Origin of the sequence: Baekduia sp., assembly GCF_035685985.1 — a bacterium.
Taxonomy (GTDB): Bacteria; Actinomycetota; Thermoleophilia; order Solirubrobacterales; family Solirubrobacteraceae; genus Baekduia.
Genome location: NZ_DASRZV010000038.1, coordinates 56,518 through 167,779, shown reverse-complemented (window position 1 = coordinate 167,779; position 111,262 = coordinate 56,518). Strand labels below are relative to the sequence as shown.

The window sequence follows — 111,262 nt, the reverse complement described above, 5'->3', positions numbered from 1 at the left end:
CTCTTCCTGCAGGCGCTGGAGCGGCGCGGGCTGCCGGCCGACGCGCTGGACGCGGCGATGAGCGCCGGGCTGGTGACGCTCGACGGCCGCATCGAGTTCTTCCACCCGCTGCTGCGCTCCGCGATCTACCACGCCGCCGATCCCGTCAAGCGCCGGTCGGTGCACGCGACGCTCGCCGACCTCTCGACGACGCCCGCCCGGCGCGCCTGGCACCTGGCCGCCGCCGCCGACGCGCCCGACGAGGAGGTCGCCGCCGCGCTGGAGAGCGCCGCGTCCGAGGCGCGCGCCCGCGGCGGCGTCGTCGGCAGCGCCCGCGCGTTCGAGCGCGCCGCGAACCTGTCGACCGACGACGAGGCCCGCGCCCGCCGCCTGCTGGAGGCGGCCAGCGACTTCGCGCAGTCCGGGCACGCCGACCACGCGCTGGCGCTCGTCGGCCGCGCCCAGGAGCTGGTGCCGGGCGGCGCGCTGGCGACCGAGGTCGTCCGCGTCCGCGGCCGCGTCGAGATGCGCCGCGGCGCGCCGGTCACCGCGCACGACCTGCTGCGCGACGAGGCCGACCGCATCCAGGACGACAACCCGGGCGTGGCGGCGTCGCTGCTCGTCGAGGCGGCCGTCGCCCACATGATGACCGGCGACATGGAGGCCTTGGTCGCCACCGGCGATCGCGCCCGGTCGCTGCTGGGCGGGCGGGAAGGGGTCTCCGACCCGGTCATCGAGGTGCTCGCGGGCGTGCTGGTCGGCGAGGCGCACGCCGCGCTCGGCCACGAGCACGAGGCCGACGCGCTGCTGGACCCGGCGCTGCCGTTCCTGACGTCGGAGTACGTCCTGGCGATGCCCAGCGAGCTGGTGGGCATGGCCGGCCAGTGCTCGATCTGGTACGAGCGCTGGGACCGCGCGAGCGCGGTGCTCGACCACCTCGTGACGATCGCGCGCGACGCGTCGGCGATCAACCACATCATCTACCCGCTGACCGCGCACGCGGTGCTGGACTTCCGCCGCGGTTACTGGAGCGCGGCGCTGGCCAACGCGGCCGAGGCGACGCGGCTGGCGCGCGAGACGCGCACGACGCCGCTGCTGACGTTCGCGCTGTCGGTGCTCGCGCATGTCGAGGCCGCCGTCGGCCGGCGCGACGACGCCCGCGCGCACGGCCGCGAGGGCGTCCAGCTCAGCGAGCTGCTCGGCGGGCCGGCGATCACCGTGTACGGCCTCAACGCGCTGGCGCTCGACGCGCTCGGCGCCGGCGAGATCGAGGCCGCCGTCGAGTACTACGACCGCGTCCACCGGTTCACGCTGCGGCTGCAGACGCAGCGCGGCCTGGTCCAGTACGGCGCCGATCGCGTGGAGGCGCTGGCGCGGCTGGGCCGCACCGAGGACGCGTTCCAGGCGCTGGAGGCGTTCGCCGACCAGCTCGGCGGCGGGCGCTGGGCGCTGGCGGCGCTGGCGCGCTGCCGCGGGATCCTGGCCGACAAGACCGCCGAGCACCACTTCCAGACCGCGCTGAGCCACCACGAGCACGACGGCCAGCCGTTCGAGAAGGCCCGCACGCAGCTGGCCTACGGCGAGCGCCTGCGGCGCGACCGGCGCCGCGCCGACGCGCGCGAGCAGCTCGTCGAGGCGCTGGACGCCTTCGAGCGCCTCGGCGCGATGCCGTGGGCCGAGCGCGCCCGGGTCGAGCTGCGCGCCACCGGCGGCGCGGCGGCGGCCGAGACCGACAGCGCGCACAAGGACGCGGTCGCGGCGGCGGGCCTGGACGAGCTGACCGCGCACGAGCTGCAGATCGCGCGGCTGGTGGCCTACGGCATGACCAACCGCGAGGTCGCGGCGAAGCTGTTCCTGTCGCCGAAGACCATCGAGTACCACCTGTCGCAGATCTACCGCAAGCTCGACCTGCGCTCCCGCACGCAGCTCGCCTCGCTGATGGCGTCGGAGATGCCGGACGCGCCCAAGGCGGCGTAGGCCGGCGGCCGGCTACGCCCCGCAGGCCGTGACGAGGATCTCCACGCAGGCGTCGAGGCCCAGGCGCGTGGAGTCCAGGACGACGTCGTACAGCGACGGATCCCGCGCGTCGCAGTTGTAATAGCGCTTGACGTAGGCCTCGCGGGCGCGGTCGGTCTTCTTGCAGCGACGCTCGGCGGTCTCGCGGTCGATGCCCTCCAGGCGCGTGGCCTGCTCGACGCGGGCGTCGGCCGGACCGGTCAGGCGGACGTGCAGCGCGCGGTCGTCGTCGGAGAGGACCACGGCGCCGGCGCGGCCGAGGATCACGGCGCGCCCGGTGGCGGCGACCTCGCGGATGACCTCCTCGGCGGCCTCGTGGTGGCCGGAGCGCTGCAGCAGCGCGGGGTCGACGTCGCCGTAGAAGTCGCCGACCGGCGCGAGGCTGCTGAGGATCCGGTCCAGCCCGCGCTCGACGTCCTCGTCGAGCTTGCGCGCCTCGGCCTCGGTCAGCCCGAGGCGGTCGGCCATGCCCGCCGCGATCGCGCGGTCGACGAACGGGACGCCGAGGCGCTCGGCCAAGCGCGGCCCGACCTGGCTGCCGCCGGCGCCGTAGGCGGCCGACAGGGTGACCAAGGTGATGGTGTGCTGAGACGGCTGAGCGACCATGTCGGTGGTGTTGATACCCGTTCAGCGGGACGGATCGAGCAACAGCTTGCCCCGGGTCCGGCGGGACACCAGGTCCTCCTGGGCGCGGCGGGCGTCGCTCAACGCATAGGTGTCGCCGACCACGGCGGTGACCTCGCCGGCGGCGGCCAGCGCGAACAGCTCGGCCAGCGGCCGCTCGAGGTGGCGCCGTTGCTCGAGGTAGTGGAAGAGCCAGAAGCCGATGACCGACTGCGAGCGCTTGAGCAGGCGGCCCGTGCGGACCTCGTTCTGCTCGCGCGAGGAGATGCCGTAGACGACCATCCGCCCCATGTCGGCCAGCGCGCGCAGGGCGACGTCGAACAGCGGGCCGCCGGCCATCTCCAGGACGACGTCGTACTCGCGGCCGTCGTTGGCGCCGAGCAGGCGGTCGCGCAGCAGCTCGGGGTCGGACGGGTCGCCGTCGGTCGCGGCGTCGGCGCCGAGCCTCAGGCACAGCTCGCGCTTCTCGTCCGACGACGCGGTCGCCACGACGCGCCCGGCGCCCATCGGCTTGGCCAGCTGCACGGCCAGCGACCCGACGCCGCCGGCGCCGGAGACCACCAGGACCGAGTCGCCGGGCGCGATCCGCGCGCAGGTCCGGTAGAGGTGCCACGCGGTCAGGCCCTGGATCAGCAGCGCGAGCGCCGCGCCGTCGTCGAGGCCGTCGGGGATCGGGAAGACGCGGTCGGCCGGCGCCAGCGCGTACTCGGCGTAGCCACCCTGCTCGACGAGGGCGACGACGCGCTCGCCGGTGTCCGCGCGCGCACCGGCGACCTCGGAGCCCGGCGTCAGCGGCAGCGACTGCTTCTGGACGTAGCCGTCCTCGCGCTTGTGGGTGTCGGCGAAGTTGATCCCGGCGCGGGCGACCCGGATCAGGACCTCGTCGCCGCCGGAGGGCTCGGGGATCGGCAGGTCGACCAGCTCCAGGACCTCCGGCCCGCCGAACTCGCGCTGCTGGATCGCTCGCATCGCGCGGCACCCTACCCGCGTCTGGGCGGGTGGGATCCCTATCCTGCGCCACCGTATGAGCCTCACAGTCGTCGGATCTCTCGCCTACGACGCCGTCAAGACCCCGTTCGGGGAGCGCGAGCGGATGCTCGGCGGCGCCGCCACCCACTTCGCCCTCGCGGCGTCGTTCTTCGACGTCGTCCGGCCGGTCGGCCCGGTCGGCGAGGACTTCGACGAGGCGTCGTTCGCGACGCTGCGCACGCGCGGCACGGTGACCGACGACGTCGAGGTGGTCGCGGGCGGCAAGACGTTCTTCTGGTCGGGCGTCTACTCCAGCAACCTCAACGAGCGCGAGACGCTCGACACGCAGCTCAACGTCTTCGAGAGCTTCGAGCCGAAGCTGTCGCAGGAGTCCCAGGACGCCGACGTGCTGTTCCTGGCCAACATCCAGCCCGACCTGCAGCTGCACGTGCGCCGGCAGTGCACGAAGGCGCGCTTCGTCGCGATGGACTCGATGAACCTCTGGATCGACATCGCCAACGAGTCGCTGAAGAAGGTCATCGGGACCGTCGACTGCCTGATCCTCAACGACGAGGAGCTGGAGCAGCTGACCGAGAAGCCGACGCTGCAGCAGGCGGCGCGCGAGGTGCTGTCGTGGGGCCCGCGTGCGGTCGTGGCCAAGCTCGGCAAGTACGGCGCCGCGCTGTTCACCGGCGACGACTTCTTCGCGCTGCCCGCCTACCCGCTGGCCGAGGTCATCGACCCGACCGGCGCCGGCGACACGTTCGCGGGCGGCTTCGTCGGCTACGTCGCGGCGCACCCCGACGAGGAGATCGACCACCAGCTGCTGTCGCGCGCGATGGCCTACGGCACGGCGCTGGCCTCCTACAACGTCGAGGAGTTCGGCACCGAGCGCGTCGAGCGCCTGACCTCCGACGAGGTCCAGGAGCGCGTCGCGGACCTCCAGCGCATGACGGCCTTCTCGGTCGACCCCGTCGCGCTCCGGGCCTAGCCGACCTTCGCGGCGCCCGTGACGTCCTCTCCGGCGACCAGCCGGAACTCGTTGCGGGCGCCCGCCGCGCGCCGCTCGCGGAACGGGCGGTACTCGTCGCTCTCGTAGAACGCGCGGGCGGCCTCCTCCGACGGCCACTCGATGATCAGCGTCAACGGCGCGACCGGGCGGTCGCCCTCCAGCTGCGCGACGCGCGGCGTCCGCGCCAGGTAGCGCCCGCCGTGGCGCTCGACCATCGGCGTGACGTGCGTGACGTAGTCCTGGACCCAGCTCGGGTCGGTGATCTCCAGCTCGGCGACGGCGTAGTGCTTCATGGCGCGCGAAATCTAGTGCGGTTTGAGCGCGTCGGTCCGCGCGCGGTCAGCCGGTCGGCAACGCGTGGGCCATCCGTCCAGATGATGGTGCGACGGCGTTGGGAGAGCCGCGGGGGCGGCCGATGGCAGGGGTGTCCGCGATCTGTGTCCGCGGGCCCGTCGGCATGGAGGCCGAATGCTCCCCGTTCCCCGCGCGTTCCCCGCTGCTCTCACCACGCTCCTGGCCGCCCTGGCCGTCGCACCGGTTGCCGGTGCGACGTCCTCGCGCGGCGCGATCGCGGCCCCGGACGGGCTGAAGGCCACGCCGGACGTCGCGCACGGCGGCGGCCGGGCGCTCGTGAAGCGGTCCGCCGTCAAGGCGCGCGCCGCGCAGGCCCCCGCGACCGATCCGCGCTTCGCCGAGCAGTGGCCGCTGAACGGCGACGGCCCGATGGGCATCGCCTCCGCGTGGCGGCAGACGACCGGCGGGCCCGTGACCGTCGCGATCGTCGACTCCGGCGCCGACCTCGGGCATCCCGACCTGGCGCCGAACCTGTGGACCAACCCCGGCGAGATCCCCGGCAACGGCATCGACGACGACGGCAACGGCTACGTCGACGACGTCCACGGCTACGACTTCGTGGACGGCGACGGCACGCCGCAGGACGCCAACGGCCACGGCACGCACGTCGCCGGGATCGTCGGCGCGCGCGGCGGCAACGGGATCGGCGTCGCGGGCGTCGCCTGGAACGTGCGGCTGATGATCGTCCGGGTGCTGGACGGCGCGGCGCGCGGGACGACGACCGACGTCGCGCGCGGGATCCGCTACGCGGTCGACAACGGCGCGCGGATCGTGAACCTCTCGCTGGCCGGCCCGTCGTCCACGCCCGACCTCGAGGACGCCGTGCGCTACGCGCAGGCCCACGGGGTGCTGATCGTGTCGGCCGCCGGCAACGACGGCGCGGACCTGGCGAGCGCCCCGACCTACCCGGCCGCCTACGGCGAGGACAACGTCATCGGCGTCGCGGCGACGCGCCGCGACGGAGGCCTGTCGAGCGTCTCGGACTACGGCCCGGGCGCCGACCTCGCCGCCCCCGGCGAGGCGATCCTGTCCACGGCGCTGGGCGGTGGCTACGAGTGGCGGACCGGCACGAGCATGGCCGCGCCCGAGGTCACCGGCGCGCTCGTCCTGCTCGCCGCGGCGCGCCCGGACCTCGGCGCCGCCGGGCTGGCCGGCGCGCTGCTGGGCAGCACGCGCAAGACCGGCCTGCCGGTGGCGACCGGCGCGCTGGACGTCGGCGCCGCGCTGCGCCAGGTGATCCCGGCGGGCGCGTGGGTGGAGGGCGCGAGCGCCCCGCTGTCGAGCTACGCGTCGTCGGCGGCCGCCAAGAAGGGCGGGGCGACGAAGAAGACGACGAAGGCCAAAGCCAAGAAGGCCAAGAAGAAGCTCACCGCCGCGCAGAAGCGCGCCCAGGCCAAGAAGGCCGCGGCGCGCAAGCGGGCGGTCGCCAAGCGGGCCGCCGCCAGGAAGCGCGCCGCCGCGGCCCGTCGCCGCGCGGCGGCCAAGCAGCACCGCTGAGCCGCCCCGAGCGCCCGCTGCCGGACACCCGCGGCGAAACTCGTCGCACACGCGGGCCCCCGGCGGGGTAGCTTTGGCAGACCATGACCTGGGGCTTCATCTGGCTCATGCTGGTCCTCAAGATCCCGATCGCCATGCTGCTGTACCTGGTGTGGTGGGCGATCCACCAGGACGGCGAGTCCGAGCCCGGGTCCGACGGCGACGGCGGCACCAAGGTCCACCCCCGTCCCGACCACCGTGGGCGACGTCCCCGCCGCCCACGCCCCCGCGGCCCCCACGGCGACCCGATGCCGCCCGCGCCCGCCCGGATGCGCACGACCGTCGTCCGGTCGCGCGACCCGGAGCGCGAGCCGCACCGCGTGCGGTAGCGACCGCCGCTCGCGGAGGACCCAGCCGCGCGGCGAGGGGGCTCCGCGCCGGACGGGCTAGGCCGGCTCGCTCGTGCGCGAGGCCGCGTCCTGCAGGGCCTCGATGCGCGAGACGTCGCGGACAGCGCCCTTGTCGGCGGACGTCGCCATCGCGGCGTAGGCGCGCAGCGCGGGCGACACGGCGCGGGGCCGGTCCTCGGCGGGCTTGTAGCCGGTGCTCGCCTCCAGGCGGGCGCGGCGGTCGTCCAGCTCCGCGTCGGTCAGCGCGACGTCGATCGTGCGGTTGGGGATGTCGATGTTCACCGTGTCGCCGTCCTCGATCAGCGCGATCGCGCCGCCGGACGCGGCCTCGGGCGAGACGTGGCCGATCGACAGGCCGGAGGTGCCGCCGGAGAAGCGCCCGTCGGTGAGCAGCGCGCACTGGGCGCCCAGGCCGAGGCCCTTCAGGTACGAGGTCGGGTAGAGCATCTCCTGCATGCCCGGGCCGCCGCGCGGGCCCTCGTAGCGGATGACCACCACGTCGCCCGGCTGCACGCGCTTGGACAGGATCGCGTCGACCGCCGCCTCCTGGGACTCGACCACGACGGCCGGCCCGCGGAACGTCCAGATCGACTCGTCGACGCCGGCCGTCTTCACGACGCAGCCGTCCAGCGCGATGTTCCCGTACAGGATCGCCAGCCCGCCGTCCTTGGTGTAGGCGTGCTCGACGTCGTGGATGCAGCCGTCGGCGGCGTCGACGTCCAAGGACTCCCAGCGCTCGGACTGCGAGAACGCCTCGGCCGACCGCCGGCACCCCGGCGCCGCGTGGAACAGCTCGACCGCGCGCTCGCTCGGCTTCGCGCCGCGCACGTCCCACTCCTCCAGCCAGGACGTCAGCGACCCGGCGTGCACCGCGTGCACGCCCTCGTGCAGCAGATCGCCGCGCCACAGCTCGCCGAGGATCGCCGGGATCCCGCCCGCGCGGTGCACGTCCTCCATCAGGTACGTCCCGTTCGGCGCGACCTTGCACAGGCACGGCACGCGGCGCGAGATCGCGTCGATGTCGGCCATCGTGAAGTCCAGCCCGGCCTCCTGAGCGGCGGCCAGCAGGTGCAGCACGGTGTTCGTCGAGCCGCCCATCGCGACGTCGAGCGTCATCGCGTTCTCGAACGCCTCGCGCGTGGCGACCGCGCGCGGCAGCACGCTCGCGTCGTCGCCCTCGTAGTAGCGCGCGCACAGCTCGACGGCGGTGCGGCCCGCGGCCTCGTACAGCTCGCGCCGCGCGGTGTGCGTCGCCAGCGTCGACCCGTTGCCCGGCAGCGCCAGGCCCAGCGCCTCGGTCAGGCAGTTCATCGAGTTGGCGGTGAACATGCCCGAGCACGACCCGCAGGTCGGGCACGCGGCCTCCTCGATGCGCGCCAGGTCGTCGTCGCTGACGCTGTCGGAGACCGCGTCGGCGATCGCCGTGATCAGGTTCAGGCCCTTGCGGACCGTGCCGTCGACGAGCGTCGCCTGCCCGCCCTCCATCGGCCCGCCGGACACGAACACCGTCGGGATGTTCAGCCGCAGCGCGGCGTTGAGCATCCCCGGCGTGATCTTGTCGCAGTTGGAGATGCACACCAGCGCGTCGGCGCAGTGCGCGTTGACCATGTACTCGACCGAGTCGGCGATCAGGTCGCGCGAGGGCAGCGAGTAGAGCATGCCGTCGTGGCCCATCGCGATGCCGTCGTCGACCGCGATCGTGTTGAACTCGCGCGCGACGCCGCCCGCGGCCTCGATCGCGTCGGCGACCACGCGGCCGACCGGCGACAGGTGCGTGTGGCCCGGCACGAACTGCGTGTAGGAGTTCGCGACGGCGATGATCGGCTTGCGCCCGATGTCCGCGCCGGCTACGCCGGCGGCGCGCAGGAGCGAGCGGGCGCCCGCCATGTTGCGACCGTGCGTGACCGTGCGAGAGCGCAGATGAGGCATGCCCGAACTTTAGCCCGCTGACAAGGGCTCGCCCACGGGTCCGTCCGCAGCGGTTAGGCTCGCGCGCATGCACGCGCTGATCGCCTTGGTCGTGGCCGCCGCCGATGAGGCGGAGCCGTCGAAGACCGCGTTCTACATCTTCGGCGGCCTGCTGGCCGTGTGGGCCGTCGTGCTCTCGGGCATCGGCATGTCGTCGGCCACGTTCCCGGCGACCGCCATGGCCCGGCGCGGCGTGATCGGCCTGACGATGGTGCTCGTCGCCGCCGCGATGGCGACCGCGGTCATCACCGCCTAGCCGGCGTCGCACCCGCTCACAGAAGTCAACAGCCGCTGACTTCCTCGTCGCGCTAGGCGCCTCGGCAGGCCGGGCACACTAGTATGCAGAGGCGATCCCCTTACCCGAGAGAGGGCACCAGATCGTGAGCGATACCCAGACGACGCCCGACGGCGGCGGCGTAGCAGCAGCCGGCCAGGAGACCCTGACCGTCACCGACAACCGGACCGGCAAGACCTATGAAGTGCCGATCACCGATGGCACGGTCCGGGCCATGGACTTCCGTCAGATCAAGACCTCTGACGACGACTTCGGGTTGATGACCTACGACCCGGCCTTCACGAACACCGCGTCGTGTCGGTCGGCCATCACCTACCTGGACGGCGAGAACGGCGTCCTCGAGTACCGCGGTTATCCGATCGAGCAGCTGGCCGAGAAGTCGACGTACCTCGAGGTCGCCTACCTGCTCGTCCACGGCGAGCTTCCCAACCAGCAGCAGCTGGACCAGTGGAAGCACGACATCACCACCCACACGTTCGTCCACGAGAACGTGAAGGAGTTCGTCGGCGGCTTCCGCCACGACGCCCACCCGATGGGCATGTTGGTGGGGTCGGTCGGCGCGCTGTCGACGTTCTACAAGGACGCCAACGAGATCGGCGACCCGGACAACCGGGCGCTGCAGACGATCCGCCTGATCGCCAAGATGCCGACGCTGGCGGCCTTCGCCTACCGCCACATCATGGGCCAGCCCTACTACTACCCGGACAACGATCTGGAGTACCCGGGCAACTTCCTCAGCATGATGTACAAGATGACCGAGCTGAAGTACGAGCCAGACCCCCGGCTCGAGCGCGCGCTCGACGTCCTGTTCATCCTGCACGCCGACCACGAGCAGAACTGCTCCACCAACGCCGTGCGCGCGGTGGGCTCCTCGCAGGTCGACCCGTACTCCGCGGTCGCCGCCGGCGTCGCCGCCCTGTACGGCCCGCTCCACGGTGGAGCCAACGAGGCCGTCCTGCGGATGCTCAAGCGCATCGGCACGAAGGACAACATCAAGGACTTCATGCAGGGCGTGAAGGACGGCAACGAGCGGCTGATGGGCTTCGGCCACCGCGTGTACAAGAACTACGACCCGCGGGCCAAGATCATCAAGAAGGCCTGCGACGACGTGTTCGAGGTGACGGGCGTCAACCCGCTGCTGGACATCGCGCTCGAGGTCGAGAAGATCGCGCTCGAGGACGAGTACTTCGTCGAGCGCAAGCTGTACCCGAACGTGGACTTCTACTCGGGGCTCATCTACGAGGCGCTCGGCCTCCCGATGGACATGTTCCCGGTGATGTTCGCCATCCCGCGCACCTCCGGCTGGATCGCCCAGTGGCTGGAGATGGTGCAGGACAAGGAGCAGAAGATCGCGCGCCCGCGCCAGATCTACACGGGCACGCGCACGCGCGACTACGTCGCGCTGGACCAGCGCTCCTAGCGCTCCGCTTCCCTGTGGCGGCCGGTCGCGGACTCCGTGACCGGCCGCACAGAGGCCGCGCGCGGACGCGAGTAGCTTGTCCGTTGCATGACGCTACGAACCTCTGACTCTGGTGTGCCGGAGCTGGCTCTCCGTCGCATCGAGCCGGAGGACAAGGACGGCCTCGTGGCCGGCCTGGGCCATCTCTCGGAACGCTCGGTCTACCAGCGCTTCCTGTCGCCCAAGCCACGGCTGACGTCCTCGGAGCTGCGGTACCTCACCGAGGTCGACTTCCGCGACCACTACGCGCTGGTCGCCGTGCTGGCCCAGGCGCCGGACGTCATCGTCGGCGTCGGGCGCTGGGTCCGCGACACGCGGGCGCCGGCCGACGCGGAGATCGCGATCGTCATCGCCGACGACCTCCAGGGTCGCGGCGTCGGCACCGCGCTGGGCAACGCGCTGGCGGAGGCCGCGCGAGCGCGCGGGATCGAGCGCCTCACCGCCTCGATGCTGCCCGAGAACGTGGCGGCCCACCGGCTGTTCGCGAAGATCTCCTCGCGGATGCGCGTCACGCACGCCCAGGGCGTCGACGAGATCGTCGCTTCGCTCCCTGCGCGCGTCCGCCACGCGCGCGGCGTCGACGAGATGGTCGCGCCGCTGATCGCCGCCGCGTAGGCTCGCCGCCACAGTGGCGGCGTTCACGGTGGTCATCCGGCGGCGGGGCAAGGTGCAGAAGGCGCGGCACGACACGCTGGCCGCGGCGCTGGACGCGCTGGAGACCGAGACGCGGGTGGCGGCCAACACGCAGGTGCCGCGCGTCGAGCGGGCGCTGGGACGCGAGTACGAGCCCGGACAGCAGGTCGCGGTGCGCGGCGAGGTCCGCGGGCCGGGCGGCGTCGCGGGCGGGATCGACGTGCGCGGCGACGGGTCGGCCGAGGCGTTCACCGGGCGCTTCGTGCGCCGGCCGGTGGCGCCGGGCGACCGCGAGGACGCCTGGGCGGCGCTGCGCCGCGCGATCGCCGCCTGAGACGTCCTAAGGTCGAAGCCATGGCAACGATCTCCGCGGCAGGCTCCGGCACGTTCTCGATCGGCGGCGACCTGGAGGTGACGCGCCTGGGCTACGGCGCGATGCGCATCGTCGGCGACGGGGTCTGGGGCCCGGCCAAGGACCCTGACAAGGTCCAGGCCGTGCTGAAGCGGCTGCCCGAGTTGGGCGTCGACTTCATCGACACGGCCGACTCCTACGGCCCGTACTTCAGCGAGGAGTACATCGCCCGGGCGCTGGCGCCCTACGACGGCATCACGGTCGCGACCAAGGGCGGCTTCACCCGCCACGCGCCGAACGTGTGGAAGGAGGTCGGCCGCTGGGAGTACCTGCGCCAGTGCGCGCTGATGAGCGCCCAGCGGCTGGGCGTCGACCGGATCGACCTCTGGCAGCTGCACCGCATCGACCCGCGCACGGACGCCGACGAGCAGTTCCGGGAGATGAAGGCCCTCCAGGACGACGGCATCGTCCGCCACCTCGGCCTCAGCGAGGTCTCGGTCGACGAGATCAAGGCCGCCCAGGAGGTCTTCGAGGTCACGACGGTCCAGAACCTCTACAACTTGACCAACCGGAAGTCCGAGGACGTCCTGGCCTACTGCGAGCAGCAGGGCATCGGCTTCATCCCGTGGTTCCCGCTGGCCGCCGGCGAGCTGGCCAAGCCGGGCGGCGCGGTCGACGAGATCGCGCGCGCCCACGACGCGACGGCCGGCCAGGTCGCGCTGGCGTGGCTGCTGGCCAAGTCCCCCGTGATGCTGCCGATCCCGGGCACGTCGTCGGTCGAGCACCTCGAGGAGAACGTCGCCGCGGCCGACCTGCGGCTCAGCGACGACGAGCTGGCGACGTTGGAGCGGGCGTCGGCCTAGCCGATCCGGCTGTAGGCACGGAGTGTGGCGAGCGCGTCGAGCGTCACCACCCCGCGCCATTCGAAGGCGGCGGCGGGGTTCCAGGCCGCCCAGTCGAAGGTCCAGCCGCCGTCGTCCTGCTGGGCGGCGGCCAGCTCGTCGAGCTGGGCGTCGATCAGCGCCCGGGGGAAGAGGCGGACGCCCGCGTGGTCGGGCCGCGGCGCCACCGCCAGGGCCGACAGCGTCTCGCCCTCGACGCCGCCCTCGACGACGAGCCTGCCGTCCTCGGGCATGCGGCCGGCGAGCCGCTCGATCTCGGCGTCGGCGCGGGCGCGATCCGGCACGGCGTCGAGGAAGTGCACCGTGTACCGGAAGGCATAGGCGTCGCTCAGCTTCAGCTCGGCCATCGCGCCCCAGACGTAGCTGGTGGCCTTGGCCATCCACGGGTGGTCGAGCCCGAGGCGGTGGGCGGCGGCCACGACGCCCGCGGTCATCAGCAGCGACGAGGGCGGGTCCTCGACCGGCGCCCACCACGGCGCGTGCGCGTAGCCGGCGGCCCCGGGCGTGACGAACGGGATGCCGCCGTCGGGGTGGGCGATCGACGCGATCCAGTCCAGCGCGTCGGCGCCGAACGCGGCGACCTGATGGGGTCGATCGGCGGCGACGCTCTCCAGGGCCTCGAAGGCGTACAACACGGCCGACGGCTGGCTGGCGGGCGTGCGCAGGTCGGGCTCCAGCGCGCCGACGCCGCCGTCGGGGTTCTTGTAGGCCTCGACGGCGCGCAGCACGCCGTCGGGGTCGGGCGCGACGAAGAGGTGCTCGAAGCGGCGGCGCTCCAGCAGGCGGCCGTTGCTGTGGACGAACTGGGCGGCGGCGTCGAGGTCGGGCATGGGGCAAGCGTCGCGCATCCGGCGCGGGCGCGCTTGAACGGAACGGACGTCGTGGCGGGGGCGCGGGCGCTACGCGGCGGGCTCGCCGGCGGGCCCGGCGCCGGCGGCCAGCAGCGCCGACGGCGGCAGGCCGGCGAGGCGGCGGACCTCGCGGGCGAGGTGGGCCTGGTCGGCGTAGCCGGCGTCGGCGGCCAGGCGCGCGAGCGAGGGCGCCGCGGTGGGCGCCGACGTGGGCGCGGCCGCCGGCATCGGCGCGTTGGCCAGCCGCAGGAAGCGCTGGAAGCGCAGGATCCGGGCCAGCGTCGCCGGGCCGTAGCCGACGGCGGCCTCGAAGCGACGGCGCAGCTGGCGCTCGCTCAGCGCGACCGCGCGGGCGAGCGCGCCGACGTCGGGCGCGGAGCCGGGCCGGTTGAGCGCCAGGACGGCGCGGCGGACCTCGTGGTCGGCGCGCTCCGGCGCGGGCAGCCGCGGGGCCAGGCCGCCGATGAGCGCCAGCAGCGCGTCGGCGGGCGTGGCGGCGCGGGCGACCCGGTCCTCGATGGCGCGGGCGGTCGCGCGCCCCCACAGCTCGTCCAGGCCGACGCCCAGGTCGCGCAGCTCGCCCGCCGGCAGCCCGAGCGCCGTACCCGCCGCGCCGACCCGGAAGCGCACGCCGACGCGGTGCTGCCCGGGCGTGGCCCGGGCCTCCTCGGCCGTCGTCGCGGGCCCGGCGACCCGCAGCCGCCCGCCGGAGAAGACGACGTCGACGCACGCGTCGGGCAGCACGCGCACCGGCCCGTCGTGCGAGACCCACGCGCAGGCGACCAGCGCCTCGAGCCCGGGCGGCGGCGGCAGCTCTCGGTAGACGACGTCCACGTCCCTATGGTGCCCAAAGCGGCGCGAGGTCCCCGACCGCGGGCGCGCGCTGACCCAGCACGGCCGCGCCGACGCGGGCGCCGAGCGCGCAGGCGTCGGCGATCGGACGCCCGGCGGCCAGCGCGGCCATGAGCGCGGCGGCGAACGCGTCGCCGCAGCCGAAGGCGTCGACCGCCGGGCCCGGCGGCGGCGCGGCGTCCCAGCGGCCGGAGGCGTCGAGCGCGGGAAGCTCGCAGACGGGCGACGCGGCCCCGGGCGCGCCGGCGCCGGCCTCGGTCCCGGCCGTGCGCGCCGCGCGCCAGCGCCCGCCGCGCTCGCCCTCGGTCTCCACCACCCAGCGCGGCCGCGCCGCCGCCAGCAGCGCGTCGTCCAGCGGCTCGGTCGCGTCGTTGGCGCTGCCGACCAGCGCGTCGACCTCCACGCCCGCCTCCAGCAGCGCGGCGCGGGTCCGCGCGGTCGCCACGAGCACCTTCGCGGCGCGGGCCGCGCGCGCCGCGGCGGCGTCGCCGCCGAACAGCACGGCGCCGTCGCAGCCCTCCAACGCGCTCCAGTCCAGCGAGTCGGCGCCGGAGGGCTCCAGCGGCGCGGCGAGCGTCGTGATCGTCCGCTCGTGGTCGGCGGTCAGCCACGTCAGCGTCCGGCGCTGCGGGCGCGCGTGGCGCGCCGCGCGCACGTCGATCCCCGCGTCGCGCAGGCCCGCGAGCGTCGCGTCCGCCCGGGCGTCGTCGCCGAGCGCGCAGAAGAACGCGGCCGCTCCGGTCAGCGACTTCAACGCATAGGCCGCCATCGCGCCGCCGCCCGCCGCGGCCTCCCAGGACGCGCGCGCGTCGGCGATCTCGCCGGGCGCGGGCAGGCGGTCGGCCAGCACGAAGTCGACCCACTCGACGTGCCCGACGACCGCGAGGCGGATCACAGCACCAGCGTCCCGCCGTGGTCGCGCAGCCAGCGGCGCGGGACCTCGTAGCCCGGCATCAGGCGCGCCATCACCGCCCAGAAGCGCGGCGAGTGGTCCATCACCGCCAGGTGGGCGGCCTCGTGGCGGACCACGTACTCCAACACGACCTCGGGCGCCAGCAGCAGCCGCCAGTTGAAGGACATCGCGCCGGTCGACGAGCACGAGCCCCAGCGCGTCTTCTGGTCGCGGATCGACAGCTTGGCGTAGGGCCTGCCGACCGCGGCCGCCGCCGCGTCCAGCCGCGGCGCGATCTCGACCCGCGCCTGCCTGCGGTACCACCGCTCCAGGACCTCGCGCATGTCCGGGCCGCCGAGCCGCGCGTCGGGCACGAGCAGCGTGTGGCCGAAGCGCGTCACGCGCACGCGCCCGGCCTGCGGGACGAGCACCAGCGACGCGCCCAGGTAGGGCACGGTCCCGCCGCGCGCCGCCACCCGCGCCTGCGCCCGCGCGACCTCCGCGCGGCGCCGCGCGATCCACGCGGAGAGCTGCTCCACCGCCCGCGCCGCCTCGCGCGCCGGCGTCCGGCGCGGCAGCACGACCTCGACCGCCCCGTCGCGCGGGTCGACGCGCACGCGCACCCGCCGCGCGCGATCGCTGCGCCGCACCGTGTAGTCGAACGACGACGACGTCCCGGACATCCGGCCGCGCAGGGTACGACGCCGCGCCGACGGCCCCGCTCAGCCCTGCCGCTCCTCCAACAGCCCCGCGAGGTTGGCGACCGCCAGGTCGTCGCCGCGCTCCGCGCCGGCGCGGAACGCCAGCTCGGCGTCCTCGACCCGGCCCTGGTCCCACAGCAGGACGCCGAGGTTGTTGTAGGCCTCGTCGTCGCCGTGCTCGGCCGCGCGCCGGTACAGCGCCTCGGCCTCCTCGGACCGGGGGTCCAGGTCGCTGAGGTGGTTGGCCAGCTGGGTCTCGGCGGTCGCGATCGAGCGGTCGGCGCCCTCGCGCAGGACCGCCTCGGACTCGTCGGTCCGGTCCATGAGCTTCAGCACCGACGCCAGGAACGCGTAGCCCTCGGTGCCGTTGGCCGCGATCGCCTCGCGCAGGACGGTCTCGGCCTCCTCGAGCTGCCCCTCGTCCTGCAGCAGCGCGCCGAGGTCGACCAGCGCCTCGGCGTCGCCCGCCTCGGCGCCCTGGCGGAACAGCGCCTCGGCCTCCTCGACCTCGCCGGCGTCGGCCAGCGCGTTGGCCAGCAGGCGATGCTCGGTCTCGCCGATCGCGACCGTCGTGCGCCACAGCGCGATCGCCTCGTCGAGCCGACCCAGGTCGTACAACAACAGCCCGAGGTTGTGGCCGGCCGCCAGCTCGCCGCGATCGGCGGCCGCGCGGTAGTTGGCCTCGGCGCCCGCGACGTCGCCCTGGTCCCACAGCGCGTTGCCCAGCGGGATCAGCGCGTCGAGGTCGCCCGCCTCGACGGCCTCGCGCAGCACCGGCGCGGCCTCCTCGGCGCGATCCAGCTCGATCAGCAGCTCCCCGAGGTAGTAGCCGGCGTCGGGCTCGCCCTCGGCCAGCGCCTCCCGGATCAACCGCTCCGCCTCGTCGTAGCGCCGCGCCTCCTGCGCGCGCAGGCCCTCGCCCAGGACGCCGGACCGCTGCTGCTCGTCACCCATGCCCTGCACTACAGCACGTCGCGAGACCTACAACACGCGCAGCGTGGCGAGCGTCGTGTCGCGCGCCACGATCGAACCGCCGCTGGCGCGAGCGTCCTCCAGGTAGCGGACCGCGTCCGCGCCCACGCGGAACCCCTCCAGGATCAGCGGGATCCCCGGCGGGTAGACCTCGACCTCCTCGGCCGCGACCTGCCCGATCGCGTCGCGCAGCGGGACCTCGCGGCCGATCGACTTCGCCAGGCGCTTGGTGTCGTAGGGCCGGATCACGGGCCGGTCGTCGATGCCCGCGAACGGGTTGCCGGGCATCGGACGGCGCTCGCGGCCGGGCAGCTGCGTGCCGTCGAGGATCTCGGCGAGCGCGCGCACGGTCGTCTCGACCGCGCCGTCCTGCAGCTGGAACGTCGTGATCAAGGTGATGGTCTGCACGCCCGCCTTCTCGATGACGATGCCGCGCTGGACCAGCGCCTCGGCGACCTCGTAGCCGGTGAGCCCGAAGCGCGCGAGCCCGAGCGTCGTCTTGACGAGGTCGGCGCCCGCGACGTTGCGCGCGACGGCCTCCAGCCAGCGCGAGTCGTCGAGGTGGTCGAGGTCCGGCAGCGCGCGGCGCAGCTCGGACTTCAACCGCTCGGTGCGCTCGATCGACCGCCCCAACAGCTCCGGCCCCTGCGCGGCCAGCGCGCGCACCGCCGCGTCGGCCGAGGCCAGCAGCCCGTAGGACGGCGAGGTCGTGACGTACTCGCGGTAGGCCTCCTCCAGCAGCTCGGAGTCGACGCGCTCCTCGCGCCAGTGGATCAACCCGGTCTGCTGCAGGCCGCCCGCCAGCTTGTGCGTGGACTGCACGCAGATGTCGGCGCCGGCCTGCATGGCGCTGCACGGCAGGTCGCCGTGGAAGTGCAGGTGGCCGCCCCACGCCTCGTCGACGAAGACCAGGCAGTCGGGCGACTTGGCGTGGACCGCCGCGACGATGGCCTCCGTGTTGCCCACCAGGCCCTCGTAGGTCGGCGAGGTGTAGATGACGGCCAGGGCCTCCGGGTAGCGGTCCAGCGCGCTCGTGACGTCGTCGACCGACGGCGGCATCAGGGCCTCGAAGCGCGCGTCGTAGGGCGCCGGGAGGAAGCGGAAGTTCAGGTTGAAGGCCTTGATCGCGTTCATCATCGAGTGATGGATGTTGCGCGCGATCAGGACCATCGCGTCGGGCTTCTCCATGGCCAGCATGCGCAGGACGACCCAGTTCGAGCCGCTCGACCCGTGCACGGAGAACATCGTGCGGTCGGCGCCCTGGGCGGCGGCCGCGAAGCGCTCGGCCTCGGCGAAGACGCCGGTGTGGTCCACGAGCGTCCCGAAGAACCCGGCGGAGATCGAGACGTCCGAGGCGTAGAAGTCCTCGACCCGTTCCTGCCCCGGCAGGATCGACGGCGTGCACCAGCGGTGATAGCGGCGGACGTCCTCGTTGAGGATGCGGACGATCGGCGACGACGTGATCTGGTCCATGTGATGCGCCATGATGCCGCTTCTCGTGCCCCGTTCCGTCGTCCGCCTCCCATCGCAGGTCCAGCCGCCGTTCGAGGTGTACGTCTCGGGCGTGCCGCAGGCCGAGGGCGTCGACTACGAGATCCGCGGCCGCGAGCTGGTCTTCGAGGGCCGGATGCTGCGCAAGGACGAGGTCAGCGGCTGGCGCTGGCTGCTGGGCTCGATCGGCATCGGCACCTACCGCCAGGACGACTCGGTCGACGTGCGCTACGCCCTGGACGGCCGCCCGATGGTCGCCGAGGGGCTGGCCGTCGCGGTCGTCGACGAGGACTAGCACCCGGCGGGTCCGGCGGGGTATCAACCGCCGGGAGTACGGATATCCGGCTGTGCGCGGGGTTGGCCGGACGGCAGAGTCAACCGCATGCCCTCCCCCGCGCTCACGCTCGTCCCGGACGCCGACGCCCCCTCCTCGACGGCGTCCGTGGACCTCGCCGCGCGGATCTGGGCGCTGCCGACCCGCACGCTCCTCGACGACCTCGGACCGATCGCCGACGCCCGCGTCCTGCTCGTCGAGGACGTTCTGGGCGGCGCCGTCGACCTGACGCCCGGCGCCTACGACCTCGTCCACGCCCGCTTCCAGCTCTCCCGCTTCGGCCGTCCCGCCGAGCAGCTGGCGGCGCTGAGGTCGCTCGTCGCGCCCGGCGGCGTCCTGCTGGTGGAGGAGCCCGACCTGCGCACCTGGACCTTCGAGCCCCACGCGCCGGCGACCACGCACCTGATCGGCCGCCTGGCCCAGGCGTTCTCCGCCGCCGGCGGCGACCTCGACGCCGGCCGCCGCCTCCCGTCCCGCCTGCGCGCCGCCGGCCTGGAGCCCCGGGTCCGCACCCACGCGATCGGGCTGGAGACGGGCCACCCCTACCTCCGCCTCCCGCTCGACCTCGCCACCACGCTCGCCGGACCGCTGGCCGACGTCCTCGGCCACGACGGCCTCGACCACCTCCGCCGCTCGGCGACCACCGAGCTGCTGGAGCCCCGGCGGCGCGGGACGACGTTCACGCTCGTCCAGGCGTGGGCGCGCGTGGAGCGCTGAGCCCCTCCTCGACGATCGCGGGGCCCGCGGACGACTCGATCAGGACCGCCGCGCGTCGTCGAGGCGCGCGGTCGTCAGCAGGTAGTCGCAGCGCAGCCGCACCGCGGCGCCGGTCCCGGTGTCGTGCCGCGAGACGTGCGCGGCGAGCGCCGCGAGCAGGGTGCCCCAGCGGTTCTCGGCCTCCAGGCGCGGGCGCTGCGCGACGACGTGGCCGGCGGTCGCGACGAGGAAGCCGACGGCCTCCGCGCGGGAGGCGAAGGTCAGCGTGAGCGCCTCGGCGCGGTGCTCGATCCCCGTGAAGCCGGCGTCGGCGAGCAGCGCGCGGGCGGCGGCGGGATCGCCCCAGCGCGTGGGCGGCGCGGCGCCGAGCGGCGGCGGGGGCAGGAGCTCCGCCAGCGCGGCGCCCATGCCGGGCAGGAACGAGCCCGGCGCCCAGCTGGCCAGCGCGACGCGCCCGTGCCCGTGCCCGCGACCGCCCGGCCGCAGCACGCGCGCCAGCTCGCGCGCGGCGGCGGGCTGGTCGGGCGCGTACATCACGCCGAAGGCGCTCAGCGCCACGTCGAAGGCGCCGTCGTCGACCGGCAGCGCGGTCGCGTCGCCGACCCGCCACGCGACGCCCGCGTCGGACGGCGCGAGCGCCAGCAGCGCCGGCTCGAGGTCGACGCCGACGACCGGGTCGGCGCCGCGCACGGCGGCGGCCAGCGCCGCGTTGCCGGTCCCGCAGGCGACGTCGAGGACCGCCTCGCCGCGCCGCAGGTCCGCGGCGTCGGCGACCGCGTCGGCCGCCGGCACGAGGCGCTCGGCCATCCGCGCGTAGGCGCCGAGGCCCCAGGTCGTCGCCACGGCGCGGGACCCTCGCGCGTCGCTAGGCGACGACCGGCGGCTTGCGCGGCTCGCCGAGCCCCGTCGCCGCCGTGTCCCACGGGCGCCAGAGGCGCAGCGTCGAGAGGATCGAGCGCGTCGCGGGCGAGCGGTTGAGCGTGCAGAAGTGGATGCCGGGCGCGCCCTTGGCCAGCAGGTCGGCGCACTGCATCGTCGCGTAGGAGACGCCGAGGTCGGCGACCGCGCGCGGGTCGTCCTGGCGGGCGTCCAGCTCGGACAGCACGTGCTCGGGCATCGTCGCGCCGCACATCGACGTGATCTTCGCGATCTGGCCGTAGCCGGTGATCGGCATGATGCCCGGGATGATCGGGACGTCGATCCCGATCGCGCGGGCGCGCGCCACGAAGTCGAAGTACAACTCGTTGTCGAAGAACAACTGCGTGATGAGGTAGTCGACGCCGGCGTCGACCTTGGCCTTCAGGTACCGCAGGTCGTCCTCGGGCGAGACCGCGTGGATGTGGGTCTCGGGGAAGCACGCCGCGGAGATCGAGAAGTCGTAGTCCTCGCGCAGCAAGGACACCAACTGGTGGGAGAACTCCAGCCCGCCGTCGGACGCGACCCACTCCGACTGGCCACGCGGCGGGTCGCCGCGCAGCGCCAGGACGTTCTCGATCCCGGCCTCGCGGATCTCCTCCAGCGTGACGCGCAGCTCGTCGACCGTCGCGCCGACGCAGGTGAAGTGCGCCATCGCCTCCAGGCCGATCTCGTCCTTGATGTGGCGGACGGTCTCGACGGTCTTCTCGCGCGTCGTGCCGCCCGCGCCGTAGGTGACCGAGACGAACGACGGCGCCAGCGGCGCCAGCTCGTGCAGGGCCTGCTCGAAGTTGGCCTCGCCCTCGGGGGTCTTCGGGGGGAAGAACTCGAACGAGAACGTCGGCTCGGCGCCGCCGAGCAGGTCCACGATGCGCGTCATGACGCGGTAAACCCTAACACAGTTGTGTCAAGGTTTGGGAAACCCCGCGATGTGCAGGCGGTTTACGCCGCCGCCTCCCAGCGCTCCGGCGATCCGCCGATGCGCCGCACCCGCCCGGTGACCTCGAGGTGGTCGAGGTAGGCGAGGGTCTCCGACAGCCACCAGTTGGCGTTGAACGGCGTGATCTCGCCGCCGTAGACCTTCGGGATCGCCTCGAACGCGGTCAGCCCCGGCTCGGCGACGACGACCTCCTCGACGCGGTTCATCCGCTGGCGCACGAGCGTCCGGTTGGCGTCGATGTGCGCCTGCACGTCGGTGAACGTGCGGCCGTGGCCGGCGAGGCAGAGGCGCGCGTCCAGCTCCTGGACGAGGTCGAGCGAGTGCAGGAACTCGCCGGCGGGATCGGGCGAGTAGCCGTAGTCGTAGTACAACGAGACGCGGCCGAGCAGGTGGTCGCCGGAGATCAGGATCCGGCGCTCCTCCTGGTAGAGGCAGACGTGCGACGGCGCGTGGCCGGGCGTCTCGTAGACCTGCCAGGTGCCGAGGTCGGTGCGGACCTCGACGCCGGGCAGCAGCGGGCGGTCCGGCTCGACGAGCCCGGCGATCCCGAACGACTGGCCGCGGCGCTGCTCGGCGTAGCGCCGCAGCGGCGTCTCGGGCACGCCGCTCTGGCGCGCGACCTCGATGCGCCGGTCGAACGCCGCCTCCGGGTCGCGCGCGGCGGCGAGCATGTGGTCGTGGTTGGGGTGCATCCACAGCTCGCACCCGGTCCGCTCCACGATCGTCGCGGCCTGCCCGTAGTGGTCGGAGTGCGCGTGCGTGCAGACCAGCAGCCGGACGAGGTCGAGGTTGAGGTTGACCTGCGCCAGCGCGCGCTCCAGGTGCCCGAGCGATCCGGGCTCGTGCATCCCGCAGTCGACGAGCACGATCCCGTCGCCGGCGGCCAGCGCCCAGGCGTTGCAGTGCGGCACGCCGGGCCACGGCAACGGCAGCCGCAGCCGCCACACCCCGGGCAGGACGCGCTCGCCCCGACCGACCTCCCGCTTGCGATTCGCCTCCGGCATGTCGGTGCAACCCTAGACTGCCGTCATGTCCGCCACGTTCCGCACCCGTCCGCGGCTCGCCCGCCTGATCGCCTCCGGGCCCGAGCCGATCGCCGACGGCGTCTGGATCGTCCGCGGCGGGGTGCCGAAGACCATGAACGTCTACCTCGTGCGCGACGGCGACGGCGTGCTGCTGTTCGACGCGGGGATCTCGGCGATGACCGGCGCGGTCGCGATGGCCGCCGCGCGGCTCGGCGGGCTGACGCGGATCGTGCTCGGCCACGGCCACGCCGACCACCGCGGCGTGGCGCCCGGGCTGGCGCCGGTCCCGGTCTACTGCCATCCGGACGAGGTCGCCGACGCCGAGGGCGACGGCGGCGCGCACTACTTCGACCTCTCGAAGCTGGACCCGCACGGGCGCGTCCTGCTCGGGGCGATGCTGCCGATCTGGGACGGCGGACCGGTGAAGATCGCCGGGACGGTGAGCGAGGGCGACGACGTCGCGGGCTTCCGCGTCATCCACCTGCCCGGCCACGCGCCCGGGCTGATCGGCCTGTACCGCGAGTCCGACGGGCTGGCGCTGGTCAGCGACTGCTTCTACACCCTCGACCCGCAGACCGGGAAAGAGACCCACCCACCCCACGCCCGCGTCCCGCACGCGGCGTTCAACCAGGACACCGAGCAGGCGCGCGCGTCGATCCGCAAGCTCGCGGCGATCGGACCGCGCGCCGCCTGGGCCGGGCACGCGAGCCCGCTGATCGGCGACGTCGCCGGCGCGCTCGAGGTCGCGGCCGCCACGACCTGAGGCGCCCGGCAACCGCGCGGCAACCCGGCGGCAACCGCGCATCGGCAGCCTGGAGGCTGCATGAGCCACGACGACGACCAGCCGCGCACGCTGCACATCGGGCTCGACCTGCGCCTCGACGGCGAGGTGGTCGAGGGCCGGGCGACCGCCGACGGCAGCGGGCCGGCCCGCGAGTTCTCCGGCTGGGTCGGGCTGCTGGCGGCGCTCGACGCGCTGACCGCGGAAGCTCAGGCCTGAGCGCCGCGCGGGCCGGCCGCGCCGGGCGCGCCGGAGGCCAGCTCGGCCTCCAGCCCTTCGGCGCCGACCGCGCGCGTCAGCTCGATCGCCGTCGCCCGCGCGGCGTCCTCGCCGGTGGCCCGCGCCAGCGCCGCCCACGCCCGCGCGCGCTCCAGGCCCGCGGTCGTCCCGTCCAGCAGCGCGGTCGCCTCGCGCAGGCGCGCGACCGCCTCGGCGCCCTCCGACAGCTCGCCGAGCCCGCGCAGCGCCCGGCCGGTCCCCCACGGCGAGCCGTAGGCCCGCGCGATCTCCAGCTCCTGCGCGGCCAGCGCCCGCGCCTCGTCGTGGCGGCCGATCCCGGCCAGCCCGCGGGCCTTCAGCGAGCGCCACGGAGCCCAGATCGGGTTGGTCGTCGGCGGGCGGCCGGGCGCGACCGCGTCGGCGATGGCGATCGCCTCGTCGAAGCGCCCGCGCGCCAGCGCCAGCTCGGCCTTGCCGAACAGCCAGAAGCGCGTGCCGTCCGAGTCGCCGCGGTGCTCGCCGGTCAGCCAGAGCCCGCGCTCGGCCTCGTCCAGGCGCCCACGGGCGACCGCGATCATCGCGAGGATCCCCGGGGTGTAGCCCATGTCCCCGCTGACCGCCGTGCCGAACAGCTTCTCGCCCTCGTGGCTGCGCTCCTGGGACTCGGCCGCGCCGCGCAGGTCGCCCAGCCACATCAGGTTGAGCCCGCCCCACAGCAGGCTGGCCAGCGCGTCCAGCAGCGACCCGCGCCGCGACGAGAACGCCGCGACGCGCTCCCACGTCCGCGCGGCCTCGGCGGGATCGACCAGCGCGATCGCGATCGCGCCGCACGGCGTGAAGAGGCCGGGCTCGCCGCGCAGCATGACGTCGTCGGCCAGCACCTCGCGGCCGAGCCGGGCGGCGATGTCGGACGGGCCGGTGATGACCGCCGTGATCAGCGCCGCCATCGCGGTCAGCTCGCGCGATCCGGGACCCTGCCCGCGCGGGCCGCGGGCGACCTGCTCCAACACGGACAACTCGCTCGGGTCGACCTCGGAGGCGCCGAAGTTCGCGCACGCCAGGCGCACCGCCGTCAGCCCGTCGCGGAGGTCGCGCTCGGGCTCCGGCAGCGTGTCGCGGGCCTCCCGCACCAGCACCGCAGCCTCCGACGCGCCCTCCACGAACACCAGGATCGCGGCGAGCATGTGGACCGCGTGCGCGCGGTCGATCGGGTCGGTCACCTCGGCCAGCGCGCGGCGCAGCGCGCTCACCGCGGCCGGCCCGTGCACGTAGGACGCGACGCGCCCCAGCTCCAGCGCCAGCGGCCCCCGCAGCGGGACCTCGGGCGGCTCGGCCAGCGCGCGCTCCAGGTAGACGCGCGCGGGGACCGGCGCGCCGCGCTCCAGCGCGACCTCGGCGGCGCGGCACAGGCGCTCGACCGTCCACGCGTCGCCGCGCTCGGGCGCGCGCAGCAGCTGGGCGGCGACGGCCTCGGGCGCGGCGCCGAGGTCGGCGAGCACCCGCGCGGCGCGGGCGTGCTCCAGCGCGCGCCGGGCCGCAGGAAGCTCCTCGTAGACCGCGTCGCGCACGAGCGGATGGACGAAGCCGAGCGGCGCGTCGCCGCGCAGGATCTCGGCGCGGTCGAGGATCGCGATCGCGTCGGCGGCCTGGGGCTCGGCGATGTCGGCCAACGCGGCGATCGCGGGCAGCCCCGGGTTCTCGCCGAGGATCGCGACCGCGCGCGCGACGCCGATCGCGTCGGTCGGCAGCCGCGCCAGGCGCAGCAGGACCGTGCGGGCGACCGCGCGCGGCCCGATCGCCTCGACCGCGGCGGCGTGGTCGGCGTCGGGCGTGACGCCCTCGGACTCCAAGGCGTTCAACAACTGCCGCAACAGCAAGGGGTTGCCCGCGGTGACGGTGTGGCAGGCGGCGGTGAACGCCGTGTCGGCGTCGTCGCCCAGGCGCGCGCGCACGAGCCGCGCGGTCGCGGTGGGGGTGAGCGGCTGGGGCTCCAGGACGCGCGCGTCGGGGTCGACGGCCAGCTCGGCGAGCAGCCCCTCGTCGGCGTCGGGCTCGCCGGTGCGGATCGTCGCGGCCAGCAGGACGGGCAGCCGCGACAGGCGCCGCGCGAGGTAGGCGCAGAAGCGCAGCGACTCGGTGTCGCTCCACTGGAGGTCGTCGACGCTGAGCAGCAGCGGGCGCTCGCGGGCCAGCTGGCCGACGAGGTGGTGCAGGCCGTGGAAGGCGGCGAACAGGCCTTCGCCGGCGGCGCCGGCGGCCGCGTGCCCGAGGATCGCGCGAGCGCCGGGCGCGTCGGCCAGCGCCGGATGGTCGGGGCCGACGACCTCGAAGAGCTGGCGGACGACGCCGAAGCCGTACTCGCGCTCCAGCGTGGTCGCGCGCGCCTCCAGGGCGCCGGCCCCGGCGGCCAGCGCGCGGTCGCGCAGCTCGCTGAGCAGGCGCGACTTGCCGATCCCGGCCGGGCCCTCGAAGAGCACCAGGCCGCCGCGGCCCGCGGCCAGCGCGTCGGCGGCGGCGGCGATGCGCTCCAGCTCGCGCTCGCGCTCGACGAGGTCGGGGGTGGCGGAGGGCACGGGCCTGGGGCTCGCGGCGGGCGCGGCGGAGGCAGGTGCGAGCGTGGGCGCGGGCGGCGGCTCGGCCGCGACCAGCTCTCCGTGCAAGGCCATCAACTCGGGGCCGGGGACGGTGCCGAGCTCGTCGCGCAGGAGCGTGCGCAGCTCCTCGTAGGCGCGAACGGCCTCGGCGACGTTGCCGCGCGCCGCCAGCGCGCGGATCAGCGCGGCGCGCGCGGACTCGCGGAACGGCGCGAGCGCGACGGCCGCGCGCGCGTCCGCCTCGGCCTGCGGCAGCGCGCCGGCCGCCAGCCCCGCGCAGGCCGCCACCTCCAGCGCCTCGACGCGCAGGTCGTCGATCGCGCTGCGCGCGTCGGTCAGCCACGGCGCGTCGCCGAGGCCGGGCAGGAGCCCGGCGGCGACCAGCTCGGCGGCCTCCCGCGCGGCGGCGGCCGCGTCCTCGTGTCGGCCCTCGGCCAGCGCGGCGCGCGCGGCGGTCAGCGCCGCGGCGGCGACCTCGACGTCGACCCACGCCGGCTCGGGCAGCGCGAGCGTCACGCCGTCCCGCCCCTCGACCGTCCCGGGCGCGACCGCCTTGCGCAGGCGGGAGAGCACCGGCGCCAGCGCGGCCTCCGACGGCGGCGCGCCGTCGTCGGACCACAGCGCCTCCACCAGCTCGTCGCGCCGGACCGGCCGGTGGCGGTTGAGCACCAGGAACGCGAACGACATCCGGCCCTGCCGCCCGCGCAGCACGGCGGCCCGATCCTCCTCGCCCAGCGCGAAGCGGAGCTGTCCGCAGAGGTGGATGCGGGTCGGTGTGGCGTCCATGCGACGGACGCGAAGCTATCCGCTGCGGCGGACCGGCGCCACGTCCCGGTCTGCCACGATGGAAGGCATGGGACGCCGCAGCCGCCAGCGCGGGCGCGCCGACAAGCTCGAGGCGCCGACCACCGACTACCCCTCGCCCGACGGCACGCAGGTGCTGACGCTGCGCGGCGCGCTGTCGCCCAAGTCCCGCGCCGAGTTCGCCCGCGCGAACGACCCCGCGCAGGCCCGCGCCGCCGCGAACCTCGAGGACGTCCGCGCCCGGGCGATCGAGTTCCTGTTCGAGCGACTGGTCGCCAGGTGGGTCGTCCACGACGTGCCGACCGAGGGCGCCAAGGGGTTGTTGGTCAGGTACCGCGCCGCGACGCGGGACGAGCGTTCATGGATCACCGACGTGCTGCGCGAGCACTGCGCCGAGTGGTTCCCGGATGTGAAGGTGCCGTAGCCTCCGGCGACGTGCCGACCGTCACCGAGGTTCCCGAACGACTGCTGCTCGGCTCCGGCCCGTCGCCGGTTCCCGAGAGGATCCTGAAGGCCTTGAGCCATCCGACCGTCGGGCATCTGGACCCGGCGTTCGGCGCGATCCAGGATGACGTCGCCGCGATGCTGCGCGCGACGATGAAGACCGACAACAAGGTGACGTTCCCGCTGAGCGCCACCGGCAGCGGCGGGATGCAGGCGATGGTCGACACGCTGATCGCGCCGGGCGATCGGGTCGTCGTGGGCGTGCACGGCGCGTTCGGCGCGCGCATGGCCGACGCCCTGGGGCGCGCGGGCGCCGACGTCGTGAAGGTCGATCAGGAGTGGGGCCGCGCGATCCCGGTCGAGCGGTTGTTGGAGGCCTTGGACGATCGCACGCGCGCGCTGTTCGTCGTGCACGGCGAGACGTCGACCGGGGTCGCGCAGCCGCTGCACGGGCTGAGCGAGGCGATCCGGATGCGCGACGGCCTGTTCCTGGTGGACTGCGTGACGTCGCTGGCCGGACACACGCTCGACCTCGACGCCGCCGGCGTCGACGCCGCGTTCTCCGGCACGCAGAAGTGCCTCAACGTGCCGCCCGGGCTGGCGCCGTTCACGCTCGGCGACCGCGCGCTGGCGCGGCTCCGACGACGGTCGTGGTACTTCGACATGCAGGCCATGGTCGACTACTGGTTCGCCGACGGCCCGCGCGCCTACCACCACACGGCGCCGATCAACATGGTGTACGCCTTGCACGAGGGCCTGCGGATCGTGCGAGAGGAGGGTCTGGACGCGCGCTGGGCCCGACACGCGCGGGCGCACGATGCGCTGCGACGAGCCCTGCGGGTCCTCGGCTTCGAGCGGCTGGCGCCCGACGGCGAGCAGTTGTCGTCCTTGCTGGCGGTGCGCGTCCCGGCGTCGATCGACGAGGCCGCCGTCCGCGGCGCGTTGTTGAAGGACGACGGGATCGAGGTCAGCGGCGGCCTGGGCCCGCTCGCCGGCCAGGCCTGGCGGATCGGCGTGATGGGCGAGGGCGCGCGGCCCGAGCCGCAGGAGCGGCTGGTGCGCGCGGTGGCGCGCCGGGTCGCGGCGAGCGACGAGGACGCCGCCGTCCGCGCGCTGGAGGAGGCCTGGGCATGACCGGCGCCGCCGACGACTTCGCCACGATCGCCGAGCACCTCGACGCGGCGGCGTTCGCCGACCTGCTGGCCGGCTATTGCCTCGACGTCCAACCCGAACAACAAGTGCTGGTGCGCTCGACGACGCTGGCCCAGCCGTTGTTGTTGGAGTTGCAGCGCGCGATCCTGGAGCGCGACGGGTGGTGCTTCCTGCGCGTCGAGCTGCCCGGCGAGGCCGGCGGGTTCTACGCGCACGCGCGCGAGCGCCACCTCGACGAGTACCCGCCGCTGGCCTTCGACGAGGCCCGCGCGATAGACGCGACCGTCGGCATCCAGGCGCCCGACGACGTCCGCGCGCTGGCCGGCGTCGACCCCGCGCTGATCGCCCGCGCCGCCCGCGGCCGCCGCGACGTCCGCGAGCAGATGCTCAAGAAGCGCTGGTGCTCGACGCTCTGGCCGACGCCCGCCAACGCCGAGTTGGCGGGGATGTCGCTCGCCGACTTCTCGCGCTTCGTCGCCAAGGCCCTCTTCCTCGACCGGCCCGATCCGGTCGGCGGCTGGCGCGAGCTGCACCTCTTCCAGGCCGCGCTCATCGAGCGGTTGAGCAAGGCCAAGCGGATCCGCATCGAGGCCGAAGGCACCGACATCACCCTGGACGTGAGCAAGCGCACGTGGGTGAACAGCGACGGCAAGCGCAACATGCCCTCCGGCGAGGTCTTCACCGGCCCGCACGAGTCCTCCGCCAACGGCACCATCAGGTTCACCGTCCCGTCCTCCCCCGCCGGCGTCGACGTCCGCGGCGTGCAGCTCACCTTCCGCGACGGCGAGGTCGTCTCCGCCACCGCCGAGCACGGCCAGGACTACCTCGACCGCGCGCTGACCACCGACGACGGCGCCCGCTTCCTCGGCGAGCTGGGCATCGGCACCAACTACGGCATCGACCGCCCGATCGGCGCGATCCTGTTCGACGAGAAGCTCGGCGGCACCGTCCACCTGGCCCTCGGCCGCTCCTACCCGGAGACCGGCGGCAAGAACAAGAGCGCGCTGCACTGGGACCTCATCTGCGACCTGCGTCAGGGCGGGCGCCTTTCGGCCGACGGCGAGACGATCCAGGAGAACGGGATCTTCGTCTGGCCGTTCGAGCCACGCGGCGGGTGAGGGAGCGGTCGCGGCGGGCGACGGCGCGCGGGTGGTCACCCTGGCGGGGTGACGCCCGCTCACACCGCGTCGTGCGACGGTCGCCTCATGGCCACCACGTCGAGGAGCGTCGGGCTGTCACCCGAGGAGATGCGGGCGGCGATCGCGAGCCTGGCGACGCCCGACGTCGTGGAGTCGCCGTTCGGCGCGTTGCGGTTCTTCGACGGCGTCCCGCTGCCGGAGACCGTGAAGACGGTGTACGACGCGCTGGACCTGATGCGGGGCGTGGAGGTGTTCCTGAACTGCATGCCGGGAGCGTCGTTGGTGGCGATGCGGCGAGGGTTCCGCAGCGTTGGCGTCGACGGCCGGACGCTGGGCCTGACCGATCCGCGCGCGACCTCCGGCGCGCTCTTCCTGACGCCCAACACCGAGACGACCTACGGCTCGGCGTTCGTGGACCTCAAGGCGTGGGGACCGACGATCATCGAGGCGCCGCCCATGGGCCTGTGCGTCGTCGACGACTTCTGGTTCCGATACGTCGCCGACATGGGGCTGGCGGGCCCCGACAAGGGCGAAGGCGGCAGGTACCTGTTCTTGCCTCCGGACCATGAGGGCGACGTCCCGGACCGATACTTCACCTACACGTGCCCGACGTACACCAACTGGGTGGTGCTGCGTGCGCTCGGCGGCGTCGAGGATCTCAAGAAGACACGGATCTACCCGCTCGCCGAGGCCGCCGCGCCGACCGCCAACGAGTGGTTCGACTTCACCGTCCCGCGCTTCAACACGATCCACGCCAACGACTTCGGCTTCTTCGAGGAGGTCGACCAGCTCGTCCAGGAGGAGCCGACCGAGGCGCTCGACGCCGAGCGCGCGGGCCAGCTGGCGGCGATCGGCATCGTCAAGGGCCGGCCGTTCGCGCCCGACGACCGCCTGCGCGGGATCCTCGACCAGGCGGCGCGGATCGGCGCCGGCATCGCCCGCACGCTGGCCTACGAGCCCCGCGACCCGGCCGTCCGGATCACCGGCTCCTGGCAGCAGGGCTTCGTCGGCGGCAGCCACGAGTTCCTGCGCGACGGCGCCCGCCTGCTCGACGCCCGCGCCCTGTTCCACTACCTCGCGACGGTCATCACGCCCGCGATGGCCCACGCGCAGGTCGGCGCGGGCTCGGCGTACGCGTACACCGTCCACGACGCGACCGGCGCCGTCCTGGACGGCGGCAAGACCTACAAGCTGCACGTCGACCCCGACCCACCGGCCAAGAACTTCTGGTCGGCCGACGTCTACGACACCCAGACCCGCTCGCTGCTGCAGGTCCCCTCCACCCCTTACCCGGCGCTGGCGAGCAACACCGGCACCCTGCTGGCCAACGACGACGGCTCCCACGACCTCTACTTCGGCCCCGCGGCGCCCGCGGGCCTGGAGTCCAACTGGGTCCAGACGCTCCCCGGGCGCTCGTGGTTCACGATCTTCCGCCTCTACGGCCCGCTCGAACCCTGGTTCGACCAGACCTGGACCCTCAACGACCTCCAGCCGATCTGAGCGCGCCCCCGCGACGCGGAACCCTCCACCCGGCTCGACGTCCGCGGGGTCGGATGTCGAGCCGTCGCCTGATCGGGTCAGCCTTCACAGGCCATCTGCAGGTTTTTCGCGCGCGGGCGCTAGCGTGACCTGCCGATGAGCCGCCGCACGAAGATCGTCGCCACCATCGGGCCCGCCTCGGCGAACCCCGAGACGCTCGTACGGATGATCGAGGCGGGCATGGACGTCGCCCGGCTGAACTTCTCGCACGGGTCGCACGAGCAGCATGCGGAGGTCGCCCAGCTGGTGCGCGACGCCGCCGGCCGCGCGGGCCGTCCGGTCGCGCTGCTGCAGGACCTGCCGGGTCCGAAGCTGCGCATCGGACCGCTGGTCGAGGGCACGGTCGACCTCAAGGTCGGCGACAAGGTCGTCTTCGAGTGCGGGCGCGACGACGGCGCCGGCGACGCCCGCCGCATGTCGATCTCCTGGGAGGGCCTGCCGCGCGCGATCGAGCCCGGCGAGGTCCTCTACCTCGCCGACGGCTCCGTGCGCCTGCGCGCGACCGCCGTCCGCGTGCAGGACCTCGAGGTCGAGGCCGAGGTGGAGGTCGGCGGCAGCGTGTCGAGCCGCCAGGGCCTCAACATCCCGGGCCCGGCGGACGAGCTGCCGTCGGTGCCCGAGGAGGACTTCGCCCACCTGGAGGCCGGCCGCCGGATCGGCGTCGACATGGTGGCCTTGAGCTTCGTCCGCCGTCCCGAGGACGTGCTGACCGTCCGCGAGCACACGCGCGTGCCGCTGATCGCCAAGATCGAGAAGCCGCAGGCGGTCGAGAACGCCGAGGAGATCGTGCGCGTCGCCGACTGCGTGATGGTCGCGCGCGGCGACCTCGGCATCGAGCTGCCGATCGAGGAGGTCCCGATCGTGCAGAAGAACCTGATCGCGCTGGCCGGCGCCCACGCGCGCCCGGTGATCACCGCGACGCAGATGCTCGACTCGATGGTCAGCTCGTCGCGCCCGACGCGCGCCGAGGTCGCCGACGTCGCCAACGCGATCCTCGACGGCACCGACGCCATCATGTTGAGCCAGGAGTCGGCGGTCGGCGCGCACCCGGTCGGGGCCATCGCGATGATGTCGGCGATCGCGGTCCACACCGAGCGCCACGCGCCCTACGGCCGCTGGCTGGAGACGCGCGTCAAGCGCGACCACCGCGACCCGTCCTACACCGTCGCCCACGCCGCCTGCCGCGCGGCCACCGAGCTGGGCCTCGACGCGATCATCGTCCCGACGCTCAGCGGCCGCAGCGCCCGCCTGGTCAGCGCCCACCGGCCCAACGTGCCGGTCTTCGCGCTCTCCCCCGGCCGCGAGACCGTCCGCCGCTGCATGCTGATGTGGGGCGTCCGCGCCGCGTCGATGAAGCGCCACGAGGTCACCGAGGAGCTGATCGCCGACGCGTGCGAGCGCGTCGTCGAGCTGGGCTGGTGTCGCCGCGGGATGCGCGTCGGCGTCACCGCCGGCCTGCCGAGCGGCCGGCCGGGGACGACGTCGCTGTTCCAGGTCCAGGAGCTGTAGGCCTACCGCTTCTTGGTGGCCTTCTTCGGCGCGCACGTCTTGTAGGTGCGCGCCAGCGTCAGCGTGCGGCCGTCGGCGAAGCGCACCTTGACCGTCACCTTGTAGCGCCCCTTCGGCAACCCCTTCAACACGATCGGCGCGCTGCCGCGCAGCTTCGGCTTGGTGGTCCTGCCCGCGACGGTCACGGCGACCGCGGCGATCTTGGTGTTCTTCGGCGCCTTCAGGTGCAGCGTCAGGCGGCGGCGCGAGACGCACCGGCGCGCGGCGGGCAAGACGATGACCTTGCTCGCCGACGGCAGCGGCGCGGGCGTCGAGCGCGACGGGGCCTTCGGGACCCCGCCGCCCCCGCCCGGCGGCGCCACCGGCGGCGCCACCGGCGACACCGCGCGCACCGTCCGGCTCGCCCGCGCGGTCAACCCGAAGACGTCGGTCGCCACGACGTCCAGCCCGTGGTCGCCCGCGGCCACCGGCACGCGCGCGCTCCAGCGGCCGTCGTCGCCGACCGCCGCGTCGACGCCGTCGACCGTCACGCCGGCGCGGCCCTCGCTGTCGGTGGCCGTGCCGGTGACGGTCACGGTCCCCGCCGCGACGGTCGCGCCGTCGCCCGGCGCGTCGATCGCCACCGACGGCCCGAAGCCCGCCTCACCCGCCGCGCGGTCGGCGGCCAGGTCGGCGATCGTCCAGTCGGCGCTGTGCACGAAGGCCAGGGCGACGACGCCGCTCGCGGGCACCGTGAGCGCGTAGCGCAGGCGCATGATCGTGGGGCTCTCGAAGGAGATCGACTCCGGCGGCCGGACCCAGGCGGTCGCCCCGCGCCCGCTCGGGTCGTCGTCGGCGGCGCCCGCCGCGCGGATCTCGGCGGCCGCCGGCCCCGCCGGGACGTCCACCGCGTCGCCGCCCGCGTGCGTGGCCCACGGCCCGCCCGCGAACGACCACTCGCGCGCGATCATGCCGGTGCCGACCGTGACGTCGAAGCTCAGCGCGTGCGCGCGCCCGTCCGTGCTCGACCAGCGCTGGACCTGGCGGACGACGCGGGCGTCGCGCGCCACGGTCGACGTCTGCGACAGCGCGACGCCGGCATCGGCCAGCGCCGAGCACGACGACGCCGACGGCGGCGAGTCGTCCCCGGGCAGGCAGCGCGCGATCGCGTCGTGCTCGTCCAGGCGCGCCGTGCCGTCGGCGGGCGTGACGAGCGTCCCGGAGACCGTCGGGAGGCCGGGCAGGTCGGCGGCCGACGCGTAGCCGTTGGCCATCGCGCCGAACACGAAGCCCAGCGATCCGTAGGCGGGATGGCCGTCGACGGTGAGCGCGCTCGCCGCGCTGCCCGCGGCCGTCCGCGCCACCGCGCCCGCGCACGTGAAGACGGTGTGCACCCGCGCCTGCGAGGGCTCGGTGAGCTCCAACGAGCTCAGGCCGCAGAACGTCGCCGCGTTGAACGCCGCGCCCGCGCCGGGCTCGACCGCGTGCGCCGCGACGTCGAGCACCGCCGCCGCGTTGGGCCCGCTGCCCAGCGTGCCGGGCATCAGCGCGCGCAGGCGCAGCAGCGGCCCGGCGTAGGGCGACACGTCGGTCGGCGTCGTCCCCGCCGGGATCGCGATCAAGCGGCAGAAGCCCTGGCCGGGGCCGAGGGTCACGGTCGCGGCGAACGCGCCCGCGGTCACCGGCTTGTTGGCGCCGCCGGTCAGCGAGTTCCACGACGGCGCGCCGGGCTCGGCGGACTGCAGGCAGACGACGTCGACGCTGCTCACCGGCGCCTCGGCCGTGCCGCTGACCGCGACCGCCTTGCCCGTGGAGCCGAGGTCGACCAGCGTGCCGCCGGCGGGCGTGGTGATCGTGGTGTGCCCGGCGGCGTGGGCCGCGGCGGGCAGCGCGGCGAGGGCCACCAGCGCGGCGAGCAGGGATCGGGGCAACATGGCGGCGAAACCTAGGCATCGACCGCCGTCCTGCCAGTATCAACCTGCTCTCAGATCGCGTCGGGCGACGACGAGGCCCGCGGCCGCCATGACGATCAGGACCGCGAAGGCGGCGATCGCCTCCGGCGAGCCGATGTCGTCCAGCGAGCCGCCGAGCGCGGTGTAGGCGAACGCGCGCGGCGCGCAGCCGAGCGCGGTGGCGGCGGCGAACGAGCGCAGCGCGATCGGCGTCAGCCCGGCGGCGTAGTTGACCAGGTTGTAGGGGACGCCCGGGACGATCCGCGCGTACAGCACCGACAGGAACCCGCGACGGCCGATGAACGCGCGCAGCGCGCGGACGCGAGCGCTCTGCAGATCCTCGACCGCGTCATGAGCGAGCCACCGCGACAACGCGAACGCGAGCGTCGCGCCGAGCGTGGCCGAGACGATCGAGATCGGCGTCCCCAGCCACGTCCCGAACAGCAGCCCGGACGCGCCGGCCAGCAGCGGGCCGGGGAAGAGCGCGGGCGTCAGCAGCGCGCTGACCGCGATGAACACCAGCGGCCCGGCGATCCCGTAGCCGTCGACCCAGCCGCGCACGCGCTGCGCCGACAGCGACCCCGACGACGCGACGATCGCGAACGCGCCGACGATCAGCGCGGCGAGCAGCGCGAGGCGCAGCAGGGCGCGGCGGCGGCCGCGCGCGGGCGACGGCGCGACCGGGCGGACCTCAGCGTCGCGCGGCGAGGAACTCGGCCTCCTGGCGGCCGAGCTCGGTGACGGGCTCGTCGCCGTAGATCCACTCGCGCGCGATCCGGTGCCAGTTGGCGGTCGCGCGCAGCTGGGAGATGACCGCGAGCGTCAGCATCTCCAGGCGCCGGCCGAACAGGTGGTCCGGCGGCAGCGTCTCGTGGCGCATCTTGCCCCACCAGCGCGAGCGCGGATCGCTCATCTGGATCATCACGTCGGTCGCGATCTCCGGCGTCAGCGTCATCTCGGCATCCAGCGTGTACCAGCCGGTGAGATCGTGGAACTGGTCGATGATCGACCCGGGGTCGTAGAACTCGGGCTGCCCGAGCCAGCCGCCGTCGTGCAGGTGCTGGATCAGGTCCTCGCCGCGGTTCTCGATCCCCAGCCGCTGGATCTCCAGCTCGTAGTCGGCGACGTCCGCGGAGATCCGCTTGAACAACCCGAAGTCCAGGAACGCCATGCGGCCGTCATCCAGCAGCAGGCAGTTGCCCGGATGCGGGTCGCCGCTGAACTGGTGGTGGCGGTACATCGACCCGAAGTAGAAGCGGAAGATGATCTCGCCGAGGCGATCGCGCTCGTCCTCGGCGCAGGACTTGAACTCGTCGAACTTCCGGCCCGAGACGAACTCGGAGACGATCACGCGCTCGTGCGAGAGCGACGTGTACACGTCGGGGATGAAGATGAAGGGGTGGCCCTTGTAGATGCGCGCCAGCGTGCGCTGGTTCTGGGCCTCCAGCTCGTAGTCCAGCTCCTCCTCGATGCGCCCGCGGATCTCGGCGCCCAGCTCCTTGGGGTCCAGCCCGGGCGCGACCGACTTCATCAACCTGAGGATCATCCCCAGGTTCTGCATGTCGGACCGCACCGCGCTGTTGACGCCCGGGTACTGGACCTTGACCGCGACGTCCTTGCCCTCGTAGCGCGCGCGGTAGACCTGGCCGATCGAGGCGGCCGCGATCGGCACCGGGTCGAAGGAGTCGAAGACGTCGTCGAGCTTCTCGCCGTACTCCTGCTCGAGGACCTTCTTCATGTCCCTGAAGGAGACCTTCGGCGCCGCGTCGCGCAGCTTGGCCAGCTCGGCCTGGAACTCCTCGCGGTACTCGGCCGGGACCAGGCCGACGTCGAGGAACGACATCACCTGGCCGAGCTTCATCGCCGCGCCCTTCATGGTCCCGAGCGCGGCGACGATCTGCTTGGCGGTCTCCACCTGGCGGCGCGCCATCGCGTCCTGGGCGGACTGCTCGTCGCGCGTGAGGTTCGCGGCGCGCGTGGCGGCCTGCTTGGCGCCCTGCGTCGCGGCAAGCCGGCCGACCTTCGCGGCGCGGGCCCACCGCGAGGTCGGGATGCGGTCGTCGCGGGGCATCGGGGCTAGACGCTACCCGGCCCTGTCGATCTTGCTGCCCGGCACGATGTCGTCGCGTCCGTCGGGCCAGCGGACCCAGGCCTTGTGCCCGCCGTCGTAGTCGTCGCCGAGCAGGATCAGCGTGGCGGGCTCGCCGAGCGCGGTGACCTGCTCGTCGCCCTCGGCGTCGAGGCCGCGCCAGAGGCGGATGAACGTGTTGTTCTCGAACTCGTCGGCGACGGTGGACGCGTCGGTGTGGCCGGGCTGGATGACGGTCTCCGGCGGCAGGGCCATCAGCGTGTCCATGACGGAGGACTTGAGGTCCGCGTAGGACGTGGAGCCGGGCGCGCGGACGCCGCCGACCGAGTTCTTGAAGAGCGTGTCGCCGGTGAAGACGTTGCCCTCGACGAGGAGGCCGAGCATGCCCGCGGTGTGCCCGGGGATGTGCAGGGTCCGGACCTCCAGGCCGCCGACCTCCAGCGTCTGCCCGGGCTCCATCGTGCCGGTGGCGGTCTCGACGAGGTCGCGTTCGAGCGGGTGGATGAGGACCTCGACGTCGGGCCAGCGCTCCTTGATGGCCGGGACCTCGGAGACGTGGTCGAAGTGGTGATGGGTCAGCAGCACGTGCGTCGGCGTCAGGTCGTGCTCGGCGACCTTCTCGAACAGCGGCTCCATCGGCCCACCGGCGTCGACGAAGAACGCCTCGCCCCCGGGCCGCGCCGCCACGAGGAACGTGTTGGACAGGAACTGCGGGTGCATCGAGCGCTCGAGGATCATGCGGGTACATTGACAGCCTGATGCCCGAGCTCATCCACACCTGCTACCGGATCGGCAACATCGACCGCTCGGTCGCCTTCTACGAGGCGCTCGGCTTCGAGGAGCGCCGCCGGATGGACCTGCCCGACGGCGCGATCAACGTCTTCATGGGCATCCCCGGAGACGGCGATCGCCTGGAGCTGACCTGGAACCCCGGCGTCGAGTCCTACGACCTCGGCACCGGCTACAACCACATCGCGCTGACCGTGCCGTCCCTGAGCGACACGCTCGCCGAGCTGGACAAGTCCGGCATCGGCCCCGAGAAGCCGCCCTACCACGTCGGCGAGCACGGCCCGCTGATCTGCTTCGTGCGCGACCCCGACGGCTACCGCATCGAGCTGATCGAGCGCGGCGGCGGGGTCTGAGCGACCCCGGATCTAGTGGACTCCCGCGGCGGTGCTGACGATCACGATCGCCAGGACCGTCAGCGCGAGGACCACGATGGCGATGGTGTCGTCGGTGTGGAGCATGGGCGCACGGCAGACCGTACGCCACCGAACCACCCCGGCGCCAGAGCCGTTCGGCCAGGTGAGGCCTCCGCGCGTGCCATCCTTCGCGCCGTGTTGGATGCGTCGCACAAGAGCGCGCTGCGCGCGGTGGCCGCCGGAACGGCGGCGGCCGAGCACGCCGCGGCCGTCCGGAACCTCGCGCTCGCCGGCCTGGTGACGCCGGTCGACGGCGCCTGGACGCTCACGCAGCCCGGCCACGCCGTGCTGCAGCTCGAAGGTCAGCCGAGCGCGGGCGGCGACGCGACCAGCGGGGTCGAGGACCTCAAGTCCAAGATCCGCGACTGGTTCATGACCTAGGGCTTGCCGGCCCACCGCGTCCGCGCCAACGCACCAGCACGTTGGCCAGGAGCCCGACCAGGCCCAGCAGCGAGAGGATCCGACCGACGAGCACCGCCGGTGACGTCCTCGCCTCGACGGTGACGCGCGCGGCGCCCGGCGACGCGCCGGGCGCGATCCGCAGGACCGTCCGCAGGCGAATGCCCTCGCCCTCGCCGCTCGCGCGGTAGCCCGCGACGCTCGCGCCGCGAACGCGCAGCAGCGCGGGCATCGTCACCAGGTTGGTGTCGACGAGCTGGCCCGGGGCGGCGTGGGCCACGATCGTCACGCGGTCACGATGCACCGCGCGTGCCGGGAAGGTCACCCGGAGCCGCTGCGACGAGGTGAACTCGTGTCCGAGCGACGAGGCGTAGTTGCCCAGCCCGGTCGGCTGCGGCGACCAGTAGTCGCTGTAGGCGCCGCCGCCGGGTCGTGTGCCCTCCTGCGCGCCGGCCTCCACGACGGCGACGGCGATCACGAGCCCCAGCGACACCCACGCCGCGCGGCGGCCGCCCGGCCCCAGACCGCGCGCGATGACCAGGCCCACCAGCACACCGCCGACGACCGCCAGCAGGATGTAGTTCTCGAGCCGATAGGTGTACTGGATCAACAAGTAGGGCTTGGGCAGGTGGGTGAGCGGCGACCCGTGCACGATCAACACCACCAACACCGTGGTCGGCAGAGCCAGCAGCGCCGTCAGCCGCGCCCACGCGTCGCGCCGGCCGACGATCCCCAACACGGCGGCCCACGCCATCGCCAGGACCGGCAGCGTGACGCCGAGGTCGCGGGACGTCGTCGGGCGCAGCGTGAAGAACGGTCCGGGGAGCAGCGCGCGGGTGTGCGAGATCGTGCGCTCCCAGACGACATAGGCCGACGCGGACGCGATGAACGTCCGTGACGCGTAGGCGAGCCCGGGGACCAGGAACCAGGCGTTGACCAGCAGGGCCGGAACGATCACGCCGAGCAGCTGCAGCCCGACGCGCGAGAGCACGCGTTCCCGCACCCGCCGGTCGGCGACGAGCACGATCGGCACCAGCACGACGGCGAGCGTGGTCGTCCACAGCAGCGTCTGCCCATGGCTGCCGGTGAACACGATCGTCGCTCCGGCGAGCGCGCAGCCGGAGCCGAGCCGGACGCGGCCGTCGCGCAGGACCGCGACGATCGCGGCGAGCAGCAACGGGATCGATGTCAGCGCGGCCACCTCGGGCCAGGCTCCACGGGTGTAGAGCAGCCCCACGAAGTACGGCGCCGTGACGAACACGGCGGCGGGTGCCTGGCGCTCCCAGCGGCCGAGCCCGGCCAGGCGGCCGAGCCAGCACCAGCCGCCGTAGGCCATCGCGATCAGCAGCCCCCATTCGAGCACGTAGCCGTTGCGGCCCTGGTCGCCGAGCAGCGCGACCAGCGGCCCGCCGAGCGTATAGATCGTGCCGCCGTAGAACGCGAAGTGCGGGTAGAAGACGCCGTCGTCGGAGTGGACGAAGAAGCTCGGATGCAGGTCGTGGAGGATGGCCTCGCCCTGGTGGCGCAGCAGCCACAGGTGGACCGGCCAGTCGGTCGAGAACGCGCTGTGCGTCGTCAGCATCGGCCTCAGGAGCAGCAGGAGCAGCGCGCAGGGCGCCACGACGGCCAGCGCCGGCTCCAGGCGTCGCCAGGACCGCACGTGAGGCCGCGGCGCGGCATCGTGCTCCACCGGGCGACGCCGGGTGACGCTCATCGCGCGATCCTAGGGCGGCCCCGTGGCCCGCGGACGACGAGCCCATGCCGACTGGCTCAACGCAGGAGCCCTCAGCGGTACGCGGAGCCAGCGCCCGGGTCGCCCGTGGTCAACGGCCCGAGCCGTCCGCCAGCGCGAGCACGGCGGCGAGGCCGTGCGTGCCGCCGGGCGCTGAGTAGGGCAACAACAACGACCGGATGCCGAGCGCGATCGCGCCGCCGTCGGCGGCGTGGTCGCCGACCATCAGCGCGTCGGACGGCGCGACGTCGCCGAGCGCGGTGAGGGCGGCGCGGAAGATCGCGGGCTCGGGCTTGATCGCGCCGACCTCGTAGGAGAGCACGACCGCGTCCAACAGCGACAACAGGCCGAGGCCGTCGAGGACCGGCCGGACGTCGAAGCCGATGTTGCTGACCAGCGCCGTGGCGATCCCGCGCTCGCGCAGCGCCCGCAGCACGCCGACGGCGTCCGCGTAGGCGCGCCAGCCGTCGGCGACCAGCGTGCGCTCGTAGAGGACGGTCGCGGTGGACGCGTCGACGAGCGTCTCGAAGAGGCCCGTGTAGGCCTCGCGGTGCATCGCCGGGTCGTGGTCGCGTGCCGCGTAGGCGGCCGTCAGCGCCTCGGGCACCACGGCCGGCGTCGGTCCGGGCCGGCCGACGACCTCCAGGCGCTCGCCGAGCCCGTCGTCGTCGATCACGCCGCAGGCGCTCAGCCAGTCGGCGCGCGCCTCGGGCATCGCGAGGGTCCCGGCGAAGTCGAAGAGGACGGCGCGCGTCGGCATCGCCGCGCAAGGATGCCGGACGCCGCGGGCCGGGCGCCTACCGGACGGCGGCCGCGGTCGCGGGAGCCGAAACCTGCGCCGGCGCGCTGGCCGGAAGCTCGCTGGCCAGCACCGAGCAGTAGGTCGGACGGGCGGCCTCGACGCGGTCGCGCCCGTCGGTGGTGATGTGGGCGTAGATGCCGCGACGGTCGTTCGCGCACATCGAGCGGTGCACGAGGCCCGCGGTCTCCAGCCGGCCGATCAGCCGCGACAGCGCGCTCTGGGACAGGTTCACCGAGCCGGCGAGGTCCTGCATGCGCTTGCCGTCCTCGCAGTCGCAGGTCGCCAGGCGCTCCAGCACCTCGTACTCGCTGAGGCCGATGCCGTGGTCGCGCTCCAGCGCCTTCTCCAGCGCGCAGGACACCTTGGCGTGGCACTGCGCCACCCCGCGCCACTGCTCGACCAGAGCGGAATCGGCGGTTCCAGATGACATCGGGGCCGAGTATAACGCCTCCCGAACAACCTTTGCCATCACATTTTCTGCACATGCATCGATTGCACGTGCATGTATTGTGTCGGCCATGACCTCTCCCCTCCCCTCCTCCGCGACCCGGCAGGTCGTCGGCGGCGATCGGTGGACGGCCCGCACCTGGGCCGCGCTGATGCTGCTGTGCGGCGTGCTGTTCCTCGACGGGCTCGACGTCTCGATGGTCGGCGTCGCGCTCCCCTCGATCCGCGAGGACCTCAGCCTCTCCACCGCGCAGCTGCAGTGGGTCGTCTCGGGCTACGTGCTCGGCTACGGCGGCCTGCTGCTGCTCGGCGGCCGGGCGGCCGACCTGCTCGGCCGCCGCCGCGTGCTGATCGTCGGCATGTCGGTCTTCGCGGTCGCCTCGCTGCTCGGCGGCCTGGTCGACGACCCCACGCTCCTGATCGCCACGCGCTTCCTCAAGGGCGCCAGCGCCGCGTTCACCGCGCCCGCCGGGTTGTCCTACATCACGACCACCTTCCAGGAGGGCCCGGCGCGCAACAAGGCGCTCAGCGTCTACTCCGCGTTCGGCGCCTCCGGCTTCTCCTCCGGCCTGATCCTCGGCGGCCTGCTGACCGAGGCGGGCTGGCGGTTCACGTTCCTGCTGCCGGTGCCGTTCGCGCTGCTGATCCTGGCGCTCGCGCCGCGGCTCCTGGCCAAGGACGCCCCGTCCGAGGGCCCGCGACCGGGCTTCGACCTGCCCGGCGCGCTGGCGATCACCGCGAGCATGCTGTTGCTGGTTCGCACGGTCGTCCGCGCGCCGGACGTCGGGTGGGCGAGCGCGGAGACGCTCGTCGCCGTCGCCGTCGTCGCCGCGCTGCTGACCGCGTTCGTGACGATCGAGCGCCGCGCCCAGCATCCGCTGGTGCGCCTCGGGATCCTGCGGTCCGGCCACATCGTCCGCGCCAACCTCGGCGCGATGGCGACCGCCGGCTCGTACTTCGGCTTCCAGTTCATCGCCACGCTGTACTTCCAGACGGTGCTGGGCTGGTCGGCGCTGGAGACCGCGCTGGCGTTCCTGCCCGCCGGGTTGTTGGTGGCCTTCGGCTCCACGCGGGTCGGGCCGCTGGTCGACCGCGTCGGGACGCAGTCGCTGATCGCGGTCGCGTTCATCGCGTTCGCGGCCGGCTACGCGCTGTTCCTGCGGGCCGACCTCGACCCCACGTACATCACGATGATCCTGCCGACGATGGTCCTCATCGGGACCGGCTTCGCGCTCGGCTTCCCCTCGTTCAACATGCAGGGGACGACCGGCGTGGCCGACCACGAGCAGGGCGTGGCGTCGGGCCTGATCAACACCTCGTTCCAGGTCGGCGGCGCGGTCACGCTCGCCGTCGTGTCCGCCGTCATCGGCGACGCGAACGCCGGCGGCCAGGCGTTCCTGAACGACTCGCACACGGCGATCGGAGTGGTGACCGGCGTCGCCGCCCTCGGTCTGATCAGCGCCCTCAGCGGCCTGGTCGTGCGCCGGCGCTCCACCGCGCGGGCGGCCGAGGCGCTCGGCGCCTGAGGCACCTGACCCACTCCTCCTCCCCACCGGCCCACGGGCCCGGCGCGCGCCCACTCCTCCTGCGGGGCGTCGCCGGGCCCGGCCGGTCCTCCTCCGGATAGCCTGTCGTCGCGATGGCCGCCGAACGCCGCATCGCCGTCTGCGACCTCGGGTCCAACTCCTTCCGTCTCGTCGTCTTCACCGCCTCCGAGGAGGAGCACTGGTGGCGACGCACCGACGAGATCCACGAGCCCGTGCGCATCGGCGCGGGCCTGGCCGAGACCGGCCGGCTGTCGGAGGAGGGCATCGCCCGCGCGCTGGCGACCACCGAGGTCTTCGCCCACTTCTGCCAGGCGCTCGGGATCACCGACATCGACGCGGTCGCGACGTCCGCGATCCGCGACGCGACCAACGCGGAGGACTTCATCGGCCGCGCCGCGCTGCCGGTCCGCGTGCTCTCCAAGGAGGAGGAGGCGCGGATGGGCTACCTGGCCGCCGTCAACTCCACCACCTTGGCCGACGGCGCCGTGCTCGATCTCGGCGGCGGCTCCATGCAGCTGGTCCGCGTCGCCTCGCGGCACGCGACCGAGCTGCAGTCCTGGCCGCTGGGCGCCGTGCGGATGACCGAGCGCTTCGGGCTCGGCGAGGGGACCGCCTCCAAGAAGCAGTTGAAGGCCGTGCGCGAGCACGTCGCGCAGCAGCTGTCCGACGCGCCGTGGCTGCCGAAGTCCGGTCAGAGGATCGTCGGCATCGGCGGCACCGTGCGCAACCTCGCCGCCGCCGTGCAGCGCGCGATCGGCGTGCCGGAGTTCGGCGTCCAGGGCTTCGTGATCGAGCACGAGCCGCTGACCGAGCTGGTCGCCCGGCTGGCCGCGCTGGAGCCCGCCGACCGCGCCAAGGTCCCCGGCATCAAGTTCTCGCGCGCCGACCTGATCCTCGCGGGCGCCGCGGTCGTCGAGGCCGTGCTGGACCTCGGCGGCTTCCCGGCGATCGAGGCGACCGAGGCCGGCCTGCGCGAGGGCGTGTTCTTCGCCAACCACCTCAAGGGCGACCCGCCGCTGTTCGACGACGTCCGCCACGCGTCGGTGCTCAACCTGGCCTCGCAGTACCACTACGACCACGCCCACACCGAGCACGTCGCGCGCCTGGCGCTGACGCTGTTCGACGACCTCGCCGCCGCCGGCCTGCACCCCGGCGACGCGCGCGAGCGCGAGCTGCTGTGGTCGGCGTGCGTGCTGCACGACATCGGGATGAGCGTCGACTACGACGACCATCACAAGCACAGCAAGTACCTCGTGTTGAACTCCGGGCTGCCGGGCTTCACCCAGCGCGAGGTCGCGATCATCGGCCAGGCCGTGCGCTTCCACCGCAAGGGCATGCCGACGCCCGGCGGCTTCGAGAAGATCCTCCAGCCCGGCGACGAGGAGATCCTGGACCGCTGCGCGTTGTTGTTGCGCTTGGCCGAGGACCTCGAGCGCTCGCGCGACCAGCTCGTGCGCGCGGTCGACGTCGCCTGCCACGACGGCGCCGTGCGCCTGACGCTCCAGGCCGACGGCGACACGCGCGTCGCGCGCTGGGCGGCCGGGCGCGAGGGCGAGCTGTTCCGGCGGGCCTTCGCCCGCGAGCTCGAGATCGCCGCGTAGGCGCCGCCTAGACATCCGCCCGCGCACCCGTAGGCTTCCGGCCCGTGAACCTCATCGGCCGCAGGGCGGAGCTGGCCCGCTTGGCGCTGCTGGCGGACGCCGTGCGCGCGGGGCGCGGCGGCGCGCTGCTGGTCGAGGGCGGCCCGGGCGTCGGCAAGAGCGCGCTGGTGGAGGCCGTCGACTGGCCGGGCGTCCTCGTCCTGCGCGCGACCGGCGTCGAGACCGAGATCGACCTGCCGTTCGCGGGGATCGCGGAGCTGCTGGACCCGATCCTCGACCGCGTGGACGCGCTGCCCGACGTGCAGGCCACCGCGCTGCGCGGCGCGCTGGCGCTGGCCGCGCCGCCGCCCGCCGGCGAGGACCGCGGCCTGGTCCTGCACGCGGTCGCGGGCCTGTTGCGCGCGGTGGCGAGCGAGCGGCCGCTGGCCGTCCACGTCGACGACGTGCAGTGGCTCGACCCGTCGTCGCGCGAGGTCGTCGCGTTCGCCGCGCGCCGCGCGCCGCGGCTGGGGACCGGGTTCGTCGTCGTGCGCTCACTGCGCGGGCTGCCCACCGACCACGACCCGTGGCCGGGCGTCGAGCGCGTCGCGCTGGCCGAGCTGGGCCGCGCCGACGCGCTCGCGCTGGCCCGGACGCTGGGCGTCGGCGACGGCGTCGCCGAGCGGCTGGTCGACACGCTCGGGGGCAACCCCTTGGCCTTGACCTCGGCGCCGCCGTCGCTCAGCGAGCCGCAGCGCGCGGGCGCCGCCGCGCTGCCCGATCCGCTGCCGGTCGCCGAGCGCCTGCAGCGCGCGTTCGGCCGGCGGCTCGACGGGCTCGACGCGTCCGCCCGCCACGCGCTGCTGCTGCTCGCGGCGTCCTCCGACGGGGACGCCGCCCCGCTGGCGGCGGCGCTGCGCGACGACGGCCTCGCCGCCGCCGAGGGGGCCGGCCTGGTCGTGCGCGACGCCCGCCACGTCCGCTTCCACCATCCGCTCGTGCGCACCGCGGTCGTCCAGGAGGCCGGGCCGGCCGCGCTGCGGGCCGCGCACCGCGCGCTGGCCGAGGTGACCGACGGGCCCGCGCGCGCCTGGCACCGGGCGGCCGCCGCCGAGGCGCCCGACGAGACGCTGGCCGCCGCGCTGGAGGCGCTGGGCCACCAGGCGCGCGAGCGCGGCGCGGTCGCCACCGCGGCCACGGTCTTCGAGCGCGCCGCCGCGCTCAGCCCCGAGCCGCGGGCGGTCGTCGCCCGCACGGTGACCGCCGCGGCGATGGCCAACCTCGCCGGCCGTCCCGCCCACGCGCAGACGCTGCTCGACGCGCTGCTGCCCGCGCTCGACGACCCGCTGGCCCGCGCCGACGTCCAGCTCCTGCGCGGGATGGCGATGCAGCAGACCGGCCGGCCGCTGGCCGCCCTGGCGCTGCTGGAGCGCGAGGCCGAGGCCGTCCGCGAGCGCGACCCCTTCCGCGCGGCGGGCCTGCTGACCCAGGCGTCGATCACGTTGATGGCCTACGGCACCGTCGACCGGATCGAGGCCCTGGCCGCGCGGGCGATGGCGCTGGCGGGCGAGGGCGCCGACCTCGTCCCCGCCGTCCTGCACGCCGAGGCGCTGGTCAGCCAGGGCGAGCACGCGCGGGCGCGGGCGCAGCTGGACGCCCGCCAGGACGCGCTGGACGCCGTCGACCCGACCGGTCCCGGCCACGAGATCCTCTCGGTCGCCGCGCTCTGCCGGCTGTGGATGGAGGACTACGAAGACGCCGAGCGCTTGTTGGTGTGGTTGGTCGACAGCGCCCGCGCGCGCGGCGCCGCCGCCCCGCTGGCCTTCCCGCTGGCGGTGCTGGCGACCGTGCTGCTGCGCCGCGGCTCGTTCGCTGCGGCGATGGCGCTGGCCCAGGAGAGCCAGGCGCAGGGCGAGGAGGCCGTCGGCGGCTTCGTGCACTCGCTGGCGGTCACCGCGGTCGCGTTCGTCGCCGCTCACCAAGGCGATGCGCGACGCTGCCTGGAGGCCTGCGAGCAGGCGCGCGCGATCGCCGAGCGGCTGGAGCTGACCTCGACGCTGGCCTGCGTCGAGCAGGCGCGCGGGTTCCTGGCGCTCGGCGAGGGGGACGCCGAACGCGCGATCGGCCACCTCGAGCGCGCCCGCGCGCTGACCGCGCGCTTCGGCAACCGCGACCCGTCGTTCCTGTACACCGACGCCGACCTCGTGGAGGCCTACTCGCGCGCGGGCCGGATCGACGAGGCGCGCGCGCTGACCGCCGTGCTCGCCGACGGCGCCGCGCGCACCGGTGGGGCCTGGGCCGCGGCGGCGACCGCGCGCTGCCGGGCGCTCACCGGTCCCGACGACGACCTCGACGCGCAGTTGGCGGACGCGTTGGCCGCCCACGCGCGCGTGCCGCTGCGCTTCGAGGAGGCCCGGACGCGGCTGTGCCTCGGCGAGCGCCTGCGCCGCGCGCGCCGCCGCGCCGACGCGCGCCCGCTGCTGGCGGCCGCGCACGAGACGTTCGTGGCGCTCGGCGCGCCGCACTGGGCGCGCCGTGCCGCGCAGGAGCTGGCGGCGGCGGGCGGGCGACGCACCGACCAGGACAGCGACGGCGACGCCGACCTCACCCCGCGCGAGCGCGAGGTCTGCCGCCTGGTGGCCGGCGGCGCCACCAACGCCGAGGTCGCGGCGTCGCTGTTCCTCTCCGCGCGCACGGTGGAGCACCACCTGCGCATGGCCTACAGGAAGCTCGGCGTGCGCTCGCGCAGCGAGCTAGCCAACCGCTTCAACGACGCCGTCTAGGTCCGGCAGCACGACCTCGGCGGCCGGCGCCGGGCGCCCGTACAGGTAGCCCTGCACGACCGGGCAGCCCATCTCGCGCAGCAGCTCGTCCTGGTCGGTCGTCTCGACGCCCTCGGCGATGACCGTCAGCCCCATGCGGTCGGCCAGCGTCAGGACGGCCTCGACGACCGCGCGGTCCTGGGTGCAGGACACGAGGTCGGCGACGAACGAGCGGTCGACCTTGACGACGTCGACCGGCAGGGCCTTCAGGTGGGTCAGCGACGAGTAGCCGAGGCCGAAGTCGTCCAACGCGACGCGGATGCCGAGGCGGCGCAGCGCGAGCAGCGCGTCGCGGGCGACGTCGGGCCGGCGCAGGACGGCGGTCTCGGTGACCTCCAGGCAGATCGCCGACGCGGGCACGCCGGTCTCGCGCAGCGCGCGCTCGACGACCGCGACGAAGTCGACCTGGGAGAGCTGGCGGGCGGAGACGTTGACCGACACCCACAGGTCGCGGCCCTGGGCGCGCCAGGCGGCGAGCTGGCGGCAGGACTCCTCCAGCACCCACGCGCCGATCGGGACGATCAGGCCGTCGTCCTCGGCGATCCGCAGGAACGCGCCCGGCGCGAGCTCGCCGCGGTCGGGGTGGTTCCAGCGCAGCAGCGCCTCGCAGCCCATCACGGTGCCGTCGGCCATCGAGACCAGCGGCTGGAAGACGACGCGCAGCTCGCCGCGCTGCAGGGCGCCGCGCAGCTGGGCGGCCAGCTCCAGGCGGTGCTTGACCTCCTCGGCCAGCGCGGCGTCGAAGACCTCGGCGTGGCCGCGGCCGAGGGACTTCGCGCGGCGCAGCGCGACGTCGGCGTCGCGGATCAGGTCCTCGGCGTCGACGCCCGGCCGGCGGGCGACCGCGACGCCGACCGAGCCGGTCACGGAGACCAGGCCGTTGCGCGTCGGGATCGGGCGCGAGAACGCGCCGTGGACGCGCTCGATCACGGCCTCGACGCCGTGGGCGCCGCCGTCGGCCAGGCCCTCGGCGACGACGAGGAAGCGGTCGCCGCCGAAGCGCCCGACGGTGTCGGCCGCGCGCAGGCGCTCGGTCAGGCGGTCGGCGATCGCGCGCAGGACGATGTCGCCGCCGGTGTGGCCGTGGGTGTCGTTGATCGTGGTGAGGTCGTCGACGTCGACCAGGAGCGCGACGGCGGCACCGGCGCTGCGGCCCAGGCGGGCGATCGCGGCGTCCAGGCGGTCGGTGGCCAGCGCGCGGTTGGCGACGCCGGTCAGCGCGTCGTGGAGCGTGTGGCGCTCCAGCTCCTTGCGCGTGGTGATGTCCTTGGCGGCGGCGTGCCACTCGGTGCCGTCCCAGCGCGCCGACCACAGCAGCCAGCGCCAGACGCCGTCGCGCGTGCGCAGGCGGTTCTCGTAGCGCGTCGTGCACGGGTTGGGCCCGGTCGCGCGGGCGATCTCCTGGCAGGTGCGCTCGACGTCCTCGGGATGGACGAAGTTCAGGTACGGCTCGGCCGTCAGCTCGTCGCGAGACCAGCCGAGAACGGCCTCCCACTCCGGGTTCAGGCAGGTGAAGTAGCCGCGTCTATCCGCGATGGCAAGCAGGTCGGGGGAGCGGTCGAAGTACCGCTCCACGTCCCCCTTGGACGTCCCCATGGCCCGGTGGTCGGCCCGATGAGCTGAGAACTTGAGCGTTCCCGCGTCGGCTCAGCGTTCGGCGCGGTGCCGGGACGCAGGAGGGTGCGAGGCCGGCGGTGTCGGGACGTCGTCCAGACAGGCTTTCGGCCCTTGTTTGGTCCCCGGGGCGAGGTTCGGGGCCGAAGCGTCGGATGCGGGTCGATTTCACCGGAATATTTGGGGAGAAATCGACCCGGATCCATCCTCTCGGAGATCCGGGTCGGTCTATGACGAAATAGTCGTCATAGACCGACCCGGACCTATCCGTTCGGCCCCGCACCCTCCTGCGTCCCGGCACCGCGCCCCACGGACGACCCCAGGCGCCGGCATCACCACTCACCTTCCCCTCGATGACTCGGCCCCCAACGCGGAGCCGAACCACCAACGCCCGGGCGCGCAAGCGCCCCAAGCGCCGGCGCCCTCAGCCGAAGCGGCGCGGCTCGTCGTCGCCGTAGCCGCCGCCGGGCGAGATCGTGATCCCGCGCTCGGCCGCGACCGCCTCGACGACGTCGGCCTCCTCGGCCTCGCGCTCGAGGTCCTCGTCGTGCTGGCCGTCGCAGAGCACGCGGAAGTTGCCGGTCACGCCGTTGTCGGCGTGGATCGTGATGCCCGGGAGGATCTCCTCGCCCTCGTCGAAGCCGAGGCGATCCAGGTCGAAGTGCGCCAGGCCGATCCCGTACGCGTTGTGCGTGGGGTTCTCGCGATCGTGCGCGTTGATCGCGATCTGGAAGGCCTGGAGGTTCTTGGCGATCTTCGACGTGTCCGACATGCGCTGCGTCAGAGGGTACCGATGCGCGCGACCAGCGTCGCGGTGCGATCCGCGCGCAGACCGTGGCGCTCGGCCGCCCGCAGGACCGCGCCGCCGATGGCGTCCAGCTCGTGGTCGGAGGCACCGGCGGCGACGTCCGCGCGCAGCGACGACGACGCGCCGTCGGGCAGGCCGCGCAGCTCCTCCACGATCGCGTCGGCGTCCACGTCGGCGCCCTCGGCGCGAGCGACCAGCGCGACCTCGCGCGCGACCGCCTCGGCGTCGGCGCGCACCGCGCCCAGCGGCGCGTCGGCGGCCGTGGTCGCCAGCGCGAGCGCGGCCAGCCGCGTCAGCTTGCCCCACAGCACGGTCGCCTCGTCGTCGGCGACGACGACCTCGAACGGCGCGCCGTCCAGCGCGGCGACCGGCGCGGCGATCGTGACCGTCAAAAACGGCGCGCGGTGGATCACCGTCGTGCGCCCCTCGCGGTGGGCCTGCACGCGGACGGTCCCGGCCACGACGTGGGCGAAGCGCTCCCGCAGCACGGCCATGTGGTCGACCCCGTTGAGCAGCGGCACGACGACCTCGGGCTCGCCGGCGATCCGCTCCAGCGCGCGCTCCAGGCGCGGGGCCTTGGTCGCCACGAGCAGGACGCCGGGCGGCGCCTCCAGCGCGGGCACCGCGTGCACGCGCTCGGTGTGCTCGCCGAACGCGGGCGAGACGACGCGGACGCCGTCGTGCGCGATCGCCCCCACCGACACCTCGGTGGTGACCAGCGCGATCGGCGTCCCCGCGCGCGTCAGCTCGGCGCCGATCAGCGCGCCGACCGCGCCGGAGCCGAGGATCGCGACACCGCCGCTCACGTCTGCTCCTCCTCGGTCATCCAGCGCGAGACCTTGGGCGCCTCCCAGGCCTCCATCGCGTCGAGCAAGGCGATGGGGTCGCGGTCGTGGAGGATGAACTGGCGGTGGTCGACGCTGACGAAGCGCTGCTCGGTCATGTGGTCCAGCAGCGCGACCAGCGGCTCCCAGAAGCCGTCGACGTCGAGCAGCCCGATCGGCTTGCGGTGCAGCCCGAGCTGCGACCACGACAACATCTCGACGACCTCCTCCAGCGTGCCGATGCCGCCGGGCAGGACGAGGAACGCGTCGGCCAGCTCGGCCATCAGCATCTTGCGCTCGTGCATCGTCTCGACCACGCGCAGGTCGGTCACGCCGTGGTGGCCGATCTCGCGGTTGTCCAGGAACCGCGGGATGACGCCGGTCACCCGGCCGCCGCCCCGCAACGCCGCGTCGGCGAGCACGCCCATCAGGCCCAGCGAGCCGCCGCCGTAGACGACGTCGGAGCCGCGCCGCACCAGCTCGGCGATCGCCGCGCCCGACACGTCCGCGTAGGCCGGGCGCGCGCCGCCGGACGATCCGGCGTAGACGCAGACCCGCGCGAACCGACTCCCGCCCTCCCCCATCAAGCGTCGACCAGCACGCCAGGGTTCAGCACGCCCGCCGGGTCGACGGCGGACTTGGCGGCGCGCAGCGCGGCGGCGAACAGGTCCGGGCGCTGGACGTCGTACCAGTCGCGGTGGTCGCGGCCGACCGCGTGGTGGTGGGTGATCGTCCCGCCGGCGGCGAGGATGGCGTCGGAGGCTGCGCGCTTCATCTCCTCCCACTGTGCCACTTCGTCGCCGCGCCGGGCCGGCGCCAGGACCGTGAAGTACGGCGCCGGTCCATCGGGGTACACGTGCGTCAGGCGGCAGGTGACGCGGCACGGCTCGCCGAGCGCCGCGCGCGTCGCGCCCACGACCGCCGCGTGGAACGCCGGCCAGCGGTCCCAGGTGATCGCGGTCTCGAACGTGTCGCTGAGCACGCCGAGCTGCAGGAGCGCGTCGCGCAGGTAGGGCATCGCCAGGAACGCCTCGCGCCAGGCGCCGACGGCGCCGGACCGACCGGCCTCGTCGTGCTCGCCGCCGTGGGCGCGGGCGATGGCCAGCGCGCGGTCGAGCATCGACGACACGTCGTGGTCGGTCGACTCGAAGCCGAGCACGAGCACCGCGTGCGTGCCGTCGCCGGCGCCGGTCTGCTGGGCCTCCAGCGCGTCGACCAGCCGGCAGTTGGCGGGGTTGAGCCCGGACTGCGCGATCTCCCGGACGGCGTCACTGCCCTTCATGAAGTCCTTGAACCGCACGGCCCGGGCGGCACGATGCGACGGCTTGGGCTGCACCCGCACCCACGCCTCGGTGATCACGCCGAGGATCCCCTCGGACCCGAGCAGCATCCGGTCCGGCGACGGCCCCGCGCCGCTGCCCGGCAGCCGCCGCGACGCCCACGCGCCCGACGGCGTGATCGCGCGGACCGACTCCACCAGGTCGTCGACGTGCGTCCAGACCGTCGCGAAGTGGCCGCCCGCGCGGGTGGCGATCCAGCCGCCGAGCGTCGACAGCTCGAACGACTGCGGGAAGAACCGCATCGTCATGCCATGGCCGGCCAGCCGCGCCTCCAGCGCCGGCCCGGCGACGCCGGCCTGGATCCGCGCCGCGCGCGAGACCGGATCGACCTCGACCACGCGGTCCATCCGCGACAGGTCGAGCGAGATCACGCCGAGCCGGTCGCGCGGGACCCGCGGCTCGACGCCGCCGACCACGCTCGTCCCGCCGCCGAACGGGATGACCGCGACGTCCTCGCGCGCCGCCCACGCCAGCGTGGCCTCGACGTCCCGCTCGCTCGCCGCGAAGACCACCGCGTCCGGGGGATGGTCGACGCGTCCGCGAAACGCGCGCACCGTGTCGGGGAACGAGCGGCCGTAGGCGTGCTCGACGCGATCGCGCGGGTCGGTCGACCACCCCTCGATCCCGTCGGGCCGCGGGAACCGCGGCGCGGGCAGCGAGATCGACGACAACTCGGCCGGCGCCTCGACCTCGCCGCTCAACGTGAACCCGAGCACGTCGCGCACCAGCGGCGCCAACGACGCGGCGTCGAGCTTCGCGTCCTCGAACCCCCAGCCCCACCACGCGCGCCGGCGGCTCATCGTGCCGCCCTCGTGCTCGAACGGCGCCTCCGTCCCATCACCGCGCCCGCGGGCTCGCGCAGGCGCGCCACCTTGACCCGCGGTCGCTCGCTCGCCGCGTCCTCGCTGCCGAGCAGGACCGTCGCCTGCGTCGACAGCACGCCGCCGTTGCCGTGTGCCAAGACCACGTCCTTGCCCTCCTCGCGCACCTCGCGCACCGCCTCGACCAGGAGCGGCAGGCCGTTCATGCCCGGATGGCCGTACGACAGCCCACCGCCGCTCGTGTTGACCCGCAGCCGACCGCCGGGCGCGATCCCGCCGTCCGCCACGAACGCGCCGCCCTCGCCCTTGCCGCAGAACCCCAAGTCCTCCAAGAACAGGATCGGCGTGATCGTGAACGCGTCGTAGAGCTGGGCGCTCTCGACGTCGGCCGGTCGCAGCCCCGCCTCGGCGAACGCCCGCGCCCCGCTCTCCACCGCCGCCGTGGTCGTCAGCGACGGCATCGACGACACGTGCCGGTGCGTCTGCGCCTCCGCCGCGCCGAGCACGAAGACCGGCGGTCGGCGCAGCACGCGGGCGCGGTCGGCGGAGACGACCACGATCGCCGCGCCGCCGTCGGTCACCAGGCAGCAGTCGCGCACGCCGAACGGGTCGCAGACGCGCGGCGCGGCCAGCACGTCGTCGATCGTCAGGTCGTCGGTGTGCCACGCCGGCGCGCCCCTCCGCGCCGCCCACCGCCGCGCGCTCACCGCCACCCACGCGAGCTGCTCGGGCGTCGTGCCGAGCTCGTGCATGTGCCGCGACGCCGCCAGCGCGTAGGCCGTGACCGGCAGCACCGGCGCGTAGGGCGCCTCCCACGGGTCGACCTCCTGCACCGACGCCCGCGAGCGGCCGACCGATCGTTGGGTCGACCCGTAGGCGATCAGCGCGACCTCGCACCGCCCCGCGGCGATCGCCGCGCGGGCGTGGTTGACGTGCGCCATCGGCGACGCGCCGCCGAGCATCGTGGAGTCCTGCCAGCGCGGCCGGATCCCCAGCTCCTCGCTGAGCGTCACCGACGCCCACGGCAGCTGCGTGGCCGCCGCGAAGACGCCGTCGACGTCGCGGACGTCGAGCCCCGCGTCGGCGAGCGCGGCCAGCGCCGCCTCGGCCATCACGTCGGCGGCGCCCAGCCCGGGCAGCGCCGTGCCCCACTGCGCCTCGGCGGCGCCGGCGATCGCGACCTGGGCGGTCGGCGTGGGCGGGACCGTCACGCGTCCACGACCTCGAAGACCGGCACCGGCGCGTGGTCGCCCTCGCGCCAGGTCACCGCCACGCGCGCGCCGATGGCGACCTCTCCACCGCCCACCACCGTCGACATCATCCGGAAGCCCTCGTCGAGGTCGACGAGCACGATGTTGTAGGCCTCGCGGTCGCGCGGATGGACGGCCGTGACCGCGTAGAGCGTCCCGCGGCCGGCGCTGACGCGCCATTGCACGTCATCGCCCACGCGGGGTCGGAACACCGGAGAACCCTGCGCATCCACCTGATACGCCAGCTCCCGGCGGCGGCAGTGCTCGGCATAGACGTCCGCGGGCGAGCGCTCCAAAGCGCCGCCAGCGTACCCTTCACGCTGCATGACGCAAGCGCAGGCACCCGCGCTGCTCGCTCGCGGCCCCTGGGACGCCGAGCAGGTCCGCGCGGTCTGGCTGGACGAGACCTTCATCGCCGAGGACGCGAAGGTCGACGCCGCCGACGCCGCGATCGCCGCCCTGCGCGACCGCGGCTCGCCGTCGCACGACGGCACCGCCGCCCGCCTGGCCAACTACACGACCACCGACGACGGCGGCCTCTGCATGGAGCTCCAGCGCACGCGCTGGGCGCTGCGGCTGGTCGACGGCGACGCCTCGGCGTCGATGTCGGCGCTCTGCGTCATCCGGGACTCCGAGGGGCGCTGGCTCGCCGGCCGGCGCGCCGCCTGGCTCGCGTCGTGGGCGGGCCGCTGGGCGCTGGGCGCCGGCGGCGCGGTCGACGAGGGCGAGTCCCCCTTCACCACGCTCACGCGCGAGCTCGGCGAGGAGTGGTCGGTCACCGCCGAGCGCGTCCGCGGCGAGGCCCTCGTCCGCCTGCCGCACAACGCCATCATGTTCATCGGGCAGGCGTGGCTGCCCGCCGGGGCCGAGGTCACGCCCGACCACGAGCACGACGCCCACGCGTGGTGGCCCTCCGACGTCGACGACTGGCCCGACGAGGCCGACGAGCCGCTGCGCCTCATGGCGCGCCTCCTGCAGTGACCGCCGCCAACCGCCTCACGCCCTCCTTCACGACGCTCAAGCGGCTGTCGTTCGCCCACTCGACGGTTTACGCGATTTTGCTCACCGTCTGGATCGTGCCGGGGCTCCATACCTTGGAGTTCATCTTCGGACTGGCCCACGGGGTCGGATGGATCCTCATGTGCCTGCTCTGCGTCGAAGCTTTGCGTGCACGCGTGATCCAACTGCAACTTGCGGTGGCCGTAGCCGTAATAGGTGCTGTGGGGCCGTTCGTCGGGAGCTACGAGTTCGTGCGCGAAACGCGGCGTCGCAACCTAACCGTCGCTAACAAGAATCAGCGCTAGAGTCAAGAAAAGAGACATGGCCGTCGAAGCCGCAGTGATCGAGGTCACCCTGCCCGCCATGGGCGAGTCGGTGACGGAAGGCACCATCCTGGAGTGGCACAAGCAGGAAGGTGACACCATCGAGGCCGACGACATCCTCGTCGAGGTCTCGACCGACAAGGTCGACGCGGAGGTGCCCTCGCCCGCGAGCGGGACCATCGTGAAGATCCACTTCGCCGAGGGTGACACCGTGCAGGTGGGCTCCGTCCTCGCGGAGATCGCGCCGTCGGGCGGTGGATCGGACAACGGCGCGTCCTCCAACGGGGGTGGTGCGTCCGCGACCGCCGAGGCGCCGGCCGCCGAGGCCGGCACCGGCGAGATCGTCGACATCACGACGCCCGCGGGCGGCGAGTCGGTGACCGAGGGCACCATCTTGGAGTGGGCGGTCAAGGTCGGCGACAGCGTCGGCGACGGCGACACGGTCGTCGAGATCTCCACCGACAAGGTCGACATGGAGCTGCCCGCCCCCGCCGCGGGCACGATCACCGAGATCCTCGCCGAGGAGGGCGCGACGGTCACCGTCGGCCAGGTGATCGCGCGCATGCAGGTCGGCGCGGGTGCCGCGAAGCCCGCCGCCTCCGACGCGCCGAGCGGCAACGGCGCCGCGGCCGCGACGAGCGCGCCGAGCGCGACCGCCGTCGACACCTCCGCCAACGCGACCCCGGTCGCCGCGCGCGTCGCCGCCGCCGAGGGCATCAACGTGGCCGACGTCCCCGGCACCGGCCCACGCGGCAAGGTCACCAAGGACGACGTCCTGAGCTTCGATCCGGCGACCCTGACCGGCAAGCGCACGGTCATCAAGGGCGCCGCCGCGATGCTCGCCCGCTACATGGACGAGTCGCGCGAGATCCCGACCGCGACGTCGTTCCGCACGATCACCGTCACGACGATGGACGCGCGGCGCAAGCAGCTCAAGGACGCCGGCCAGAAGGTGTCCTTCACGCATCTCATCGCGTACGCCATCTCGCTGGCCTCCCAGCAGGACATGCCGGTCATGTCCCATCACTTCGACACGATCGACGGCAAGCCGACGCGCATCGACGACGAGGCCGTCAACCTCGGCATCGCCGTGGACGTCGAGAAGAAGGACGGCTCGCGCACGCTGATGGTGCCGGTCATCCGCGACGCCGGCCGCCTCTCGTTCAAGGACTTCAAGGCCGCGTTCGACGCGCTGATCGCCAAGGCGCGCGACAACAAGCTCAGCGCCGACGACCTCGTCGGGGCCAACATCCAGCTCACGAACCCGGGCGGCATCGGCACGATCGCCTCGGTCCCGCGCCTGATGAAGGGCAACGGCACGATCGTCGCCACGGGCTCGATCGCCTACCCGGTCGGCCTCGGGAACATCGGCGACATGATCGGCGCCGAGAAGGTCATGACCATGACCTCGACCTACGACCACCGCATCATCCAGGGGGCGGAGTCGGGCCGGTTCCTCCAGGTCGTCGAGGCCTACCTGCAGGGCGAGAACGGGTTCTACGACGGCGTCTTCGCGTCGCTGGGCGCCGCCCTCGGCCCGGCGCCCACGCCGCCCGCGCCCGCCGCCGCGGCGGCCGCCGCGCGCGAGTCGCGCACGGTCGAGCGCCGCGCCAACCACATCGACGAGGAGCTGCTGCAGGCCGTCCAGGCGGCGACGTCGCTGCTGAAGGCCCACCGCACGCACGGCCACCTCGCGGCCAAGCTCGACCCGCTGGGCACCGAGCCCGAGGGCGACCCGGCGCTGGACCCGGACACGGTCGGCCTGACGCCCGAGCTGATGGCCAAGATCCCGGCGCGGATCCTGCGGATGCACGTGCCGGGCGCGACGCTGGCCGACGCGCTGCCGCACCTCAAGGAGACCTACTGCGGCACGATCGCCTACGAGATCGAGCACATCGCCTCCCACCGCCAGCGCACCTGGCTGCGGGAGAAGATCGAGGGCGGCGAGTTCCGCAAGGCGTTGACCAACGAGGAGCAGAAGGCGCTGCTGACGCGCCTGATCGAGGTCGACGCGTTCGAGCGCTTCATGCACAAGGCCTACCTCGGCCAGAAGCAGTTCTCGATCGAGGGCCTCGACATGACGGTGCCGATCATCGACGAGGCGATCCAGCTCGCGGCCGCGCACGGCGCGCGCGAGGTCGTCGTCGGCATGGCGCACCGCGGGCGGCTCAACGTCCTGGCCCACAACCTCGGCCGTCCCTACGAGACGATCTTCGCCGAGTTCGAGGGCGCCTCCACGCTGGAGGCCGTCACGACGATCCCGCAGGGCGGCACCGGCGACGTCAAGTACCACCACGGCGCGCAGGGCTCCTACCAGCTGCCCAACGGCGAGTCGGTGCTGGTCAACCTGGAGTCCAACCCGTCGCACCTGGAGTTCGTGCACCCGGTCGTGCTCGGCGCCACGCGCGCCGCGCAGACCACGCGCCAGGGCCCGCACGCCCACCGCGACACCGACGCGGCGATGCCGATCGTCCTGCACGGCGACGCGGCCTTCCCGGGCCAGGGCGTCGTGGCGGAGGGCCTCAACCTCCAGGCGATCGACGGCTACAAGGTCGGCGGCGCGATGCACCTCGTCCAGAACAACCAGGTCGGCTTCACCACCGACCCGGAGGACGCGCGCTCCACGCGCTGGGCGTCGGACGTGGCCAAGGGCTACGACGTCCCGATCATCCACGTCAACGCCGACGACGTGCAGGCGTGCATCAGCGCCGTGCGCCTGGCCTTCGCCTACCGCGAGGAGTTCGGCCACGACGTCGTCATCGACCTGATCGGCTACCGCCGCTTCGGCCACAACGAGGCCGACGAGCCCGCCTACACGCAGCCCGAGATGTACGCCAAGATCAAGGGCCACAAGCGGGCGGCGGAGCTGTGGGCCGAGAAGCTCGTCGGCGACACCGTCATCACGCAGGCCGAGGTCGAGGCCCAGCGCCAGGAGATCTGGGATCGCCTGTCCGCGCTGCACGCCGACCTCAAGAGCAAGATCAAGGCGGCCGAGGCCGCCGGCGGCGTCACGCAGCAGACCGGCGAGTACCAGCTGGACCGCTCGCCGTCGCCCGACGTGCCGACCGCGGTGGCCGCGGATCGCCTGCGCCAGCTCAACGAGGAGCTGCTGACGACGCCCGACGGCTTCACCGTCCACCCCAAGCTCGTCAAGCAGCTCGAGCGCCGCCGCGTGGCGCTGGGCGCCGACGGCGGCATCGACTGGGCGCACGCCGAGCAGTTGGCCTACGCCTCGCTGCTGACCGAGGGCACGCCCGTCCGCCTCACCGGCCAGGACGTCGAGCGCGGCACGTTCTCGCAGCGCCACCTCGTCCTGCACGACGCCAAGACCGGCCAGACCGTCTGCCCGATCCAGTCGCTGCCGGGCGCGCTGGCGCCGTTCGAGCTGCACAACTCCCCGCTGAGCGAGATCGCCTGCCTGGGCTTCGAGTACGGGTACTCGGCCGAGGCGCCGGAGTCGCTGGTGCTCTGGGAGGCGCAGTTCGGCGACTTCGCCAACGGCGCCCAGGTCATCATCGACCAGTTCATCGTCTCGGGCCTGGCCAAGTGGGGCCAGACCTCCCGGCTGACGCTGCTGCTGCCGCACGGCTACGAGGGCTCGGGCCCGGAGCACTCCTCCGCCCGCATCGAGCGCTTCCTGCAGCTGGCGGCCGAGGGCAGCATCCGCGTCGCGAACCTCACGACGCCGGCGCAGTACTTCCACCTGCTGCGGCGCCAGGCGCGGATCACCAAGCAGCGCCCGCTGGTGATCTTCACGCCGAAGTCGCTGCTGCGCCTGCCGCAGGCCACCAACCGGATCGAGCACCTCGCCGAGTCGAAGTTCTTCCCAGTCCTGGGCGAGCCGCGCGTGCCGATCGAGAAGGTCACGCGCCTGGTGCTCTGCACCGGCAAGATCTACTACGACCTGGTCAGCCACCCCAACCGCGCCGGCAACGAGGGCGTGGCCGTGGGCCGGATCGAGCTGCTGTACCCGTTCCCGGAGGGGCAGGTGCTGGAGCTGATCAACACGTACCCCAACTTGAAGGAAGTCGTCTGGGTGCAGGAGGAGCCGCGCAACATGGGCGCCCGCGCCCACATGTCGCCGCGCCTGCTGCAGGTGCTGCCCGACCACCTCGCGTTCGGGTACATCGGCCGCCCGGAGCGCGCCAGCCCGGGCGAGGGCTACCCGGCCGCGCACACCGCCGAGCAGACCCGGATCCTGCGCACCGCACTCGACCTGTCGACGCCGGTGAGCATGTACCCCATCAAGACCCCGGGCGAGCGCTGAACGCTCGCCCAGGGGGCGAGGTTCAGTCGCGCGAACTCGCCAGAGGCTCCTTCGCGCGCCTCGCGTAGAGCATGAACGCCTTGAAGTTCTCCGCCGTCGAGCGGCGCGCCCGGCTCGGGGCGCGTCATCGGCTGGCGGGCGATGCGCGCGCCGGGTCGGTCGAGGAGATCGCGGCCTCCGTGGTCGCGATCCACTCGACGGACCCGGCGTCGGTGGTGATCGCGTCGTGGGCGCGGCTGGCCGACCGGGCGTGCGGGCCGGAGGAGGTCGAGCGCGCGCTGTACGACGAGCGCACGCTGATCCGGATGCTCGCGATGCGGCGGACGATGTTCGTCGTCGACCGCGCGACCGCGCCGGTGATCCACGCGGCCGCGTCGCTGGGCGTCGCGGCGCGCGAGCGGGCCAAGCTGCTCAAGGGGCTGGATCGCTCGCCGGCGTGGCTGCGCGAGACCGAGGCGATCGCGCTGGAGGCGCTGTCCGGCGCCGAGCTGACCGCGACCGAGCTGGCCGCGGCGGACGAGCGCCTGGCCGAGAGCGTCCGGACCGGCTCGGGCAAGTGGTCGCAGGAGGTCAAGCTGGCCTCACGGTTGTTGTTGGTGTTGGCCGCCGAGGGTCGGGCGATCCGCGCGCGACCGCGCGGGAGCTGGTCGTCGACGCAGTTCCGCTGGACGGCGCTGGAGTCCTGGCTGGGCGCGCCGCTGGAGGAGCTGGACCCCCACGCCGCCGAGCGCGCGCTGGCCCGCGCCTGGCTGCGCGCCTACGGGCCCGCGCGCGAGGACGACCTGCGCTGGTGGGCGGGCTGGACCAAGACGCAGACGCGGCGCGCGCTGGCGGGCGACGACGTGGTCGCGTGCCTGCTGGAGGACGACGCGCCCGGCGTCGTGGCGGCCGACGACGTCGAGCCGATCGCCGACGGCGCCGCGCCGTGGATCGCCTTCCTCCCCGCGCTCGACGCGACCCCGATGGGCTGGAAGCACCGCGACTGGTACCTCGGCGACCACGCCGAGCGCGTCTTCGACGTCAACGGCAACGTCGCGCCGACCGTCTGGTCCGACGGCCGCATCGTCGGCGCCTGGACCCGCGACGGCGGCGGCGCGGACATCACCTACACCTTGTTCGAGGACCTCGGCGCCGAGGCCGTCGACCTGCTCGACGCCGAGGCCGCCGCGCTGACGCCGCGCCTGGGCGACGCGACGCTCGCGCCGCGGGCGCGCGGGTACGCGCCCGCCGAGCGCGCGCTGCTGGATCGCGCCTAGCGCCGCGCCATCTTCAGCGTCGTCGTGCGCGCCGCGCCGCCGGCGCCCGGCTTCAGCGTCACGCGGACCGTGAGCTTGCCCGCGCGCGGCAGCGACCGCTTGGCCTTGAGCGTCAGCGTCACGCTGCCGGCCTTGACCGACCGCGCCGGCGCGATGGCCAGCGTGCGGCCGCCGCGGGTCGCGGTGGCCGAGAGGCGACCGGCCGCCGGGACGGCGACCCTCAAGACGATGGCCTTGGCCCCGACCTTCATCGCCCGCGCGCTGAGCGACGCTCCCTTGGCGTCCGACGGCGCGGTGCCGCCCTTGACGCCCGTGGACGTCGGCGCCGCGCCCGAGGTCGGCGTCGTCGGCCCGGCGGGCGCCGCCGGATCCGCGACCGGCACCGGTCGCGTCGCGGGCTCGGGCAGGTCGGCGGGGCCCCAGTCGGGCGACGAGCCGCCGGGGGCGACCGACACCACCTTGACCTGGGAGGCGTCCGGGCAGCCGCTCCGCATCCCCGGCAGGTCGGCCACGTACAGGCCCGAGTCGTCGGCCATCGCGAGGCGGTTGCCGTCCGGCGACCACGACGGCGACGTCCACGCGCCGGCGCGCTGGGGCGCGTTGAGGCACGGCTGGGGCGGCGCGTCCTTCCGCGGCGGCCCGTCGACGTGGTAGACGCGCAGCGCGTCGCCGGAGGCGTTGGCGACGAACGCGGCGCCCGTGCCCTGGCGGTTCAGCTCGCCGTCGAACAGGTTCCGCGTGCCGTCGCTGAAGTCCGAGAACCACTCCGTCGCCTCGTGCTGGTCGTCCCCGAGCACGTCGATGCCGACGTGCGACAGGTAGGCCGAGGACGGCCCGCTCAGCAGCGTCCGCGAGTCGTCGATCCACGAGGGGTCCATCCACCCGTAGTTGGGCATGTACCGCGGGTCGTGGAAGTCGCCGGGGCCGGTCGCGGGCGAATACCCGGTCGCGGCGTACAGGTGGCCCTCCCAGCAGCCGCCAGGCAGCCCGCAGCTCGGGTCCCCGTGCGTGTACTGGAGGTACAGGCCGTAGGCGACGCGGGTGCCGTCGGGCGAGATCGCCGGGTCGAACGGGCCGTCGACCGTCACGGTCCCGGCCGTGCCCGCGGCGATCGGCGAGAAGTCGGCCTGGACGCGGCCCCACCGGTCCATCAGGTGGAAGCGCCGGCCGTGCAGCGCGAGGATGCGGCCGTCGTCGGCCTGCGAGGCCGAGGAGTAGCCGCCGGTCGTGGTCACCCGGTGGTCCCGCGCGCCGTCCGGGGTCGTCAGGTGGACGTCGCCGTCCTTGATGTAGGAGATCGAGTCGGCGGCGGCGATGGGGACGACGGCCGCGCAGGCCGCGGCGGCCAGGGCGAGGGGGAGCGAGCGCATGGCCGGCATGCTGCGGGCCGCCCTGGGCCCGCGCAATCGGGAGAACCCCTGGTCCGCGCCGGTTGGCCGGTTGCCCGCACCGCCCCGCGCGGTGAACCGACGTGCGCGGTACCGTCCGCGGCGATGCCCCGCGACGACGAGACGATCCTGCACATCACCACCGCCGAGGCGTGGGCCAAGGCGCGGGAGGTCGGCGAGCTGACGGCGCCGTCGCTGCGGGAGGAGGGGTTCATCCACTGCTCGACGTTCGCGCAGGTCGAGTCGACCGCCGACCGGGTCTTCGCGGGCAGCGGCGAGCTGCTGGCGCTCGAGGTCGCGGTCGCCCGGCTCGCGGCGACGCTGAAGTGGGAGCAGGCCACCGACGTCGGCGACGAGTTCCCGCACATCTACGGCCCGCTCAACGTCACCGCGGTGACGGGCACGCGGATCCTGAGCGAGACGGCCGAGGGGTATCGCCTCAGCTGAGGGCGGCGCTACTGGTCCAGCGCCGCCAGCGCCCGCGCGGCGGCCGGCGCGACGTCGGGCTCCAGGCGCGCCATCAGCTCGCGCCACCCGGGCTGCATCGCGATCGCCGTTCGCAGCTGCTGCAGCCCCGTCGCGCGGTCGCCGTGGTCGAACTCGGCCAGCCCGGCCCAGAACAGCAGCTCGTGGTTGCCGGGCGCCAGCGCCGCGGCGGCGCGGTAGGCCTCGCCGGCCTCGGCGTGGCGGCCCGCGCCGGTGAGGTCGTCGCCGCGCGTGGCCAAGGTGTAGGCGTCGTGCAGCGTCAGCAGGCGCCCCAGCTCGTCCAGCGGCTCGTCGTGGTCCTCGACGCGCAGGTCGACCGTGCGCTCCCACGGCTCGCCGGACGCCGGGACGACCACCACCGCGGCCGACTGCCTGCCGCGCGCGTCGCCGCCGGCGCCCTCGGCCGCCCGCAGCGCGCCGAGCAGCCGCCGGGCCAGCGGGCCGGTCGCGCGCGCGAACGCCTCGGCCATCGCGGGCCACACGTCCTCCGAGGCCATCATGTTGGCCTGGGCGCTGAAGTCGTCGCCGCTCGCGTGGCCGGCGAACGCGATGCAGCCGTCGCCGGTCCACACCGCCGGCGGCCCGTCGGTGCCGATCGCCGCGACCTGGCGGAAGCGCGCCGCGTCGTCGCCGTCCAGCAGCGCGCGCAGCGCGTCGGCCGGCGCGGTCCCGCCCGCCAGCGCGTCCAGCAGCCGCGACCCGTAGGCGGGCTCGGCGATCGACTGCGTGCAGACCGCGCCGACGCCGGGCCGCGCCCAGGTCACGATCGAGCCGACCGAGAACCAGTGGGACTCCACCGCGGCCCCCAGCTCGCCGGTCTGCTCGTCGCGTGCGACGATCGAGTACGTGCCACGCCGGACCATCGACCAAGCATCGCATCACCGTGCGATCCTCGACGCCATCGCCGCGATCCCCGAGGGCTTCGTCCGGACCTACGGCGACCTCTCCCCCGGCGCGCCGCGGCTGACCGGGACCGTGCTGCGGATCCACGAGACCGCCGAGGTCCCGTGGTGGCGCGTCGTGCGCGCCGACGGCTCGCTGGCCAAGGGCGATCGCCAGCGGCAGCTGCTGTGGGACGAGGGCGTGCCGTTCACGCGCAACGGGAAGGTCGACCTGCGCGTCGCACGCATCCCGCACGACGTGTGAACATGTCGTCCATCGTGCCCAACCTCAACGACCCCAACTACGACGAGCCGCGCGAGGCCGTCGACGGCTTCGTCGCCTACCGCGCCCGGATCGGCCGCCAGCTCGGGACCGAGCGCATCGGCGTGAGCCAGTGGCTGCTGCCGGCGGGCCAGGTCGCCTACCCCTATCACTTCCACCTCGCCGAGGAGGAGGTGCTGGTGCTGCTGGAGGGCTCGCCGGTCCTGCGCACGCCCGAGGGCTGGCGGCGGCTGCGCGACGGCGACGTCGTCCGCTTTCCGCCCGGCGCGCAGGGCGCCCACCAGCTCGTCAACGACACCGACGGCGACGTCAAGTTCCTGGCCATCTCCACGCACGGCACGCCGGACGTCGTGATCTACCCCGACGAGGACAAGGTCAGCCCGGCCCAGCGCCTGACCGAGAGCGACGGGATCAAGATGTACTTCAAGATCGGCGACCAGGTGGACTACTGGGAGGGCATCGAGCGTCCGGAGGTGCCCGATGTGGGCGCAGCGTGAGCTGACGTTGGACCCCAAGCCGCGCGGCTTCCACCTCGTCACGCGCGAGGTCGTGCAGCGGCTGCCCGAGCTGAAGGACTTCCAGGTCGGCCTGCTGCACCTGCACATCCTGCACACGTCGGCGTCGCTGACGCTCAACGAGAACGCCTCGCCCGACGTGCGGCGCGACTTCGAGACGTGGGCCAACGCCTACGTGCCCGAGGACTTCCCCTGGACGCACACCGACGAGGGCGCCGACGACATGCCCGCCCACGTCAAGGCCGCGCTGATGGGGCCGTCGCTGACGCTGCCGGTCGCACGCGGGCGGCTGGCGCTCGGCACGTGGCAGGGCATCTACCTGTGCGAGCACCGCGACCGCGGCGGCGCGCGCTCGCTGATCGCGACGCTCAACGGCGACGGCGCTTGAGCGGCGACGCGCACGGTCCCTACGCCGCGCTCGTCGCGGAGCACGGCCTGAGCGAGTCCCATCGGTTGGTCCTCGCCGAGGTGCCCGCCGGCGCGCGCGTGCTCGACGTCGGCTGCGCGACCGGCTACCTGGCCGCCGAGCTGACGCGACGCGGCTGCGTCGTGGACGGCGTCGAGTTCGACCCGGTCGCCGCCGAGCAGGCGCGGCAGCCCGGGCGCTGCCGCGAGGTCGTCGTCGGCGACCTCGAGTCGCCGCTGACGCGCGAGGCGGTGGAGGCGATGGCCGGAAGCGGCGCGAGCGGCCCGGACGTCGTCGTCTGCGCCGACGTCCTGGAACATCTCCGCGACCCGTGGTCGGTCCTGGCCTGGCTGCGCACGCTGCTGGGGGCAGGCGGGCAGGGTCGCGCGGTGATCTCGGTCCCGAACGTCGCGCACTGGACCGCCCGCCGGGCGCTGCTGCGCGGGCGCTTCGACTACGCGGACTTCGGCCTCTTCGACCGCACGCACCTGCGCTTCTTCACGCGCGCGAGCGCGACGGAGCTGGCGCGCCGTGCGGGGTTCGCCGTCCTGGCGGAACGTCCGGTGCCCGCCCCGCTGCCGCTGGAGTCACGGGTCCCAGCGCTGGGCGCGGTGCGCGACCGGTGCGTACGCCGGTGTCCCGAAGCGTTCGCGTTGCAGTTCGTGTTGGCGCTGACGCCGGCGGATCAGCCCGGGCCATAGCGGGTCCTGCGCCACTCCTTGACGTCGTCGGGCAGCGGGCGCGTGCCCAGTGGGCCGGCGCCCAGCAGCTCCGGCGTCAGGCGCTCGCGCACCAGCTCGCCGCCGACGGCGTCCACCCGCAGCGCGGTCGTCCCGGGCCGCGCGGTGACCACGCGGCTCAGTGCCGTGCCCTCGAAGACCAGCCCGACGCCGTCGTCGGCCGCCCACCCGCCGGGCAGCGCGCCGCCGCGCACGGCGTCGAGGTAGACCGGCAGGCGCTCGGGCTCGCCGTCGGCGTGCACGCTCAGCGAGCCGGGCAGGAAGCCGAGCCCGCGGTGGACGTCCGGCGGGCCGAACGACTTCGTCACGCCGCCCTCGAACCAGCACATCGCGCCCGCGCTCAGGCCGGCCAGCACGATCCCGCGCCGCCACGCGTCGCGCAGCACGACGTCGAGCCCGTGCGCGGCCCAGATGGCCAGCAGGTTGCGCATCGAGCCGCCGCCGACGTAGACGACGTCGTGGGCGAGGACGATCTCGCGCAGCGACCGCTCGTCGCCGTGGCGGCGGAAGAGCGACAGGACGGTCGCCAGCGCGGCGCGGCGACCGTAGGTCATGTGGAACGCGGCGATCTGCTCGTTGGGGTCGCCGGAGGCCGTCGGCAGGAACAGGACGCGCGGCTCGCGGCGGCCGCACAGCTCCAGGACCAGCTCGTCCAGCGCGGGATCGCCGGACGGCGACGTGAAGCCGCCGCCGCCCATGGCGAGGATCGTGGGCGTCTTGGTGGTGCTCATGCCGCCGCCGCGGCCGCGGCGAGCTTCGGCGCGCCGAGGTACTCCACCGCCAGCGCGTGCTCGCCGTCGGCCGAGACCCGGAACGCGCGCGCCTGGGGCCGCGAGGAGACCGCGCGCAGCAGCTCGCGCCCCTCGAAGTGCAGCGCGGCGCCGTCCTGCGCCGCGTAGCCCGCGCGCATCCGCCCGGTGGCGATGAGGTCGCGGAAGACCTCGCCGCGCGCGGCCTCGCCGTCGTAGTGCACGCAGTTGGAGTGCGGCAGCAGGCCGAGCCCGCGCACCGGCTCGGGCGGGCCGTGGAACGCGGTGACCGCCTCGCTGAACCAGCACAGCGAGCCGGCGGAGAGCCCGCACAGCAGCACGCCGCGGCGCCACGCGCGCTTGAGCGTCTGGTCCAGCCCGTGCGCGCGCCACGCGCCGAGCAGGCTCAGCACCGAGCCGCCGCCGACGTAGATCAGGTCCTGGTCGAGCAGGTGCCGCTCGAGGTCGCCCTCGACCGCGCCCGCGCCCTTGTCGCGGCGGAACAGCGACACGTGGCTGCACTCGGCGACGGCCGCGAACGCGCGGTAGAAGCGCACGACGTAGTGGTCGGCGTCGCCCGAGGCGGTCGGGACGAAGCAGACCTTCGGACGGTCGGCGCCGGTCGCGGCGAGCACGTAGTCGTCGAGGAGCGGGTTGCCCGCCTCCATCGAGAACCCTCCGCCGCCGAACGCGACGATCTGCGGTGGCCGGATCGACATGGCGCCAGGATGCCCGCGCGGCGGCGGGCATCGCTCCTACGGACGGTCGGAAGCGCGCTCGACCGGCGGTCCTGCCGAGCGCGCGGGATCGCGGCGGCGTCAGCGCCCGCGCCACACCGGGTCGCGCTTCTCCTTGAACGCCGACGCGCCCTCCTTGGCGTCCTCGGAGCCGAACACCGGACCGCTGATCTCGCCCTGCTTGGCCCACTGCTCGTCGGCGGTCCAGTCGAACTGCCGCTGCACGATCTCCTTGGACGCGGCGAGCGCGAGCGGGCCGTTCTCGGCGATCGCGGCGGCGAGGTCCAGCGCGGCGTCCAGCGCGCCGCCGGCCGGCGCGAGGCGGTTGACGACGCCGTAGGCGTGGAAGCGCTCGGCGGGCATCGGGTCGCCGGTCAGCGCCAGCTCCATGACCACGTGGTAGGGCATGCGCTTGGGCAGGTGCAGCAGCGCGCCGCCCGCGGCGACCAGCGAGCGCTTGGCCTCCGGGATGCCGAGCTTGGCACCCTCGGCGGCGACGATCAGGTCGCAGGCGATCGCGATCTCGAAGCCGCCGGCGACCGCGAAGCCCTCGATCGCGGCGATCAGCGGCTTGCGCGCGCCGCGCTGGGCGATGCCCGCGAAGCCGCGGTCGCCGTACCACGGCGACTCGCCCTTGACGAACGCGCCGAGGTCCATGCCCGCGCAGAAGAAGCCGCCCGCGCCGGTGAGGATCCCGGCGCGCAGCTCGTCGTCGGCGTCGAGCGTGTCCAGCGCCTCGGCGATCCCCTGCGCGACCGCGCCGTTGACCGCGTTGCGGACCTCGGGACGGTTGATGGTGATGACCAGGACGCCGTCGCGACGCTCGGTCAGGACGGCGGGCTGCTGCGGATCCTCGGACATGGCGCGGAGCCTATTCGCATCGACCTTCGGTCAGCGGCAGGGCTCCCCGCGCAGCGCGGCGCACGCGGCGGGCAGCGGCGTCGGGACCGAGACGCCGTCGACCACCGGGAGCGTGAGGCGCGCGCCGGTGACGGCGATCGTCGGCGTGCCGGCGCGCGGGACCGTGTCGCCGAAGGCCCAGACCGGCTGGTCGCCGCGCGGCGGGCCGAGCGTGACGCGGATCCGCGAGCCCGCGCGGTAGGCGTGGCCCTCGTAGTAGAGCGGGATCGTGATCGGCGTCGCGGCGTTGGGCTTCAGCGGCGCGCGGTCGCGGGCGCGCAGGCTCAGCACCGGGGCCAAGGCGGTGGACTTGCTCGCGTCGAGCTTGCGCATGGACGCGCGCAGCCAGCCGGACTGGACGAAGACCTCGCCGCCGTCGGGCCGGATCTCGCTGACGGTGACCTGGAGGTCGGCGTCGGGGACGGTCGTCGCGATCGAGGCCTCCAACTTGCCCGCGCCGATCACCGTCGTGGTCTGCGCCAGCGGATCGGTCGTCCAGGAGGCGACGGCGCCGGCGGCCGGCTGGGTCCAGCGGTAGGACGGCGTCGCGGTCCACAGGCCGTTCGGGCCGCCGCCGGTGTCGCCCGAGAAGTCGGTGGCCGGGCGCGAGGTGCGCGACCAGGTGAACGAGCCGCCGCCGAGATCCCACGTCTGCCCGCGCGTGCCGGGGACCGGCCACGACGCGAAGTCCTGCTCGAAGCCCGGGCCGGGCGCGTAGGGCGCGGGGCCGCCCGCGCCGTTGTCGAACAACACCTTCACCATCGGTTGCGCGCGCCAGGCGTCCAGCGCCGCGGCGTAGCTCGGCGCCTGCTGGACCGGGTCGGCGGGCAGCGTCAGCCCGCCGACGCCCATCGCGGTCGCGAAGACCGTGGGCGCCAGGCCCTTCAGCGCGTCGCTGAGGTGCGGCGCGCGCCGGGCCACGTACAGCTCCAGGAAGTCGAACCAGCGGGTGAACGTCGCCGGGTCCAGCGCGTCGATGTGCGTGCCGTTGGTGAACGTGAACCACCTGTCGGAGGTGCCGGTGAAGCGGTCGGCGAGCGCCGGGCAGTGGCCGCCGGTCTGCTCGTCGGTGAACTGGCAGGCCAGGAACGTCGGGGCCTTGATCTTGCGCACGAACGTGATCGGCGCCAGCGGGTCGGCGACCTTGGGCACGTAGACGTCGTTGGCCTTGATCTTCTCGAGCAGGTTGACGGCCTCGGGGTGCAGCGCCTGGTTGGCCTTGCACGTCCGGTCCCCGCCCGCGATCCGCTTGCGCGCCCACGCCTGGCCGCCGGCGGTCGCCGTGGCGGCGCGCGCGTCGTGGACGCGGTCCTTGGCCCAGGTCAGCGCGAAGCCCGTGTTGAGGATGCCGCCGGGGTAGAGCGTCGTCTGGGTGTTGTCGATCACGCTCAGCGGCGTGATCGCCGCCAGGCTCGGCGGCCGCGTCGCGGCGACGAAGAGCTGGCTGATGCCGCCGTAGGAGATGCCCATCATCCCGACCTTGTGGTGCAGGACCCAGGGCTGGCGCGCGACGGTCTCGATCGCGTCGTAGCCGTCGAGGCCCTGCAGCGGCTCGAAGTAGTCGAACGCGCCACCGGAGCAGCCGGTGCCGCGCATGTTGACGTCGACGACGGCGTAGCCGAGCAACTGCGCGATCGGGGCGATCGACGACTGGCCGCCGGCCGGGTCCGCGTAGCCGTAGCCGGAGTACTCGATCAGCGTCGGGTAGGGCGGCTTGACGCCGGCGGGCAGCCGGACCGCGATGGCCAGCTCGGTGCCGTCGCGCGTGGTCAGGTAGCCGTAGCCCGAGGACGGGATCTTCTGGTGGTAGGTCTTGGTCGACGGCGGCGCGCCGCGGTCGGAGAAGACCTTGATCTTGGTGGAGCCGACGCGGTAGGTGCCGGGCGTGACGTCGCGGAAGACGATGCCGCCCAGCGACCCCGCCCGCTGGTGCTGGACGGCGCGCCCGCGCGCCGTGCGCAGCGTCACCTGGGCGTGCGGCCGCGCGCCCGTGATCTGCACCTGCTCGGCGCTGCCGCGCACCGTCAGCTTCGCCTGCGCGCCGCTCGCCATCACCGCGAGCAGCAGCGCTGCCACCACCAGAGACCGACCCATGGCGGGCCAGCCTCTCACACCCGGGGGCTACGCCGCGACGGGTTCGGCGGCCGCGGACGAGCCCGGCGCCGAGGCGTCGCGCGAGAACTCGATGCCCTCGTCCTCCAGCGGCCCGCGGCGCAACATCATGATGTCGCGCGCGTAGTTCTGGTACAAGCGCCAGGGTGCCCGGTTGCCCTGCTTGGGGAACGAGGCGACCGCGCGCGTGACGTAGCCGGACTGGAGGTCGATGAGCGGCCGCGTGCCCTCGCCGGGCGGCAGCTCGCGCGGCAGGACGCGGCGGTAGCCGTGGAAGTCCATGTGGTTGAGCAGGCGGCAGACGTACTCGCAGGTCAGGTCGCACTTCAGCGTCCACGAGGCGTTGGTGTAGCCGAGCGCGATCGCGAGGTTCGGGATCCCGCTGAACATCATGCCCTTGTAGCCGACCGTGCTCGCCAGGTCGATCGCGCGGCCGTCGACCGAGAAGCCGATGCCGCCGAGGGCCTGCAGGCGCAGGCCGGTCGCCGAGATGACGATGTCGGCCTGAAGCTCGTGCCCGGACTCCAGGCGCAGGCCGTCGCGCGTGAACGTGGCGATGCGGTCGGTGACGATCGAGGCCTTGCGCTCGCGCAGCGCGGTGAAGAGGTCGCCGTCGGGGACGAGGCAGACGCGCTGGTCCCACGGGTCGTAGGTCGGCGTGAAGTGCGGGTCCAACGGGACGTCGTCGGGGAGCTGGCGCTTGACGGTCGCGGCGACCACGCGCCGGATCAGGCGCGGCGCGCGGCGGCTGAGCTGGAAGAAGACGCCCTGCATCGCGACGTTCTTCCAGCGCACGACCGCGTAGGCGGCCTTCTCGGGCAGCGCGCGGCGGATCACCTTGGCGATCGGGTCCTCGCCGGGCAAGGTCATGATGTAGGTCGGCGAGCGCTGGAGCATCGTGACGTGGGCGGCGCCGTCCTGGGCGAGGGCCGGCACGAGCGTGACCGCCGTCGCGCCGCTGCCGATGACCACGATCTTCTTGTTGGTGTGGTCGAGGTCGTCCGGCCAGTGCTGCGGGTGGACGAGCGTGCCCGCGTAGTCGTCGACGTTGGGGAAGTCCGGCATGTAGCCGGCGTCGTAGCGGTAGTAGCCGGTGCAGCCGAAGAGGAAGTTGGCGGTCAGCGTGACGGTCTCGCCGGTGCCCGAGTCGTCGGTGTCGGCGCCGGTGTCGGTGCGTTCCGCGGTCACCGTCCAGCGCGCGTCGGCGCTGGACCAGGAGGCTTCGATGACCCGGTGGTGGAAGCGGATGTGGCGCTCGATGTCGCCGTCGCGCGCGGCGTCGCGGACGTACTCGAGGATCGACGGGCCGTCGGCGATCGACTTCGCGGCCGTCCACGGCCGGAACGAGTAGCCGAGCGTGAACATGTCCGAGTCGCTGCGGATGCCCGGATAGCGGAACAGGTCCCACGTGCCGCCGATCGCGTCCCGCGCCTCCAAGATGGCATAGGACTTGCCCGGGCAGCGGTGCTGCAGGTGGTGGGCGGCGCCGATGCCCGAGAGCCCGGCGCCGACGATGAGGACGTCGACGTGGTCGCTGCTCATCGGCCCATCATGACCGAACGAGCGCGTTTAAACCATGAACAGCGTGAGGTCGGGCTCGCGCTCGCCGCGCAGGACGGCGAGGTCGACCTCGACGCAGCGCATGCCCCGCGACTCCGCGAGCACCCGCGCCTGCGGCTTGATCTGCTGGGCGGCCAGGACGCCCTTGACCTCCGCCATCGCGGGATCCTCGGCCCGCAGCCGCTCCAGGTAGCGCGTGAGCTGCTCGACGGCCTCGATCGTCGCGACACGCTTGATCTCCACCGCGACCCAGCCGTCCTCGGCATCCCGGCACATCAGGTCGACCGGCCCGATGTCGGTCGCCCACTCGCGCCTGACCAGCCGGAACCCCTCGCCGCACCAGTGCGGCTGCTCGGCCAGCAGCTCCTGCAGATGCGCCTCGACGCCGTCCTTCTCCAACGCCGCCGCCTCGCCCATGTCGTGCGTGACGTCCGAGACGACCTCGGCGATCGCGATGTCCAGCCGATCCTCCGTCGCCCCCGCCCGCTTGCGGACGACCATGTGCTTCAGCGCGCCGGTCGCCTCGTCCTCCTGGAGCTCGACGACCGTCGGCGGCGTCATCCAGTTCTGCGGCTTTACAGCAGACCCCCCGTCGTGCCAGATGGACACGCCGCCGTCGTTCTTGATCATGAGGAGGCGGACGGCCATGGGCAGGTGGGTCGTCAGACGGCCGGTGTAGTCGACGGCGCAGCGAGCAACAATGAGACGCATCCCTAAGAACGGTACGCGCCCAGGCGGGCGGAAGGACACGCCAACTTTCGCACCTAGCGGCATTCCGCACCCGCCTATGTCAATCAGCGCTCTGCGGCTAGCAGGTGCCCCCGGCTGTGCCAGTTCGCGACGCCACCGCGCGTCGGTCTTGAACATGATGAGGCGGACGGCTCCGGCGCCTGCTGCGCTCCGCGCTCGCGCAGCGTGTCTACCACTCTTCGGCGCCTGGGACTCGAAGAGCGTCTGGCTCGATCAGCGAGCGAGGCACGCAGAAGCGCTGCGTCCCTGGTTGCTGACTATGACGCGACCCAACTCAGTCGCCGCTCGCTGCTGGAACATCACCCGGCCTCCGCGCGCAGGTCCGTAGGTTGTTGTAGTGCTCGCTGCGGTGGCGCGGGGCGTCCGAGTCTCCTCAGTCCTCGTCGTTCGACTCGTCTGGCTCTGGCTCGAACTGCCCCACCCCGAGGTGATGCAGCATGCGCGGCAGTTCGTGCACCAGCAGTCTGAGTTCTTTGCGTGAGCCCATCAGCTCGTGCAGGAACGGCCCGCGTTCGAGCGATTCGACCGTTCGAACAAACGAGCGGTAGGCCTGTCGCGTCGCCGCGCGGTCATCGCCGAGCGATGCGCGGTACAGCTCGACCGCCATCGTGTACAGCCACGGAAGCTCGTCCTTGACCATCGAGGTCATTACGAGCGCGGCCACCCCGACATCTGGTTCGCCTCTCGTCGAAAACATGACGAACTCTTCGATCATGCCGGGATGAAGTCGCCGCCGACCGCGGAACCGGCGATGCTCGGCGTCGGAGTCGATCCGCGACGGGAGATCCTGGAACATCACCTTGATCTCCTCGAACAGCTTGGCGCTGGCGGCGTCTCCCGGCGGCTCCTCGTTAGGCATGTCCTCGCCGTCACGCGCAAGGATTTCGTCGACCTTCGCCTTGAACGCCTTTACCTGACCCAACACCATGTCGTGGTCCGGATCGGCGTTCGGCAGCCGCTGCACGAGTTGCTCGACCAGCTTGGCCAGGGCGTCGATGCTGTCGTCGCAGTTCTGGAACTGCGCGAACGGCCCGCCGCTGGCGCTGCCGAGCGGCACGCCGAGCGCCAGCCCGTGAACCGGGATGTCGAGCTTCCCTTTGGCCACGCCAGCCTCAAAGAGGATCCACGGCCGATCGAGACTGCGCGCGGTCAGCAAGCACACGACGTCGCAGGCGCTGTCGAGCTTGGTCATGAGCTCTGGGTACCAGTCAACGCCGAAGGCGATTCCTTCGACACCCTTTCGGTCCGAAGACCGGAAGCTCTTGAGCATTCCGGTGCTGACGCTCGACAGCAGTTTGCTGAACGCCTCGGCAAGTTCCGCGTCGCGGGTGTCATGGCTGATGAACACCAACGGTCCCCGTATCGACGCAGACGCGCGCGGTTCTCGTCCGGCCGGGCTGGCGCTCTCCGTTCCCTTCGCGTCCTCGTCAGGCACGCGCGCCATCGTATCCGGCGCTTACGTCGGTGTACTCAACGATGCACCCAAATGCGCGCGTCCGATCCCGCCGCGCCGAGCGACGTCATGGCTTCGCCAGACATCCACGTGGTGCGAAGCACCATGGTCGTAGCGCCACTAGTCGAGCAGCACCTCGGTCACGTACGGGCTCGATCGGTCGCCATTCGCCGCCGTCGTTCGATGCGTGTGCGTCGCGTCTGGACGCAACGGCAGACTCCATGGATGGCCCCGAAGATTCTCACGCTCGACAGGTATCTAGAAGACACACGGGTTGAGAACCTCACCTACTCCGACGACCGCACGATCCTCCAGCACGACATAGTGATCTGGGATCCAGAAGAGATCCTTGATAACTACAGTCAAAGTTCCCGGTATCGAAACGCGCCCTGCCTAACAGACAACGCGTCCGTCGCCTACCTTGCGGATCGAAGGCGCCGCTCTCAAGAGTTCCGAGATTTTCTCGCCCTAAGCAAGTTGCTGGTCATCTTCACGCCTCAGTCGTTCGGCTGGTATTACGCCACGGGCGAGACACGGAATGAGGGCACGCCGGCCAAACCACGACTGAAACGAATTGTCGCGGAGTCGCGAAGCGACGGGGTGCTCCCAGTCGATTTGGAGCTTGTTCCCGGCTCAGGCGACGAATTCAGACTCGTCGCGGGACCACCGTTCTCATCCTTCTGGCGAGCTGTCGGCGACCAGTTCTATTTCAACTCCTACTTCAAGCAAGCCACGGGCGAGACGTTGTTGTCCATGGCTGGCACCGATCGACCGGTCGGAGCCAAGGTGGAGATGTCCGGCGGCACAGTCCTTCTACTACCACAACTCGGGAGCGCTCAGCCCAACGCGAACGAGTTCGACCGGAATGCCCCAGATTTCTCAGAGCGCTGGGCCGCAAAGCAAGCCGAACTAGATGCCTTGCATCACGGCAAGTTCATCGACGCTCTCGTTGAATTACACAAGGCACTTGGTGCGAGTGACGGAAACGCCCTTCCGAACTGGGCCGCAGACTATGTCCTCCCGGGCGAGCCCGAGGCCGTCGCCCTGACGATCGAGGCGCAAGAGAAGGTCGCTGAAGCCCAACAAGAACTCGAAGAGTCTCATGCGTCACTAGCCCGACTCCAGCAACAAAAGATCCTCATCGCAGGCACGGGCAAAGACCTAGAGCGAGCCGTTCATGAAGCACTGGTCGAACTGGGTTGCCAAGTCGAAGAAGGCGAACCTGGACGCACAGATCGTGTGCTCAAGTGGCGCGACAGGATCGCGGTCATTGAAGTCAAGGGACTCACCAAGAGCGCCAAGGAAGCTGATGCTGCACAGCTCGAAAAGTGGGTCAGCTCATATATCGAAAGTCACGATGAGCGCCCTAAGGGCATCCTGGTCACGAACGGTTGGCGCGAAACCCCATTGGCTAAGCGCACCCAACCCACGTTTCCCAACCAAATGCTCAAGTACGCGACAGCACGAGAGCACTGCTTAGTCGAGGCTTCACAGCTCCTTGTTGCCGCGCTCACCTGTACGACGTCAAGGGCAAAGAATGCGTTTGTTCGATCACTCTTCGACACCAACGGAGTGCTGCCGGGCTACGGCTGGGAAACAGCGCTCACACGGCTACAACCCCAGGAAACAGAGGCGGGTCCTACGGTGTAGCTATCGCGCGCTCTGTGCGGTGACGAGATCTTCGATTGCGCGTCCAGCGCTTACGGCCCTTATGGCGGTCGTAAAGCTCCAGTTCTGGGGCTTGTACCCACCCGTGTCGGCGTGGACCATCACGCTGCCGTCGGACTTGATCATCACCAACCGCAGCGCCTCGGGCAGCAGGGCGTCGAGGCGGCCGGAGTAGCGGACTTCGCAGCGGGCGACGATCAGGCGCATCGGAGGGATCGTACGGGGCCGAGCGGATGCCTCCGGCGCCGCCGGCGGCCGCGTGCCCGCGTATCCTCCGCGCCGATGCACGCGTCCGCGCACGCCTACCTCTAGTCGCTCGTCCACGACCCCGCAGTGCTCCGACGGCCGCCGGCCGCCGGCTTCGTCGTGGATCGCCGCCGTCGGGCGGCCGGCCTTCAGAGGAGCGGTTCCGTGTCATCCCCCAGCAGACCGGGCGCGCGTCGGCGCGCGCGGTCGCCCATCCCCGCCACCGGTCCGACGGCGCTCGCCGTCCTGGCCGCGCGCCTCCGCTGCCCCAACTGCGCGGGGTCGCTCGTCCCCGCCGATCGCGCGCTGGCGTGCGCGCGCGGCCACCGCTTCGACCTCGCCCGCCAGGGCCACGTCGCGCTGCTCGCGCCGCGCCGCAAGCGCGCGGCCGGGGATGCGGCCGACATGGTCGTCTCGCGCGAGACGTTCCTGCGCGCGGGCCACTACGCCCCGATCGCCGCGGCGGTCCAGGCCGCCGCGCGTCCGATCGCGGCCCGGACCGCCGACGCGGCGCCGTCGGTCGTCGACCTCGGCGCCAGCACCGGCTACTACCTGGCCGCCCTGCTGCGGGAGCTGAGGGCGTGGTGGGGCGTCGCGCTCGACGCCTCCGCGCCCGCGCTCCGGCGCGCGGTCCGCGCGCACCCGCGGATCGCCGCGATCGCCTGCGACGTCTGGCAGCCGTTGCCGATCCAGGACGCCGCCGCCCGACTGGTCGTCAACGTGTTCGCGCCGCGCAACGGGCCGGAGATCGCGCGCGTGCTGTCGCCGGACGGCGCGCTCATCGTGGTGACGCCCACCCCGCGGCACCTCCACCAGCTGGTGCCGGTCCTCGGGATGCTCGGCGTCGCGCCCGACAAGCGGGCTCGCGTGCACGCCACGCTCTCCGCGCGCTTCGAGGCGGTCGACCACCGGGCCGTCGCCTTCGACATGACGCTCACCCACCAGGACGTCCTCGCCCTGGTCGCGATGGGCCCGAGCGCCCATCACGTCGAGACCGCCGCGGTTCGACGACATCTCGCTCGCCTCCCCGCCGCGATCCGCGTGACCGCGTCGGTCGACGTCGAGACGTTCCGGCGACGCGCCTGACGGCGCGGGCGCCGGCCCCTACCAGTCCGACGAGCTCTCCCCCGCCGCGGCGGCGGCGCGGTAGGGCGCCTGCTCGCGGCGGATGAGGTCGGGGTTGGTGCCGCGGGCGTGGGCGAGTTGGAGCGTGAGGGTCTGGAGGGCGCCGGCGCCGGCGAGGAGGGTCGCGAGGCCGCGGTCGAGGTCGGTCGGGTCGGGCAGGTCGACGACCAGGCGGCCGGCGGGGGTCAGCTCGGAGGGCAGCGCGGCGTCGTGCTCGGAGGACAGCAGCGCGGCGACGGGCAGGCCGATGGCGGCGGCCGCCCGGGCGACGTGGGCGGCGCGACGGGCGAGGCGGTCGCGGTCCGCGCGGTCGTCGACGGCCACGAGGATCAGGCCGTCGGCGGCCTCGTGGCCGGCGAGTTGGCCGTGCAGGACGGTCTCCAGCTCCAGCGCGATCGTGGGCTGACGCGCGCCCTCGGCGATCTTCAGCGCCAGCTCGCGCGCGGTGACGTGGTCGAGGCCCGCGCCGGCGCAGAGGACGACGCGGCGGTCGGCGAGGCGCTCGGCGATCGGCGCGGCGTCGGCCTCGACGGCGGTGGCCGCGCGCAGCAGGTCGTGCGCCGCGGCCGGCCGGGCGACGATGGAGCCGCCGAGCAGCGCGGCGATCGCGGCGCCCGCCAGCAGGGCCGAGGTGTAGGCGACGGTGTGGCACCACGACTCGTCGTGGTTGGGGGTGACGAGCACCAGCTCGGCCGCCGTCGCGACGCTCCCGGCCGGGTCGTGCGTGATCGCCGCGGTGCGCGCGCCGGCGTCGCGGGCGGCGGCGACGGCCAGCTCGGTCGCGCGCGTCCCGCCGTCGTGCGAGACGGCCAGGCAGAAGCCCGGGGCCGGATCGAGCGCCGCGGTGAACGCGGGTCGGGCGCGGACGAGCGCCCGGTGCTTGAGGGCGACCGCGGCGGCGATCAGCGCGGCGACGCCGTGCGCGCCGTGCTCCGAGGTCCCGCAGCCGACGACCGTCACCGGCCGTCCGGCGTCCAGCGCGCTCGCGATGTCCTCGGCGATCGCGGCGACCGTGGGCGAGCCGTCGGCCAGGATCGGCGCGGCCAGCTCCGGCTGCGCGGCGATCATCTCCTGCATCACCCACGGCGGCGCCGACCGCAGCTCGGGGAACTCGTTGGTGTGCCAGCTCGCGACAGCGTCAGCCATGGGCAGAGCGTTCCACGCGACGCAGGCGGCAGTTCGGCCAACGCGCGGCCGGCAGGTGGGACAACTCGTCGGCCGCGGCGTTCCGACCTTCGCACCACAGACCATCACGGGGTACTACCGGTGGTAGCATCTGGGGTATGAAGCTGAGCGTCAGCGTCCCCTCGGAGGATGTCGCCTTCCTGGACGCCTACGCGGCCGAGCACGCGCTGGGATCCCGGTCGGCGGCGCTGCACCACGCCGTCCGCGCCCTGCGCGTGAGCGCGCTGCCGGGCAGCTACGCCGAGGCCTGGTCCGACTGGGACGCCGACGGCGGCGACGCCGAGGCCTGGGAGGCGACGACCGGCGACGGCCTCGCGTGAGGCGCGGCGAGATCTGGCAGGTCGACCTCGACCCCGTCCGCGAGTCGGAGGCCGACAAGCACCGTCCCGCGATCGTCGTCAGCAACGACGCGGCCAACAGCACCGCGCAACACCTCGGGCGCGGCGTGGTCACGGTCGTGCCCGTGTCCTCGAACCTGCGCCGCGTCCACCCGTTCCAGATCCTCCTGCCCGCCGACGAGACCGGGCTGCGCGTCGACTCCAAGGCGCTGGCCGAGCAGGTCCGCTCGGTCGACGCGCGGCGGCTGGTCCAGCGCGTCGGCGCGGTTCCGCGCGATCTCATGACCGCGCTCGACGACGCGCTGCGCCTGCACCTCGCGCTCTAGTGCGCGCGGATCAGCAGCAGGTCCACGTCGATCCGGACCTCCCAGCCGACCGCGTCGCCGCCGTCGGGCATCGGCGCCTGCCAGTCGAGGCCGAAGTCGCGGCGGTCCAGGGTCGTGGTGAGGTGGAGGCCGGCGACCTCGCCGTAGTCGGCGGTGCGCGGCGGCGACCAGTCGCCGGTGGCGGTCACGGCGCGGGTGACGCCGCGCATGGTGAGCTCGCCGTCGAGATCGAGACCGCCGTCGTCGGCGAGGCGCAGCGCGGTGGAGCGGAACGTCAGCTCGGGATGGCGCTCGGCGTCGAAGAACGCCGCGCCGAGGACGCTGGCGCGCATCGCGTCGGGCTCGGTCACCGAGATCGAGCCGACGGCCGCGGAGCCCGCCAGCGACAGGGCGCCGTCGGCGTCGGCCGTCAGCGACGCGGTGACCTCGGTCAGCACGCCGCGAAACCAGAACACGCCGGAGTGGCGGACGGCGAACGCGAACGTCGAGACGGCGGGCTGGGCGTGGAAGATGCCCGAGAAGGGCCGGACGGCAGATGGGGAGGACAAGAGGGGTCTCCTGGTCGGGTGCGCTGCTCATTCCCCTGACAGCGCAGCCGACCGTCCTGTGACAGCCCGGGCCCCCGGACCCGCGCGGCTCAGCCCTTGGCGCCCGCCTCGTTGAGCGCGATCGCCGCGCGCAGCAGGTCCTTCAGCGCCGCCTCGTCGATCGCCTCGCCCTCGTGGAAGTCGATCGCGCGGCGCGTGTTGCCGTCGAGGCTGGAGTTGAAGAGCCCGGCCGGGTCGTCCAGCGCCGCGCCCTTGGCGAACGTCATCTTCACGACCTTCTTGTAGGTCTCGCCGGTGACGACCATGCCGTCGTGGTACCAGACCGGCACGCCGCGCCACTTCCACTCCTCGACGACGTCCGGGTCGACCTCCTTGATCAGGCCGCGCAGGCGCGCCAGCAGCTCGCCGCGCCAGTCGCCCAGCTCGGCGATGCGCCCGTCGATCAACTCCGAAGGTGAGCTCATGGAGCCATCGTACGATCCGCGGACGCGGCGGCCTCCGCCGCGTACCGCGCCGGCGGCGGTGCGCGACGCGCGGGCGTTCCCGGCGGCGGTCGCGCTGCTGGAGGCGCTCGAAGCGCCGGGGGCGTAGCGCGCGCGGCTCGCGGCCCCTGCTCCCGGGAGGGGAAGCAGAGGCCGTCAAGCGCACGGCGTTCTTGCCCAGAAGGCGGCGGCGTCCGTTCCGGGGCGTTCCGTGCCCTGCCTCTCCTTCTCCCATCGACCGCGAGCGCGCGGTCCTGAAGCGCTTGTCCGCACGATGACGTCCGGGTTCCGGAGCGTCGTCACCCCGAGGGCTCGCCCGACCCCGACAGCGGCGAGCCGCCGGTGCGCAGCTGCACGTCGTGGTGGCGCTCGGGGCCGAGGCCGAAGGCCGGCTCGGGCGCCTCGGAGGCCAGGATCCAGCGCTCCAGCCGCTCGGCCAGCGCCGGGCCGTGCTTGAACGCGTGGCCCGAGCCGCCGCCGACCAGCCAGACGCGACCGTCGGAGAACGCCGGGTGCGGCGCGACGACGAAGTGCTCGTCAGGCGTCATCTCGTACTGGCAGACGCGGGAGCCGACCAGCGGCGCGTCGGCGATCCCCGGGAAGCGGTGGCCGAGGTACGCGCGCGCGGTGCGCTCCAGCGTCGGGTCCGCGCGGCGCTCGGCGTCCAGCGAGCCGATCGCCGGGCCCTCCTGGTCGGGACCGACCTTCACGCCGCGCCCGTCGAGGTCGCCCATGCCGTAGACCGCGCCGTCGAAGTCGACCCACCCGGGCACGCCGGGCGCCGCCCACCGGCCGGGCACGCCGAAGTAGTAGACGTCCTGGTGGGTGATCCGCAGGTCCAGCACGTCGCCGAACAGCCGCGCCATCCACGCGCCGCAGGCCCAGATCACGTGGTCGGCCTCCAGCACTCGCCCGTCGTCGAGCACGACGCGCTCGCCGTCGGGCCGAGCGACGGCGACGATCCGCTCGGCGCCCGCCTGCACCGCGCGGTCGGCGAGCGCCCGCACGCCGTCGCGCGCCCGCAGCAGCCCGGCCTCGGGCTCCAGCAGCGTGAACGCGAGGTCGTCGGTGCGCACCGACGGGAACAGCTCGGTCGGGTCGACGCGCTCGTTCGGGATCCCGAGCGACGTCAGCACGCGCTCGGCGTCGGCCTCCCAGCCGTCGGGGCGGCGCGCGAACCACGCGACCCCGCTCGGGCAGACCAGGCGCGGGTCCAGCTCGCGCCACAGCTCCAGCGCGCGGCGCGACATCCGCGCGTGCATCGCGTCGGCGCCGTGGGCGGCACGGATCAGCCGCGACTCGTCCCCGGAGCCCGACCGCACGTGGCCGGGCGCGTACTGCTCGACGTGCTGGACGTCCCAGGAGGACCGGGCGAGACGGTCGGCGAGCGCGGAGCCGAGGACCCCGGCGCCCACCACCACGGCGGAGGGCGGCATGACGCCGCCCACCGTACTACCTCGCGGCTACTTGACCTTGAAGGTCAGGTACTTCGACGTCGTCCTCTTCCACGGCGCCTGGCCCTGGTAGACGACGCGCACGCGCCACGCGCCCTTGTTCTTGAGCTTGGCCTTGAAGGTGAAGGGCTTGTTGGCCGGCTTCAGGCCGCCGACGAGCTTGCGCCACTTGCCCTTCTTGTTGCGGAACTGCCACTCGACGGCGACCTTGCCGCCCAGCGACGGGACCGCCGCGCCCTTCAGCGCCTTGACGGCCGCGGCGCGCGAGATCGAGCCCGAGACCGCGCACTGACGCTTCTTGGTGCACTTGACCTTCTTGGTCTTCAACTTGATCGTCGGCTGCAGCGTCGACTTCAGCGACGAGGCCGAGACCTTGACCACCGGGATCTGGACCGTCGACGCGTTGCCGTTCTTGTCCAGCGCGGTGACGACGATCGTGTGCGGGCCGAGGCCGAGCTTGCCGGAGCCCTGCCACGGCGCCAGCCCGACCGGCACGTCGTTGGCCAGGCCGTCGGTGAAGTTGCGGACGTCGCCGTCGGCGTCGTAGGAGAACGTGATCCGGGCGAGGCCGACGCCGGTGTCGGTCGCCGCCGCGCTCAGGTCCAGCTTGTCCACGAACTGCTGGCCCGGCGTCGGCTTGACCACGCGGATCGACGGCGCGTCGAAGTCCCCGCAGGGCCCCGCGCTGCCGCCGCCTGCGGCGGCCACCGCCTTGAAGGCGCCCAGGGCCGGCTTGGCCGAGCCGTCGGTGCGCAGCAGGCCGTAGTGGTTGAGCTCGTCCACCGGGTGGTCGGTCGTGTCGCGCATCGTGAACCAGTCGGCCAGGCCCAGGTAGGGGTCGTTGGCCAGGCAGGCGTAGGCCTTGGTCAGGTACGCCGCCTGCGCCGCCTCGCTGACGCCCGACGGCTTCTGGCCGGCCCACTGGCCGCGCGTGCAGGAGTTGAGGCTTCCGCCGGTCGACGACCAGCCCAGCTCGGTCATCCAGATCGGCTTGTTGCCGTCGCCGTGGGCGACCATCGTGTCGTGCACGGTGCGGTAGCCGAGGAACGTGTAGCGCGCCAGCGCCCCGTTCTCGCGGTAGAACTCGTCCGGCCCGCGGTCCAGGCACGCCGTGTCGGTGTGGACGGCGACGACGTCGAAGTTGCCGGCCGCGCCCGCCGCGTAGAGGCTGTTGAGCCACTGGTAGTCGTTGCCGGTCATCGGGCCGGCGATCACCGTGGCCGACGGGTCGCCCTGCTTGATGCTCGCGTAGGCCGCCTGGAGCATCTGCGTGTACTTGATCGGGTCCGGCGCCGGGTGCCAGAACTCGTTCTCGTCGGGCTCGTTCCAGACCTCGTAGCCCGCGACCGCGCCGACGGCCTTGTTGTGGGCGGCGAAGCGCTTGAGGAAGTTGCCCAGGTCCCAGGGGTTGGCCGGCGGGACGGCCGGGTCGGTCGAGCCGTTGGCCCACGTCGGGGCCTCGGTGACGACGAAGAGCGGCTGCGCGCCGGCGGCGTTGATCTGCCGGATCGCGTCGTCGTAGGTCTTGGTGAGGTTGGCGAGGCTGAACTCGTTGGAGGGGTACTCGCCCGCCCGGTTGGGCTCGAAGTCCTTCCACACCGCGAAGATCCGGACGGTCTTGGCGCCGGTGGCCAGCGCCTCGCTGATGCGGTCGGGCGTCGGCGCGCCGGCGATGTTGACGCCCGGCTGGGCCGCGTCGGCAGCGGCGGGCAGGGCCAGCGCGAGCAGCGCGCCGACGAGCGGGAGGAAGATCTTGTGGAGTCTCATCTCGGGGGGGAGGAGCGGCCGGGCCTGGGCATGGCGAAGCATGCCGATCTCCCCTCTGGGATCGGTGCGCGACGGGCGTTCTTGAACCCCAGGCGTCTCACCTCGGACGCTTTTGGCCGCGCGGTCGGGTACAACGCCCGGGATGTCCGTCCCCGACCACGAGGGGCTGGCGGCGATCGTCGTCGTCGACCCCGATCCCGGCCTGCCGATCCGCTGGGTCAGCCCCGGCTTCGAGCTGCTCACCGGCTACGGCGCGTCCGAGGTGCTGGGACGCAACGCCAAGCTGCTGCAGGGCCCGCACACCGACCCGCGCGCGACGAGCGTCCTGACCGAGGCGATCGCCGCCGGACGCGACGCGTACGTGACGCTGCTGAACTACCGCGCCGACGGCACGCCGTTCTGGAACGAGGTGGCGATCGCGCCGCAGCGCGACGACGGCGGGCGGATCGTGCGCTGGCTGGGCACGCAGCGCGACGTGACCGACCGGATGCGCGCCGGCGCGCGGCTGCACGAGCTGGCCTACTACGACGCCCTGACCGGCCTGGCCAACCGCAGCGCCCTGCACGACGAGCTGCGCTCCGCGATGCACCGCGCGCGCGTGCAGGAGTGCGAGCTGGCGCTGCTGCAGATCGACCTCGACGAGTTCCACACCGTCAACGACCGCTGGGGCCATCCGGCGGGCGACGCGCTGCTGCGGGTGGCGGCCGACCGGCTGAAGTCGGTCATCCGCCCGCAGGACCTGCTGGCGCGCCTGGGCGACGACGAGTTCGCGTTGTTGTTGAAGGACCTGCCCGCGGGCGAGGGCGAGCGCGTGGCGCGCGAGCTGGGCGCCCGGATCCTCGCCGTCGTGCGCGACGAGCCGCACGTCGTCGGCGACCTGCGGCTGGAGGCGCGCGTGTCGATCGGCGTCGGGATCTACCGCCAGGGCACGACGATGACCTCGGCCGACCTGCTGCACGACGCCGACGCCGCGACGCGCTCGGCCAAGGCGGCCGGCCGCGACACGCTCCGCGTGCACCGCACGCCCAGCGGCGAGGCCGTGCTGGTCCCCGACGACGCGTTCGATCCCGCGAGCGCCGGGCGCGAGCTGGCGCGGGTGCTTCAGGACGGCGCGATCACCGCGGTCTTCCAGCCGATCGTGGAGCTGGCCGGCGGCGAGGTCGTCGGTTACGAGGCGCTGGCACGCGGGCCGGAGGGCTCGGCGCTGCACCGGCCCGACCGGCTGTTCGCGGCCGCCGCGGCGGCGGGCCGGACCGTCGAGGCCGACTGGGCGTGCCGGATCGCGGCCGTGCGCGCGGCGCTGGACGCGGGCCTGGGGCGCGGCGCGTCGTTGTTCCTCAACTCGGAGCCCGCGGCGATCGACGCGCCGTGCCCGCCCGAGCACGCGGAGCTGTGGGCGCGCGCCGTCGCCGAGCTGTCGCTGGTCGTCGAGGTCACCGAGCGCGCGATCACGCGGCGGCCGGCCGAGCTGACGCGGGTGCTCAACGACCAGCGCGCGGCCGGGCACGTGATCGCGCTGGACGACCTCGGCGCCGACGTGCGGTCGCTGGCGCTGCTGCCGCTGATCGCCCCCGACGTCATCAAGCTCGACCTGCGCCTGGTGCAGGACCGGCCGTCGACCGACCAGGCCGCGATCGTCTCGGCCGTGGCGGCCGAGCGCGAGCGGACCGGCGCGCAGGTGCTCGCCGAGGGGATCGAGACCGAGGAGCACGCGGCGATCGCCCGGACGCTCGGCGCGACGCTCGGGCAGGGCTGGCGCTACGGGCGGCCCGAGCCGCTGAGCCCGCCGCTGCCGGCGTCGCGCGTGCGACGCAGCGTCGCGGCGGCGCCGGCGCCGGAGGGCGAGACCCCGTTCGCGGTCGTCGCGGGCGTGCGCGAGACCGGCGAGGCGACCAAGCGCCTGCTGTTGCCGATGAGCCATCACCTCGAGCACCGCGCGGGGCGGATCGGCGAGGGCGCGGTGATCCTCGCGGCCTTCCAGGAGGCGCGGCATTTCACGCCCGCGACCGCCCGCCGCTACGAGGCGCTGGCCCGCCGCGCGTCGCTGGTCGCGGCGTTCGGCGTCGGCCTGCCCGAGGAGCCGGTGCACGGCGTCCGCGGCGCCGAGCTGGATCCGGACGACGCGCTGGCGGGCGAGTGGTCGGTGATCGTGCTCGGCCCGCACTTCGCGGGCGCGCTGGTCGGCCGCGACCTCGGCGACCGCGACGGCCCCGACGGCGACCGCCGCTTCGCGTTCGCGACCGTCTACGACCGCGCGCTGGTCATCGCGGCGGCCCGGACGCTCGTGGCGCGGATCGCGCCGGCCTAGAGCGGGTCGGCCCACGCGGGCGGGCCGGTGCGCGTCCAGCGCGGCGAGGTCGTCGGCGGCGGCGTGAGCGCGGCGCGCGCGACCAGCAGCGAGGGCTCCGGGTCGGCGAGGTGCTCGGCGAGCGCGGTGGCGAAGTCGTCGCTCAGGCCGTCGACGGCGGTCGCGCGGATCCCGAACGCGGCGGCGAGCGCCACGAAGTCGGGCGTCGCGAGGTCGACGCCGTAGGTCTCCACGCCGGAGTGGCGCTGGTCGAAGCGCAGCATCCCGTAGCCGCCGTCGTCGACGACCAGCGCGGTCAGCGGCAGGTGCTCCTGCTTGGCGGTCGCCAGCTCGCCGCAGGCGAAGAGGAACCCGCCGTCGCCCGAGACGCTGAGCGTCGGGCCCGCGGTCGCGGCGCCCAGCGCGGCCGGGAACGCGTAGCCCAGCGTCCCCCACCCCATCGGGTACTGGAAGCGCCGCGGGCCCGCCGGCGTGTGCATCGCCGCCAGCCAGTAGCCGGGGATGCACATGTCGCAGACGACCGTGACGTCGTCGCCGACGACCCGCGCGAAGGCCTCCAGGAACACCATCTCGTTCGGGTGGTCGCCACGCACCGACCCGCGCGCCCGGCGGCGGACCGTCGTCAGGTCGGCCCACACCGGCGCGTCGACCGGCGGCAGCCCGAGGGCCAGCGCGTGCGCGCCCGCCGCCGCGTCGCCCTCCACGACGACGTCGGCGACGTAGTTCTTGGTGGCGTCGACCGGATCGACGTTCAGGGCAATCACCTTGGGTGGCCGGGGCAGCCGCCAGTTCATGGTGTTCATGCCGTCGAGGTCGGAGCCGATCGCGATCAGCACGTCGCACGTGTCCCACAGCTCGCCGACCGCCGGCAGGTGCGGCGGCAGGTTGACCGCGCGCGGGTCCTCGCGGCCGAGCAGGCCCTTGGCCGTATAGGTCGTCAGCACCGGCGCGCCGAGGCGCCGCGCCAGCTCGGCCACCTCCGGCCCCGCGTCGACCGCGCCGCCGCCCGCCCAGACCAGCGGCTTCCAGCAGGACGCCAGCAGCTCCAGCGCCTGGTCGGCGCCGGACGGCGCCTCCTCGACGACGTCGACCGCGAACTCGCCGACGTCCCAGCGCGGGCCGGAGGCCGACAGCCGGTCGGTCGGGATCTCCACGAACACCGGCCGCCGCGGCGCCTCGCGCGCGACGGCGACCGCGCGCTCGACCTCGGCCGGGTCGTCGAAGCGGAACGCCTCCTTCACCACCGACGCGAACAGCGCGCGCTGGTCGGCCGCCTCGTGCAGCGCGCCGCCGACGATCCCACGCCGCTTCAGCGCCGTCGGGATGTCGGTGGCGATGACGACGATCGGCGACCGCGACGCCCACGCCTCCCCCACCGCGCCGAGCGTGTTCGCCGCGCCCGGGCCGGTCGTCACCAGCGCGACGCCGACCCTGCCGGTCGCCCGCGCGTAGCCGTCGGCCGCGTAGGCGGCGGCCTGCTCGTGCCGCACGCCGACCAGCCGGATCGACGAGCGCCGCAGCGCCTCCCACGCCGGCAGGTTGTGGACGCCCGGCAGCCCGAAGACGACCTCGACCCCGGCGCGCTCCAGCCCGGCCACCAGCGCGTCGGCACCCGTCGCCATCGTCGGTCCGGCCCTCAGTACCCGGCCGACGAGGACACGACGTTGACCAGCCGCTCGCCGCGCGCGAACCGGGCGAGCTGCTCGGCGACCAGGCGCCACGCGGCGCGGTCGCTGCCGGGCGTGTCGCCGGCGACGTGCGGGCTGAGCATCAGGCCCGGAGCCTCCCACAACGGGTGCTCGGGCGGCAGCGGCTCGGGATCGACGACGTCGAGGACCGCGCGCAGGCGGCCGCGGCGCAGCTCCTCGATCAAGGCGTAGGTGTCGGTCGTCGGGCCGCGCCCGAGGTTGACGTACAGCGCGTCGTCGGGCAAGGACGACAAGAACTTGGCGTCGACCACGCGCTTGGTCTCCGGCGTCAGCGGCAGCAGGTTGACCAGCGCGTCGCACCAGGCCAGGACCTCGCCGGCGTCCTCCAGCGCGACCACGCCCTCGTCCGGCCGCGCGCGCCGCGCGATCCCGCGCACCGGCGTGCCGAACGGCGCCAGCAGCCGCTCCAGCTCGCGCCCCGACGCGCCGTGGCCGAGCACCGCGACCTTGAGGTCGCTCAGGTCGTGGATGTCGAGCCGCTTCCAGCGCCGCGCGGCCTGCGCCTCGGCGAACGGGCGCACCCGCTTGAGGTCGGCCAGCAGCGCGGCGACGATCCACTCGGCCATCGCGCGGTCGCGCGCGCCGCGGGCGTTGCAGAGCGTCACGCCCTCCGGGACGCGGTCGATCATCCACTCCGCGCCCGCCGACAGCAGCTGGACGACCTCCAGCGCGGGTAGGGCCTCCAGGTCGATCTCGACCCCGTAGGCCGGGACCGCGAAGCGCACGTCCTCGCGCGGCGCGTCGACGAGCTCCACGTTCTCGGGCAGCGACGCGGCGAGCCGGTCGCGGCCGTCGCTGCCCGACGCCACGCCGAGCCGGTCGCGGCCGGCGGGCTGCGGGACGTAGGCGACGACGCGGTCGCTCATGCGGCGGGCAGCACCCGGGGCTGGGCGTCGCGCAGGCGGTCGAGCAGGTCGGCGACCTCCTCGTCGCCGGGCGCCAGGCGCAGCGCGCGCTCGGCGGCGGCGACCGCGTCGCTGATCCGGTCGGTGCGCGCCAGCGCGTGGGCGTGGCGCGACCAGGCCTGCGCGCTCTCGCCGTCCAGCAGCGTCGCCTGCTCGGTGGCGGTGACCTCGCCGCCGAGGTCGCCGCCCAGGTGATGGGCCAACGCCAGGTCGAGCAGGCCCTCGACGGTCGGGCCGAGCGTCCGGGCGCGCTCCAGCGCCTCCAGCGCGCCGGCGCGGTCCATGAGGCGCAGGCGCAGGCGGCCGACGCGCTCCCAGGCGCTCGCGTCGCCGGGGCCGAGCCGCGCGGCGCGCACCGCCGCGGCCTCCGCCAGGTCGATCGCGCGCATGTCCTCGTAGATGCGCGCCGCGTAGCGCTGCGCGGTCGGGCGCGTCGGGTCGGCGCGGATCCAGTCGCGGACGCTGCGCCCCGCGGCGGCGAGCTGGCCCGCCTGCCAGAACGCGAGCGTCAGCATCCGCAGCACGGCGATGTTGCCCGGCTCGGCGTCGCGCGCGTAGATCAGCCGCTGCGCCGCGAGCTGGTAGTCGCCCTCGGCCATCGCGTGCTGGGCGGCGGTCATGAACCGCTGCACGCGCTCGTGGCCGGGGTCGGGCTTGGAGAAGTCCACGAACTGCAGCGAGCCGGCGGGCACCGTCCGGACGCCCGGCTGGAAGCGCACGCGCGCCCACTGCTGGACGTCGTCGTCGGAACCCGTGAAGTAGATGCCGGCGACCTCGCCGACGCCCCACTCGGGGTAGGAGAGGCAGCGCGCGTAGCGGTGGACGACCGAGTGGTCGGGGACGCGCGCGCCGAACGGGTCGTTCTGGCGGACGTCGGCCTCGTGGGCGCGGCGCGCCTGCTCCTCCTCGTAGGCGCGGCGGCCGGCCTCGGCGCGGGCGGCGCGCGCGGCGGCGGCGCTGACCTTGACGGCGTTGCGGCTGACGCGGCCGTTGCGCGAGCCCTCGGCGAGGGACTCCAGCTGGTCGGCGGCCTCGTTGATGGCCTTCAGGTGGCGCTCGTGCTCGATCTGCTTGCCGGGCGGCGCGAGGTCCGGGTGCCAGATCTTGGCCTGCTTGCGCCGCGCGAGCTGGACGTCGCGCTTCTCGAACGGGGGCTCGAGCTCCAGCAGGAGCAGCGCCTGTTCGATGTCGAGGACCTGCGGCACGACCTTCGAGGGTATCGGCCCATTGCGTAGGGTCCTAGGCGATTTGCGTCTGTCCGACTACACCACCTTGCGTCTCGGCGGCCCCGCGGGACGGCTCGTCGAGGCGACCGACGACGACGCGCTGATCGCCGCCGTGCGCGACGAGGACGCGCTCGTCCTGGCGGGCGGGTCGAACGTCGTGATCGGCGACGACGGCGTGCCGGGGACGGTCGCGCTCGTGCGCACGCGCGGCGTGGAGCGCGACGGCGCGGTCCTGCACGTCGCGGCCGGCGAGGTCTGGGACGACCTCGTCGCGCTGGCCGTGCGGGAGGGGCTGAGCGGCGTCGAGTGCCTCAGCGGGATCCCGGGCAGCGTGGGCGCGACGCCGATCCAGAACGTCGGCGCCTACGGCCAGGAGGTCAGCGACACCATCGTCTCGGTCCGGGCCTGGGACCGGGCGCGCGACGCGATCGTCGACCTGACGCCCGAGCGGTGCGCGTTCGGCTACCGCGACTCGATGTTCAAGCGGTCGCCGGGGTCCTACGTCGTGCTGCGGGTGTCGTTCGCCTTGCGCGACGACGGGATCTCGCGCCCGATCCGCTACGGCGAGCTGGCCGGCGCGGTCGGCGAGGACCCGTCGCCGGCCGACGTCCGCGACGCGGTCCTCGCGCTGCGCCGGGGCAAGGGCATGGTGTTGGACCCCGACGACCCCGACACGCGCAGCGCGGGCTCGTTCTTCACCAACCCCTTCGTGGCGCCCGACGCGCTGCCCGAGGGGGCGCCGTCGTTTCCGGGGCCCGACGGCCGCGTGAAGACCAGCGCGGCGTGGCTGATCCAGCACGCGGGGTTCGCCAAGGGCTACGGCGACGCGCGCGGGATCGCGATCTCCACCAAGCACGTGCTCGCGCTGACCAACCGCGGCCACGGGACGACCGCGCAGCTCGTGGATCTCGCGCGCGAGATCCAGGCCGGCGTCGAGGCGGCCTACGGCATCCGCCTGGAGCCCGAGCCGGTCTTCGTGCTGACCTGAGGGGCTTGCGTCCTCACGCGAACGCGTGGGTACACACGGCGGGAGTGCCCGACCGCGCCATCATCCCGCTGACCGTCGCCGTGATGGGCGGGTTCTTCTGCGGCCTGGTCGGCTCGGTGCTGATCCTCGACGACGGCCCGATCGCGACGCTCGCGATCGTCGGCGCGATCGCGAGCATCCTGGCGGGCGCGGTCAGCGTCGTGGGCGAGCCCGGCAGCGGCCGCGCGAGCGTCGCGATCCTGCGCGCGTTCTACGCCGCGCTGCTGTTCCTGGCCATCGACCTCGGCCTCGTGGAGTTCCTGCGCAACGGCTCCTTCGGCCTCGCGCTGATCCTCTGGATCGCGGGCGGCCTCGCGGCGGCCATGCTCGTCTCGGCCCGCGTGGAATCGACGACGCAGTGAGCCTCGTACCATGGAGCCTTCATGGCTCCTCAGTACGTCTTCCAGATGCAGCGGCTCACCAAGGCCTACGGGCCCGAGAAGCCGATCCTCAACGAGGTCTCGCTGTCGTTCTACTCGGGCGCCAAGATCGGCGTCCTCGGCTACAACGGCGCGGGCAAGTCCACGCTGTTGAAGATCATGGCCGGGATCGACACCGACTACCGGTCCGGCGAGGCGGCGCTCGCCCCGGGCGCGACGGTCGGCTACCTGGCCCAGGAGCCGCAGCTGGACCCGACCAAGACCGCGCGCGAGAACGTCATCGACGGCGTCGCCGAGATCAAGGCGATGATGGACCGCTTCAACGAGCTGGCGGCCAACTACAGCGACGAGACCGCCGACGAGTTCGCCGAGCTGCAGGCCAAGATCGACGCGGCCGACGGCTGGAACCTCGACACCAACGTCGACTACGCGATGGACGCGCTGCGCTGCCCGCCCGGCGACGCGGACGTCGCGGTCCTCTCCGGCGGCGAGCGGCGCCGCATCGCGCTGGCGCGGCTGCTGCTGAGCGCCCCCGACCTGCTGCTGCTCGACGAGCCCACGAACCACCTCGACGCCGAGTCGGTCTCGTGGCTGGAGCGCTTCCTGGCCGACTACAAGGGCGCCGTCGTCGCCGTGACGCACGATCGCTACTTCCTCGACAACGTCGCCGGCTGGATCCTCGAGCTGGACCGCGGCCGCGGCATCCCCTACGAGGGCAACTACTCCTCCTGGCTGGAGCAGAAGGAGAAGCGCCTGGAGATGCAGGAGCGGCGCGACCTGGCCAAGGAGCGCGTCATCAAGGCCGAGCTGGAGTGGGTCCGCAAGAACCCGAAGGGCCGCCAGACCAAGCAGAAGGCGCGCATCGCCAACTACGAGGCCTTGGTCGCCGAGGAGAAGACGATCAAGCTGGACGACGTCCAGATCCACATCCCGGTGGCGACGCACCTGGGCAACGTGGTCGTCCAGGCCGAGGGCCTGCGCAAGGGCTTCGAGGACAAGCTGCTGATCGACGACCTGAGCTTCGACCTGCCGCCGGGCGGCATCGTCGGCGTCATCGGCCCCAACGGCGCGGGCAAGACCACGTTGTTCAAGATGATCGCCGGGCGCGAGCAGCCGGACGCGGGCACGCTGCGGATCGGCGAGACCGTCCAGATCTCCTACGTCGACCAGTCGCGCGACGCGCTCGACGACGAGAAGACGGTCTGGGAGGAGATCTCCGGCGGGCTGGACCAGATCACGGTCGGCACGCGGGTGATGAACTCCCGCGCCTACACGAGCGGGTTCAACTTCAAGAAGGCCGACCAGCAGAAGAAGGTCAAGATGCTGTCGGGCGGTGAGCGCAACCGCGTGCACCTGGCGAAGCTGCTGCGCACCGGCGGCAACCTGCTGCTGCTGGACGAGCCGACCAACGACCTCGACACCGACACGCTGCGCGCGCTGGAAGAGGCGCTGCTGAACTACGCGGGCTGCGCCGTGGTGATCTCCCACGATCGCTGGTTCCTGGACCGCATCGCCACGCACGTCCTGGCCTTCGAGGGCGACTCCAAGGTCACGTGGTTCGAGGGCAACTTCGAGGCCTACGAGGCCTGGCGGCACGAGACGCTCGGCGACGAGGCCGACCGCCCGCACCGCATCACCTACAAGAAGCTGACGCGCACCTAGCGCTTCGCCTTGCGCCGCGTCGCCGCGCCCTTCTTGGCGGCGGCGCTGCGCTTGGCCTTGGCGGCGTTGCGCTTGCGCGTCGCGGCCGCCTTCTTGGCCGCGGCGCTGCGCTTGCGGCTGGGGCCGAGGATGTCGGTGCGGATCGCCGCGGTCGCGTCCTCGAGCTGGTCGAGCAGGGCCCGGGCCTCCTTGACGCCCTTCTTGCGGCCGCCCCGCGCGCCCGCGATCGTGGTCGCGACGCGCTTGCGGATGCCGTCCGCGTGCAACCGGTCGATCAGATCTTCCTGCTTGCGGTTCCTGGCCATGCGTGAAGGGCTACCCGTGCGGCTACCTTCGATGCATGGCCGCCGACGTCGTCATCACCGAGTACACCGACCCCGCCTGCCCGTGGGCGTTCAGCGCCGAGCCGTTCCGCCGCCGTTTGAGCTGGCTCTACGGCGAGCAGCTCGCCTGGGAGGTCAGGATGGTCGGGCTCTCCGACGGCAACGGAGCCTCGCACTTCACGCCCGAGAAGCTGAGCGAGGCCTACAAGAAGATCTCGCGCGAGCACAAGATGCCGATCGACACGCGCGTGCGCGAGCGGATGGCCGCGTCGGTGCCGGCGTGCCGCGCGGTCGTGGCGGCCCGGCTGAACGCGTCCTACGACCAGACGCGCGCGCTGCTGCGGCGGCTGCGGGTCCGGACGATGTCCGGCGAGCTGCTCGACGCGCCCGAGACGATCGACGGCGCCGCGCGCGACGCCGGGATCGACGTGGAGGCGTTGCACCGCTGGATCGAGGACCCCGCCACCCAGTCCGCCCTGGACGAGGACATGGCCGCCGCCCGCCAGCCGATGCCCGCCGCGCGCGTCCTCGACGCCAAGCTCGCCAACTGGTCCGGCGGCCGCCGCTACACCTGCCCCTCCTACGAGATCGAGCGCCAGGTCGACGGCGTCCGCATCGCGGTCCCCGGCTTCCAGCCCTTCGCCGTCTACGACGTCATCACCGCCAACCTCGTCCCCGGCCTCGAGCGCCGCGAGCCGCCGACCTCCGTCGAGGACGTCCTCGCCTGGACCGGCACGCCCCTGGCCTCCATCGAGGTCGCGACCGTGATGGACATCTCCTTCGAGGACGCCCGCGAGCACCTCGGCCGCGTGGCCGTCGAGCACCCCGTGGGCTTCGACGGCTTCTGGACGCTGCCGTAGGCGTACGCGTAGGCTCGCGCCGTGCCCGGCTCCCCCACCGATGACGTCCGCGCCAAGCGCGAGCAGCTCGTCCTCGACCACTTCCACGACGAGGTCGCCCAGCAGTGGGACGACGTGCTGTCGACGTTCCCGCATCCGCGCTACGAGATCGTGCCGACGCAGACGGTGCACGACGGCGACGCGGCGGTGCGGGGCTACTACGACGAGACCCGGCGGGCGTTCCCCGACCAGCGCCACGAGATGATCGCGCTGCGCCACGCCGACGACGCGGTCGTCACCGAGTTCTACCTGTTGGGCACGCACCGCGGGCCGCTCGGGCCGGTCCCGGCGACCGGCGCGGCGTTCAAGGTCCGGATGACCGCGTACTTCGTCTTCCGCGGCGAGGACGAGTTGGTCTGCGAGCGCATCTACTTCGACCAGCTGTCGTTCCTGCGCCAGCTGCTCTCCGGGATCGACCTCAGGTCGCCCCGCGGCGTCGTGCTGCTGCTGAAGGTCCTGCGCGGGTTCGCCCGGATGTCGCGCGCGCCCAAGGACGTCATCCCGGACGGCGACGCGGACACGGTCGCGGCGCCGGGCGTCCGGCGCGACGGCTAGCCGCTAGCCGCTAGCCGAGCCCGGGGATCCGCTTCAGCGCCGCCGGGATCTCCCGCGCCATGTCGATGACGACGTCGGCACCGTGGAGGTCGGCGGCGCGGAAGGGGCCGGTGGAGATCGCGATGACGTGGCAGCCGTCGGCGCGGGCGCAGGCGATGTCGCGCGGGGTGTCGCCGATGACGACGGTGCCCAGCGCCGGCGCGTCGCCGGAGCGGGCGCGGGCCAGGCCCGGCAGGTCGGTGCGGTCCTCGCTGTCGCTGCCGTAGCCGCCGGTGCCGCGCGGGAAGTACCGGCCGAGCCCGGCGGCGTCGAGCTTGCGGCGCGCGACGCACTCGTAGTTGCCGGTCACCAGCGCGAGCTCGACGTCGTCGCGGGCGGCCAGCAGCTCCAGGACCTCCGGCACGCCGGGCGCGACGCGCTCGGTCAGGTCGGCCGGGCAGCGGCGGTCGTACTCCTCGCAGGTCAGCATCTGCACGTCGCGGGCGCGGGCGTCGATCTGCTCGGCCGAGACGCCGGCGAGCGTCAGGATCGAGCGCGCTATCGCCTGGTCGGTGCGGCCCGCGGCCTCGACCTGGCCCGCCGGCCGCTCGCGCAGGCTGTGGATCTTCGTGATCGCCGCGTACAGCGCCTCGGCGTGCTCGCGCGAGGCCTTGAGCATCAGCGTGCCGTCGATGTCGAACAGGAGGAGCACCGGCCCGAAGTAGACCACGTCGGCCCGCTCCACGCCCGCCCCGGCGCCCATGCTCAGGATGTCCTTTTAAAAAAGGGACCGCCAAGCGTTGTTGGCGGCGGCGATTTCTGCGAGGGTAGCCCCACGGATGGAGACCGGGATGGGAAGGGTCAGGGAACGGCCGCCATGGCGCGTTCGCCGGGGCAGCGCGCTCGGCACCGGCGGCGACGACGCCGAGGCGTTCCGCGACTTCTACGTCGCCAACGTGCAGCGCGTCGTGGTGTTCTTCACGCGCCGGACGCTCAACGCCGAGGTCGCCCTGGACCTCACCGGCGAGACCTTCGCGCTCGCGCTCCAGCGCCGGCGCCAGTTCCGCGGGCGCACCGACGCCGAGGCCGAGGCGTGGCTGTTCGCCATCGCCCGCACCCAGCTCGCGCACTTCTGGCGCCGCGGCGTCGCCGAGCGCAAGGCGCTGCAGCAGGTCGGGCTCGATCCGCCGTCGGTCGGGCAGTCCGAGCTGGAGCGGATCGAGGAGCTGGCGGGTCTGCCCGAGCTGCGCCGCCGCGTGCAGGGCGCGATCGCGGGCCTGCACCCGCAGCAGGCCTACGTCGTCCTGCAGCGGATCGTCGCCGAGCGCGAGTACGACGACCTCGCCCGCGAGCTGGGCGTCAGCCAGGACGTCGTGCGCGCCCGCGTCTCGCGCGGCCTGCGCGCGCTGGCCGCCACTCGCGGCCTGTCGGCGACCGCGCGGGCCTAGCCGGCCGCGACGCGGCCGCTCAGCGCGCGAACGACGTGTCGGCCGTCAGGCCGCGCGCGAACGCCGCGATCAGCTGCGCCGTGCGCCGCACGTCGTCGAGCTGGACCAGCTCGACCGGCGAGTGCATGTAGCGCAGCGGGATCGACACCAGGCCGGTCGGGATGCCGTTGCGCGAGATGTGGATCGCGTCGGCGTCGGTGCCCGTGAAGCGCGCGCTGGCCGACATGGTGTGGTCGATCCCCTCGGCCTCGGCGGCGGCCAGCAGCCGCTCGCTGACCACCGGGTGGATCGTCGACCCGCGCTCGATCACCGGGCCGGAGCCCATCGGGTGCGAGCCGTTCTCCTTCTCGTCGATGCCCGGCGCGTCGGTCGCGTGCGTGACGTCGACGGCGATCGCGACGTCCGGCCGCACGTTGTGCGCGAACGTCCGCGCGCCCGCGAACGTGATCTCCTCCTGGACGGCCGCGACCGCGATGACGTCGCCGGGCGCGCCGCCCGCCTCGGCCACCAGGCGCGCGGCCTCGTAGGCCACGAAGCAGCCGAGCCGGTTGTCCATCGCGCGCGCGACCACGCGGTCGTTGGGCAGCTCCACCGGGTCGCCCGCGATCACCGCGACGTCGCCGATGCGCACCAGGCCGCGGGCCTCGTCGCCGTCCTTGGCGCCGATGTCGATGTGCAGGTCCTTCAGCTCGGCGGCGCGCTTGCGCTCGTCCTCCTTGAGCAGGTGGATCGGCTTCTTGCCGACCACGCCCGGGATGACGCCGTCCTTGGTGGTGATCTCGACGCGCTGGCCGACCAGGATCACCGGATCCCAGCCGCCGACGCCGATGAAGCTCAGGTAGCCCTTGTCGTCGACGTGCGTGACGATCAGGCCGATCTCGTCGATGTGGCCGACGATCGCGACGCTCGGGCCGTCGCCCGTGCCTTTCACGCGCGCCGTGACGGTGCCCATGACGTCGGTCTCGACCTCGGCGAACGGCGCGCAGGCCTCGGCGAACGCGCGCGCGGGCGCGGCCTCGTAGCCGGACGGGCCGGTCGCGGTGAGCAGGGAGCGCAGGACGTCGGGCAGAGGCACGGCGACGGAGGCTACCGCGCGCTCGGACACCCAAGCTCACTCGGCTGGGGGATGCGGTCGCGGCCGGACGCTCCGACTACCCCGGTGGTGATGGGCAAGCAGGCTGGACGCAGCACCCGCCGCACGGGTGCGGCGACGGTCGCTCGCGCCCTCGGCGCCGCGGGCGCCGCGCTCGTCGCCCTCGGCCTGCTCACCGCGCTCGCCCAGGCCCACGGCCGGGTCGACGACGTCCGCCACGTCGCGGTCTTCGCGATCGCCGCCGCGACCGTGGCCGCGCGCGCCGTCGACCGTCCGTCCGGTCGCGCGATCTGGGCCTTCTTCGCGCTCGGCTGCGCGGTCAACACGGTCGCCGAGGCCGTCTCGGTGTCCGCCGCCGGCAGCGGCACCGAAGGCGCGGCCGGCGCCCTCTACGCGCTGGCCTACCTCGCCACCTGCGTCGCGCTCTTCCTCTTCCTGCGCCGCCGCGTCGGCGACACGCTGCTCACGTTCTCCTTCGACGCGCTCGGCATCGCGGTCTACCTCAGCGTCAGCGCGATCGGCTCGGCCGTCCTCGTGCGCCCGATGACCGAGCACGCGGGCCTGACCGAGCTGGACGCCGCGACGACGCTGGTCTTCACCGCCGCCGACGTCGCGATCGCCTCGATCATCTGGGCCGTCGCCTCGTTCACCGGGCGCGCCCGCGGGCGCCAGGACCGGCTGCTGGCCGCCGCGCTGCTGGTGATGTTCTGCGGCGACTTCGCCGACGTGCTCGGCCGCGCGGGCTGGCTGACCGGGACCGAGCCCTGGTCGCGCCTGGGCTGGGAGTGCTCGATGCTGCTGGTCGCCGCCGCCGCGTGGGCGCGGCCCGCGACCGCCGGGTCGCTGCGCGTCGGCGGGTGGTGGGAGACCGTGCCGACGCTGTCGTGGATCGTGTCGGGCACCGGCGTCCTGGTCGCCGCCACGATCGTCGACCTGCCCACCGCCAGCGTCGTGCTGGCCGTCGCCGCGCTGGCGCTCGGCGCGCTGCGCAGCGCCCGCATCGCCCGCGAGGTCCGGCGCCTGGTGATCGTCCGGGCCGAGTCGCTGGTCGACGAGGCCACCGGCGCCGCCAACCAGCGCGCGCTGTTCGGGGAGCTGACGCTGCTGACCCGCGAGGGCGGCAGCGACGGCCGCCATGCCGCGCTGCTGATCGGCCACCTCGAGGGCTTCGACGAGCTGACCGACACGCTCGGCCACGAGGTCGCGGGCGACGTCCTGCGCCGCGTCACCGCCCGCCTGATCGACGCCGCGCCCGGGACGCTGGCGCGCATGGACAACGGCGAGTTCGCCACGATCGCCGAGGACATGGGCCCCGAGGCGCTCGCCGCGCTGCTGTCGGCCGCGCTGGCCGCGCCGGTGGAGTCCGACGGCCTGGCGGTCTCCGTTCGCCCCGTCTTCGGGTACGCCCGCTTCCCGGAGGACGCGCGCTCGCCCACCGGCCTGGCGCGGCGCGCCGACATGGCCCGCCGCGACGCGCGCGACCGGGGCCTCGGCGTCGCCGCCTACGACCCCGCGCGCGACACGCACTCGCGCGACCGCCTGACGCTCGCCGCCGACCTGCGCCGCGCGCTGCGCAGCCCGACCGCGCCGGACGGCAGCGGGCTCTGGCTGGCGCTGCAGCCGCAGGTCGACCCCCGGACCGACGCGCTGCGGGGCGTCGAGGCGCTGATCCGCTGGCGCCACCCGACGCGCGCCACGGTCTCCCCCGCCGAGCTGCTGCCGGTCGCCGAGCGCGACGGCCTGATGTCCGAGCTGACCGACTGGGTGCTGGACCACGCCCTGGCTGCGGTCGCCGCGCTGCGCGCCGAGGTCGACGACCTGCACGTCGCGGTCAACGTCTCGGCCGTCACGCTCGTCGACGCCGGCCTGCCCGAGCGGATCGAGGCCGCGCTGGTCCGCCACCGGATCCCGCCCGAGGCGCTGGTGATCGAGGTCACCGAGGACGCCGTGATGCGCGACCACCGCCACTGCCGCGACGTGCTCGGCCGGATCGCCGCGCTCGGCGTCGAGATCGCGATCGACGACTTCGGCACCGGCCACTCGTCGATGGCCCAGCTGCGCCACATGCCCGCCGACGAGCTGAAGATCGACCAGCGCTTCGTCCGCGGCATGACCGCCGACCCGGTCGACGAGGAGATGGTCCGGATGATGATCGCGCTCGGCCGCAAGATGGGCCTGCGCGTCGTCGCCGAGGGCGCCGAGACGCCGCTGGAGCGCGAGCTGCTGGCCGCGATGGGCTGCGATCTGGTCCAGGGCTACGTCGTCGGGCGCCCGATGAGCGCCGACCAACTGGGCGGCTGGCTGGACGCCCGTCGGCCGATGCGGCGCGAAGCCGCCTGATCCGGCGAAACGTCCGGCCGCTGACAGCGTTCCTATCCGGGGGGAGCCCGTATCGACACGGCGCCGTTCGCCGGTCAGCATGCTGAACCCAGCCGCACCATGATCCGCGTCCTCGTCGTCGACGACCATCCCGTTCTGCGAGCCGGGCTCGAGGCCGTCCTACGCGCCGAGCCGGGCTTCCGCTGCGTGGGCGGCGCCGGGGACGCCGCGGCGACATGGTGCCTGTGGAAGCGCCACCGGCCCGACGTCGTCGTGCTCGACCACCGCCTCGGCGAGGAGGACGGCGTCGAGCTGTGCCGCGCGCTGCGCGCCGAGCCCGAGCCGCCGTCGGTGCTGCTCTACACGGCCGACCCCTCGGCGCGGTTGGAGGCCGCGGCGACGGCGGCGGGCGCGGCGGGGATCGTCGACAAGCAGGTCGACGTCGGCGTGCTGTTCGACGCGATCCGGCTGGCCGGCCGCCGCCCGGGAGGGTCCGGGTCCCCCGAGGCGGCGGTGGCCTGACGCGCGGCTACTCGGCGGCGGCGAGCTGGCGCAGCACGTAGCGCAGGATCCCGCCGTGGCGGAAGTAGTCCGCCTCCTTGGGCGTGTCGATCCGCACGCGGGCGGTGAACTCCTTGTCGTCCGCCTTGACCTGGACCTCGCGCGGTAGCTCGCCGTTGTTGAGCGGCTCGGCCAGGCCGGTGATCGTGAACTCCTCCTCGCCGGTGAGGCCCAGCGACTCGGCGGTCTCGCCCTCGGGGAACTGCAGCGGCAGCACGCCCATGCCCACCAGGTTGGAGCGGTGGATGCGCTCGAAGGACACCGCGATCACGGCGCGGACGCCGAGCAGGTTGGTGCCCTTGGCCGCCCAGTCGCGCGAGGAGCCCGAGCCGTACTCGGCGCCGCCGAGGACGACCAGCGGGACCCCGTCCTCGATGTACCGCTCGGACGCCTCGAAGATCGAGGTCTCCTCGCCGTCCGGCAGGTGGCGCGTCACGCCGCCCTCCGTCCCGGGCGCCAGCTGGTTGCGCAGGCGGATGTTCGCGAACGTGCCGCGGATCATCACCTCGTGGTTGCCGCGCCGCGACCCGTAGGAGTTGAAGTCCTTGACCTCGACGCCCTTCTCCTGCAGGTACCGGCCCGCCGGAGCGTCCTTCTTGATCGCGCCCGCGGGCGAGATGTGGTCGGTCGTGACCGAGTCCCCCAACTTGGCGAGCACGCGCGCGTTCTCGATGTCGGTGACCGGCGACGGCTCGGGCTCCATCCCGTCGAAGTACGGGGCCTTGGCGATGTAGGTCGACTCGCCGTCCCAGGCGAAGCGGTCGCCGGTCGGGACGTCGAGGCCGCGCCAGTTCGCGTCGCCCTCGAAGACCTCGCCGTAAGAGGCGCGGAACATGTCGGACTGCACGGCCTCCTCGACCGTCTGGGCGACCTCCTTCGACGACGGCCAGATGTCCTTCAGGAAGACCTCGTTGCCCTCGGCGTCCAGGCCCAGCGGCTCGGTGTGCAGGTCGATGTCCATCGTCCCGGCGATCGCGTAGGCCACGACCAGCGGCGGCGACGCCAGGTAGTTCATCTTGACGTCGGGGTTGATGCGGCCCTCGAAGTTGCGGTTGCCCGACAGCACCGAGCAGACCGCCAGGTCGCCGTCGTTGACGGCCTTGGAGATCTCCTCCGGCAGCGGGCCGGAGTTGCCGATGCACGTCGTGCAGCCGTAGCCCACCAGGTTGAACCCGAGCGCCTCGAGGTCCTCGGTGAGGCCGGCGCGCTCGTAGTACTCGGTGACGACCTTCGAGCCCGGGGCCAGCGACGTCTTGACCCACGGCGCGCGCTGCAGGCCCTTGGCCACCGCGTTGCGGGCCAGCAGGCCGGCGGCGAGCATGACCGACGGGTTGGAGGTGTTGGTGCACGAGGTGATCGCGGCGATCACGACGTGGCCGTGGTCGAGGTCGAACTCCTCGCCGTCCATCGTCGTGTGGACCGCGGAGGCGCTGCGCTCGGCGATCACCGCGCCGGCGGCGACGGCGGGCGCCGACACCGGCTCGTGCGGGTCGGGCCGCGAGCCGGGCGCGCTGTCGGCGGCCGGGTCGGAGGCCGGGAACGTCTCGGCGATCGCCTCGTCGTGGCCGTGGGCGACCTCCTCGGCGCCGTCGCCGAGCAGCTCGCCCAGCGCGGACCGGAAGCCCTCCTTGGCGCCGTCCAGCGGGATGCGGTCCTGCGGGCGCTTCGGGCCGGCCAGCGACGGCTCGACCGTCGACAGGTCCAGCTCGACGACGTCGGTGAACGTCGGCTCCTCGGCGTGCTCGTCGTGCCAGAGGCCCTGCGCCTTGGCGTAGGCCTCGACGAGGTCGACCTGCTCCTTCGGGCGACCGGAGAACAGCATGTAGCGCAGCGTCTCGGCGTCGATCGGGAAGATCGCGCAGGTCGAGCCGAACTCCGGCGACATGTTGCCGATCGTCGCGCGGTCGGCCAGCGGCAGCGCGGTGACGCCCGGGCCGAAGAACTCCACGAACTTGCCGACGACGCCCTTCTTGCGCAGGATCTCGGTGACCGTCAGCACGAGGTCGGTCGCGGTCGCGCCCTCGGGCAGCGAGCCGTGCAGCTTGAAGCCGATGACCTGCGGGATCAGCATCGACATCGGCTGGCCGAGCATCGCGGCCTCGGCCTCGATGCCGCCGACGCCCCAGCCCAGCACGCCGAGGCCGTTGATCATCGTCGTGTGCGAGTCGGTCCCGACCAAGGTGTCCGGGTAGGCCTGGTCGGTCGCGTCGTTGACGAAGACCGTGCGCGCCAGGTACTCCAGGTTGACCTGGTGGACGATGCCGGTGTCCGGCGGGACGACCTTGAAGGTCTCGAACGCGTCCTGGCCCCACTTCAGGAACTCGTAGCGCTCGCGGTTGCGCTCGAACTCGCGCTCGGCGTTGAACGCGAACGCGGTGCGCGTGCCGAACTCGTCGACCTGCACCGAGTGGTCGATGACCAGCTCGGCCGGGACCAGCGGCTCGATCTTGGCCGGGTCGCCGCCGAGGTCGGCCATCGCGTCGCGCATCGCGGCGAGGTCGACGACGGCCGGCACGCCGGTGAAGTCCTGCATGACGACGCGCGCCGGCGTGAAGGCGATCTCCTTGCTCGGCTCGGCCTTGGCGTCCCAGGTCGCGAGCGCCTCGACGTCGGCGGCGGTCACCGCGCCGTTGCCCTCGGTGCGCAGCAGGTTCTCCAGCAGGATCTTGAGGCTGAACGGCAGCCGGGCGACGTCGAACTTCGACTGCAGCGCGTCGAGGCGGAAGATCTCCAGCTCGCGGTCGCCGACCTTCAGCGTGCCGCGGGCGTCGAAGGAGTTGGGGTGTTCGGACATGTTGGGGTCCTTTGGTTCTTAGCGGTCGTCGGGGAGCATCGCGAACGGCTCCCCGTCGGGGGTGAGGACGGAGCGGAAGTGCGGGTCGAAGGTCGCGATGCGGTTCGTGCGCAGACGGCCCGACAACGCGACCAGCGAGGCGTCGGTCAGGCCGAGGAACGGGCGGCGGCGGGCGATCGCCAGCGTCTCGGTCAGGGCGTCGGCCCACCAACGCACGCCGTACACGCCGGCGTCGAAGTCCTCCCACAGCGCGTGCTGGGCGGCCTCGCCGGCGTACTTGGGCACCATGTGATCGAGCTCGGCCAACGTGAGCGGGGAGGTGACGAGCTCCTCGTCCACCTCGTTGATCCACTCGACCGCCCGCGCGTGGTTGTCCTCGGGGTCGAGGACGACCGCGAGGATGAACGATGTGTCGACGACGACCGTCACGACTCGCCGAAGCCGGTCTCCGCGAGGTACTTGTCCACGTTGGACGAGACGTCGGTCGGGCCGACGTTGGCGAAGCCAACGGCCTTCGGCTTCGGGCGCTTGGGTCGCTGAACGGCGCCCGACAGGGTCCGGCGGATGTACTCCGCCTTGGTGATCCCCTCTTCCGCCGCCCGGCGAGCCAGGCCGTGGTCGAGCTCCTCGTCGAGGTAGATGGAGGTCTTCTTCAGCATGGCCTCACGTAGGGTAGCACCCTACGTACCACCCATGCCACCCGCGATGTCAGACGGTCTTCAGCAGCTGCTCGTTGATCGCCTGCGCGAGCTGCTGCTCGCTCGGCACGCCCTCGGAGACCAGCGCGAGGTCGTTGACGTCGGGGCCGATCATGACCGTCGGCGTCGAGTTGACCGCGTAGCGGGACTGCAGCGAGTGCTCGGCCGCCAGCGCGTCGAGCACCCGCGGGGAGCTGCGGTCCTTCATGGCCTGACCGAGGTTCAGGCCGTGGACGCCGCCCAGCACGCCGCGCAGGAACCGGTCGGTGACGTAGCCCGAGTTCTCCTGGCCCTGGACGTCGTAGAAGCGCATCGACGCGTCCCACATGCGGTTCTGCAGCGAGGCGGCCATGACCGCCTTGGCCGCGGTCGTCGAGTCCTCGCCGAGCACGCTGATCAGCCGCAGCTCCATCCGCACCTTGCCGGTGCGCACGTAGCGCTGGACGATGTTCGGCCACGACGTCGCCGCGAACTCCTTGCAGAACGGGCACTGCAGGTCGGCGAACTCGACGAGCACCAGCGGCGCCTTGGGATCGCCCAGCGACAGGCCGTCCTGCGGGATGCCGCGCAGGATCCGCGTGACGTCGCGCCCCCGCGCCTTGGCCGACGCCTTCGGCTTGGTGGCCGTGCTCGCGTCGTGAGTGGACACCGCGGCCGCGATCACGACGATCAGCAGCGCGGCGCCGAGCAGGCCGAGCACGAGGGGCAGGCGACGGAGCATCAGGCCGTCACGATGCCATGCCCGCGACGCCCGCGCCCGTCACTCTGCCGATGTGGCAGCGACGGGCGCGGGCGACGCGCTCTCGAAGCGGACGACGCGCCAGGTGCACACGATCGCCAGGAGGGTCATGAGCACCGCGCTGGCCACGCACCACTGGCAGATCGCGTCGATGGTGAACAGCTCGCGGTAGGTCAGGTACATCGAGAACCCGAAGCCGACGAGCGCGGTGAACGCCGCGACCATCCGGGCGGCCTCGCCCTGGCGCACCAGCAGCGACGCGAAGATGATGATGTAGCCGAGCAGGCCGAGCAGCGCGACCGGGACGCCGGCCAGCTTGGCGTACTCCGACTTCTGCACCGTCTCGCAGCCGTGCGCGATGTTGCACACCGGCTTGATGTGGGCGTAGTGGACGTAGACCAGGTAGCCGGCCACGCCGATGCCCAGCACCGCCAGCACGAGGGCGGCGGTGCGCAGGCGGCGATCGGTCACGTCCCGGCCTTCGCGGCGGCCTGGTCGACGAGCTTGCTGATCGCGGCGGCGGTCGGCGTGCCCTGGACCTGCGTCATCTGGCCGCCGGTCGGCCCGACCAGGATCGTCGGCGTGCTGTCGACGCCGTAGCGCGACGCGCCCGTCTTGGCCTCGCCCAGCGCCGCGGTGACCTTCGGGTCGCCCGCCGCGGCGATCGCCTTGGCGGAGTCGGCGCCCGCCGCGTCCAGGACCGCGGTGAGGAAGTCGTCGGTGACGTAGCCCGAGTTCTCCTCGCCCTGGTTGCGGTAGAAGACGTCCGACGCGGTCCACAGCTTGTTCTGCAGCCCGGCCGCCTCGAGCACCGAGGCCGCCTTGACCGAGTCCGGCCCGATGAACGTCAGGTAGTTCAGCTGCATCTTGGCCTTGCCGGTGCGGACGTCGTCCTGGATCACCTTCGGCATCTCGTTGAGCGTGTACTCCTTGCAGTACGGGCACTGCGGGTCGGCGAACTCGAGGATCGTCACCGGCGCGTCGGGCTTGCCGAGCGTGGTGCCGCTCTGCGGGATGCCGGCGAGCATCGCCTTGGCGTCGGCCGCGCCCTGGATCGAGGACGCGTCGCCGCCCGAGGACTTCTTGCTCCCGCCCGAGGAGATCGCCACCGCCACGACGACGATCGCGATCGCGCCGACCAGCAGGCCGCCGAGGAGGGTCATGCGCTTGCGTCGGGATGCCGCGGCCGCGTCGGCGCGCTCGCGCTCGAGACGCTCGGCGCGCGCGGCCTCCTTGCGTTCGCGCTTGCTGGGGCTTGGGTTCTGAGACATGTCGGTTACCGGTTAGAAAGAGTAGGACCGTCGGGCGCGCGCCGCGACGGTGAGGTGCCGCGGCGCGCGTGGAGGTGGCTACGGACGTCGCCTCGCGGACGCCAGGCCGGCGCCGCCGGCCAGCAGGCCGAGGGCCCCGACGACCAGCGCGATGACCGCCAGCGTGTTGGAGTCGTCGTCGGACGTGGACGTCGCGGCGGGCGTCGCGACGGGCGCCGCGGTGTCCTGGGTGGTCGCCGTGCCGGCCGCCGCCGTCGCGTGGTCGTCGGCGGGCGCGGTGACCGCGATCGTCGGCGCGGGCCGGTCGGCGTCCGGCGCCCCGATCCAGCGCACGACCTCGCCGTCGCTGTAGGTCTGCAGCGCCTTGAACGTCAGCGTGTCGCCCGCCTTGCCCGGGATCTGCACCGAGATCGGGAAGTCCCGGAACTCACCGGGCGCGATGCCGGTGGCCTTCGAGCTCGCCGTCCAGGTGATGGTCTTGACGCCCTCGGTGATCTCGCCGTCGTCGGTCTTGACCGGCGTGGCGAGCTTCTCCTTGACGACCTTCACCGACCAGCCCGGGGTGGTCTGGTAGGAGGCCGAGGCGAAGCCCTCGGGGAACTGGACGGCGACCTTCGTGGTGACCGCGTCGTCGGTCTCGTTGGGCACGCGCACGGCCTCGACCGTGTACGCGCCGGCGGCGGCGGTCTTGGGCTGCAGCGTGACGTGCGCGTCGGCGGCGGTCGCGGACGCGCCCGCCAGGCCCAGGGCCAGCGACGACGACAGGATGATGCGCTTGGTGTTCATGGTGTCCTTGATGTGGTTCGGTTGACATTGCCATCGGGTTGGTCACGTCAGCGTCACCGGGCGGAGGACGGGAGGCGATCGCCGCGCCGACCAGGCGCCCGCCGCGCGGCGCCGCCGCGAACGGACGGCGGCGCGGACGGTCCACGGCGCGCGCGACGCGGCGGCGCGGGCGATGGCGCGCGCCGCGCAGGCGCGCGGCCAGCGTGCGCTCGCCGGGATAGCGGCCGGCCAGCAGCGCGCCGACCAGCAGCGCCAACGGCAACAGCGACAGCAGGACGCTCGTCATCGGACCTCCAGGGCTTCTCTAGCTCGCGATGGACACGGCAACGCCACGAGCGCGCGTGGCAGGCACGCGCGCTCGGGCGGGTCTCAGGAGACGACCGTGGCCGACGGCGGCCCGCGCTCACCGAGCGCGGACGCGATCAGCCGGCCCCCGCGCCAAGCGGCGGCGCGGGGACGACGGCGCGGCGGAAGCGAGGACGCCGGCCGCGTACGGCGACCTGACGGGGCGCGACGGGTGACGAGACGCGCAAGCGTCTCCTCGCCGAGGTAGCGCCCCGCCAGGAGCGGAAGGACGAGCACCAACGCCGGCGACAGGAGCAACAGGCCGGTGCCCACGCCCGCGACCGTCTCCGCAAGCGCGATCGCGACGCCGAGGACGGCGACGGCGAGGAGCGGGCGAAGTTCCCGGCGTACGGGCATTCCGCGGTGAACAGTACGGCAACACGCGCCGGATGTCGGCAGATCAAGCCGGATGGCCGGTGGGCCTGACGGCCCAGTCCGTGTTAAGCGCGCCGGTCGAAGCGGCCGCGGCTGCGGTCCACCTCGAACCAGACGCGGCACCCGCGCGCGGACCGCTCGACGCCCCACTTCGACGCCAGCTTGTCGACCAGGCGCAGGCCGAAGCCCGCCGTCTCGTGGCGGATCTCGGGGTCGAAGCCCGGACCGTGGTCGGCGACCTCGACGCGGACGTGGTCGTCGCTGAGGCGCGCGTGGAAGACGATCCGCTCGGTCGGGTTCAGAGGCCCGGCGTGGCGGACGGCGTTGCCGACCAGCTCGGAGGTCAACAGCGACACGGTGTGGTCGAGGTCCGCGCTCAGCCCGCGCTCGCGCAGCGCGTGGCGGGCGGCCCGAACCGCGTCGGGGATGGGCGCGAAGGCCAGGAGGATGTCGGTGCTCGAGCGTGTGGCCGGCATGAGAGGAGGCGAGGAATCGCGGACCGTGACAGAAGGGTCACCGGGACACCCCGGCCTCAATCGTCGGATGCCACCGGGGCCGTTCGAAGGCCGACGGCGGCGCCCGCGCGCGGCGCCGCGCCCGCGCGGTCGCGCGCGAGCGCCAGGTGGTCGGCCAGCAGGCGGTCGGCCAGCGCGACGTCGCCGTCGCGCAGCGCCCGCGCGATCGCCGCGTGCTCGTCCGCGAGCGCGGTCATCGGGGTGACGCCGTCGGCGATCATCACGGCCGCGACGCGCTGCTGGCGGTCGCGCAGCCCGTCGTAGACCGACAGCAGGATCGCGTTGCCCGCGGCCTCGACCCAGGTGCGGTGCAGCTCGCGGTCGGCCTCGGCGAAGGCGAGGCGGTCGGGCGTCGGGGCGCTCGCGATCTCGCGCTGGCGGGCGACGAGCGCGTCGAGGTCGTCGGCGAGCGCCGCCGGGTCCGGCGCCTGCGCCAGCGCGTGGCGCTCGATCAGCTCGCGCGCGTCGAACAGCTCGCGGATCTCGCGCGGCCCGATCGGCACGACGAGCGCGCCGCGCTTGGGGTAGAGCCGCAGCAGCCCCTCGGCCTCGAGCTGCAGGCACGCCTCGCGCACGGGTGTGCGCGAGATGCCCAGCTCGGAGGCGATCGCGCCCTCGCTGAGCAGCTGGCCCTCCGCGTAGGCGCCCTCCAGCAGCCGGCGCTTGACGTGGTCGTAGGCGCGGCGCATGGCGGTCGGCGGGCGGTCGGACACGGGGGACGATGCTATAGATACTTCTTGCATGCAAGCTGTCGGGAAGCCTGCGGCATCGGTGGCGGTCGCGCACGCGGCCGCGCCGTCCCGCCCCACCGCCCGCGCCTGGACGATCTGGGCGATCGGCGCCGCGTTCTACTTCGTGGCGGTCTTCCACCGGATGGCGCTCGGGGTGGCGGGGCTGACCGCCGAGCAGCGGCTGCACATCGGCCACGGGCAGCTGGCGACGTTCACCGCGCTGCAGTTCTTCATGTACCTGGTCATGCAGGTCCCCGCCGGGCTGGCCGCCGACCGCGTCGGCCCGCGGCGCACGCTGGCCGCGGGCCTGGCCTGCATGGCCGCCGGCGAGGCGCTGTTCGCCGCCGCGCACGCGCTGCCGCTCGCGCTGGTCGCCCGCGCGCTGATCGGCATGGGCGACGCGCTGACGCTGCTGAACGTGCTGCGGCTGGCGCAGGCGTGGTTCCCGCCGCGCATGGGCTCGCTGCTGGCGACGGCCACCGGCGCGGTCGGCGCGCTCGGCCAGCTGCTCGGGACGATCCCGCTGCGGGCGGCGCTGGACGCCTTCGGCTGGACCGCGACGTTCGCCGCCAGCAGCGTCGCGACCATCCTGTTGTTCTTCGTCGCGCTGGCGACGATCCGGGACCGGCCCGACGACCAGGCCGCGCCCGCGCGCCACGCCCACGCGCCGGTCCTCGCGACGCTGCGCGACGCCTGGTCGCGGCCCGGCACCCGCCACGGGTTCTGGGTGCACATGGCGCTCTTCTGCCCGTTCCTGACGATCGGCGCGCTGTGGGGCAGCCCGTTCCTGCAGGAGGGCCAGCACCTGTCGGCGTCGGCCGCGGCGACCTACCTGTTGGTGTTGACCGCCGCGTTCGCCGCGTCGGGGCCGGTCGTCGGCGCGATCGCGGGGCGCGGAGTGCGCGCGCAGAACCGGACCGTGTTGGTGTTGAACCTGGCCGTCGCCCTCCCCTGGCTGGCGATCCTCGCCTGGCCGGGCGGCATGGTCCCCCACGCGCTGCTGCTGGCGGGCTTCGTGCTCTGCGGCATGGCGACGTCGGGCGGGATGGTGGCCTTCGACATCGGCCGCCGCGAGAACCCGCCGGTGGCCGGCGGCAGCGCGACCGCGCTGGTCAACTGCGGCGGCTTCTCGTCGGCGATCCTGTGCCTGCTGGTCGCCGGGGCGATCCTCGGCGACGGCCACGGCGAGACCGCGGCGCGCTTCCAGGTCGCGCTGGCGCCGATGGTGGCGCTGTCGCTGCTGGGGCTCGTGCAGAGCGCGCGGCTGACGCGGGCGCGCGAAGCGGCTATCTGACGACGCGCAGGGTGGCGCGCATGCCGCGCGCCTCGTGGTCGGCGACCGTGCAGATCAACCGGTAGGTGCCGGTCTGCTCGAGGTTCAACCGCAGCGTGGCGGTGGCGCCGGGCTTGACGATCGTCGCCAGCGCGCCGACGCGCCTGCCGCCGCGCTCGACCACGAGGTCGTGGACGTCCTCGCCGAGGTTGCGGACGTTGAGCTTGACCTTGCCGCGCTTGACCTTCGGGCGGTAGACGGCGATCGCGAACTCGCGCTCGCCGATGCCGACGGCCTGGGTGGCCGCGGCCGCGGCCGCCGTGGCCAGCGGCGCGTCGGCGACCATCAGCGCACCACCTGGACCGAGCCGAACGACGGCGCGTTGGGGATGACCTCGGCCGGGTCGGTGCCCAGCCACTGGCCGATGAGCGACCCGTACACCTTGCGGAAGTCGACGGTCACCTTGAGGTTCTTCTCGGGATCGAGGGCGGTCAAGGAGGGGTACTCGGTCAGGATCCCGCCCAGCGCGCGCGGGCCCTGGACCCAGGCGACGCCGCCGGCGCCGTGGTCGGTGCCCTGCGACTTGTTGGCCTGCGGGCGGCGGCCGAACTCCGACCACACGAAGGTCAGGACGCGGTCGGCCAGCCCGCGCGCCTCGAGGTCGGCCTGGAAGGCGGCCAGCGCCTCGCCGACCGCGCCGAGGTCGCGCTCCAGCGTCTGGGCCTGGCCCTCGTGGGTGTCGAACTCGCCGTCGGCGTCGACGGTCGCCACGCGGATCCCGAGCGGCTGGGAGAGCAGGCCCGCGAGGACCTTCAGCCGGTCGGCGGTGTCGTTGTTGTCCGGGTAGGCGACGGGCCCGGCGAGCGGGTCGGGCTTGTCCTTGGTCGCCGCGTACGGCGCGAGCTGCTCGGAGACCTTGTGCGCCAGGCGCGCGGCGCGCATCGTCGCGGCCGGGCCGGCGGCCTTCGGCGCGGGCTGGGCGAGCGCGTTGTAGGCGTCGACCGCCGCCGTGCCCCAGTCGCCCCAGACCGACCACATCGACAACCGCGCGTCGCCGGGGTCGGACACCGACGCGACCGGCGCGCCGGCCGAGCGCAGCGTCGGCGAGAGGCCGTAGCCGGAGCTCAGGCCCTGCAGCGGGTTGTCGGCGCTCCCGTGGCGGTCCAGCCAGCGCCCGAGCCAGCCGGACACCGACTGCTGGGAGACCATCCCGGTCTCCCAGAACGCGCGCGAGGCGAAGTGCGACAGGTTGGGGTTGGCGTAGTCGATGCCCGGCAGGAAGCCGATCTGCCCGCGGTCGTACAGGCCCTGCAGGCCGCCGTCGATGCCCTTGCCCAGCGCCGGGTGCAGGCCCAGCGACGTGCCCTTCAGCGCCAGCGGCGTCGCCGGGGAGACGCCGCCGCGCAGGTCGCGCAGCGCGCCCTCCTGGTCGAGCGGCATCAAGGTGTCCAACAGGTCGAGGCCGCCGGGGAGGAAGACCGAGACGAGCACGGGCGCGTCGGGCGCGGCGGCGGCCTCGGCCGCGGCGGCGTCGAGCAGGTGCGCGGTCGGCAGGCGCGTGGCCGCGTAGACCGTCACGCCCGCGCCGATGCCGTACTTGACCATCTGGCGGCGCGTGAGCACGTCGCGGCGCGCGGCCTCGGAGGCGCGGTGGAAGTCCTGGCAGGCGGCGTGGGCGCGGAAGCGGGGCACGGGTGACGAGTCCTAGTGCAGGTGGTAGTCGGGGCCGGAGAGCAGGAGGTGGCGCATCGCGCGCTGGGTCATGTCGGCGGCGACCTGGCGCTGCCACTTCTGGCCGGCCATGTGGTCGTAGCCGGAGGCCAGCGCGAGCAGCGCCCGGCGCGTGCGCGGGCTGACCCACGGATGTCCGGTGGCGGCCAGCGCGCGGTCGAGGTGCCGCTTGGGGCTCAGGCCCAGCGGCGTCTCCTCGTCCTTGACCTGGAGGCCATGCTGGCTGAGCGCGACGTTGGCGGCCGTGAAGCGCGCCCGCATGCCGTTGGACGACATCCACGCCGGACCCCAGTCCCAGCCGGCGACCGACGGCGGCGAGAACAGCCGCTGGCCCATCGAGGCCGTGACCCAGACCCAGTCGTCGGTCTTCACCCCCAGGCCCGTGGCGCGCAGCATCCCGGCGACCGCGACGACCGGGGCCTTGACCAGCGTCGGCGCCCCGAGGTTCGCGTACAGCTTGGGATGGCCGAGGATCGCGCCGACCAGGGGCTTCAGCCGGTAGCCCGAGTTCTTGTAGATGTTCTGCAGGCGCACGCGCGTGCGCGCGTCCAGCGGCTCGTCGACGAAGTAGGCCCACAGCTTGCGCACCAGGAACTCGGGGTGGCGGTGGTGGTGGACGACGAGGCGCAGGACGTCGTGGGGGCCGAAGCGGCCCTTGTGGCCGAAGATCCGCTTGACGCCGCCGTCGTGGTTCTCGGGGTTGAACTTCACCGAGGTCAGCACGCCGCCGACCTTGCGGCCCTCGACGTAGCCGGTCAGCGCGCGGGCGGCCTCGCGGACGTCGGTCTCCGTGTAGCCGTTGCCCTCCCCGAGCGTGAACAGCTCCATCAGCTCGCGCGCGAAGTTCTCGTTGGGCTCGTCCTTGTAGGAGCCGATGAGGTTGAGGAACGTCCCCATCGCGGGGTCCTGCATCACGTCGCCCAGCAGCGCGGGGAAGGTGCCCAGCGCGCGGCGGCGGAAGAGCGCGTTCTGGCGCAGCATCAGCGGCGTGTCGACGTCGCGCGTGGCGAAGTGGTCGTGCCAGAAGAGCACCATCTTCTCTTCCAGCGGCCGCGTGGTGCGGACCATGCGGTCCATCCACCACAACATGTCGTGGCCGTACTCGTTGACCGGGTCGAGCTTCATCGGCTTGGGCCCG

108 protein-coding genes (2 of these 108 running past the window's edge) are annotated in these 111,262 nt (G+C 73.7%); 47 read left to right on the top strand and 61 right to left on the bottom strand.

Going from position 1 to position 111,262, the window contains the following annotated elements; all coding sequences use genetic code 11:
* A protein-coding gene (locus VFG42_RS26950) for a helix-turn-helix transcriptional regulator (protein ID WP_324911955.1) crosses the window boundary here: on the top strand, positions 1-1,956 show its 3' portion. It extends 849 nt beyond the left edge of the window; the window shows 1,956 of its 2,805 coding nt (coding positions 850-2,805); its start codon lies off the left edge, out of view; the stop codon is at positions 1,954-1,956.
* A gap of 12 nt (positions 1,957-1,968) precedes the next feature.
* On the opposite strand, the gene VFG42_RS26945 is transcribed toward VFG42_RS26950, so the two are convergent.
* Together VFG42_RS26945 and VFG42_RS26940 are read right to left on the bottom strand one after the other, a co-directional pair.
* Positions 1,969-2,601, bottom strand: a complete 633-nt coding sequence (locus VFG42_RS26945) for a cytidylate kinase-like family protein (protein ID WP_324911954.1) — start codon at positions 2,599-2,601, stop codon at positions 1,969-1,971.
* Positions 2,602-2,622: 21 nt separating this feature from the next.
* Entirely contained in the window at positions 2,623-3,588 is a 966-nt protein-coding gene (locus VFG42_RS26940) for an NADPH:quinone oxidoreductase family protein (RefSeq protein WP_324911953.1), read from the bottom strand.
* A 55-nt stretch (positions 3,589-3,643) separates the two neighbouring features.
* Here VFG42_RS26940 and VFG42_RS26935 point away from each other — a divergent pair, with 55 nt between their 5' ends.
* Positions 3,644-4,579, top strand: a complete 936-nt coding sequence (locus tag VFG42_RS26935; protein WP_324911952.1) for a PfkB family carbohydrate kinase — start codon at positions 3,644-3,646, stop codon at positions 4,577-4,579.
* Here the strand turns inward: VFG42_RS26935 and VFG42_RS26930 are convergent.
* Positions 4,576-4,893, bottom strand: coding sequence for a DUF1330 domain-containing protein (locus VFG42_RS26930; protein ID WP_324911951.1), 318 nt, complete (start codon positions 4,891-4,893; stop codon positions 4,576-4,578). The genes VFG42_RS26935 and VFG42_RS26930 overlap by 4 nt on opposite strands.
* A gap of 175 nt (positions 4,894-5,068) precedes the next feature.
* Here VFG42_RS26930 and VFG42_RS26925 point away from each other — a divergent pair, with 175 nt between their 5' ends.
* Positions 5,069-6,451, top strand: a complete 1,383-nt coding sequence (locus VFG42_RS26925; RefSeq protein ID WP_324911950.1) for a S8 family peptidase — start codon at positions 5,069-5,071, stop codon at positions 6,449-6,451.
* An 83-nt stretch (positions 6,452-6,534) separates the two neighbouring features.
* Positions 6,535-6,819 carry a hypothetical protein gene (locus tag VFG42_RS26920; RefSeq protein ID WP_324911949.1) on the top strand — a complete coding sequence of 95 codons (285 nt, stop codon included), beginning with the start codon at positions 6,535-6,537 and terminating at the stop codon, positions 6,817-6,819.
* A gap of 57 nt (positions 6,820-6,876) precedes the next feature.
* Here VFG42_RS26920 and ilvD read toward each other — a convergent pair whose 3' ends face one another.
* Entirely contained in the window at positions 6,877-8,769 is a 1,893-nt protein-coding gene (gene ilvD / locus VFG42_RS26915; RefSeq protein WP_324911948.1) for a dihydroxy-acid dehydratase, read from the bottom strand.
* A gap of 67 nt (positions 8,770-8,836) precedes the next feature.
* Here ilvD and VFG42_RS26910 point away from each other — a divergent pair, with 67 nt between their 5' ends.
* The 5 genes from VFG42_RS26910 (at position 8,837) to VFG42_RS26890 (ending at position 12,410) form a co-directional block, all read left to right on the top strand.
* Positions 8,837-9,064, top strand: coding sequence for a hypothetical protein (locus tag VFG42_RS26910; protein WP_324911947.1), 228 nt, complete (start codon positions 8,837-8,839; stop codon positions 9,062-9,064).
* Between the two features lie 124 nt (positions 9,065-9,188).
* Positions 9,189-10,523: a citrate synthase gene (locus VFG42_RS26905; protein WP_324911946.1), complete on the top strand. Its 1,335-nt coding sequence runs from the start codon at positions 9,189-9,191 to the stop codon at positions 10,521-10,523.
* Positions 10,524-10,637: 114 nt separating this feature from the next.
* The gene (locus VFG42_RS26900; protein WP_324911945.1) at positions 10,638-11,177 is read left to right on the top strand and encodes a GNAT family N-acetyltransferase; all 540 of its coding nucleotides are present in this window, start codon (positions 10,638-10,640) and stop codon (positions 11,175-11,177) included.
* A gap of 13 nt (positions 11,178-11,190) precedes the next feature.
* Positions 11,191-11,529: a hypothetical protein gene (locus VFG42_RS26895; protein ID WP_324911944.1), complete on the top strand. Its 339-nt coding sequence runs from the start codon at positions 11,191-11,193 to the stop codon at positions 11,527-11,529.
* A gap of 20 nt (positions 11,530-11,549) precedes the next feature.
* Positions 11,550-12,410 (top strand): aldo/keto reductase, encoded by an 861-nt coding sequence (locus tag VFG42_RS26890; protein ID WP_324911943.1) that lies wholly within the window; start codon positions 11,550-11,552, stop codon positions 12,408-12,410.
* Here VFG42_RS26890 and VFG42_RS26885 read toward each other — a convergent pair.
* The 6 genes from VFG42_RS26885 to VFG42_RS26860 form a co-directional block, all read right to left on the bottom strand.
* Positions 12,407-13,279, bottom strand: a complete 873-nt coding sequence (locus tag VFG42_RS26885; RefSeq protein ID WP_324911942.1) for a hypothetical protein — start codon at positions 13,277-13,279, stop codon at positions 12,407-12,409. The genes VFG42_RS26890 and VFG42_RS26885 overlap by 4 nt on opposite strands.
* Positions 13,280-13,348: 69 nt before the next feature.
* Positions 13,349-14,134 carry an AraC family transcriptional regulator gene (locus VFG42_RS26880; protein WP_324911941.1) on the bottom strand — a complete coding sequence of 262 codons (786 nt, stop codon included), beginning with the start codon at positions 14,132-14,134 and terminating at the stop codon, positions 13,349-13,351.
* A gap of 4 nt (positions 14,135-14,138) precedes the next feature.
* A complete protein-coding gene (locus VFG42_RS26875; protein WP_324911940.1) occupies positions 14,139-15,047 on the bottom strand; it encodes a PfkB family carbohydrate kinase in 909 nt (302 codons plus the stop codon).
* The gene (locus VFG42_RS26870) at positions 15,044-15,727 is read right to left on the bottom strand and encodes a SprT family zinc-dependent metalloprotease (protein WP_324911939.1); all 684 of its coding nucleotides are present in this window, start codon (positions 15,725-15,727) and stop codon (positions 15,044-15,046) included. Before VFG42_RS26870 ends, VFG42_RS26875 begins: the two co-directional genes overlap by 4 nt.
* A gap of 39 nt (positions 15,728-15,766) precedes the next feature.
* A complete protein-coding gene (locus VFG42_RS26865; RefSeq protein WP_324911938.1) occupies positions 15,767-16,699 on the bottom strand; it encodes a tetratricopeptide repeat protein in 933 nt (310 codons plus the stop codon).
* A gap of 27 nt (positions 16,700-16,726) precedes the next feature.
* On the bottom strand, positions 16,727-18,190 hold the full coding sequence (locus tag VFG42_RS26860; protein ID WP_324911937.1) for a hypothetical protein: 1,464 nt from the start codon (positions 18,188-18,190) through the stop codon (positions 16,727-16,729).
* Between the two features lie 25 nt (positions 18,191-18,215).
* Between VFG42_RS26860 and VFG42_RS26855 the strand changes: the two genes are divergently transcribed.
* Together VFG42_RS26855 and VFG42_RS26850 are read left to right on the top strand one after the other, a co-directional pair.
* The gene (locus VFG42_RS26855) at positions 18,216-18,503 is read left to right on the top strand and encodes a hypothetical protein (RefSeq protein WP_324911936.1); all 288 of its coding nucleotides are present in this window, start codon (positions 18,216-18,218) and stop codon (positions 18,501-18,503) included.
* Between the two features lie 87 nt (positions 18,504-18,590).
* Positions 18,591-19,259 (top strand): hypothetical protein, encoded by a 669-nt coding sequence (locus VFG42_RS26850; RefSeq protein WP_324911935.1) that lies wholly within the window; start codon positions 18,591-18,593, stop codon positions 19,257-19,259.
* A gap of 39 nt (positions 19,260-19,298) precedes the next feature.
* On the opposite strand, the gene VFG42_RS26845 is transcribed toward VFG42_RS26850, so the two are convergent.
* From VFG42_RS26845 to VFG42_RS26835, 3 genes are all read right to left on the bottom strand, one after another.
* Positions 19,299-20,102 (bottom strand): class I SAM-dependent methyltransferase, encoded by an 804-nt coding sequence (locus VFG42_RS26845; RefSeq protein WP_324911934.1) that lies wholly within the window; start codon positions 20,100-20,102, stop codon positions 19,299-19,301.
* A gap of 22 nt (positions 20,103-20,124) precedes the next feature.
* Positions 20,125-21,054, bottom strand: a complete 930-nt coding sequence (metF, locus tag VFG42_RS26840) for a methylenetetrahydrofolate reductase [NAD(P)H] (RefSeq protein WP_324911933.1) — start codon at positions 21,052-21,054, stop codon at positions 20,125-20,127.
* A 62-nt stretch (positions 21,055-21,116) separates the two neighbouring features.
* On the bottom strand, positions 21,117-22,118 hold the full coding sequence (locus VFG42_RS26835; RefSeq protein WP_324911932.1) for an MBL fold metallo-hydrolase: 1,002 nt from the start codon (positions 22,116-22,118) through the stop codon (positions 21,117-21,119).
* A 25-nt stretch (positions 22,119-22,143) separates the two neighbouring features.
* Between VFG42_RS26835 and VFG42_RS26830 the strand changes: the two genes are divergently transcribed.
* Positions 22,144-22,902 carry an MBL fold metallo-hydrolase gene (locus VFG42_RS26830; protein WP_324911931.1) on the top strand — a complete coding sequence of 253 codons (759 nt, stop codon included), beginning with the start codon at positions 22,144-22,146 and terminating at the stop codon, positions 22,900-22,902.
* Between the two features lie 60 nt (positions 22,903-22,962).
* Complete coding sequence (locus VFG42_RS26825) at positions 22,963-23,139, top strand: hypothetical protein (RefSeq protein ID WP_324911930.1); 177 nt, start codon at positions 22,963-22,965, stop codon at positions 23,137-23,139.
* Here the strand turns inward: VFG42_RS26825 and VFG42_RS26820 are convergent.
* Complete coding sequence (locus VFG42_RS26820; RefSeq protein ID WP_324911929.1) at positions 23,130-26,519, bottom strand: ATP-binding protein; 3,390 nt, start codon at positions 26,517-26,519, stop codon at positions 23,130-23,132. The two genes, VFG42_RS26825 and VFG42_RS26820, sit on opposite strands and share 10 nt — an antisense overlap.
* Before the next feature lie 67 nt (positions 26,520-26,586).
* On the opposite strand from VFG42_RS26820, the gene VFG42_RS26815 reads away from it, so the two are divergent.
* The 5 genes from VFG42_RS26815 (at position 26,587) to pyk (ending at position 32,320) form a co-directional block, all read left to right on the top strand.
* Entirely contained in the window at positions 26,587-26,961 is a 375-nt protein-coding gene (locus VFG42_RS26815) for a hypothetical protein (protein WP_324911928.1), read from the top strand.
* A gap of 11 nt (positions 26,962-26,972) precedes the next feature.
* On the top strand, positions 26,973-28,115 hold the full coding sequence (locus tag VFG42_RS26810) for an alanine--glyoxylate aminotransferase family protein (protein WP_324911927.1): 1,143 nt from the start codon (positions 26,973-26,975) through the stop codon (positions 28,113-28,115).
* Positions 28,112-29,251, top strand: a complete 1,140-nt coding sequence (locus VFG42_RS26805; RefSeq protein ID WP_324911926.1) for an aminopeptidase — start codon at positions 28,112-28,114, stop codon at positions 29,249-29,251. The genes VFG42_RS26810 and VFG42_RS26805 overlap by 4 nt, the downstream gene beginning before the upstream one ends.
* A gap of 87 nt (positions 29,252-29,338) precedes the next feature.
* The gene (locus tag VFG42_RS26800) at positions 29,339-30,772 is read left to right on the top strand and encodes a DUF1254 domain-containing protein (protein ID WP_324911925.1); all 1,434 of its coding nucleotides are present in this window, start codon (positions 29,339-29,341) and stop codon (positions 30,770-30,772) included.
* 135 nt (positions 30,773-30,907) lie between these two features.
* Positions 30,908-32,320: a pyruvate kinase gene (pyk, locus tag VFG42_RS26795; protein ID WP_324911924.1), complete on the top strand. Its 1,413-nt coding sequence runs from the start codon at positions 30,908-30,910 to the stop codon at positions 32,318-32,320.
* A 2-nt stretch (positions 32,321-32,322) separates the two neighbouring features.
* Here pyk and VFG42_RS26790 read toward each other — a convergent pair whose 3' ends face one another.
* From VFG42_RS26790 to VFG42_RS26775, 4 genes are all read right to left on the bottom strand, one after another.
* Positions 32,323-34,233: an Ig-like domain-containing protein gene (locus tag VFG42_RS26790; RefSeq protein ID WP_324911923.1), complete on the bottom strand. Its 1,911-nt coding sequence runs from the start codon at positions 34,231-34,233 to the stop codon at positions 32,323-32,325.
* Between the two features lie 39 nt (positions 34,234-34,272).
* The gene (locus VFG42_RS26785; protein ID WP_324911922.1) at positions 34,273-34,812 is read right to left on the bottom strand and encodes a TVP38/TMEM64 family protein; all 540 of its coding nucleotides are present in this window, start codon (positions 34,810-34,812) and stop codon (positions 34,273-34,275) included.
* Positions 34,813-34,942: 130 nt separating this feature from the next.
* On the bottom strand, positions 34,943-36,322 hold the full coding sequence (locus VFG42_RS26780; protein ID WP_324911921.1) for an AarF/ABC1/UbiB kinase family protein: 1,380 nt from the start codon (positions 36,320-36,322) through the stop codon (positions 34,943-34,945).
* A 12-nt stretch (positions 36,323-36,334) separates the two neighbouring features.
* Positions 36,335-37,078 carry an MBL fold metallo-hydrolase gene (locus VFG42_RS26775; protein ID WP_324911920.1) on the bottom strand — a complete coding sequence of 248 codons (744 nt, stop codon included), beginning with the start codon at positions 37,076-37,078 and terminating at the stop codon, positions 36,335-36,337.
* Positions 37,079-37,098: 20 nt separating this feature from the next.
* Between VFG42_RS26775 and VFG42_RS26770 the strand changes: the two genes are divergently transcribed.
* A complete protein-coding gene (locus VFG42_RS26770) occupies positions 37,099-37,482 on the top strand; it encodes a VOC family protein (protein WP_324911919.1) in 384 nt (127 codons plus the stop codon).
* Positions 37,483-37,677: 195 nt separating this feature from the next.
* Positions 37,678-37,923: a hypothetical protein gene (locus tag VFG42_RS26765; protein ID WP_324911918.1), complete on the top strand. Its 246-nt coding sequence runs from the start codon at positions 37,678-37,680 to the stop codon at positions 37,921-37,923.
* On the opposite strand, the gene VFG42_RS26760 is transcribed toward VFG42_RS26765, so the two are convergent.
* From VFG42_RS26760 to VFG42_RS26750, 3 genes are all read right to left on the bottom strand, one after another.
* Entirely contained in the window at positions 37,913-39,655 is a 1,743-nt protein-coding gene (locus VFG42_RS26760) for a hypothetical protein (RefSeq protein ID WP_324911917.1), read from the bottom strand. The genes VFG42_RS26765 and VFG42_RS26760 overlap by 11 nt on opposite strands.
* A 109-nt stretch (positions 39,656-39,764) precedes the next feature.
* On the bottom strand, positions 39,765-40,433 hold the full coding sequence (locus VFG42_RS26755; RefSeq protein ID WP_324911916.1) for an HAD family hydrolase: 669 nt from the start codon (positions 40,431-40,433) through the stop codon (positions 39,765-39,767).
* A gap of 37 nt (positions 40,434-40,470) precedes the next feature.
* Positions 40,471-40,905: a MarR family transcriptional regulator gene (locus VFG42_RS26750; RefSeq protein ID WP_324911915.1), complete on the bottom strand. Its 435-nt coding sequence runs from the start codon at positions 40,903-40,905 to the stop codon at positions 40,471-40,473.
* An 88-nt stretch (positions 40,906-40,993) separates the two neighbouring features.
* Between VFG42_RS26750 and VFG42_RS26745 the strand changes: the two genes are divergently transcribed.
* The 3 genes from VFG42_RS26745 to VFG42_RS26735 all read left to right on the top strand — a co-directional run bounded on the left by VFG42_RS26745 (position 40,994) and on the right by VFG42_RS26735 (position 46,832).
* Positions 40,994-42,448, top strand: a complete 1,455-nt coding sequence (locus tag VFG42_RS26745) for an MFS transporter (RefSeq protein WP_324911914.1) — start codon at positions 40,994-40,996, stop codon at positions 42,446-42,448.
* Positions 42,449-42,561: 113 nt separating this feature from the next.
* Complete coding sequence (locus VFG42_RS26740; RefSeq protein ID WP_324911913.1) at positions 42,562-44,070, top strand: Ppx/GppA phosphatase family protein; 1,509 nt, start codon at positions 42,562-42,564, stop codon at positions 44,068-44,070.
* A gap of 44 nt (positions 44,071-44,114) precedes the next feature.
* The gene (locus VFG42_RS26735; RefSeq protein WP_324911912.1) at positions 44,115-46,832 is read left to right on the top strand and encodes a helix-turn-helix transcriptional regulator; all 2,718 of its coding nucleotides are present in this window, start codon (positions 44,115-44,117) and stop codon (positions 46,830-46,832) included.
* Here the strand turns inward: VFG42_RS26735 and VFG42_RS26730 are convergent.
* From VFG42_RS26730 to VFG42_RS26700, 7 genes are all read right to left on the bottom strand, one after another.
* Entirely contained in the window at positions 46,803-48,467 is a 1,665-nt protein-coding gene (locus tag VFG42_RS26730; protein ID WP_324911911.1) for a putative bifunctional diguanylate cyclase/phosphodiesterase, read from the bottom strand. The genes VFG42_RS26735 and VFG42_RS26730 overlap by 30 nt on opposite strands.
* A 442-nt stretch (positions 48,468-48,909) precedes the next feature.
* Positions 48,910-49,257, bottom strand: coding sequence for a hypothetical protein (locus tag VFG42_RS26725; RefSeq protein WP_324911910.1), 348 nt, complete (start codon positions 49,255-49,257; stop codon positions 48,910-48,912).
* An 8-nt stretch (positions 49,258-49,265) separates the two neighbouring features.
* Positions 49,266-50,099 carry a ketopantoate reductase family protein gene (locus VFG42_RS26720; RefSeq protein WP_324911909.1) on the bottom strand — a complete coding sequence of 278 codons (834 nt, stop codon included), beginning with the start codon at positions 50,097-50,099 and terminating at the stop codon, positions 49,266-49,268.
* On the bottom strand, positions 50,096-50,701 hold the full coding sequence (locus VFG42_RS26715) for a TIGR00730 family Rossman fold protein (protein WP_324911908.1): 606 nt from the start codon (positions 50,699-50,701) through the stop codon (positions 50,096-50,098). Before VFG42_RS26715 ends, VFG42_RS26720 begins: the two co-directional genes overlap by 4 nt.
* Positions 50,701-52,257 carry an FAD-binding oxidoreductase gene (locus VFG42_RS26710; RefSeq protein ID WP_324911907.1) on the bottom strand — a complete coding sequence of 519 codons (1,557 nt, stop codon included), beginning with the start codon at positions 52,255-52,257 and terminating at the stop codon, positions 50,701-50,703. The genes VFG42_RS26715 and VFG42_RS26710 overlap by 1 nt, the downstream gene beginning before the upstream one ends.
* Positions 52,254-53,489: an acetyl-CoA acetyltransferase gene (locus tag VFG42_RS26705; protein ID WP_324911906.1), complete on the bottom strand. Its 1,236-nt coding sequence runs from the start codon at positions 53,487-53,489 to the stop codon at positions 52,254-52,256. Before VFG42_RS26705 ends, VFG42_RS26710 begins: the two co-directional genes overlap by 4 nt.
* Positions 53,486-53,740, bottom strand: a complete 255-nt coding sequence (locus VFG42_RS26700; protein WP_324911905.1) for an OB-fold domain-containing protein — start codon at positions 53,738-53,740, stop codon at positions 53,486-53,488. Before VFG42_RS26700 ends, VFG42_RS26705 begins: the two co-directional genes overlap by 4 nt.
* A gap of 112 nt (positions 53,741-53,852) precedes the next feature.
* On the opposite strand from VFG42_RS26700, the gene VFG42_RS26695 reads away from it, so the two are divergent.
* From VFG42_RS26695 to VFG42_RS26680, 4 genes are all read left to right on the top strand, one after another.
* Positions 53,853-54,509, top strand: coding sequence for an NUDIX hydrolase (locus VFG42_RS26695; RefSeq protein ID WP_324911904.1), 657 nt, complete (start codon positions 53,853-53,855; stop codon positions 54,507-54,509).
* Entirely contained in the window at positions 54,506-54,832 is a 327-nt protein-coding gene (locus tag VFG42_RS26690; RefSeq protein WP_324911903.1) for a hypothetical protein, read from the top strand. Before VFG42_RS26695 ends, VFG42_RS26690 begins: the two co-directional genes overlap by 4 nt.
* 16 nt (positions 54,833-54,848) lie before the next feature.
* Positions 54,849-59,117 carry a multifunctional oxoglutarate decarboxylase/oxoglutarate dehydrogenase thiamine pyrophosphate-binding subunit/dihydrolipoyllysine-residue succinyltransferase subunit gene (locus VFG42_RS26685; RefSeq protein WP_324911902.1) on the top strand — a complete coding sequence of 1,423 codons (4,269 nt, stop codon included), beginning with the start codon at positions 54,849-54,851 and terminating at the stop codon, positions 59,115-59,117.
* 71 nt (positions 59,118-59,188) lie between these two features.
* Positions 59,189-60,373: a winged helix DNA-binding domain-containing protein gene (locus tag VFG42_RS26680; RefSeq protein WP_414642488.1), complete on the top strand. Its 1,185-nt coding sequence runs from the start codon at positions 59,189-59,191 to the stop codon at positions 60,371-60,373.
* Here VFG42_RS26680 and VFG42_RS26675 read toward each other — a convergent pair.
* The gene (locus VFG42_RS26675; RefSeq protein WP_324911900.1) at positions 60,370-61,743 is read right to left on the bottom strand and encodes a hypothetical protein; all 1,374 of its coding nucleotides are present in this window, start codon (positions 61,741-61,743) and stop codon (positions 60,370-60,372) included. The genes VFG42_RS26680 and VFG42_RS26675 overlap by 4 nt on opposite strands.
* A 123-nt stretch (positions 61,744-61,866) precedes the next feature.
* Between VFG42_RS26675 and VFG42_RS26670 the strand changes: the two genes are divergently transcribed.
* Complete coding sequence (locus VFG42_RS26670) at positions 61,867-62,208, top strand: DUF952 domain-containing protein (protein WP_324911899.1); 342 nt, start codon at positions 61,867-61,869, stop codon at positions 62,206-62,208.
* A gap of 8 nt (positions 62,209-62,216) precedes the next feature.
* On the opposite strand, the gene VFG42_RS26665 is transcribed toward VFG42_RS26670, so the two are convergent.
* Entirely contained in the window at positions 62,217-63,110 is an 894-nt protein-coding gene (locus tag VFG42_RS26665; protein ID WP_324911898.1) for a DUF1028 domain-containing protein, read from the bottom strand.
* On the opposite strand from VFG42_RS26665, the gene VFG42_RS26660 reads away from it, so the two are divergent.
* Genes VFG42_RS26660 through VFG42_RS26645 form a run of 4 tightly spaced genes read left to right on the top strand, consistent with a single transcriptional unit; the run spans position 63,094 to position 65,033 of the window.
* Positions 63,094-63,393 carry an MGMT family protein gene (locus tag VFG42_RS26660; RefSeq protein ID WP_324911897.1) on the top strand — a complete coding sequence of 100 codons (300 nt, stop codon included), beginning with the start codon at positions 63,094-63,096 and terminating at the stop codon, positions 63,391-63,393. The two genes, VFG42_RS26665 and VFG42_RS26660, sit on opposite strands and share 17 nt — an antisense overlap.
* Before the next feature lie 2 nt (positions 63,394-63,395).
* Positions 63,396-63,908, top strand: a complete 513-nt coding sequence (locus tag VFG42_RS26655; protein ID WP_324911896.1) for a cupin domain-containing protein — start codon at positions 63,396-63,398, stop codon at positions 63,906-63,908.
* Positions 63,892-64,314 (top strand): secondary thiamine-phosphate synthase enzyme YjbQ, encoded by a 423-nt coding sequence (locus tag VFG42_RS26650; protein WP_324911895.1) that lies wholly within the window; start codon positions 63,892-63,894, stop codon positions 64,312-64,314. Before VFG42_RS26655 ends, VFG42_RS26650 begins: the two co-directional genes overlap by 17 nt.
* Positions 64,311-65,033, top strand: a complete 723-nt coding sequence (locus tag VFG42_RS26645) for a class I SAM-dependent methyltransferase (protein WP_324911894.1) — start codon at positions 64,311-64,313, stop codon at positions 65,031-65,033. The genes VFG42_RS26650 and VFG42_RS26645 overlap by 4 nt, the downstream gene beginning before the upstream one ends.
* Here VFG42_RS26645 and VFG42_RS26640 read toward each other — a convergent pair.
* The 7 genes from VFG42_RS26640 to VFG42_RS26610 all read right to left on the bottom strand — a co-directional run bounded on the left by VFG42_RS26640 (position 65,018) and on the right by VFG42_RS26610 (position 73,315).
* Positions 65,018-65,803 (bottom strand): peptidase E, encoded by a 786-nt coding sequence (locus tag VFG42_RS26640; protein ID WP_324911893.1) that lies wholly within the window; start codon positions 65,801-65,803, stop codon positions 65,018-65,020. The genes VFG42_RS26645 and VFG42_RS26640 overlap by 16 nt on opposite strands.
* A complete protein-coding gene (locus VFG42_RS26635) occupies positions 65,800-66,540 on the bottom strand; it encodes a peptidase E (RefSeq protein ID WP_324911892.1) in 741 nt (246 codons plus the stop codon). Before VFG42_RS26635 ends, VFG42_RS26640 begins: the two co-directional genes overlap by 4 nt.
* 99 nt (positions 66,541-66,639) lie before the next feature.
* Entirely contained in the window at positions 66,640-67,419 is a 780-nt protein-coding gene (locus VFG42_RS26630) for a crotonase/enoyl-CoA hydratase family protein (RefSeq protein WP_324911891.1), read from the bottom strand.
* Positions 67,420-67,449: 30 nt separating this feature from the next.
* Positions 67,450-69,552, bottom strand: coding sequence for a CocE/NonD family hydrolase (locus VFG42_RS26625; RefSeq protein ID WP_324911890.1), 2,103 nt, complete (start codon positions 69,550-69,552; stop codon positions 67,450-67,452).
* 27 nt (positions 69,553-69,579) lie between these two features.
* Positions 69,580-71,112, bottom strand: a complete 1,533-nt coding sequence (locus VFG42_RS26620) for an NAD(P)/FAD-dependent oxidoreductase (RefSeq protein WP_324911889.1) — start codon at positions 71,110-71,112, stop codon at positions 69,580-69,582.
* A gap of 27 nt (positions 71,113-71,139) precedes the next feature.
* Complete coding sequence (gene nucS / locus VFG42_RS26615) at positions 71,140-71,841, bottom strand: endonuclease NucS (RefSeq protein WP_324911888.1); 702 nt, start codon at positions 71,839-71,841, stop codon at positions 71,140-71,142.
* Positions 71,842-72,253: 412 nt separating this feature from the next.
* Positions 72,254-73,315, bottom strand: a complete 1,062-nt coding sequence (locus VFG42_RS26610; protein ID WP_324911887.1) for a hypothetical protein — start codon at positions 73,313-73,315, stop codon at positions 72,254-72,256.
* A gap of 243 nt (positions 73,316-73,558) precedes the next feature.
* On the opposite strand from VFG42_RS26610, the gene VFG42_RS26605 reads away from it, so the two are divergent.
* A complete protein-coding gene (locus VFG42_RS26605; protein ID WP_324911886.1) occupies positions 73,559-74,983 on the top strand; it encodes a hypothetical protein in 1,425 nt (474 codons plus the stop codon).
* Here the strand turns inward: VFG42_RS26605 and VFG42_RS26600 are convergent, their stop codons facing one another.
* Positions 74,984-75,208 carry a hypothetical protein gene (locus VFG42_RS26600; RefSeq protein ID WP_324911885.1) on the bottom strand — a complete coding sequence of 75 codons (225 nt, stop codon included), beginning with the start codon at positions 75,206-75,208 and terminating at the stop codon, positions 74,984-74,986.
* A gap of 204 nt (positions 75,209-75,412) precedes the next feature.
* On the opposite strand from VFG42_RS26600, the gene VFG42_RS26595 reads away from it, so the two are divergent.
* Positions 75,413-76,333 carry a putative RNA methyltransferase gene (locus tag VFG42_RS26595; protein WP_324911884.1) on the top strand — a complete coding sequence of 307 codons (921 nt, stop codon included), beginning with the start codon at positions 75,413-75,415 and terminating at the stop codon, positions 76,331-76,333.
* Between the two features lie 18 nt (positions 76,334-76,351).
* Here the strand turns inward: VFG42_RS26595 and VFG42_RS26590 are convergent, their stop codons facing one another.
* Positions 76,352-77,518, bottom strand: a complete 1,167-nt coding sequence (locus VFG42_RS26590) for a hypothetical protein (protein ID WP_324911883.1) — start codon at positions 77,516-77,518, stop codon at positions 76,352-76,354.
* A gap of 137 nt (positions 77,519-77,655) precedes the next feature.
* On the opposite strand from VFG42_RS26590, the gene VFG42_RS26585 reads away from it, so the two are divergent.
* Entirely contained in the window at positions 77,656-77,877 is a 222-nt protein-coding gene (locus tag VFG42_RS26585; protein ID WP_324911882.1) for a ribbon-helix-helix domain-containing protein, read from the top strand.
* Positions 77,874-78,221 carry a type II toxin-antitoxin system PemK/MazF family toxin gene (locus VFG42_RS26580; RefSeq protein WP_324911881.1) on the top strand — a complete coding sequence of 116 codons (348 nt, stop codon included), beginning with the start codon at positions 77,874-77,876 and terminating at the stop codon, positions 78,219-78,221. The genes VFG42_RS26585 and VFG42_RS26580 overlap by 4 nt, the downstream gene beginning before the upstream one ends.
* Here VFG42_RS26580 and VFG42_RS26575 read toward each other — a convergent pair.
* Both VFG42_RS26575 and VFG42_RS26570 read right to left on the bottom strand, forming a co-directional pair.
* Positions 78,218-78,769 (bottom strand): YceI family protein, encoded by a 552-nt coding sequence (locus tag VFG42_RS26575; RefSeq protein WP_324911880.1) that lies wholly within the window; start codon positions 78,767-78,769, stop codon positions 78,218-78,220. The genes VFG42_RS26580 and VFG42_RS26575 overlap by 4 nt on opposite strands.
* An 89-nt stretch (positions 78,770-78,858) precedes the next feature.
* Positions 78,859-79,233: a DUF1801 domain-containing protein gene (locus VFG42_RS26570; RefSeq protein ID WP_324911879.1), complete on the bottom strand. Its 375-nt coding sequence runs from the start codon at positions 79,231-79,233 to the stop codon at positions 78,859-78,861.
* On the opposite strand from VFG42_RS26570, the gene VFG42_RS26565 reads away from it, so the two are divergent.
* On the top strand, positions 79,232-79,360 hold the full coding sequence (locus VFG42_RS26565) for a hypothetical protein (RefSeq protein ID WP_324911878.1): 129 nt from the start codon (positions 79,232-79,234) through the stop codon (positions 79,358-79,360). The two genes, VFG42_RS26570 and VFG42_RS26565, sit on opposite strands and share 2 nt — an antisense overlap.
* A gap of 190 nt (positions 79,361-79,550) precedes the next feature.
* Here the strand turns inward: VFG42_RS26565 and VFG42_RS26560 are convergent, their stop codons facing one another.
* Both VFG42_RS26560 and VFG42_RS26555 read right to left on the bottom strand, forming a co-directional pair.
* On the bottom strand, positions 79,551-80,687 hold the full coding sequence (locus tag VFG42_RS26560; RefSeq protein ID WP_324911877.1) for an FAD-dependent oxidoreductase: 1,137 nt from the start codon (positions 80,685-80,687) through the stop codon (positions 79,551-79,553).
* A gap of 27 nt (positions 80,688-80,714) precedes the next feature.
* A complete protein-coding gene (locus VFG42_RS26555) occupies positions 80,715-82,472 on the bottom strand; it encodes a hypothetical protein (protein WP_324911876.1) in 1,758 nt (585 codons plus the stop codon).
* Between the two features lie 142 nt (positions 82,473-82,614).
* On the opposite strand from VFG42_RS26555, the gene VFG42_RS26550 reads away from it, so the two are divergent.
* Entirely contained in the window at positions 82,615-84,780 is a 2,166-nt protein-coding gene (locus tag VFG42_RS26550) for a diguanylate cyclase domain-containing protein (RefSeq protein WP_324911875.1), read from the top strand.
* On the opposite strand, the gene VFG42_RS26545 is transcribed toward VFG42_RS26550, so the two are convergent.
* From VFG42_RS26545 to VFG42_RS26535, 3 genes are read right to left on the bottom strand one after another with little or no spacing between them, the layout of a single operon-like run.
* Positions 84,777-86,402: a thiamine pyrophosphate-binding protein gene (locus VFG42_RS26545; protein WP_324911874.1), complete on the bottom strand. Its 1,626-nt coding sequence runs from the start codon at positions 86,400-86,402 to the stop codon at positions 84,777-84,779. The two genes, VFG42_RS26550 and VFG42_RS26545, sit on opposite strands and share 4 nt — an antisense overlap.
* A gap of 14 nt (positions 86,403-86,416) precedes the next feature.
* Positions 86,417-87,355, bottom strand: coding sequence for an NAD(P)-dependent oxidoreductase (locus VFG42_RS26540; RefSeq protein WP_324911873.1), 939 nt, complete (start codon positions 87,353-87,355; stop codon positions 86,417-86,419).
* Positions 87,352-88,599: a hypothetical protein gene (locus tag VFG42_RS26535; RefSeq protein ID WP_324911872.1), complete on the bottom strand. Its 1,248-nt coding sequence runs from the start codon at positions 88,597-88,599 to the stop codon at positions 87,352-87,354. The genes VFG42_RS26540 and VFG42_RS26535 overlap by 4 nt, the downstream gene beginning before the upstream one ends.
* Here VFG42_RS26535 and VFG42_RS26530 point away from each other — a divergent pair.
* The 3 genes from VFG42_RS26530 to ettA are packed head-to-tail and all read left to right on the top strand — an operon-like array spanning position 88,580 to position 91,689.
* A complete protein-coding gene (locus VFG42_RS26530) occupies positions 88,580-89,608 on the top strand; it encodes a UDP-N-acetylmuramate dehydrogenase (RefSeq protein ID WP_414642485.1) in 1,029 nt (342 codons plus the stop codon). The two genes, VFG42_RS26535 and VFG42_RS26530, sit on opposite strands and share 20 nt — an antisense overlap.
* Positions 89,609-89,652: 44 nt before the next feature.
* On the top strand, positions 89,653-90,009 hold the full coding sequence (locus VFG42_RS26525; protein WP_324911870.1) for a hypothetical protein: 357 nt from the start codon (positions 89,653-89,655) through the stop codon (positions 90,007-90,009).
* A 21-nt stretch (positions 90,010-90,030) separates the two neighbouring features.
* Positions 90,031-91,689 (top strand): energy-dependent translational throttle protein EttA, encoded by a 1,659-nt coding sequence (gene ettA, locus VFG42_RS26520; protein WP_324911869.1) that lies wholly within the window; start codon positions 90,031-90,033, stop codon positions 91,687-91,689.
* On the opposite strand, the gene VFG42_RS26515 is transcribed toward ettA, so the two are convergent.
* Positions 91,686-91,994, bottom strand: a complete 309-nt coding sequence (locus tag VFG42_RS26515; RefSeq protein WP_324911868.1) for a hypothetical protein — start codon at positions 91,992-91,994, stop codon at positions 91,686-91,688. The two genes, ettA and VFG42_RS26515, sit on opposite strands and share 4 nt — an antisense overlap.
* Positions 91,995-92,029: 35 nt before the next feature.
* Here VFG42_RS26515 and VFG42_RS26510 point away from each other — a divergent pair, with 35 nt between their 5' ends.
* Together VFG42_RS26510 and VFG42_RS26505 are read left to right on the top strand one after the other, a co-directional pair.
* Positions 92,030-92,872 carry a DsbA family protein gene (locus VFG42_RS26510; protein ID WP_324911867.1) on the top strand — a complete coding sequence of 281 codons (843 nt, stop codon included), beginning with the start codon at positions 92,030-92,032 and terminating at the stop codon, positions 92,870-92,872.
* Positions 92,873-92,893: 21 nt separating this feature from the next.
* The gene (locus VFG42_RS26505) at positions 92,894-93,466 is read left to right on the top strand and encodes an ester cyclase (RefSeq protein WP_324911866.1); all 573 of its coding nucleotides are present in this window, start codon (positions 92,894-92,896) and stop codon (positions 93,464-93,466) included.
* A 10-nt stretch (positions 93,467-93,476) separates the two neighbouring features.
* On the opposite strand, the gene VFG42_RS26500 is transcribed toward VFG42_RS26505, so the two are convergent.
* Complete coding sequence (locus VFG42_RS26500; protein ID WP_324911865.1) at positions 93,477-94,208, bottom strand: HAD family hydrolase; 732 nt, start codon at positions 94,206-94,208, stop codon at positions 93,477-93,479.
* An 88-nt stretch (positions 94,209-94,296) separates the two neighbouring features.
* Between VFG42_RS26500 and VFG42_RS26495 the strand changes: the two genes are divergently transcribed.
* Positions 94,297-94,893: an RNA polymerase sigma factor gene (locus tag VFG42_RS26495; RefSeq protein WP_324911864.1), complete on the top strand. Its 597-nt coding sequence runs from the start codon at positions 94,297-94,299 to the stop codon at positions 94,891-94,893.
* A gap of 19 nt (positions 94,894-94,912) precedes the next feature.
* On the opposite strand, the gene VFG42_RS26490 is transcribed toward VFG42_RS26495, so the two are convergent.
* Positions 94,913-95,968, bottom strand: coding sequence for a M42 family metallopeptidase (locus VFG42_RS26490; protein ID WP_324911863.1), 1,056 nt, complete (start codon positions 95,966-95,968; stop codon positions 94,913-94,915).
* A gap of 90 nt (positions 95,969-96,058) precedes the next feature.
* Between VFG42_RS26490 and VFG42_RS26485 the strand changes: the two genes are divergently transcribed.
* Together VFG42_RS26485 and VFG42_RS26480 are read left to right on the top strand one after the other, a co-directional pair.
* Positions 96,059-98,326, top strand: coding sequence for a GGDEF domain-containing phosphodiesterase (locus tag VFG42_RS26485; protein ID WP_324911862.1), 2,268 nt, complete (start codon positions 96,059-96,061; stop codon positions 98,324-98,326).
* A gap of 99 nt (positions 98,327-98,425) precedes the next feature.
* On the top strand, positions 98,426-98,827 hold the full coding sequence (locus VFG42_RS26480; protein ID WP_324911861.1) for a response regulator transcription factor: 402 nt from the start codon (positions 98,426-98,428) through the stop codon (positions 98,825-98,827).
* Between the two features lie 7 nt (positions 98,828-98,834).
* On the opposite strand, the gene VFG42_RS26475 is transcribed toward VFG42_RS26480, so the two are convergent.
* The 9 genes from VFG42_RS26475 to VFG42_RS26435 form a co-directional block, all read right to left on the bottom strand.
* Complete coding sequence (locus tag VFG42_RS26475; protein ID WP_324911860.1) at positions 98,835-101,660, bottom strand: aconitate hydratase; 2,826 nt, start codon at positions 101,658-101,660, stop codon at positions 98,835-98,837.
* Between the two features lie 18 nt (positions 101,661-101,678).
* Positions 101,679-102,089, bottom strand: a complete 411-nt coding sequence (locus VFG42_RS26470) for a type II toxin-antitoxin system VapC family toxin (RefSeq protein ID WP_324911859.1) — start codon at positions 102,087-102,089, stop codon at positions 101,679-101,681.
* Entirely contained in the window at positions 102,086-102,319 is a 234-nt protein-coding gene (locus VFG42_RS26465; protein ID WP_324911858.1) for a CopG family transcriptional regulator, read from the bottom strand. Before VFG42_RS26465 ends, VFG42_RS26470 begins: the two co-directional genes overlap by 4 nt.
* Positions 102,320-102,368: 49 nt before the next feature.
* Positions 102,369-103,079 carry a DsbA family protein gene (locus VFG42_RS26460; RefSeq protein WP_324911857.1) on the bottom strand — a complete coding sequence of 237 codons (711 nt, stop codon included), beginning with the start codon at positions 103,077-103,079 and terminating at the stop codon, positions 102,369-102,371.
* A 39-nt stretch (positions 103,080-103,118) separates the two neighbouring features.
* On the bottom strand, positions 103,119-103,568 hold the full coding sequence (locus VFG42_RS26455) for a vitamin K epoxide reductase family protein (RefSeq protein ID WP_324911856.1): 450 nt from the start codon (positions 103,566-103,568) through the stop codon (positions 103,119-103,121).
* Positions 103,565-104,368, bottom strand: a complete 804-nt coding sequence (locus tag VFG42_RS26450) for a DsbA family protein (RefSeq protein WP_324911855.1) — start codon at positions 104,366-104,368, stop codon at positions 103,565-103,567. Before VFG42_RS26450 ends, VFG42_RS26455 begins: the two co-directional genes overlap by 4 nt.
* A 78-nt stretch (positions 104,369-104,446) precedes the next feature.
* Complete coding sequence (locus tag VFG42_RS26445) at positions 104,447-105,154, bottom strand: YcnI family protein (RefSeq protein ID WP_324911854.1); 708 nt, start codon at positions 105,152-105,154, stop codon at positions 104,447-104,449.
* Between the two features lie 785 nt (positions 105,155-105,939).
* A complete protein-coding gene (locus tag VFG42_RS26440) occupies positions 105,940-106,350 on the bottom strand; it encodes an ATP-binding protein (protein ID WP_324911853.1) in 411 nt (136 codons plus the stop codon).
* Positions 106,351-106,406: 56 nt separating this feature from the next.
* Positions 106,407-107,102: a GntR family transcriptional regulator gene (locus VFG42_RS26435; RefSeq protein ID WP_324911852.1), complete on the bottom strand. Its 696-nt coding sequence runs from the start codon at positions 107,100-107,102 to the stop codon at positions 106,407-106,409.
* 58 nt (positions 107,103-107,160) lie between these two features.
* Between VFG42_RS26435 and VFG42_RS26430 the strand changes: the two genes are divergently transcribed.
* Positions 107,161-108,414: an MFS transporter gene (locus VFG42_RS26430; RefSeq protein WP_324911851.1), complete on the top strand. Its 1,254-nt coding sequence runs from the start codon at positions 107,161-107,163 to the stop codon at positions 108,412-108,414.
* Here the strand turns inward: VFG42_RS26430 and VFG42_RS26425 are convergent.
* The 3 genes in view from VFG42_RS26425 to VFG42_RS26415 are tightly spaced (at most 12 nt apart) and all read right to left on the bottom strand, a layout consistent with a single transcriptional unit that may run on beyond the window.
* Positions 108,407-108,739 carry a cupredoxin domain-containing protein gene (locus VFG42_RS26425; RefSeq protein WP_324911850.1) on the bottom strand — a complete coding sequence of 111 codons (333 nt, stop codon included), beginning with the start codon at positions 108,737-108,739 and terminating at the stop codon, positions 108,407-108,409. The genes VFG42_RS26430 and VFG42_RS26425 overlap by 8 nt on opposite strands.
* A complete protein-coding gene (locus tag VFG42_RS26420; RefSeq protein WP_324911849.1) occupies positions 108,739-110,085 on the bottom strand; it encodes a DUF1501 domain-containing protein in 1,347 nt (448 codons plus the stop codon). The genes VFG42_RS26425 and VFG42_RS26420 overlap by 1 nt, the downstream gene beginning before the upstream one ends.
* A 12-nt stretch (positions 110,086-110,097) precedes the next feature.
* Positions 110,098-111,262, bottom strand: the 3' portion of a protein-coding gene (locus VFG42_RS26415; RefSeq protein WP_324911848.1) for a DUF1800 domain-containing protein. 131 nt of this gene lie beyond the right edge of the window; only the last 1,165 of its 1,296 coding nucleotides appear in the window; its start codon lies off the right edge, out of view; its stop codon occupies positions 110,098-110,100.

Bases quoted from the DNA above. Each gene is read 5' to 3' on its own strand.
- VFG42_RS26815 (WP_324911928.1), top strand. From the start codon at position 26,587: ATGGGACGCCGCAGCCGCCAGCGCGGGCGCGCCGACAAGCTCGAGGCG.
- pyk (WP_324911924.1), top strand. From the start codon at position 30,908: ATGAGCCGCCGCACGAAGATCGTCGCCACCATCGGGCCCGCCTCGGCG.
- VFG42_RS26885 (WP_324911942.1), bottom strand. From the start codon at position 13,279: ATGCCCGACCTCGACGCCGCCGCCCAGTTCGTCCACAGCAACGGCCGC.
- VFG42_RS26680 (WP_414642488.1), top strand. From the start codon at position 59,189: ATGAACGCCTTGAAGTTCTCCGCCGTCGAGCGGCGCGCCCGGCTCGGG.
- VFG42_RS26710 (WP_324911907.1), bottom strand. From the start codon at position 52,257: ATGAGCCGCCGGCGCGCGTGGTGGGGCTGGGGGTTCGAGGACGCGAAG.
- VFG42_RS26555 (WP_324911876.1), bottom strand. From the start codon at position 82,472: ATGAGACTCCACAAGATCTTCCTCCCGCTCGTCGGCGCGCTGCTCGCG.
- VFG42_RS26600 (WP_324911885.1), bottom strand. From the start codon at position 75,208: ATGCGCCTGATCGTCGCCCGCTGCGAAGTCCGCTACTCCGGCCGCCTC.
- VFG42_RS26475 (WP_324911860.1), bottom strand. From the start codon at position 101,660: ATGTCCGAACACCCCAACTCCTTCGACGCCCGCGGCACGCTGAAGGTC.
- VFG42_RS26675 (WP_324911900.1), bottom strand. From the start codon at position 61,743: ATGCGCTCGCTCCCCCTCGCCCTGGCCGCCGCGGCCTGCGCGGCCGTC.
- VFG42_RS26820 (WP_324911929.1), bottom strand. From the start codon at position 26,519: ATGGACGCCACACCGACCCGCATCCACCTCTGCGGACAGCTCCGCTTC.
- VFG42_RS26755 (WP_324911916.1), bottom strand. From the start codon at position 40,433: ATGCCGACGCGCGCCGTCCTCTTCGACTTCGCCGGGACCCTCGCGATG.
- VFG42_RS26440 (WP_324911853.1), bottom strand. From the start codon at position 106,350: ATGCCGGCCACACGCTCGAGCACCGACATCCTCCTGGCCTTCGCGCCC.
- VFG42_RS26940 (WP_324911953.1), bottom strand. From the start codon at position 3,588: ATGCGAGCGATCCAGCAGCGCGAGTTCGGCGGGCCGGAGGTCCTGGAG.
- VFG42_RS26625 (WP_324911890.1), bottom strand. From the start codon at position 69,552: ATGGGTCGGTCTCTGGTGGTGGCAGCGCTGCTGCTCGCGGTGATGGCG.
- ettA (WP_324911869.1), top strand. From the start codon at position 90,031: ATGGCTCCTCAGTACGTCTTCCAGATGCAGCGGCTCACCAAGGCCTAC.
- VFG42_RS26945 (WP_324911954.1), bottom strand. From the start codon at position 2,601: ATGGTCGCTCAGCCGTCTCAGCACACCATCACCTTGGTCACCCTGTCG.
- VFG42_RS26780 (WP_324911921.1), bottom strand. From the start codon at position 36,322: ATGCCCCGCGACGACCGCATCCCGACCTCGCGGTGGGCCCGCGCCGCG.
- VFG42_RS26495 (WP_324911864.1), top strand. From the start codon at position 94,297: ATGGGAAGGGTCAGGGAACGGCCGCCATGGCGCGTTCGCCGGGGCAGC.
- VFG42_RS26550 (WP_324911875.1), top strand. From the start codon at position 82,615: ATGTCCGTCCCCGACCACGAGGGGCTGGCGGCGATCGTCGTCGTCGAC.
- VFG42_RS26725 (WP_324911910.1), bottom strand. From the start codon at position 49,257: ATGTCGGACACGTCGAAGATCGCCAAGAACCTCCAGGCCTTCCAGATC.
- metF (WP_324911933.1), bottom strand. From the start codon at position 21,054: ATGACGCGCATCGTGGACCTGCTCGGCGGCGCCGAGCCGACGTTCTCG.
- VFG42_RS26620 (WP_324911889.1), bottom strand. From the start codon at position 71,112: ATGAGCAGCGACCACGTCGACGTCCTCATCGTCGGCGCCGGGCTCTCG.
- VFG42_RS26825 (WP_324911930.1), top strand. From the start codon at position 22,963: ATGAGCCACGACGACGACCAGCCGCGCACGCTGCACATCGGGCTCGAC.
- VFG42_RS26745 (WP_324911914.1), top strand. From the start codon at position 40,994: ATGACCTCTCCCCTCCCCTCCTCCGCGACCCGGCAGGTCGTCGGCGGC.
- VFG42_RS26800 (WP_324911925.1), top strand. From the start codon at position 29,339: ATGGCCACCACGTCGAGGAGCGTCGGGCTGTCACCCGAGGAGATGCGG.
- VFG42_RS26460 (WP_324911857.1), bottom strand. From the start codon at position 103,079: ATGCTCCGTCGCCTGCCCCTCGTGCTCGGCCTGCTCGGCGCCGCGCTG.
- VFG42_RS26510 (WP_324911867.1), top strand. From the start codon at position 92,030: ATGGCCGCCGACGTCGTCATCACCGAGTACACCGACCCCGCCTGCCCG.
- VFG42_RS26500 (WP_324911865.1), bottom strand. From the start codon at position 94,208: ATGGGCGCCGGGGCGGGCGTGGAGCGGGCCGACGTGGTCTACTTCGGG.
- VFG42_RS26545 (WP_324911874.1), bottom strand. From the start codon at position 86,402: ATGGCGACGGGTGCCGACGCGCTGGTGGCCGGGCTGGAGCGCGCCGGG.
- VFG42_RS26750 (WP_324911915.1), bottom strand. From the start codon at position 40,905: ATGTCATCTGGAACCGCCGATTCCGCTCTGGTCGAGCAGTGGCGCGGG.
- VFG42_RS26635 (WP_324911892.1), bottom strand. From the start codon at position 66,540: ATGTCGATCCGGCCACCGCAGATCGTCGCGTTCGGCGGCGGAGGGTTC.
- VFG42_RS26830 (WP_324911931.1), top strand. From the start codon at position 22,144: ATGTCCGCCACGTTCCGCACCCGTCCGCGGCTCGCCCGCCTGATCGCC.
- VFG42_RS26560 (WP_324911877.1), bottom strand. From the start codon at position 80,687: ATGCCGCCCTCCGCCGTGGTGGTGGGCGCCGGGGTCCTCGGCTCCGCG.
- VFG42_RS26685 (WP_324911902.1), top strand. From the start codon at position 54,849: ATGGCCGTCGAAGCCGCAGTGATCGAGGTCACCCTGCCCGCCATGGGC.
- VFG42_RS26515 (WP_324911868.1), bottom strand. From the start codon at position 91,994: ATGGCCAGGAACCGCAAGCAGGAAGATCTGATCGACCGGTTGCACGCG.
- VFG42_RS26760 (WP_324911917.1), bottom strand. From the start codon at position 39,655: ATGAGCGTCACCCGGCGTCGCCCGGTGGAGCACGATGCCGCGCCGCGG.
- VFG42_RS26850 (WP_324911935.1), top strand. From the start codon at position 18,591: ATGCCCTCCCCCGCGCTCACGCTCGTCCCGGACGCCGACGCCCCCTCC.
- VFG42_RS26540 (WP_324911873.1), bottom strand. From the start codon at position 87,355: ATGAGCGACCGCGTCGTCGCCTACGTCCCGCAGCCCGCCGGCCGCGAC.
- VFG42_RS26465 (WP_324911858.1), bottom strand. From the start codon at position 102,319: ATGCTGAAGAAGACCTCCATCTACCTCGACGAGGAGCTCGACCACGGC.
- VFG42_RS26860 (WP_324911937.1), bottom strand. From the start codon at position 18,190: ATGGACCAGATCACGTCGTCGCCGATCGTCCGCATCCTCAACGAGGAC.
- VFG42_RS26665 (WP_324911898.1), bottom strand. From the start codon at position 63,110: ATGGTCCGGCGTGGCACGTACTCGATCGTCGCACGCGACGAGCAGACC.
- VFG42_RS26870 (WP_324911939.1), bottom strand. From the start codon at position 15,727: ATGTCCGGGACGTCGTCGTCGTTCGACTACACGGTGCGGCGCAGCGAT.
- VFG42_RS26770 (WP_324911919.1), top strand. From the start codon at position 37,099: ATGCCCGAGCTCATCCACACCTGCTACCGGATCGGCAACATCGACCGC.
- VFG42_RS26805 (WP_324911926.1), top strand. From the start codon at position 28,112: ATGACCGGCGCCGCCGACGACTTCGCCACGATCGCCGAGCACCTCGAC.
- VFG42_RS26565 (WP_324911878.1), top strand. From the start codon at position 79,232: ATGGAGCCATCGTACGATCCGCGGACGCGGCGGCCTCCGCCGCGTACC.
- VFG42_RS26935 (WP_324911952.1), top strand. From the start codon at position 3,644: ATGAGCCTCACAGTCGTCGGATCTCTCGCCTACGACGCCGTCAAGACC.
- VFG42_RS26570 (WP_324911879.1), bottom strand. From the start codon at position 79,233: ATGAGCTCACCTTCGGAGTTGATCGACGGGCGCATCGCCGAGCTGGGC.
- VFG42_RS26715 (WP_324911908.1), bottom strand. From the start codon at position 50,701: ATGGGGGAGGGCGGGAGTCGGTTCGCGCGGGTCTGCGTCTACGCCGGA.
- VFG42_RS26630 (WP_324911891.1), bottom strand. From the start codon at position 67,419: ATGTCCGAGGATCCGCAGCAGCCCGCCGTCCTGACCGAGCGTCGCGAC.
- nucS (WP_324911888.1), bottom strand. From the start codon at position 71,841: ATGCGTCTCATTGTTGCTCGCTGCGCCGTCGACTACACCGGCCGTCTG.
- VFG42_RS26910 (WP_324911947.1), top strand. From the start codon at position 8,837: ATGCACGCGCTGATCGCCTTGGTCGTGGCCGCCGCCGATGAGGCGGAG.
- VFG42_RS26930 (WP_324911951.1), bottom strand. From the start codon at position 4,893: ATGAAGCACTACGCCGTCGCCGAGCTGGAGATCACCGACCCGAGCTGG.
- VFG42_RS26445 (WP_324911854.1), bottom strand. From the start codon at position 105,154: ATGAACACCAAGCGCATCATCCTGTCGTCGTCGCTGGCCCTGGGCCTG.
- VFG42_RS26450 (WP_324911855.1), bottom strand. From the start codon at position 104,368: ATGTCTCAGAACCCAAGCCCCAGCAAGCGCGAACGCAAGGAGGCCGCG.
- VFG42_RS26590 (WP_324911883.1), bottom strand. From the start codon at position 77,518: ATGGCTGACGCTGTCGCGAGCTGGCACACCAACGAGTTCCCCGAGCTG.
- VFG42_RS26670 (WP_324911899.1), top strand. From the start codon at position 61,867: ATGCCCCGCGACGACGAGACGATCCTGCACATCACCACCGCCGAGGCG.
- VFG42_RS26835 (WP_324911932.1), bottom strand. From the start codon at position 22,118: ATGCCGGAGGCGAATCGCAAGCGGGAGGTCGGTCGGGGCGAGCGCGTC.
- VFG42_RS26425 (WP_324911850.1), bottom strand. From the start codon at position 108,739: ATGGTCGCCGACGCGCCGCTGGCCACGGCGGCCGCGGCCGCGGCCACC.
- VFG42_RS26530 (WP_414642485.1), top strand. From the start codon at position 88,580: ATGTCGAGGACCTGCGGCACGACCTTCGAGGGTATCGGCCCATTGCGT.
- ilvD (WP_324911948.1), bottom strand. From the start codon at position 8,769: ATGCCTCATCTGCGCTCTCGCACGGTCACGCACGGTCGCAACATGGCG.
- VFG42_RS26640 (WP_324911893.1), bottom strand. From the start codon at position 65,803: ATGAGCACCACCAAGACGCCCACGATCCTCGCCATGGGCGGCGGCGGC.
- VFG42_RS26485 (WP_324911862.1), top strand. From the start codon at position 96,059: ATGGGCAAGCAGGCTGGACGCAGCACCCGCCGCACGGGTGCGGCGACG.
- VFG42_RS26695 (WP_324911904.1), top strand. From the start codon at position 53,853: ATGACGCAAGCGCAGGCACCCGCGCTGCTCGCTCGCGGCCCCTGGGAC.
- VFG42_RS26730 (WP_324911911.1), bottom strand. From the start codon at position 48,467: ATGGGGACGTCCAAGGGGGACGTGGAGCGGTACTTCGACCGCTCCCCC.
- VFG42_RS26775 (WP_324911920.1), bottom strand. From the start codon at position 37,078: ATGATCCTCGAGCGCTCGATGCACCCGCAGTTCCTGTCCAACACGTTC.
- VFG42_RS26890 (WP_324911943.1), top strand. From the start codon at position 11,550: ATGGCAACGATCTCCGCGGCAGGCTCCGGCACGTTCTCGATCGGCGGC.
- VFG42_RS26740 (WP_324911913.1), top strand. From the start codon at position 42,562: ATGGCCGCCGAACGCCGCATCGCCGTCTGCGACCTCGGGTCCAACTCC.
- VFG42_RS26655 (WP_324911896.1), top strand. From the start codon at position 63,396: ATGTCGTCCATCGTGCCCAACCTCAACGACCCCAACTACGACGAGCCG.
- VFG42_RS26650 (WP_324911895.1), top strand. From the start codon at position 63,892: ATGTGGGCGCAGCGTGAGCTGACGTTGGACCCCAAGCCGCGCGGCTTC.
- VFG42_RS26790 (WP_324911923.1), bottom strand. From the start codon at position 34,233: ATGTTGCCCCGATCCCTGCTCGCCGCGCTGGTGGCCCTCGCCGCGCTG.
- VFG42_RS26585 (WP_324911882.1), top strand. From the start codon at position 77,656: ATGAAGCTGAGCGTCAGCGTCCCCTCGGAGGATGTCGCCTTCCTGGAC.
- VFG42_RS26480 (WP_324911861.1), top strand. From the start codon at position 98,426: ATGATCCGCGTCCTCGTCGTCGACGACCATCCCGTTCTGCGAGCCGGG.
- VFG42_RS26925 (WP_324911950.1), top strand. From the start codon at position 5,069: ATGCTCCCCGTTCCCCGCGCGTTCCCCGCTGCTCTCACCACGCTCCTG.
- VFG42_RS26605 (WP_324911886.1), top strand. From the start codon at position 73,559: ATGGCCCCGAAGATTCTCACGCTCGACAGGTATCTAGAAGACACACGG.
- VFG42_RS26920 (WP_324911949.1), top strand. From the start codon at position 6,535: ATGACCTGGGGCTTCATCTGGCTCATGCTGGTCCTCAAGATCCCGATC.
- VFG42_RS26865 (WP_324911938.1), bottom strand. From the start codon at position 16,699: ATGGGTGACGAGCAGCAGCGGTCCGGCGTCCTGGGCGAGGGCCTGCGC.